Annotated in this window: 83 protein-coding genes and 3 tRNA genes (1 of these 86 cut by a window edge); 43 read left to right on the top strand and 43 right to left on the bottom strand. The window is 47.4% G+C overall.

Annotation, left to right across the window (positions count from 1 at the left end):
- Positions 1-552, bottom strand: a 552-nt coding sequence (locus BLU47_RS01555) for a Crp/Fnr family transcriptional regulator (protein WP_091957465.1), incomplete at its 3' end; no start/stop codon positions are given.
- Positions 553-754: 202 nt separating this feature from the next.
- A tRNA-Asn gene (locus BLU47_RS01550) sits at positions 755-828 on the bottom strand.
- Between the two features lie 126 nt (positions 829-954).
- On the opposite strand from BLU47_RS01550, the gene BLU47_RS01545 reads away from it, so the two are divergent.
- Complete coding sequence (locus BLU47_RS01545) at positions 955-2,526, top strand: S41 family peptidase (protein WP_091957464.1); 1,572 nt, start codon at positions 955-957, stop codon at positions 2,524-2,526.
- On the opposite strand, the gene BLU47_RS01540 is transcribed toward BLU47_RS01545, so the two are convergent.
- Positions 2,518-3,210, bottom strand: a complete 693-nt coding sequence (locus tag BLU47_RS01540; RefSeq protein WP_091957462.1) for an SIR2 family NAD-dependent protein deacylase — start codon at positions 3,208-3,210, stop codon at positions 2,518-2,520. The two genes, BLU47_RS01545 and BLU47_RS01540, sit on opposite strands and share 9 nt — an antisense overlap.
- A 112-nt stretch (positions 3,211-3,322) precedes the next feature.
- Here BLU47_RS01540 and BLU47_RS01535 point away from each other — a divergent pair, with 112 nt between their 5' ends.
- Genes BLU47_RS01535 through BLU47_RS01515 form a run of 5 tightly spaced genes read left to right on the top strand, consistent with a single transcriptional unit; the run spans position 3,323 to position 7,182 of the window.
- Entirely contained in the window at positions 3,323-3,928 is a 606-nt protein-coding gene (locus BLU47_RS01535; RefSeq protein WP_091957460.1) for an FKBP-type peptidyl-prolyl cis-trans isomerase, read from the top strand.
- A 40-nt stretch (positions 3,929-3,968) separates the two neighbouring features.
- The gene (locus tag BLU47_RS01530; RefSeq protein ID WP_091957458.1) at positions 3,969-4,850 is read left to right on the top strand and encodes an FKBP-type peptidyl-prolyl cis-trans isomerase; all 882 of its coding nucleotides are present in this window, start codon (positions 3,969-3,971) and stop codon (positions 4,848-4,850) included.
- The gene (locus BLU47_RS01525) at positions 4,850-5,605 is read left to right on the top strand and encodes an FKBP-type peptidyl-prolyl cis-trans isomerase (protein ID WP_091957457.1); all 756 of its coding nucleotides are present in this window, start codon (positions 4,850-4,852) and stop codon (positions 5,603-5,605) included. Before BLU47_RS01530 ends, BLU47_RS01525 begins: the two co-directional genes overlap by 1 nt.
- A gap of 15 nt (positions 5,606-5,620) precedes the next feature.
- Complete coding sequence (gene rbfA / locus BLU47_RS01520; protein WP_091957456.1) at positions 5,621-5,956, top strand: 30S ribosome-binding factor RbfA; 336 nt, start codon at positions 5,621-5,623, stop codon at positions 5,954-5,956.
- Complete coding sequence (locus BLU47_RS01515; RefSeq protein ID WP_091957454.1) at positions 5,953-7,182, top strand: FtsX-like permease family protein; 1,230 nt, start codon at positions 5,953-5,955, stop codon at positions 7,180-7,182. Before rbfA ends, BLU47_RS01515 begins: the two co-directional genes overlap by 4 nt.
- Positions 7,183-7,211: 29 nt before the next feature.
- Here the strand turns inward: BLU47_RS01515 and BLU47_RS01510 are convergent.
- Positions 7,212-7,284, bottom strand: a tRNA-Lys gene (locus BLU47_RS01510).
- A gap of 95 nt (positions 7,285-7,379) precedes the next feature.
- Positions 7,380-7,979: a thymidine kinase gene (locus BLU47_RS01505; RefSeq protein ID WP_091957453.1), complete on the bottom strand. Its 600-nt coding sequence runs from the start codon at positions 7,977-7,979 to the stop codon at positions 7,380-7,382.
- A 72-nt stretch (positions 7,980-8,051) separates the two neighbouring features.
- On the opposite strand from BLU47_RS01505, the gene rsmI reads away from it, so the two are divergent.
- The 8 genes from rsmI (at position 8,052) to BLU47_RS01465 (ending at position 21,117) form a co-directional block, all read left to right on the top strand.
- Positions 8,052-8,723: a 16S rRNA (cytidine(1402)-2'-O)-methyltransferase gene (rsmI, locus tag BLU47_RS01500; protein ID WP_091957452.1), complete on the top strand. Its 672-nt coding sequence runs from the start codon at positions 8,052-8,054 to the stop codon at positions 8,721-8,723.
- An 11-nt stretch (positions 8,724-8,734) separates the two neighbouring features.
- Positions 8,735-9,586, top strand: a complete 852-nt coding sequence (locus BLU47_RS01495) for a Cbp1 family collagen-binding glycoprotein adhesin (RefSeq protein WP_091957450.1) — start codon at positions 8,735-8,737, stop codon at positions 9,584-9,586.
- Between the two features lie 383 nt (positions 9,587-9,969).
- Positions 9,970-12,951: a SusC/RagA family TonB-linked outer membrane protein gene (locus BLU47_RS01490; RefSeq protein WP_091957449.1), complete on the top strand. Its 2,982-nt coding sequence runs from the start codon at positions 9,970-9,972 to the stop codon at positions 12,949-12,951.
- 25 nt (positions 12,952-12,976) lie between these two features.
- Positions 12,977-14,506, top strand: a complete 1,530-nt coding sequence (locus BLU47_RS01485) for a RagB/SusD family nutrient uptake outer membrane protein (RefSeq protein WP_255402041.1) — start codon at positions 12,977-12,979, stop codon at positions 14,504-14,506.
- 36 nt (positions 14,507-14,542) lie between these two features.
- Entirely contained in the window at positions 14,543-15,472 is a 930-nt protein-coding gene (locus BLU47_RS01480; protein WP_091957446.1) for a Calx-beta domain-containing protein, read from the top strand.
- A gap of 86 nt (positions 15,473-15,558) precedes the next feature.
- Complete coding sequence (locus tag BLU47_RS01475) at positions 15,559-17,169, top strand: C10 family peptidase (RefSeq protein WP_091957444.1); 1,611 nt, start codon at positions 15,559-15,561, stop codon at positions 17,167-17,169.
- Between the two features lie 5 nt (positions 17,170-17,174).
- Positions 17,175-18,326 (top strand): fimbrillin family protein, encoded by a 1,152-nt coding sequence (locus tag BLU47_RS01470; RefSeq protein WP_091957443.1) that lies wholly within the window; start codon positions 17,175-17,177, stop codon positions 18,324-18,326.
- 298 nt (positions 18,327-18,624) lie between these two features.
- Entirely contained in the window at positions 18,625-21,117 is a 2,493-nt protein-coding gene (locus tag BLU47_RS01465) for a M6 family metalloprotease domain-containing protein (protein WP_091957442.1), read from the top strand.
- A gap of 24 nt (positions 21,118-21,141) precedes the next feature.
- Here BLU47_RS01465 and BLU47_RS01460 read toward each other — a convergent pair whose 3' ends face one another.
- Positions 21,142-21,585, bottom strand: a complete 444-nt coding sequence (locus tag BLU47_RS01460) for a nucleoside deaminase (RefSeq protein WP_091957441.1) — start codon at positions 21,583-21,585, stop codon at positions 21,142-21,144.
- A 38-nt stretch (positions 21,586-21,623) separates the two neighbouring features.
- Here BLU47_RS01460 and BLU47_RS01455 point away from each other — a divergent pair, with 38 nt between their 5' ends.
- Positions 21,624-22,322 carry a biotin--[acetyl-CoA-carboxylase] ligase gene (locus BLU47_RS01455; protein WP_091957439.1) on the top strand — a complete coding sequence of 233 codons (699 nt, stop codon included), beginning with the start codon at positions 21,624-21,626 and terminating at the stop codon, positions 22,320-22,322.
- A gap of 54 nt (positions 22,323-22,376) precedes the next feature.
- Positions 22,377-23,087 carry a UMP kinase gene (pyrH, locus tag BLU47_RS01450; protein ID WP_091957438.1) on the top strand — a complete coding sequence of 237 codons (711 nt, stop codon included), beginning with the start codon at positions 22,377-22,379 and terminating at the stop codon, positions 23,085-23,087.
- Here the strand turns inward: pyrH and BLU47_RS01445 are convergent, their stop codons facing one another.
- Genes BLU47_RS01445 through BLU47_RS01435 form a run of 3 tightly spaced genes read right to left on the bottom strand, consistent with a single transcriptional unit; the run spans position 23,088 to position 24,884 of the window.
- Entirely contained in the window at positions 23,088-23,432 is a 345-nt protein-coding gene (locus BLU47_RS01445) for a DUF4834 family protein (protein ID WP_091957436.1), read from the bottom strand. It abuts the gene before it with no gap.
- 30 nt (positions 23,433-23,462) lie between these two features.
- The gene (pssA, locus tag BLU47_RS01440; protein ID WP_091957435.1) at positions 23,463-24,149 is read right to left on the bottom strand and encodes a CDP-diacylglycerol--serine O-phosphatidyltransferase; all 687 of its coding nucleotides are present in this window, start codon (positions 24,147-24,149) and stop codon (positions 23,463-23,465) included.
- 27 nt (positions 24,150-24,176) lie between these two features.
- Positions 24,177-24,884 (bottom strand): phosphatidylserine decarboxylase family protein, encoded by a 708-nt coding sequence (locus tag BLU47_RS01435; protein ID WP_091957433.1) that lies wholly within the window; start codon positions 24,882-24,884, stop codon positions 24,177-24,179.
- Positions 24,885-25,042: 158 nt separating this feature from the next.
- Here BLU47_RS01435 and dnaE point away from each other — a divergent pair, with 158 nt between their 5' ends.
- From dnaE to BLU47_RS01420, 3 genes are all read left to right on the top strand, one after another.
- A complete protein-coding gene (gene dnaE, locus BLU47_RS01430) occupies positions 25,043-28,765 on the top strand; it encodes a DNA polymerase III subunit alpha (protein ID WP_091957432.1) in 3,723 nt (1,240 codons plus the stop codon).
- An 86-nt stretch (positions 28,766-28,851) separates the two neighbouring features.
- Positions 28,852-29,166 carry a thioredoxin gene (trxA, locus tag BLU47_RS01425; RefSeq protein ID WP_091957430.1) on the top strand — a complete coding sequence of 105 codons (315 nt, stop codon included), beginning with the start codon at positions 28,852-28,854 and terminating at the stop codon, positions 29,164-29,166.
- Positions 29,167-29,169: 3 nt separating this feature from the next.
- The gene (locus BLU47_RS01420; protein ID WP_143025419.1) at positions 29,170-29,490 is read left to right on the top strand and encodes a hypothetical protein; all 321 of its coding nucleotides are present in this window, start codon (positions 29,170-29,172) and stop codon (positions 29,488-29,490) included.
- On the opposite strand, the gene tsaE is transcribed toward BLU47_RS01420, so the two are convergent.
- The 4 genes from tsaE to BLU47_RS01400 are packed head-to-tail and all read right to left on the bottom strand — an operon-like array spanning position 29,487 to position 35,825.
- Entirely contained in the window at positions 29,487-29,900 is a 414-nt protein-coding gene (gene tsaE / locus BLU47_RS01415) for a tRNA (adenosine(37)-N6)-threonylcarbamoyltransferase complex ATPase subunit type 1 TsaE (protein ID WP_091957427.1), read from the bottom strand. The genes BLU47_RS01420 and tsaE overlap by 4 nt on opposite strands.
- A 2-nt stretch (positions 29,901-29,902) precedes the next feature.
- Positions 29,903-31,453: a T9SS response regulator signal transducer PorX gene (locus tag BLU47_RS01410; RefSeq protein WP_091957425.1), complete on the bottom strand. Its 1,551-nt coding sequence runs from the start codon at positions 31,451-31,453 to the stop codon at positions 29,903-29,905.
- A 5-nt stretch (positions 31,454-31,458) separates the two neighbouring features.
- Positions 31,459-34,581 (bottom strand): type IX secretion system periplasmic lipoprotein PorW/SprE, encoded by a 3,123-nt coding sequence (locus BLU47_RS01405; protein ID WP_091957423.1) that lies wholly within the window; start codon positions 34,579-34,581, stop codon positions 31,459-31,461.
- A complete protein-coding gene (locus BLU47_RS01400) occupies positions 34,566-35,825 on the bottom strand; it encodes a 3-phosphoshikimate 1-carboxyvinyltransferase (protein ID WP_091957422.1) in 1,260 nt (419 codons plus the stop codon). Before BLU47_RS01400 ends, BLU47_RS01405 begins: the two co-directional genes overlap by 16 nt.
- 167 nt (positions 35,826-35,992) lie before the next feature.
- On the opposite strand from BLU47_RS01400, the gene BLU47_RS01395 reads away from it, so the two are divergent.
- Positions 35,993-36,068: transfer RNA gene (locus BLU47_RS01395), tRNA-Pro, on the top strand.
- 146 nt (positions 36,069-36,214) lie between these two features.
- Here BLU47_RS01395 and BLU47_RS01390 read toward each other — a convergent pair.
- The 8 genes from BLU47_RS01390 to BLU47_RS01350 all read right to left on the bottom strand — a co-directional run bounded on the left by BLU47_RS01390 (position 36,215) and on the right by BLU47_RS01350 (position 45,066).
- Positions 36,215-36,886, bottom strand: a complete 672-nt coding sequence (locus tag BLU47_RS01390; protein WP_091957420.1) for a hypothetical protein — start codon at positions 36,884-36,886, stop codon at positions 36,215-36,217.
- Positions 36,887-36,922: 36 nt separating this feature from the next.
- Positions 36,923-38,179, bottom strand: a complete 1,257-nt coding sequence (locus tag BLU47_RS01385) for a hypothetical protein (RefSeq protein WP_091957419.1) — start codon at positions 38,177-38,179, stop codon at positions 36,923-36,925.
- Between the two features lie 3 nt (positions 38,180-38,182).
- Positions 38,183-38,584 carry a plasmid mobilization protein gene (locus tag BLU47_RS01380; protein WP_176780405.1) on the bottom strand — a complete coding sequence of 134 codons (402 nt, stop codon included), beginning with the start codon at positions 38,582-38,584 and terminating at the stop codon, positions 38,183-38,185.
- 626 nt (positions 38,585-39,210) lie between these two features.
- On the bottom strand, positions 39,211-40,035 hold the full coding sequence (gene lgt / locus BLU47_RS01375; RefSeq protein ID WP_091957415.1) for a prolipoprotein diacylglyceryl transferase: 825 nt from the start codon (positions 40,033-40,035) through the stop codon (positions 39,211-39,213).
- A gap of 28 nt (positions 40,036-40,063) precedes the next feature.
- The gene (locus tag BLU47_RS01370; RefSeq protein WP_218131526.1) at positions 40,064-40,693 is read right to left on the bottom strand and encodes a CPBP family intramembrane glutamic endopeptidase; all 630 of its coding nucleotides are present in this window, start codon (positions 40,691-40,693) and stop codon (positions 40,064-40,066) included.
- Between the two features lie 451 nt (positions 40,694-41,144).
- Complete coding sequence (locus BLU47_RS01360) at positions 41,145-41,564, bottom strand: hypothetical protein (protein ID WP_091957410.1); 420 nt, start codon at positions 41,562-41,564, stop codon at positions 41,145-41,147.
- 236 nt (positions 41,565-41,800) lie between these two features.
- Positions 41,801-44,365, bottom strand: a complete 2,565-nt coding sequence (locus tag BLU47_RS01355; RefSeq protein WP_176780404.1) for a carboxypeptidase-like regulatory domain-containing protein — start codon at positions 44,363-44,365, stop codon at positions 41,801-41,803.
- An 8-nt stretch (positions 44,366-44,373) separates the two neighbouring features.
- Positions 44,374-45,066 carry a GLPGLI family protein gene (locus BLU47_RS01350; protein WP_091957407.1) on the bottom strand — a complete coding sequence of 231 codons (693 nt, stop codon included), beginning with the start codon at positions 45,064-45,066 and terminating at the stop codon, positions 44,374-44,376.
- Between the two features lie 144 nt (positions 45,067-45,210).
- On the opposite strand from BLU47_RS01350, the gene BLU47_RS01345 reads away from it, so the two are divergent.
- Positions 45,211-46,707, top strand: coding sequence for a sensor histidine kinase (locus BLU47_RS01345; RefSeq protein WP_091957405.1), 1,497 nt, complete (start codon positions 45,211-45,213; stop codon positions 46,705-46,707).
- Entirely contained in the window at positions 46,694-47,380 is a 687-nt protein-coding gene (locus tag BLU47_RS01340; protein WP_091957404.1) for a response regulator transcription factor, read from the top strand. Before BLU47_RS01345 ends, BLU47_RS01340 begins: the two co-directional genes overlap by 14 nt.
- On the opposite strand, the gene BLU47_RS01335 is transcribed toward BLU47_RS01340, so the two are convergent.
- The 14 genes from BLU47_RS01335 to BLU47_RS01270 all read right to left on the bottom strand — a co-directional run bounded on the left by BLU47_RS01335 (position 47,373) and on the right by BLU47_RS01270 (position 63,766).
- Positions 47,373-47,969 carry a Crp/Fnr family transcriptional regulator gene (locus BLU47_RS01335; protein ID WP_091957402.1) on the bottom strand — a complete coding sequence of 199 codons (597 nt, stop codon included), beginning with the start codon at positions 47,967-47,969 and terminating at the stop codon, positions 47,373-47,375. The two genes, BLU47_RS01340 and BLU47_RS01335, sit on opposite strands and share 8 nt — an antisense overlap.
- A gap of 354 nt (positions 47,970-48,323) precedes the next feature.
- The gene (gene dnaG, locus BLU47_RS01330) at positions 48,324-51,572 is read right to left on the bottom strand and encodes a DNA primase (protein ID WP_091957401.1); all 3,249 of its coding nucleotides are present in this window, start codon (positions 51,570-51,572) and stop codon (positions 48,324-48,326) included.
- A gap of 60 nt (positions 51,573-51,632) precedes the next feature.
- Positions 51,633-51,989 (bottom strand): hypothetical protein, encoded by a 357-nt coding sequence (locus BLU47_RS01325; protein WP_091957399.1) that lies wholly within the window; start codon positions 51,987-51,989, stop codon positions 51,633-51,635.
- A gap of 3 nt (positions 51,990-51,992) precedes the next feature.
- Positions 51,993-52,643: a ParA family protein gene (locus BLU47_RS01320; protein WP_091957398.1), complete on the bottom strand. Its 651-nt coding sequence runs from the start codon at positions 52,641-52,643 to the stop codon at positions 51,993-51,995.
- 25 nt (positions 52,644-52,668) lie between these two features.
- Positions 52,669-53,082, bottom strand: a complete 414-nt coding sequence (locus BLU47_RS01315) for a helix-turn-helix transcriptional regulator (protein WP_091957396.1) — start codon at positions 53,080-53,082, stop codon at positions 52,669-52,671.
- 185 nt (positions 53,083-53,267) lie between these two features.
- Positions 53,268-54,242, bottom strand: coding sequence for a DUF6043 family protein (locus BLU47_RS01310; RefSeq protein WP_091957394.1), 975 nt, complete (start codon positions 54,240-54,242; stop codon positions 53,268-53,270).
- An 18-nt stretch (positions 54,243-54,260) separates the two neighbouring features.
- A complete protein-coding gene (locus BLU47_RS01305) occupies positions 54,261-55,784 on the bottom strand; it encodes an ATP-binding protein (protein WP_091957512.1) in 1,524 nt (507 codons plus the stop codon).
- Between the two features lie 74 nt (positions 55,785-55,858).
- Positions 55,859-57,391 carry a site-specific integrase gene (locus BLU47_RS01300; protein WP_091957393.1) on the bottom strand — a complete coding sequence of 511 codons (1,533 nt, stop codon included), beginning with the start codon at positions 57,389-57,391 and terminating at the stop codon, positions 55,859-55,861.
- A gap of 287 nt (positions 57,392-57,678) precedes the next feature.
- The gene (locus BLU47_RS01295) at positions 57,679-58,251 is read right to left on the bottom strand and encodes a hypothetical protein (protein WP_091957391.1); all 573 of its coding nucleotides are present in this window, start codon (positions 58,249-58,251) and stop codon (positions 57,679-57,681) included.
- Between the two features lie 19 nt (positions 58,252-58,270).
- Positions 58,271-58,852 (bottom strand): GTP cyclohydrolase I FolE, encoded by a 582-nt coding sequence (gene folE / locus BLU47_RS01290; RefSeq protein ID WP_091957389.1) that lies wholly within the window; start codon positions 58,850-58,852, stop codon positions 58,271-58,273.
- Complete coding sequence (locus BLU47_RS01285) at positions 58,853-59,443, bottom strand: SPOR domain-containing protein (RefSeq protein WP_091957388.1); 591 nt, start codon at positions 59,441-59,443, stop codon at positions 58,853-58,855. It abuts the gene before it with no gap.
- Positions 59,443-61,380 carry a triose-phosphate isomerase gene (tpiA, locus tag BLU47_RS01280; protein WP_091957386.1) on the bottom strand — a complete coding sequence of 646 codons (1,938 nt, stop codon included), beginning with the start codon at positions 61,378-61,380 and terminating at the stop codon, positions 59,443-59,445. Before tpiA ends, BLU47_RS01285 begins: the two co-directional genes overlap by 1 nt.
- Positions 61,377-61,934, bottom strand: coding sequence for a DUF1599 domain-containing protein (locus BLU47_RS01275; RefSeq protein ID WP_091957384.1), 558 nt, complete (start codon positions 61,932-61,934; stop codon positions 61,377-61,379). The genes tpiA and BLU47_RS01275 overlap by 4 nt, the downstream gene beginning before the upstream one ends.
- Positions 61,935-61,945: 11 nt before the next feature.
- Entirely contained in the window at positions 61,946-63,766 is a 1,821-nt protein-coding gene (locus BLU47_RS01270) for a phosphatase PAP2 family protein (RefSeq protein WP_255402040.1), read from the bottom strand.
- Positions 63,767-63,877: 111 nt separating this feature from the next.
- Here BLU47_RS01270 and BLU47_RS01265 point away from each other — a divergent pair, with 111 nt between their 5' ends.
- Positions 63,878-65,317 (top strand): CCA tRNA nucleotidyltransferase, encoded by a 1,440-nt coding sequence (locus tag BLU47_RS01265; RefSeq protein ID WP_091957383.1) that lies wholly within the window; start codon positions 63,878-63,880, stop codon positions 65,315-65,317.
- Here BLU47_RS01265 and BLU47_RS01260 read toward each other — a convergent pair.
- Entirely contained in the window at positions 65,292-65,846 is a 555-nt protein-coding gene (locus BLU47_RS01260) for a sigma-70 family RNA polymerase sigma factor (RefSeq protein ID WP_091957381.1), read from the bottom strand. The genes BLU47_RS01265 and BLU47_RS01260 overlap by 26 nt on opposite strands.
- A gap of 207 nt (positions 65,847-66,053) precedes the next feature.
- Here BLU47_RS01260 and BLU47_RS01255 point away from each other — a divergent pair, with 207 nt between their 5' ends.
- From BLU47_RS01255 to lpxA, 4 genes are read left to right on the top strand one after another with little or no spacing between them, the layout of a single operon-like run.
- Positions 66,054-67,217 (top strand): efflux RND transporter periplasmic adaptor subunit, encoded by a 1,164-nt coding sequence (locus BLU47_RS01255; protein WP_091957380.1) that lies wholly within the window; start codon positions 66,054-66,056, stop codon positions 67,215-67,217.
- A 21-nt stretch (positions 67,218-67,238) separates the two neighbouring features.
- Entirely contained in the window at positions 67,239-70,499 is a 3,261-nt protein-coding gene (locus tag BLU47_RS01250; RefSeq protein WP_091957378.1) for an efflux RND transporter permease subunit, read from the top strand.
- Position 70,500: 1 nt separating this feature from the next.
- Positions 70,501-71,892 (top strand): TolC family protein, encoded by a 1,392-nt coding sequence (locus BLU47_RS01245; protein ID WP_091957376.1) that lies wholly within the window; start codon positions 70,501-70,503, stop codon positions 71,890-71,892.
- 38 nt (positions 71,893-71,930) lie between these two features.
- On the top strand, positions 71,931-72,710 hold the full coding sequence (lpxA, locus tag BLU47_RS01240) for an acyl-ACP--UDP-N-acetylglucosamine O-acyltransferase (protein WP_091957507.1): 780 nt from the start codon (positions 71,931-71,933) through the stop codon (positions 72,708-72,710).
- A gap of 41 nt (positions 72,711-72,751) precedes the next feature.
- Here lpxA and BLU47_RS01235 read toward each other — a convergent pair whose 3' ends face one another.
- On the bottom strand, positions 72,752-73,528 hold the full coding sequence (locus BLU47_RS01235; RefSeq protein WP_091957375.1) for a radical SAM protein: 777 nt from the start codon (positions 73,526-73,528) through the stop codon (positions 72,752-72,754).
- Positions 73,529-73,619: 91 nt separating this feature from the next.
- Here BLU47_RS01235 and BLU47_RS01230 point away from each other — a divergent pair, with 91 nt between their 5' ends.
- The 7 genes from BLU47_RS01230 to BLU47_RS01200 are packed head-to-tail and all read left to right on the top strand — an operon-like array spanning position 73,620 to position 79,403.
- On the top strand, positions 73,620-74,498 hold the full coding sequence (locus tag BLU47_RS01230) for a cell division protein FtsX (protein ID WP_091957373.1): 879 nt from the start codon (positions 73,620-73,622) through the stop codon (positions 74,496-74,498).
- Positions 74,499-74,510: 12 nt separating this feature from the next.
- Positions 74,511-74,747 (top strand): DUF3098 domain-containing protein, encoded by a 237-nt coding sequence (locus BLU47_RS01225; RefSeq protein WP_091957372.1) that lies wholly within the window; start codon positions 74,511-74,513, stop codon positions 74,745-74,747.
- Positions 74,747-75,604, top strand: coding sequence for an undecaprenyl-diphosphate phosphatase (locus BLU47_RS01220; protein ID WP_091957370.1), 858 nt, complete (start codon positions 74,747-74,749; stop codon positions 75,602-75,604). Before BLU47_RS01225 ends, BLU47_RS01220 begins: the two co-directional genes overlap by 1 nt.
- Positions 75,605-76,315: a tRNA pseudouridine(55) synthase TruB gene (truB, locus tag BLU47_RS01215; RefSeq protein WP_091957368.1), complete on the top strand. Its 711-nt coding sequence runs from the start codon at positions 75,605-75,607 to the stop codon at positions 76,313-76,315.
- Between the two features lie 23 nt (positions 76,316-76,338).
- Positions 76,339-77,481 carry a tRNA preQ1(34) S-adenosylmethionine ribosyltransferase-isomerase QueA gene (gene queA / locus BLU47_RS01210; RefSeq protein WP_091957367.1) on the top strand — a complete coding sequence of 381 codons (1,143 nt, stop codon included), beginning with the start codon at positions 76,339-76,341 and terminating at the stop codon, positions 77,479-77,481.
- A gap of 10 nt (positions 77,482-77,491) precedes the next feature.
- Positions 77,492-77,914, top strand: a complete 423-nt coding sequence (gene folK, locus BLU47_RS01205) for a 2-amino-4-hydroxy-6-hydroxymethyldihydropteridine diphosphokinase (protein ID WP_091957365.1) — start codon at positions 77,492-77,494, stop codon at positions 77,912-77,914.
- Between the two features lie 22 nt (positions 77,915-77,936).
- Entirely contained in the window at positions 77,937-79,403 is a 1,467-nt protein-coding gene (locus BLU47_RS01200; RefSeq protein WP_091957363.1) for a glycoside hydrolase family 28 protein, read from the top strand.
- Between the two features lie 52 nt (positions 79,404-79,455).
- On the opposite strand, the gene rpsO is transcribed toward BLU47_RS01200, so the two are convergent.
- A complete protein-coding gene (gene rpsO / locus BLU47_RS01195) occupies positions 79,456-79,725 on the bottom strand; it encodes a 30S ribosomal protein S15 (RefSeq protein WP_091957361.1) in 270 nt (89 codons plus the stop codon).
- A 182-nt stretch (positions 79,726-79,907) separates the two neighbouring features.
- Here rpsO and typA point away from each other — a divergent pair, with 182 nt between their 5' ends.
- Entirely contained in the window at positions 79,908-81,710 is a 1,803-nt protein-coding gene (typA, locus tag BLU47_RS01190) for a translational GTPase TypA (protein ID WP_091957359.1), read from the top strand.
- A gap of 180 nt (positions 81,711-81,890) precedes the next feature.
- Here the strand turns inward: typA and BLU47_RS01185 are convergent, their stop codons facing one another.
- The 3 genes from BLU47_RS01185 to mtnN form a co-directional block, all read right to left on the bottom strand.
- A complete protein-coding gene (locus BLU47_RS01185) occupies positions 81,891-83,096 on the bottom strand; it encodes a leucine-rich repeat domain-containing protein (protein ID WP_143025417.1) in 1,206 nt (401 codons plus the stop codon).
- A 164-nt stretch (positions 83,097-83,260) separates the two neighbouring features.
- Positions 83,261-83,755, bottom strand: coding sequence for an S-ribosylhomocysteine lyase (locus tag BLU47_RS01180; protein ID WP_091957355.1), 495 nt, complete (start codon positions 83,753-83,755; stop codon positions 83,261-83,263).
- 12 nt (positions 83,756-83,767) lie between these two features.
- On the bottom strand, positions 83,768-84,412 hold the full coding sequence (gene mtnN, locus BLU47_RS01175; RefSeq protein WP_091957353.1) for a 5'-methylthioadenosine/S-adenosylhomocysteine nucleosidase: 645 nt from the start codon (positions 84,410-84,412) through the stop codon (positions 83,768-83,770).
- A gap of 83 nt (positions 84,413-84,495) precedes the next feature.
- On the opposite strand from mtnN, the gene BLU47_RS01170 reads away from it, so the two are divergent.
- Positions 84,496-86,991 (top strand): YfhO family protein, encoded by a 2,496-nt coding sequence (locus tag BLU47_RS01170; protein ID WP_091957351.1) that lies wholly within the window; start codon positions 84,496-84,498, stop codon positions 86,989-86,991.
- Here BLU47_RS01170 and fucP read toward each other — a convergent pair.
- Positions 86,942-88,303, bottom strand: coding sequence for an L-fucose:H+ symporter permease (gene fucP / locus BLU47_RS01165; protein ID WP_091957350.1), 1,362 nt, complete (start codon positions 88,301-88,303; stop codon positions 86,942-86,944). The genes BLU47_RS01170 and fucP overlap by 50 nt on opposite strands.
- Before the next feature lie 104 nt (positions 88,304-88,407).
- On the opposite strand from fucP, the gene BLU47_RS01160 reads away from it, so the two are divergent.
- The 6 genes from BLU47_RS01160 to BLU47_RS01135 all read left to right on the top strand — a co-directional run bounded on the left by BLU47_RS01160 (position 88,408) and on the right by BLU47_RS01135 (position 98,350).
- Positions 88,408-91,092 carry a bifunctional fucokinase/fucose-1-phosphate guanylyltransferase gene (locus BLU47_RS01160; RefSeq protein ID WP_091957504.1) on the top strand — a complete coding sequence of 895 codons (2,685 nt, stop codon included), beginning with the start codon at positions 88,408-88,410 and terminating at the stop codon, positions 91,090-91,092.
- An 8-nt stretch (positions 91,093-91,100) separates the two neighbouring features.
- Complete coding sequence (locus BLU47_RS01155) at positions 91,101-91,907, top strand: GSCFA domain-containing protein (RefSeq protein WP_091957349.1); 807 nt, start codon at positions 91,101-91,103, stop codon at positions 91,905-91,907.
- Positions 91,904-94,435 carry a bifunctional UDP-N-acetylmuramoyl-tripeptide:D-alanyl-D-alanine ligase/alanine racemase gene (locus BLU47_RS01150; RefSeq protein ID WP_091957347.1) on the top strand — a complete coding sequence of 844 codons (2,532 nt, stop codon included), beginning with the start codon at positions 91,904-91,906 and terminating at the stop codon, positions 94,433-94,435. Before BLU47_RS01155 ends, BLU47_RS01150 begins: the two co-directional genes overlap by 4 nt.
- Positions 94,436-94,539: 104 nt before the next feature.
- A complete protein-coding gene (locus BLU47_RS01145) occupies positions 94,540-95,907 on the top strand; it encodes a PTS galactitol transporter subunit IIC (RefSeq protein WP_091957345.1) in 1,368 nt (455 codons plus the stop codon).
- 1 nt (position 95,908) lies between these two features.
- Positions 95,909-96,883 (top strand): 5-dehydro-4-deoxy-D-glucuronate isomerase, encoded by a 975-nt coding sequence (gene kduI, locus BLU47_RS01140; protein ID WP_091957344.1) that lies wholly within the window; start codon positions 95,909-95,911, stop codon positions 96,881-96,883.
- Between the two features lie 12 nt (positions 96,884-96,895).
- Positions 96,896-98,350, top strand: a complete 1,455-nt coding sequence (locus BLU47_RS01135) for an MFS transporter (RefSeq protein ID WP_091957342.1) — start codon at positions 96,896-96,898, stop codon at positions 98,348-98,350.
- 33 nt (positions 98,351-98,383) lie between these two features.
- Here the strand turns inward: BLU47_RS01135 and BLU47_RS01130 are convergent, their stop codons facing one another.
- Positions 98,384-99,124, bottom strand: a complete 741-nt coding sequence (locus tag BLU47_RS01130; protein ID WP_091957341.1) for a nitroreductase family protein — start codon at positions 99,122-99,124, stop codon at positions 98,384-98,386.
- Between the two features lie 138 nt (positions 99,125-99,262).
- Between BLU47_RS01130 and BLU47_RS01125 the strand changes: the two genes are divergently transcribed.
- Positions 99,263-99,969, top strand: partial view of an AAA family ATPase gene (locus tag BLU47_RS01125; protein WP_091957339.1) — the 5' portion only. It continues 103 nt past the right edge of the window; 707 of the gene's 810 nt are visible here — the first part of the coding sequence; it begins with the start codon at positions 99,263-99,265; its stop codon lies beyond the right edge, outside the window.

Below are 99,969 nucleotides of genomic sequence, written 5' to 3'. Positions count from 1 at the left end.
TTTGCGAATTTTGGAAAGCATCTGCGGGGTGATGCAGAGGAACGAGGCGAGGTCTTGCAAGGCAAGATGCTCAACAATACCGGGACAACGCTGCAGCAGCAACTCATAGCGTTCGCGGGCTGTGGCGCGGTGGAGGTCGATGTAGCACTGATTGCGCTGCCTTAGCACATGCTCGGCACAGATACTGCGCAACTCCATCTTTTCAGCGTCTTGACAGAAAAAGTCCATCAGCTGCTCGCCGCTCACCCTGAGCACGCGGGTGGGCACCATTGCCTCGATTGTAGTCTGAGCTGGACGACTGTCGAGGCAGTTGGGATAGTCGGCCACAATCTCGCCCTCGAACGAGAACCAGGTGATGTGCTCCCTGTCATCGCTGATGCCATACGTTACGTACTTGAAGCACCCCTCGGTGACAAAGCCGAACCATCGTGCGGGGTCGCCCTCACGCTCCAGTTGGTCGCCCTTACGGTAAGTCACTTCCTTGCCCTCGCGCTCGCAAAACTCGCGCAGCGCCTTGATGTCAATGCTATTTTTCCCGAATTTCTGTTCCATCGTCTTTCTACTTTGGGTGCAAAGGTACGCATTTTTGTTTAAAATGTGGTATGATATCCCATAAAATGCTTGCAAAGGTATCTTAGAATGTCAAGATAGTATATGAGCTGACACTTAAAAAAACGTAAATGGATAACCAAAATTTGTTCAGATGAAAAAGAAAAAGGAGTTGCGATTTCTCGTAACTCCTTGATTTTTAAGGCGCTTCAGGATGGGCTTGAACCAACGACCCCCTGATTAACAGTCAGGTGCTCTAACCAACTGAGCTACTGAAGCAGTGTTTTGCTGTTTGCGGGTGCAAAGGTAATACGTTTTTCTGAAACGTGCAAACTTTTTCTTAAAAAAATTCATTAAAAGCGTATTTTTTTATACCTTTGTCCCCAAATTAGAGTAATAGAGGTAATGAAAAGACGTATTTTCCTATCAACAATGCTGTTGGCATTGATGATTGCCGGACAGGCACAAGACGTAAAGAATCATAATCTGGAGGTGGCAAAGAATCTCGAGATTTTCAATACGCTGTACAAGAATCTCGACTTGATGTATGTTGACACACTTGATGCCAACAAGGTGGTGACGACAGGTATTGACGCTATGCTGCGCTCGTTGGACCGCTATACGGAGTATTATCCCGAGGAGCGGCAAAAGGACTTGAAAACAATGCTGACTGGTAAGTATGCCGGTATTGGTGCACTGATACGCTACCACCAGAAGTTAAAGCGAGTAGTCATTGACGAACCGTATGAAGGCATGCCTGCTGCCAAGGCAGGGTTGCGAAAGGGAGATATTATCCTTCAGATTGACGATACCTTGATGACCGATAAGCAGACTGGATATGTAAGTAGTCATTTGAGAGGCGAGGCTGGTACGACCTTTGTCCTGAAGATTCTGCGTCCGTCAACGGGTAAGAAGATGAATTTCAAGATTACCCGTGAGAGCATTAAGATGCCAGAGATAACCTATTACGGGATGCGTCCCAATGGGGTAGGGTATATCAATCTGAACACGTTTACCGGTGAGCCGGCTAAGGCTATGCGTCTGGCTTTCCTGGATTTGAAGAAACAGGGGGCTACGAAACTGGTTCTCGATTTGCGCGGCAATGGTGGAGGTTCGCTGTCAGAGTGTGTGGACATCCTGAATATGTGGGTTCCGAAGGGTGTAAAGATTGTTGAGACCAAGGGAAAGATGAAGCGTGCCAACTCAGAATATAAGACGAGATTGGAGCCCATTGACACTGTGATGCCCATTGTGGTGCTGGTAAACCAGGAGACCGCCTCGGCTTCAGAGATAACGAGTGGCGCACTCCAAGACTTGAAGCGTGGAATAATAATAGGTACGCGTACATATGGTAAGGGATTGGTGCAGGTGCCTAATGTAGACCTGCCCTTCAATGCTAACCTGAAACTGACCACGTCGCGCTACTTCTTGCCCAGTGGCCGTGGTATCACGATGGAAGAAGGCATCAAACCGGATATAGAGGTAAAGCCTGACACGATGGCTAACATCACACTCTATCTGGACCGCTTGGACTCCACGGAGGTTATGTTCGACTATGTGACAGAGTATATTGGCAAGCACCCTGCGATAGGGCCTGCCAAGGACTTTCACTTGTCAGATGCAGACTATGCTGATTTCAAACAGCGCGTCATCAAGGCAGGCTTTACCTACGACCAGATCAGCAAGAAACAGTTTGAGGAACTGGTCAAGACGGCTAAGTTCGAAGGTTATTACGATGAGGCTCGCTCAGAGTTTGAGGCGCTCAAGCATAAGATAGACCATCACGATGTGGCGCGCGACCTTGACTTGCGCCGTGATGAGATAGTGCAAGTATTGGAGCAGGACATCGTATCGGCCTACGAATACCAGGCAGGCCAAGTACAAGTGGGGCTGCGTACTGATAAGGCAATCCGCGAGGCGGAACGTATCCTAAACACTGAGGGCGAATACCAGAAGGTGCTGAACAAACTACCCTAAAAGGGTAGTCAGTTCACGCATTCCCTCGCCAGCACCTTTCTGTATCTGTGTGATGTTGCGTCCACCAGCACTGATAGGTTTGGGGTCGATGACATAGACAGGTACGCCAGGTCGTACATAGTTAATCAGACCTGCGGCTGGATAGACGTTCAGCGATGTGCCGATGATAATAAAGATGTCAGCATCCTGACATTCCTCAGCAGCGGCGCTAATCATGGGAACAGCCTCACCGAAGAAGACGATAAACGGACGAAGCAGTGAGCCGTCGGCAGCTTTTGTGCCAGGCTCAATCTCACAGGTCTCCTCAGTAAGCGTCTGTTGGTAGCGAGGATCATCAGGGTCGTTGCTGGAACATACCTTCATCAGTTCTCCGTGCAGATGGATAACTTTGGTTGAACCAGCCTGCTCGTGCAGGTTGTCAACGTTCTGTGTTACCACGGTCACCTTGTATTTCTTTTCCAGCTCTGCCACGAGTTTGTGTCCTTCGTTAGGCTTGACGTTCCAACACTTCTTTCGAAGCATGTTGTAGAACTGAGTTACCAAAGTAGGATCATTAAGCCATCCCTCATGGGTGGCTACCTTTTGTACGGGATACTCTTCCCATAGTCCATCGGCATCGCGGAAGGTCTTCAGACCACTTTCTGCAGACATGCCTGCACCGGTTAATACGACAATCTTTTTCATAAGATAATTATTAAGAATGCACAAAAATACTAATTTTTCACGAATTATCGCATCAAAACCAAAAATTATATGTAATTTTGCAGCCGATTTATAAAAAATTAAGGTGTAAAACATGGATAAAGTTAGTTATGCATTGGGTATTGGCATTGGTCATCAGTTGGCAAACATGGGTGGTCAGGAGCTGAATATCGATGATTTCGCTCAGGCGGTAAAAGATGTTCTGGGCGGAAAGGAATTGAAGATTAAGAGCAGTGAGGCTCAACAGATAGTTCAGGACTTCTTCGCTGAACAGGAGAAGAAGATTAGCCAGCAGCGCCAGGAGGCTGGCAAGGCTCATAAGGAGGCTGGTGAGAAGTACTTGGCCGAGAACGCGAAGAAGGAAGGCATTGTCACCCTGCCCAGCGGTCTGCAGTATCAGGTGCTGAAGGAAGGCAATGGCAAGAAGCCTTCAGCCAAGGATTCCGTGAAGTGCCACTACGAGGGATTCCTCATCGATGGCACCGTGTTTGATAGCAGTGTTCAGCGCGGTGAGCCCGCAGTATTCGGACTTCAGCAGGTTATCGCTGGCTGGACCGAAGGTCTGCAGTTGATGCAGGAGGGGGCCAAGTATCGCTTCTTCATCCCCTATCGTCTGGCTTATGGCGAGGGTGGCGCAGGCAGTTCTATTCCTCCCTTTGCTGCGTTGATATTCGACGTAGAACTGCTTCAGGTCATGTAAGACTAGAAAACGTAATAACACAATAAAATTAATAATAGAAATGAAAAAGTTTACATTTGCTGCTATTGCAGCTGTTGCTGCCGTCATGATGTATTCATGCGGCAATGGTGCTCCTAAGGCTAGCCTGAAGAGCGATGTTGATACCGTCAGCTATGCTATCGGTATGGCTCAGACTCAGGGTCTCAAAGATTATCTCGTAGGTCGTCTGGGTGTAGACACCGCTTATATGGACGAGTTCATCAAAGGTCTGAACGAAGGTGCCAACGCTGGCGACGACAAGAAGAAGGCTGCCTACTATGCTGGTATCCAGATTGGTCAGCAGATCTCAAACCAGATGGTAAAGGGTATCAACCACGAACTGTTTGGTGAGGATTCTACCAAGACTATCTCACTGAAGAACTTCATGGCTGGCTTCATTGCCGGTACTGTAGGCAAGGGTGGTCTGATGACTGTTGACTCTGCCCAGCAGGTTGCTCAGGAGATGATGCGTACTATCAAGGCCAAGAACATGGAGAAGGAGTTCGGTCCTAACAAGAAGGCCGGTGAGGACTTCCTTGCCAAGAATGCCAAGGCTGAGGGAGTTAAGGTGCTCGAGGGTGGTGTGCAGTACAAGGTCCTCAAGGAGGGTAACGGTGCTCTGCCTAAGGATACCTCTCGCGTACGTGTTCACTACGAGGGTAAGACACTCGACGGCAAAGTATTCGATAGCTCTTACAAGCGCGGTGAGCCTGCTGACTTCCGTGCCAACCAGGTTATCAAGGGTTGGACTGAGGCTCTGACACACATGCCTGCCGGTTCTATCTGGGAGGTATATATTCCTCAGGAGTTGGCTTATGGTGAGCGCCAGCAGGGTGCTGACATCAAGCCTTTCTCTATGCTGATCTTCAAGATTGAGCTGTTGGAAGTAGATCCTAAGAAATAATGAAAAAGAACATCATAGTAGCACTCGCCCTTCTGGTGGCGGGTGCTTCTTTGTCTACTATAGAGGCTAAGAAAAACAAGAAAGAGCCGGTAAAGCCTTCCATTCAGTTGGTTACGGCCAGCGACTCTCTGAGTTATACTGCAGGCTATGTACTGGCAGAAATTGTTCGTGAGCGTTTCCTCGGTGGACTCGCAGAGCAAGTAAAAGACACACCTGATTCGCTGCAGATGCGCATGGCCTATCAGGGTTTGTTTGATGCGTTGATGGGCGACACGACGCTCTTCAAGTCGCGACCTGCCGAGAAATTCCTCAACGACCGTGTGGCAGCTATTCACAAGGCGAAAGAGGAGAAAGCCAAGGCTGCCGGCAAGGCATTCCTCGATGAGAATGCCAAGAAGGAAGGTGTTGTTGTGCTACCCAGCGGACTGCAGTATAAGGTGTTGAAGCAAGGTAACGGGCCTGTTGCCAAGGCTGATGACCGTGTGAAAGTAAAGTATGAAGGCCGACTGATTGACGGCACAGTCTTCGACTCTACCGACAAGCATGGCGGTCAACCTGCTACCTTCGCCCCCTCTCAGGTCATCAAGGGCTGGACAGAGGCACTTACCATGATGCCTGTAGGTTCTAAGTGGCAACTCTATATTCCTCAGGAGTTAGGCTATGGATCACGTCCATCTGGCATGATTCCTGCCTACAGCACCCTCGTTTTCGATGTCGAGGTGTTAGGCATCGAGGAGAAGAAGAGTGAAAAGTGATAAGTGAAATAAGATATGCAAGAAACAAGACAGAATAAAATCGCGCGTCTGCTCCAGAAAGAGCTGAGTCTCATCTTCCAGGAGCAGACCCGTTCGATGCACGGCGTGATGGTCAGTGTGACACGTACGAAGATATCGCCCGACCTGAGTGTCTGCACCGCCTATCTGAGCATTTTCCCATCAGAGCGAGGTGAGGAAATGATAAAGAACATTACCAAGAACGAGAAGCAGATACGCTACGAACTGGGTACCCGTGTCCGTTATCAGTTGCGTATCATCCCAGAACTGCGCTTCTTCATTGACGACTCGCTGGACTACATCGAGCGTATTGATGAACTTCTGAAGAAATGAATTTCCCGTTCTACATAGCCCGTCGTTACCTCTTTTCCAAGAAGTCGACTCACGCCATCAATGTCATCAGTGGCATTTCGATGGTGGGTGTCGCTGTTGCCACAATGGCACTGGTGGTAACGCTGAGCGTGTTCAACGGATTCCATGATTTGGTAGCATCGTTCTTTACACAGATGGATCCGCAGCTGAAGGTGACACCCGTCAAGGGAAAGACCGCATCAGCCGATGACCCGTTGCTCATGAAGATACGTCAGTTGCCTGAGGTGGAGGTTGCTACCGAGTGCCTGGAGGATCAGGCAATGGCTGTCTATGGAGATCGCCAGATGATGGTAAAGGTCAAGGGAGTTGAAGACAACTTTAACCAGCTGACACACATAAGCGAAATCCTGGAAGGCAATGGCGAATTCGAACTGCATGCTGCCGATATGTCTTATGGCATTCCTGGTCTGGGCGTGGCTTTCCAGTTAGGATTGGGCTACACCTATGAAGAGCCGTTAAGGATATTCGCCCCTCGTCGTAAAGGTCAGTTGGACATGACCAACCCCACAGACGGCTTTGTCGTTGATGAGCTCTATTCGCCTGGTGTCGTCTTTTGCATGAAACAAGGCAAGTACGATCGAAGCTATATCCTGACTTCCATCGCTTTTACCCGGCATCTCTTCGATGCCGAAGGACAGCTTACCTCGTTGGAGTTGCGCCTGAAGCCAGGAAGCGACTTCGACCGTGTCAAGCAGCAGATGCAGCAGATTGCCGGCAATCAGTTTCATGTCCTTGACCGCTACGAGCAGCAGGACGACACTTTCCGTATCATGGAGGTAGAGAAACTGATCGCCTATGTTTTCCTTACCTTTATCCTGGTTATTGCATGTTTTAATATCATTGGCTCTTTATCCATGTTGATTATCGACAAGCGCAACGATGTGGTAACTCTGCGCAATCTTGGAGCCAATGAACATCAGATAACCCGTATCTTTCTGTTTGAAGGTCGGATGATATCCACCATTGGAGCTGTCGTCGGCATCTTTATTGGTTTGTTGCTATGTTGGTTGCAACAGCAGTTTGGACTTGTACGCCTGGGCAGCAGCGAGGGTTCTTTTGTCGTTGATGCTTATCCAGTCAGCGTGCATCCTTGGGATATCGTCCTAATTTTCTTCACCGTCATTGCTGTCGGATACCTGAGTGTCTGGTATCCCGTCCGCTATTTTGCCAAACGCTTGTTGAAATAAAAAAGAGGTCTTTACGACCTCTCTTTTTGTGATCCGCTTGGGGCTCGAACCCAAGACCCCAACATTAAAAGTGTTGTGCTCTACCAACTGAGCTAGCGGATCAGTGCTCACGCGTCCATTACGAAAGCGGGTGCAAAATTACATATAAATTTTGGATTAGCCAAATTTATTTCCATGTTTTTTGCTTTTTTGCCATTTTATACCCCTTGTTTCGCCTGTTCCTCAGCCATTACCTTCTGGTAACAGTCACGGCATAATGGCTCATATTCCTGTGTTTCACCCAGCAGCACACGCTTATCGTTGGCAACGGTACGATGACTGACATAAGCCAGTGAGCCACACTTTACGCAGATGGCATGTACCTTCGTCACGTCGTCAGCAATAGCGCATAAGGCAGGCATGGGACCGAAGGGCACACCCTTGTAGTCCATATCCAGACCGGCAATGATGACGCGTACTCCGCGATTAGCCAACTCGTTGCACACACTGACCAGTCCGTCGTCAAAGAACTGTGCCTCGTCGATGCCAACTACGTCGATGTCGCTGCTCAGCAGCAGAATGCTTGCAGACGAGTCTATGGGAGTCGACGGGATGGCGTTATGGTCGTGGCTGACCACCTCTTCGTCGCTGTAGCGCGTGTCAATGGCTGGCTTGAAAATTTCTACGTGCTGCTTGGCAAACTGAGCACGGCGCAGACGGCGTATCAACTCCTCCGTCTTGCCTGAGAACATCGAGCCGCACACAACTTCTATTCTGCCTGGGCGACGTGTTTCGCCCGATGATGGAAATGTAATCATGCTGCAAAGATAGCAAATAATTCATAATACATCATCTACATTTCAAAATTATTTTCTATCTTTGCAGAAATTATGGGCATATTATATATTGTACCAACCCCTGTGGGTAATATGGAAGACATGACACTTCGTGCCATCCGTATTCTGAAAGAAGCCGACCTCGTGTTGGCTGAAGACACCCGTACTTCGGGCATTCTGCTGAAGCATTTCAAGATTCAGCAACACCTCATGTCACACCATAAGTTCAATGAACATGGCACCAGTACCGCTATTGTCGAGCGCTTGCAGGCAGGTCAGACCATAGCGCTTGTCAGTGATGCCGGCACGCCAGGCATCTCCGATCCCGGCTTCTTCCTCGTGCGTGAGGCTGTCCGTGCAGGTATTGAGGTTCAGACACTGCCTGGTGCAACCGCTTTCGTGCCAGCCTTGGTGTCCAGTGGACTACCCTGTGACCGTTTCTGTTTCGAGGGCTTCCTTCCTCAGAAGAAAGGTCGCCAGTCGAAGATAGAGTCACTCCGTGACGAGGAGCGTACCATGGTGTTCTATGAGTCGCCCTATCGTGTGCTGAAGACGCTTCAGCAATTTAGCGAGGTGTTCGGACCAGACCGTCAGGTCAGCGCTTGCCGTGAGATTTCCAAGGTCCATGAGGAGAGTGTACGCGGTACGCTACAGGAGGTTATTGCCCATTTTACTGAACATGAGCCTCGTGGAGAGTTTGTTATCGTAGTAGAAGGAAAGAAATAAAAAGATAAGCTATGAAGAAAATTGTGTTAGTGGCTCTCGGCCTCTTGGCGCTGACAGCCTGTAAACAGAAAAGTGAGAACGCACAGGACCTGGCTCTGGTACAACAGCGTGACTCGCTGAACCGTATCATTGCCCAGAAAGACGGTGAGATTAACGACATGATGTCAACGATGAATGATGTCGTGGATGGATTCCGTGCTATCAACGAGGCTGAAGAACGTGTCACTCTCGCCCGCATGGAGGAAGGTTCCTCGTCGTCAGAACGCATTCGTGAGAACATGCGGTTTATTCAGCAGACCATGCAGCAGAACCGCGAACTGATTAACAAACTGCGTAACCAGTTGCGCCAGAGCTCGGTGAATGCAGACCAGTTGCGCCGTACCATCGAGAACCTCACACGTCAGATGGAGGAGAAAGATGCTCAGGTTAAAGAGCTGCAAGCCGAATTACAGGCCAAGGATATTCAGATTAACGAGTTGCACGAAGAGGTGACCACCCTCAACAACAATGTGACAGCCCTGAAGGAAGAATCGTCTCAGAAGACACAGACCATTACGTCGCAGGACAAGCAGCTCAATACCGCCTGGTTCGTCTTCGGCACGAAGAAAGAGTTGCGCGAACAGCGTATCTACGATGACGGCAAGGTACTTGAGGCCAATTTCAATCGTGAGTATTTCACCAAGATAGATATCCGTGTCGATAAGGAGATACGCCTTTATAGCCGCTCTGCTAAGTTGCTGACCTCCCATCCCGCCTCAGCCTACACCTTGACACAGGATGCCAACAAACAGTACATCCTTCGCATCACCAATCCCCAGCTTTTCTGGTCTGCCAGCAAGTATCTGGTGGTTCTCGTGAAGTAACCCCTTCAGATTAGATGTTAAAATATTAGGGCAGGAAATCGTTGAGATTCCTGCCCTAATAATTTATTTTAAATTAGGTATGCGCGCGTACATTATATATTATATATCAGCGTGCTTTATTGGGTGTAAAAAATATACTTTTTAACGAATTGAAAGTTTTTTGGGCAAAAATCACATCATTTTGGTATATTAATGCGGAGAAAGTTAAAAAATTGAGTATAAATGTGCAATTTTTATAATTTTTATTTGTCTAATACAAAGGAATGCATTACCTTTGCACGGAAATTCCAAATTGGGGTTATAGTGTACCTCCTGCGCGGAGACCGCCATTTTATAGTGTGACAATTTTTTAATATTTATATAATAATAACAAGAGAGTGTTTATGGAAAAAAGACTAATGATGTTTTTGGCCGCGCTCTTCCTCATGGTAGGAACGGCATTGGCCCAGACAAAAGTGACAGGCTCTGTGACTTCCCAGGATGACGGTCAGCCCGTTATCGGTGCTACTATTATAGTAGTGGGAACGAATGTCGGTACTGTAACCGACGCAAATGGTCGTTTCGAGTTGACATTGCCTGAAGGTAAAAAGAATCTTCGTATTACTTATGTTGGTATGGAGCCTCTGGAAGTGAGTGCCCGTCCTAACATGCGTATCTTGTTGACCAGCGACCAGAAGGCTTTGGATGAAGTCGTAGTTATGGGTTATGGTTCTGCAAAGAAACTTGGCTCTATCGTTGGTGCTGTCAAGAAGGTAGGTAATGCTACTTTGGAGAAGTCTACCACTCCTAACTTTACCGATGCTTTGGCCGGTCAGGTTGCAGGTTTGTCAGTTCTTTCTTCATCTGGTGATCCTACGCAGGCTGCCACAATCCGTTTGCGTGGTGTTAACTCAATTAACTCGTCTAACACCCCGCTGTTCATTCTGGATGGTGCTCCTATCACTTCAACGCTGTTTAACACGCTGAACCCTGCCGACATTGCCAGCATCACCGTATTGAAGGATGCTGCATCAACCGCTATCTATGGTTCTCGTGCTGCCAATGGTGTTATCGTGATTACCTCAAAGAAGGGTAAGTTGAACGAGAAAGCCAACATCTCACTGCGTGCCCAGTATGGTATTTCTTCACCTGTAGGAGACGGTTTGGACATGATGGATGCCAAACAGTATGTTGAGTTCCGTGACAAGATTGGTCAGCCGGTATCAGCTGGTATTCGTGAACTTGTTGATAAGTACGGAATCAGCACCAACTGGCGTGACGAGATTCTTGACAAGAGTGCTCCTACCTATACGTTGGAGGCTACAGTTAGCGGTGGTAGTGACAATACTTCATACTATATCTCAGCCAACCACCACAAGCAGGATGGTATTATTGAGCAGTCGGGCATGAAGCGCGAGGCTCTGCGTGCCAATATCGATTCTCGTATTACTCCTTGGTTGAAGTTAGGTGTTCAGACCAACCTGGGTGTTAACTCTTATGAGAGCAACCGTAACATCTCAGATTCAGACATCTATCTGACCAACCCAATGGTATTTGCCCGTATGGCTCTGCCTTACGATGCTCCTAACTATTATAAGATTGACAATGGTACCATTGTTTGGGGAGATCCTGCTCAAAGACTGTATTACAGCAGTATCAATACCCCTTGGTTCGATAATTCAAAGGGTGATACTAAGCGTAAGACTGTTACGGTTAATGTCAACACTTACGAGCAGATTACCCCGCTGGCAGGCTTGACCATTCGCTTGCAGCAGGCTTTGGACGGTTATGACTATACTTTGTCACACGTCCGCTTCCCCTATGCTGAATTCAAGACTCCTATGGGACAGACAGTTTCTAAGGGCTCTGGTACCAGCCAGGATAGTTTCCAGCGTTACTATTCTTTCACTTATACCAACACAGTAGAATACAAGCGTAATATTGCTGATCACTTCTTCTCTGTATTAGGCGGTCAGGAGACTATCATTACCAAGAACCGCAGCTTCGGTGCTTATTCTACTGGTCATACTGACGAGCGTCAGATGCGTCTGACTGATGGTAATACCGTTGCTATCTCCAACTTGTCAGACTCTCGCTACGAGCAGGTGTTCAACTCTTGGTTCGGTACTGCAAGCTATAACTATGCTGAGAGATATTATCTTGACCTCTCTCTGCGTACAGATGGTAGCTCTAAGTTCGCTCCCGACAACCGTTGGGCTACTTTCTGGTCTATCGGTGCCATGTGGAATGCCAAGAAAGAGCAGTTCCTCAAGGATGTGAAGTGGCTTGATGCGCTGGAGTTGCGTGCCAGCTATGGTACAACCGGTAACGCATCAGGTGCAGGAAGCTACGACTACTTAGGTTTGTTTGGTACGGGTTCTCTCTATAACGGTGTTTCTTCATTGGGTATTTCTCAGCCAAGCAACAATGAGTTGACTTGGGAGAAGGTAGCCGCTACGAACATTGGCTTGACATTTGGTTTGTTTGATCGTGTAACAGTTGACGTAGACTACTATCGTAAGAAGACTACCGATATGTTGATGGATATTCCTTATTCTTATACAACTGGTTATGCTAGTGGTATGGGTAACATCGGTGCCATGACTAATAAGGGTATTGATATCGATGTAAGAGTTAACATCCTCAAGACTAAGGATATCAACTGGGACTTCAAGGCTAATTTCAACTACAACAAGAACGAGATTACCGAGCTGTTTGCCGGACGTGATGAATATGTTATGGCAGGAACTGGTCTGAAGTTGCAGGTAGGTAAGCCTTACGGTGAGTTCTACTATGTTCGTTATGCCGGTGTTGACTCACGTGACGGTAAGCCCATGTGGTATGACAAGGATGGTAACCTGACAAAGGTTTACAATGAGGAGCGCGATGCTGTATTCACAGGCAAGCAACGTTATGCACCTATCAGTGGTGGTTTCGGTACCAGTTTCCAGTATAAGGGCTTGACCGTTCGTGCCGATTTCTCATGGCAGGCTAAGAAATATATGCTGAGCAATGATAACTATTTCGTAGAGAATGCCAACATGGGTACTTCTTACAACCAGACAACCAATATGTTGGGTATCTGGACTAAGCCTGGTGATGTTACTGATATTCCTGCTTATGGTGAGGCTGTCCAGTTTGATGATCACCTGTTGGAGAATGCGTCATTCCTGCGTATGAAGAACTTGACCATCCAGTATGACTTCCCCAAGAAGTGGATGGATTACACTCGTGTACTCAAGGGCGCTCGTGTTTATGGTACTGCTCGTAACCTCTTTACCATTACCAAGTATCGTGGCTATGACCCAGAGCCAGACACCAACCTTGTAAAGTTCAACTACCCCAACACACGTCAGTTTGTTCTCGGTATGGAATTAACATTTTAATTAACAGAGATAAGATTATATGAATATGAAGAAAATATATTTTTCATTGATGTTGGCGCTGAGCACTTTGTTCACGTTTACCTCCTGTAACATGGACAAGACTCCTTATGGCTCGCTTGACGAGAACATTGCCATCCAAAATATGAATGACATTGCCCGTTACCGCACCATCTTCTATACCAATCTGCGCGGTTTGACAAATGGCGACTATCTTGCCATTCCTGAGTTGCAGATGGATGGTTTCCATGGTATTATCGGTAATGGTAACCGCCAGGGTATTATTAGCAATGGACTGATTGAACCTTCTACGGGGGAGATGGAAACTATCTGGGGCGGAATCTACGGTTGTATCGCAAATGCCAACTACGGTATTACCAAGATGCAACAGATGATAGAGTCTGGTGAGTATAAGGACAATGACCTGGCTATGCTGAAGCGCTATCAGGGTGAGGGCTACTTCCTCCGCGCATTCTGCTATTTCTATCTGGTCGACCACTTCAGTCCTGCCTATACGTCTGCAAATGCTGAAACTGCAGCTCTTGGCATGCCCCTGCAGCTGGTTTACGCTCCTAGCGGTGATGTTAGCACCTATCCTGGACGTAGCACACTGAAGCAGACTTACGATCAGATTGAAAGTGACCTGAATGCTGCCTATCAGGCTATTTCTGCCTATGAGGCTATTGATGCCTCTCAGGTTGCTGCTGAGGCTCCTTATCTCTCGTCTTATGCCGTATTAGCCGTTCAGGCTCGTGTGGCTTTGCAGAAGAAAGACTATGCGACAGCACTGAGCAAGGCTGAGCAGGTTATCAACTCAGGCAAATATTCATTGACGGAGATTGCTGACTATGCTGCCATGTGGACAGACGACAAGGGTTCGGAAATCATTTTCCGTCCGTTTGCCAGCAAGGAAGAGTTGCCCGGTTCTATTGGTACCAACTTCCTGAACGATGCAGAGACATTTGCTGACTATATTCCTACCACAGACATGCTTAATTTGTATGGTGATGGTGATGTGCGTTTCGATGCTTTCTTTAAGGTATATGCCAAGATGGAGATTGAGGGTGAGACCGTTCCTTGCTATGCATTCTGCAAATTCCCTGGTAATGCCGCTCTTCGCACTACTGCTGCCAACAACCTGCGCAACATGGCTAAGGCTATCCGCTTGAGCGAGGTTTATCTGATTGCTGCTGAGGCTGCTGCTGCTTCGAATGACGAAGCAAAGGCAAATTCTTATCTGAACGGACTTCGTGAAAAGCGTATCGAAGGATATTCTGCTAAGTCGCTGAGTGGATCAGCACTTGTTGAGACTATCCGCAGCGAGCGTCTGAAAGAGCTTATCGGTGAGGGATTCCGTATGGGCGACCTCCGTCGTTATGGCATTGGCTTCAAGCGTAATCCAAACCATGCTGAGAATCCCAACCTGAATGCTAAGATTGTGAAGGCTGGTGCAGACATGACTTATCTTGCTGATGACCATCGTTTTACATGGCCTATTCCTACAGCAGAGATTGATGCAAACCCCAACATCAAGGGTCAGCAGAATGCTGGATACTAAAAGAGAAATGAACATTAATGACAAAACATTAGAAATATGAAATACTTTAAGATATTCATGCTGATGATGGCCACAGTAGCCTTTGCTGCTTGTTCAAGCGATGATGATGGCTGGAACGGAAGTGGTGACGCTGTAGTTTCAATGGCTAATCAGGAAATTACATGGAAAGAGAATAAGGGATCCAGCACTCCTGTATATGTGCCCATCACCGTTACAGGTGAGCGCAATGGCAATGTGCAAGTAACCGTTCAGGTTAAGGAAACCGGTGAGAATCCTGCAATGGACGATATTCATTATATCATTACCTCTAAGACTATTGTGATTCCTGCTGATGCAACTCAGGGAAAAATAGAACTGCGTACCATTGATGATATGGACATCAATGATAATCGTACATTCACTATGACCATTGTAGACGCTAAGGGTGCAACGATTAGCTCATCGAATGCTTCAACGTTGATTACTCTGAAGGACAATGACTCTGAGTTCTATGAGAAGATGATGGGTACTTGGAAACTGGAGTATGCTGAGGCTGGAACCGACGGTACTACAGGTACTCCTGCTACATGGAGTGTAAGTATCAGTGGTTACGATGAAGGAGAAGAGGGCTATAACGAGATGCTATACCTGTCTGGTTTCAATCAGGAAGAAGGTGAAGTTGAGTTCTTGTATGAATTTGACAAGGCCTCTGGTAAGGGTCGTGTAGGCTTTATGCTACCGTCTTCTTTCTTCGCTGCTTACAACTTTAATGGCATTGGTCCGCACTACCTCGCACTTTGTGGCTATAAAGCTGGTAGTGGTTGGATTAATGAAGAAACTGTTCTATGGGGAACATGGAATGATGATTTCTCCGTTATTACGTTTGAGGATGCTCCGCTGATTGGTGAGCGTCTGTACACATATCCTGCAGGAGACCCCACAGGTTATCGTTACGGATTGTACAAGATTATCAAGATGACTCGTTAATCTTCATCCAATCATAAAAACAAGGGAGGTAGGCTCTTTGAAGTCTGCCCCCCTTTCTCCTTTATAACAACCTATTAATAATAAAAATGAAGAAAAGATTTTATCTAACAGTGCTATCGATGATCTTTGCGCTAGTGGTATGGGCAGCCCCCGTTACCAAAGAGCGCGCACAGCAGTATGCCGTTGCATACTTTACATCGATGACCCAGCGCGACATTTCCATGAAAAGCATGGAAACTGTTGGTACTGGCAGCGCTTCTTATTATATCGTTAATTTCTATCCTTCCGGATGGATGATTATTTCTGGCGATGATACGGCAAAACCGATTATTGGTTATTCCAGAACAGGACAACTGTCGTATGATAATATGCCTGACAATATGAAAGGCATCATGGGCGAATTTGCCCAGGAGGTGAAGTATATTGCCAAACATACTACCCTGAAGAATGCTAAATGGGACCAGCCTGAGATGATGATTATGGCGGATGGAGAAAGCGTTGATCCGCTGATTAAGGTGAATTGGGACCAGAGTGAGCCCTATAACAAATATTGTCCTATGGGAACGGCTCTCGTAGGCTGTGTGGCTGTTGCCATGTCCCAAGCCATGAGTGTGCAGCAATATCCTGACCGTCCTGTAGGAAGTAAGTCTTATCGTTCTGCCAACTATGGTAACATCAGTATAAATTATGATGAGCAGAAGGCCTACAACTGGACGCAGATTATGAGTGGTGCTAATAATTACGATGAGGTTGCCCGCTTGTTGTCGCATGCTGGTGTGGCAGTCGAGATGGACTATGGCGAGGATGGCTCAGGCGTTCCGATGAGTCAGTTGGGTCGTATTGTTACTGCATTGACCAAGACTTTCAAATATCCCAATACAGTCCGTCAGGTAAGACGCGATACTTATAGTGGCAATTGGGCTCAGTTGATAAAAAATGAGCTGAATGCAGGACGAGCCGTTATCTATAATGGACTCGACTCAAAGCGTAGTTCTGGACATGCGTTCAATGTCGATGGATATAATACAGATGGCTTGTTCCATTGTAACTGGGGATGGAGAGGAAATGGCAATGGCTTCTTTTCGCTTGATGGCCTAGGATATGGAAGTTCCTTCTATGACACGTCGCATATTATCGTGATAGGTGTTGATGCTGGCAATCAATCGCTACGTAGTATCGATTTGAGCAACGAGGAGATAGAAGAAGGCTTGCCTATTGGCTCTGTGGTTGGTAAAATAACTGTTAACGGCAAGGATGTGACGAGTGATATGAATATAGCAGTTCATGGCACGTACAGCAAGTCGTCAGGCCAGTATCAGAAAGTTCCGTTTACCTATGAGAACGGACTTCTTAAGTCGACAGAGGTACTTGTTAAGAATAGGTCGTATACAATTGAGATAACCGTGAAGGATGCTACTAGTGAATTGACGCAAGGTTTTGTGGTCAATGTGACAGAGGTGCGCGACTTGGCTACTGCGACATCGCTTCAATATGATCGTACAACCAAGATGTTCACCTTGAATACGAAGAATAACGTAAGTTTTACGTTAAAGGGTAACGATGGCCACATTATCAAGAGCGGAGATTTGTCGCCTTTGCCTCGATTGGAGTTTAGTCGTAGTGAGTTGTCTGATGGAGAGAATGTACTGAATCTCCAAAGTCCTACAGAGTCTCTTTCATTAACTATCAAGAACTGAACGATATGAAGAACTATATTTTTTTATGGTCAATTTTGTTGTTGGTAACAGCATGTAGTGGTGATAGCAGTGACGGTGGTGGCACAACTCCCGTTCCGCCGCCAACAACTGACGTGAAAGTTGCCATTGTGACTGAAATAGAGACACGTGCCGTGGCCAAGAAAGTTTATGCTAATGGTGATCAGATGAATGTATGGGCAAAGACCTATGGTTCCTCTGCTGCAGATGATATTGTCAAGAACATCAAGGCACAATATAACGGTAGCGCATGGAGTCTGACCCCAGACGTGTTCCTTGACCAGACAAAAGTCAAGAATGCGTTTATCTATGCACTTTATCCCTATGCAAGTGATTTTGCAAGTACTCCTGGCAAACTGAATATTGACGTTACCAAACAGGAAGACATCCTGTATTCTGGTAGCTATGTTCCAGTGACTTACACCACCAATACGGCAAAACTGAAAATGAAGCATGCCTTGTCTTTGGCTTCATTTAACATTGCAAAGGATGGATATACGGGTGCAGGTAAACTCCAGAAACTGACGCTTTATGGTGACTCTATCTATACAAAGGGTGTGATGAGTGTCGAAAACGGAAAGGTGGCAGGAAAAGAAAAGGGGGAGGTGTCCTCTGCCTTCGATAAAACCATTGAGAAAACTGGCTGGAAAACGGATGTTCCTCGTTTGTGGGTAATTCCATTGCCTTTTAATACGAAGGTTACCAAGGCTTATTTGAAAGCGGTTATTGACGGAAAAGAATATACGAGCACGCTGCCTGAGGTTGAGATGAGGATAGGATTCATGTATCTTTTCCATTTGGTATTAACTGACAACGGCTTGGAGTTTATTCCTGACCAAACAACGTCTGTCTCGATGAATGAAGAGAGTGATGAGGTTGGTGCTTTGGAAGGACATGCTATCCTAAAGTTGACTCATCAAGGAAAAGGTGAATTGTCTTCCTTCTTTATATTGGGTGATAATGTCTTCGGTACTGTAAAATGGGATGGTAATAATGGCGAGACCTATACAAACGGTGCCTCTCACATCTACGAGACGGATGGTACTCATGCCGTTTTTACAGAGACATGGAACAGTATAGGGTTCGAGCTAAGAAATCTTAAGGGTATTCAAGCTGTAGATATAAGTCAGTACGAATAATAATTTTCTGACTTATTGTTTTCAGAAAGCAGGGAAGGATTTTCATTCTTACCCTGCTTCTTTTATTATGAAAAGCGCAGCTCCCAATACTCCGAATAGAAATCAAAATACTCCGAAAGAAATTTTTTTTACTCCAAGAGTATTTGGCAATAACCTGCCCTTATTGTCAAATAACCCTGCCTTATTGTCAAATAACCTGCCCTTATTGGATGATAAGCGTACCTTATTGTTTTTCTTGATTAAAAGTATGGCGCTTTCGGAATAAAGTTGTATCTTTGCACAAAAGACTACATGTGATATGAATAGAAAACAGATTATGACGTTGGTGGCTCTGATGCTGGTGAGCACAGCGATATGGGCCGTTCCTGCTAAGCCAGGATTGAAGAAGAAGGTAACCTTGGCTAATGGCACTACAGTTGAGATGACGCTCAAGGGCGATGAGCATTTCACGTATTATGCGGATGCACAGGGCAGGTTGGGTCAGGTGGTAAATGGCCGATTCCAGGAGATGACGAAGGAGGAGGTGCGCGAGGTGTGGACTGCCAACAAACAGCAACGTCTGCGTTTTGACGAGGAGATGCTCGCTAACCGTGCTTCTCGTCGTGTGGGTGTTCCTTCCTCAGTGACAACGGGAAATCATCGCGGCCTGGTTCTTCTTGTGCAGTTTCAGGATGTGAAGTTTGTCACGAACAACCCTAATACGACCTTTACTAACTTTTTTAATCAGGTAGGTTATAGCAATGCGGGTATGAAAGGCTCTGTGCGTGACTATTTCAAAGAGCAGAGTTACGACCAGCTGACCATCGATTTCGATGTGTACGGACCTTATACGCTGAGCAAAAAAATGGCTTACTATGGTGAACCTGAGAAGGATAACAGCGGTAAGATTATAAATAATGACTTGCGTCCCGCAGAGATGGTGGGTGAGGCAATAGATGCTGCTGAAGCCGCAGGAGTAGACTTCTCGAAATACGACTGGGATAAGGACGGGAATGTTGACCAGGTGTTTGTCATCTATGCCGGCTATGCACAGTCTCAGGGTGCTGATGAAAACACGATATGGCCCCATGAGTGGTATTTAAGTGCTAATAGTGAGAAAGCTCGTAGATACGACAATGTAAAGATAGACCAGTATGCTTGCTCTTCTGAGTTGAGAGGTGACGGTAATGACAATCCTGGAATCTTGGATGGTATCGGTACGGCTTGCCATGAGTTCTCGCATTGCATGGGATTGCCCGATATGTATGACACATCAGATGAGGGAGACAACTACGGAACGAGCCGTTGGGATGTGATGTGCCTGGGTAGTTATAACGATGATTCCTGTGTTCCTGCCGGCTATACCTCGTATGAGCGCTGGTTCTCCAGATGGTTGACGCCTGTGGAGTTGAATGCTCCTGTCACGGTGACGAATATGAAACCGCTGACTCAAAAAGCGGAGGCTTATGTGATATACAACGATGCCAAGGAAAAAGGTATTAATGGCGAGTATTACTTGTTGGAGAACCGTCAGCCTGTAGGTTTCGACCAGGGATTGTATGGTCACGGGTTGCTGGTGTTACATGTTGACTATGATGCCAATGTGTGGTCTAAGAATAAGGTGAATGCAGAAAATGGGCATGAGCGCGTGCGGGTTGTTGCTGCTGATAACGAATATAATGATGATAATGTTTACAGTCTCTCTGGTGATCCTTATCCCGGTGCCAGTAAAAATACGATGCTGACTAATTTCACGACGCCAGCGGCAACACTCTTCCATGTGAATAGTGACGGCAGCAAGTTAATGAACAAGGCTATCGACCATATCATGGAGGATGAGCAGGCCATGACAATCTCGTTCGATGCGTGTGGACAACAACTTGCCAAGCCTGATGTGAATAATTCCACGACGCAGACTACAGAGAATACTTTAACCCTTACGTGGCCTGCGGTGGACGGAGCTACAGGCTATGAGGTCGAGTTCATGCGGATAAAGGACGCTGATATTGCGCAGGCTCGACTGCTAGAGTGTGATTTTAGCGGTTGTAAGACGTCTAGGACAGGAATTATTGATATCAGTGAGAATCTGGCTTCGTATGGATTGAATGACTGGAAAGGACAGAAACTGTTCACTTCGCCCAAGGGTTTGCTGGTGGGTACTTCGAATTATGACAGTTATGTTTTAACGCCAGACATGACGGCACCCTCCACGAAAAGCATTACGGTAGTCATGGGGGCAGAGGAAGTAGAAGATGACGTCAGCGGGCATTTCCAGGTATATCAAAGAAAAAAGAATGTAAGCAATTATACTCCAGGAACTCAAAGAAACTTCATGGTGTCAGGCAATGCCAAACAAGCTCTTTATTTAGAAGGCATTACCCTCGATAATTTTGCCTTGATGGTATATCCCTATGACCAGATGTACTTGAACTATCTGGCTATCTATGATGGGTTCTGGACGTTAGGAAGACTGGGACTTGATGGCAGTTCTCCTTCTGCAGTCTCTAGACGGGTACCCTCTACGGAGCCTTTGAATACAATGACGAATAGCATTACCTTTAATAATATGGAGGCTGGCGTCAACTATTTCTACCGTATTCGTGCAAAGAATAATGATAATGTCTATTCGCCCTGGACCGACGAGGCTAAGTTAGTCTTTACTGCTACGGGTATCCGGGAAATCGAAACCAAGACAAATGATAACGACCATGTCAGATACTACGATCTGCAAGGCCGTGAGGTGAACGGACAGACGAAGGGGTTGCTCATCCGCAAGCAGGGCAACGATGTAAAGAAAATAATCGTAAGATAAAATGAGCGGTAGGCACACGAAAGCCTACCGTTTTTGTTTGAAGAACTCTTGCATCAGCTGTCTGCATTCCTCTTCCAAGATGCCGGCAGTCACTGTGCATTTAGGGTGTAAGGCGTGAGGTGCATAGTCGTGGTAGCCTCTTTTCTCGTCGCGACAGCCATAGACGATGCGGGGTATCTGGCTCCATCCTAAAGCTCCGGCACACATCGTGCAGGGTTCCACGGTAACATAGAGCGTGCAGTCGGTCAGATACTTGCCGCCTAACTCGTTGGCAGCAGCGGTGATTGCCTGCATCTCGGCATGAGCTGTCACGTCGTGCAGCGTTTCGGTCAGGTTGTGGGCTCGTGCAATGATATGGTCCTGACAGACCACTACAGCTCCAATGGGGATTTCTCCCTCGTCAAAGGCTTGCTGCGCCTCGGCAAGTGCCTTGCGCATATACTGTTCGTCTTTATTTTGTTGTTCCATAATGCAAAATTACGAAAAATATTTCGTACTTTTGCAACATGGAATGGAAAATCATTCATATTGACGAGACGGATTCTACCAACCGCTGGCTTCGTGAGCAGGGCGGGGAGGATGATGTGGTGGTATGGGCAGATTTCCAGACAGCCGGAAGAGGTTGCGGCACAAACCATTGGGAGAGTGAGCGAGGGAAAAACCTGCTGTTCTCCATGCTGATACATCCTCAGCAGGTGCCGGTGACAAAACAATTCCATCTATCAATGGTTGTGTCGCTGGCTATCTGTGAGACCTTGGGACAATACATCGGCGACCTGAGCATTAAATGGCCCAATGATATCTATTGGCGAGATGGTAAAATAGGTGGTATCTTGATAGAGAACCGCATTCAAGGCAGCGTCATTAGGGATAGTATCATCGGTGTGGGACTGAACGTTAATCAGCGTGTGTTTCATAGTGATGCTCCCAACCCGGTGTCGTTATGGCAGATTTGTGAGCATGAGACCGATCGTGACCAACTGCTGAATCAGATTTTGCGGGCCTTTGATGATTATATGGTAAAGGATGTCAGGAATCAATATCTGTCAATGCTGTACCGCCACAAGGGATTCTATCCCTATGCAGACCGCGACGGTGCCTTTATGGCTGAGCTGGTAACGGTGGAGGACGACGGACATCTAGTATTATGTGACGAAGAAAGTAAGATGCGCCGTTATGCATTCAAGGAAGTGACCTTCATCTGAGATGAGGCTTCGAATCCTCGAAACATCGAAATGTCTAAATATTAAAAGAAAACTATGGCAAGATTTAAAAGAATTCTATTGAAGTTATCGGGCGAGAGCCTGATGGGTAAGCAAGGCTACGGCATTGATCCTGAACGCTTGAGTGACTATGCACGTCAGATTAAGGAAGTGAGTGAGATGGGTGTCCAGATAGGCATCGTCATTGGTGGTGGTAATATCTTCCGCGGACTGAGTGGATCGCAGAAAGGCTTCGACCGTGTGAAGGGCGACCAGATGGGCATGTGTGCTACGGTTATCAACTCGCTGGCCTTGTCGTCTGCTTTGGGTGCCATCGGTGTGAAAAACAAGGTGCTGACGGCTATCCGCATGGAGCCTATCGGTGAGTTCTATACCAAGTGGAAAGCTATCGAAGCAATGGAGGCTGGCTATGTGTGCATTTTCTCGGCAGGAACGGGCTCGCCTTACTTTACGACAGACACCGGTTCGAGTCTGCGTGGTATCGAGATTGAAGCCGACGTGATGCTGAAGGGTACGCGTGTGGATGGCATTTATACGGCAGACCCTGAGAAGGATCCCACAGCTACGAAGTTCGATGTCATCACTTACAAGGAAGTGCTGGCACGCGGACTGAAAGTCATGGACCTGACCGCCATCTGTATGTGTCAGGACAACAACCTGCCCATCTATGTCTTTAACATGGATGTGGTTGGTAACTTAAAGAAAGTAATGGATGGTGAGGAAATCGGTACGCTAGTACGTAATTAATTACGCTTCCTCGAACTCTACATATTCGCCGTCAGAATCGTCGAAAATCTTCTTGTTTTCACGGTCTTGGCGGCGATTGTCTATGATGGTCTCACCGGTAGCCATCGTGGTCTGACGCGGCTGCTCTGTCTGTGCGCCTTGCGCCTGTCGAGTGTTGCGTGTGCTGTATTGCTGACGCTGGCGTCCTGTCTCTTCACGATAGCGGAAAGCTTGTTGCTCGGCAGCATCCTCGGCAGCCTTACGTAAGTCCTTGAATTTCTTGAGGATATAACTTCCTGTCAGCATCACAATAAGGACGCCGAGGCAGAAAATGAATAGTAGGAAGCCAAGAATACTTTTAATCATAGTGATGTTTTTAGTTATTTGGGTTTGCTGTTATTTGGCGAGCTGGGTATTGGCTACTGACAGAATGACATACCATGCGATGATGGCTGCCAGTCCGCTGACCTCCAGCAGCAGTAACAGAGGAATGCAGGTCAGCAAGAAGATATACTTTACTTCGTTGCCTTGCCATCCCCATGACTTGAATTTCAGAGCAAACATGGGAATCTCGGATACCAGCAGATAGCTGCTGATGAGTACGCCTGCCAGGATCAGATAGCCTGCATAGGGTAGGGTGGCAATCTCTTCCCCCAATCCTACTAGTAATGCCCCCCAAAACAGGGCGTTGGCAGGTGTGGGAAGTCCGATGAATCCCAAGGCTTGTCGCTTATCCAGGTTGAATTTGGCCAGACGCAGTGCTGAGAAAGCAGCCATGATGAAGGCCAAATAAGGGATAATCGGTGAGAGGTGAGTGGTGAGCGGTACGAGAAAGTTGAACACGATGGCCGAGGGTGCAAAGCCGAAGGTGATGTCGTCAGCCAGTGAGTCAAGTTCCTTGCCAATAGGAGAGGATACATGCAGCAAACGAGCCACCATGCCATCGAAGAAGTCGAAAACAGCACCGATGACAATGAAGAGCAGTGCCAGCTGGGCATCGCCTTGGAAAGCCCAGTAGGTAGCTATACATCCTGAAATCAGATTCAGGCACGTAATGCTATTGGGAATATGCTTCTTAAACATTAAACATTGAACATTGAAGGTTGAACATTATGCCAGTTTGGCGATAACGGTTTGGTCACCTGTTGTGGGTTGTCCCATGGTTACACAGGCCTTGGCAGTCAGTGGCAGGTAGACATCAACGCGTGAACCTAGTTTGATGAATCCCAGGTGTTCGTCGATGTAGCATTCCTCGTCAGCTTTGGCATAGGTAACGATACGGCGAGCCATGGCTCCTGCTATCTGGCGTACCAATATCTCTTGACCGTCAGGGGTCTCTATCATGATGTCTGCATGTTCGTTCTCCTCGCTGGCTTTCGGAAGCCATGCCTTGTGGTAGTTGCCGTTGAAATGCTGGACAAACTTCACTTTGCCGTCAACGGGGAACCAGTTGGCATGTACATTCAGCGGACTCATGAAGATGCTGATCATGAGTCGCTTGTCGTGGAAATACTCATGTTCCTCGACGTCCTCTATGACGACAATCTTACCGTCAGCAGGCGCTACCACTAACTTTTCTGTATCGCCATTGAAATAGCGGATAGGACAGCGGTAGAAGTTGAGCATAGACAGCCAGATGAATGCACCGATGCCTAAGGTGATGGGCATCACAAAATGCCTTGCCAACGGATGGATGGCATTAAGTACGAACCAAAAGAACAGGTTGACAGCTATTATTGCGATGGCAGCATACCACAGTTCGCTAGTGCCTTCGCGGTGTATTCTGATTTTCTTGAGTTTCTTTATTCTTTCTCCCATGAGATGGTGTCAGTAGTTTTATTGTTGATGCAAAGGTACGAAAAAAAGTGTGAAGAGAAAAGTTAAAAGTGAAGAATTTACATTTAGCCCTTAATAATTATGAATTTTTTTGGTTATTTCGGGTTTTAACCTTATCTTTGAACCTCAAAATAGACAAAATGGAAGATTTTATTCACTTACATGTACATACTTATTACTCCATCCTGGATGGTCAGTCGAGTATCAAACGGCTGGTAGACAAAGCTGTTGCCAATGGCATGCGCGGCATGGCAATTACCGATCATGGTGATATGTTCGGTATAAAGGAATTTCATGACTATGTGGGTGGTGTCAATAAAGGACGCAAGAAGGAAGGACTGCCGCCGTTTGTTCCTATCTTCGGCTGCGAGATGTATGTGTCACGCTATGGTTCGAAGTCACTCAAGGATGACAAGAAACACCAAGGTGGTTACCACCTAATCGTGTTGGCCAAGAACTATCATGGATATAAGAACCTCATCAAACTGGTGAGCCGCTCGTGGGTGGATGGTTTCTATATGCGTCCACGTACGGACCGTGAAGACTTGGAGAAATACCATGAAGGACTCATCGTCTGTTCGGCATGTATCGCTGGAGAGGTGCCCAAGAAAATTCTGAACGGCGACATAGAAGGAGCCCGCGAGGCCATTGAATGGTATCATCGTGTGTTCGGTGATGATTATTACTTGGAACTGCAGCGCCATGAGGTAAAGGATCCCACTATCCGTGCCAACCGTGAAACGTTCCCCCTGCAGGAGAAGGCTAACAAGGTGCTGATTGAGCTGGCTCACGAGTATGGCATCAAACTGGTTTGTACCAATGATGCCCATTTCGTAGACCAGGAGAATGCTGAGGCTCACGATCACCTGCTCTGCTTGGCGACAGGTAAGGACTTGGACGATCCGACGCGTATGCTCTACTCGAAACAGGAATGGTTCAAGACGCGTGAGGAGATGAACGAGGTGTTCGGTGATGTGCCAGAGGCACTGTCGAACACGTTGGAGATACTTGACAAGATAGAGATATACAGCATCGACCATGACCCGATCATGCCCTTCTTCCCGATTCCTGAGGATTTCGGTACTGAGGAAAAGTGGCGCGAGAAGTTCACGGAGGAAGACTTGTTCAAGGAGTTTACCTCTGACGAGAATGGCGAGAACCAGTTGCCACAGGAGGAAGGCGAGAAGAAAATCAAAAAACTAGGAGGTTACGACAAACTGTATCGTATCAAGTTTGAGGCCGACTATCTGGCTAAGCTCGCCTACGAGGGAGCTGTCCGTCGTTATGGGAGTCCTCTGCCTAAGGAGGTCGACGACCGAGTACGTTTCGAACTGCATATCATGAAGACGATGGGTTTTCCGGGTTACTTCCTCATCGTGCAGGACTTCATCAACTCTGCCCGCGACGAGTTAGGTGTGATGGTGGGTCCTGGTCGTGGATCTGCCGCAGGCTCCGTAGTGGCCTATTGCCTGGGTATTACGAAGATAGACCCGTTGAAATACGACTTGCTGTTTGAGCGTTTCCTGAATCCAGACCGTATTTCATTGCCTGATATCGACACCGACTTCGACGACGACGGACGTGGACGCGTGTTGAAATGGGTAGAGGACAAGTACGGACATGAGAACTGTGCACATATCATTACCTATGCCACGATGGCCACAAAGAACTCCATTAAGGATGTGGCCCGTGTGGAAAAGGTACCATTGAATGTTACCAATGCCCTCTGTAAGGCTATTCCCGATCGCTTGCCTGATGTTGATGGCAAGACACCGAAGATGAATCTGCCTAATGCCATCAAGGCTGTAAAGGAGTTGCAGGAGGCTGAGGCTTCTACCGATCAGGCATTGCGCAACACCATCAAGTATGCCAAGATGCTGGAGGGTACGGTACGTGGTACTGGTATCCATGCCTGTGGCTTTATCATCTGCCGTGACCCGATTTCTGACTGGGTGCCTGTCTCTACTGCTGATGACCCCGACTTCAAGGATGTAAAAACCAACTGTACACAGTATGATGGTCACGTCATTGAGTCGACAGGTCTTATCAAGATGGACTTCTTGGGACTGAAGACGTTGTCGGAGATGAAGGAGTGCTGTGCCGTCATCAAACAGACGCGTGGCATTGATGTCGACCTTGACAACATTCCCATCGACGACCCTAAGACCTATGAACTCTATCAGCAAGGACGCACCATTGGTACATTCCAGTTTGAATCTGCAGGTATGCAGAAATACCTGCGTGAGCTGCAGCCCACTGTTTTTGAGGACCTCATCGCCATGAACGCCCTATACCGTCCGGGCCCTATGGGTTATATCCCGCAGTTCATTCGTCGTAAGCATGGTGAAGAGCCTATTACCTACGATATCCCTGTTATGGAGAAGTATCTGAAGGATACCTATGGTATCACCGTCTATCAGGAGCAAGTGATGTTGCTCAGTCGTCTGCTGGCTGATTTCACCCGTGGTGAGAGTGACGCCCTGCGTAAGGCGATGGGTAAGAAGAAAAAGGATATCGTCGACGCCATGAAGCCTAAGTTCATTGAGGGTGGCAAGAAGAACGGTCATGATCCCAAGGTGCTGGAGAAGATATGGAGTGACTGGGAGGCTTTCGCTTCCTACGCTTTCAACAAGTCACATGCCGCCTGCTACTCGTGGGTAGCTTTCCAGACTGCTTACCTCAAGGCCAACTATCCTGCAGAGTTCATGGCTGCCATTATGTCGCGACGTCGTGACCAGATTACGGAAATCACCAAATTGATGGACGAGTGCAAGGCCATGGGTATTGCTACGTTGGGTCCTGATGTCAATGAATCGTACCAGAAGTTTGGTGTTAATAAAAAAGGTGAGATACGCTTCGGACTGGCTGCTATCAAGGGCATGGGTGACGGTGTGGCGCAGGCTATCATCGACGAGCGTGAGGCCAATGGACCATACAAGGACATCTTTGATTTTGTACAGCGCATCAATTTCAGTTCCATCAACCGCAAGGCTTTCGAGTCGCTGGCACTGAGTGGTGGCTTCGACAGTTTCGGCATCCGTCGTGAGGACTTCTTTGCGCAAAATACCAAGGGAGAGACCTTCATAGACACTATTATGCGTTACGGACAGACTTATCAGACGGAGAAGCAACAGGCACAAACCTCTCTCTTTGGTGGCTTTGATGATCTGGAGATACAGACACCTCCTTTGCTGAAGTCGGAGGTGAGATGGAGCGATATAGAACGACTGAACAAAGAGCGTGAACTGGTAGGAATCTACCTGTCGGCTCACCCGTTGGATGAGTTTAAAATCGTTCTTGACAACTTGTGTAATACCCGATGTGAGGAATTGGCAGATGTCGACAGTTTGAAGGACCGTGAGGATGTGATTATCGGGGGTATCGTTACGGCTGTCCGTACCCGCTTTGATAAACGTGGCAATCCTTGTGGCTTTGTCACTTTGGAAGACTTCAAGGGAAGTGGTGAACTGGCGCTGTTTGGTGAAGACTGGGGACGCTGGAGTGGTATGTTCACCGAAGGGGCGTCAGTCTATATTACTGCCAAGGTACAGCCGCGCTTCCAATATAGTGATATCATGAGTCTGAAGGTACAGAATATTGAGTATCTGCAGACGGTCAAAGACAAGGCTATCGACCGTATCACCATCTCGCTGACCACCGACCTGCTGAACGATGCTGTGGTAATGGAGCTGGGTGAGTTGATAAACGAGAGTCCAGGTACTACCAAACTCTTCTTCCAGTTGCATGACTCAACAGGCAAGAATCACGTCTTGCTTCGCAGTGCCTCAAAGTCTGTCGACGTGAAGAGCTCGCTCATTCAGTATATCGAACAGACCGAAGCATTGGACTATAAGATTAATTAGCAGCAGGGAGTTGGCACGGAATTTGTAAATAGCTAAATAGACAATAAGTTGTAAATCGTAAATTGTATAATTGTAAATTAAGAATTATGGAAGTAACAATCACAAACGAGAATTTTGAGAGCCTGAAGAATGGCAGTCAGCCATTAGTAGTTGATTTCTGGGCAACTTGGTGTGGCCCTTGCCGTATGGTAGGCCCTGTTATTGCAGAGTTGGCAGAGCAATACGACGGTAAGATAGCCGTAGGTAAGTGTGACGTTGAGGAGAACGAAGACCTGGCTGTAGAGTTTGGTATTCGTAACATTCCCACCATCCTTTTCTTCAAGAACGGCCAGGTGGTTGACAAACTGGTAGGTGCTCAGCCCAAGGCTAAGATAGAAGAGAAGTTTCAGTCATTACTCTAAGCTATGGCTACTCTTGACGAAGAATTGCGAATGGATGCTGAGGAAGATGCCCGCGAGGCGGATTTCATCCTAAGCCAATTGCCTTCAGACTTGAAGGAGCGCTTTACAAAAGAAGAGATCCTTCGTCTGATGGATCTTATCGTCGAATATTACTATGAGAGCGGAGTGCTTGATTTGGATGACGATGAGATAGAAATCGACTTGGAGCAAGTGGCTGATGCCATTTGCAAGAAAGCCAAAAAAGAAGGGCTGGGCGACTATCAAGCCGACGAGGTATTCTTCGTTGTCCAGGCTGATTTGGACTATCAGGAGCAGACCCTCTAAAAGGTGACGAGCCTGCTACCGTCTGGTTGCTCGGTGATGTTGACGCGAACAGCATCATCGGGCAATATTTCTTCTATCAGCTCGGGCCATTCGATAAAACAGAGGGCACCGCTATAGAAATAATCTTCATAGCCCATGTCATAAACCTCCTCTAACTTCTTGATGCGGTAGAAATCGAAATGGTAGATGGCTGTTTGCTCTTGGCCGGTGGTATACTCATTGATAATAGCGAAGGTAGGGCTGGTAATGACGTCCTCTACGCCCAGCTCCTCGCAGATGGCCTTGACAAAGGTGGTCTTTCCTGCCCCCATCTTACCGTAGAAGGCAAAGACCTTTGAATCGCCGATATGTGCGATGAATTCCTGTGCGGCAACACGGATGTTGTCTAAATGGTCTATTCTTATTTCCATTGTTATCTTGTTTTTTTACTTCTCATCGTGATAATGGGGATAATCATTTCCTCCATGGATATGCCTCCGTGCTGGAACGTGTTGCGATAGTAGGAGACATAGTAGTTGTAGTTGTTGGGATAGGCTAGGAAGTCGTCTCCGGTAGCAAACACGTAACTGGTCGACAAGTTAGGGGTTGGCAATTGTGCCTTGTGCGGTTCTTTGATGGTGAAGAGATCCTTCGACTCATATGCCAGGTTCTTGCCCAACTTATAGCGCAAGTTGGTGTTTGTGTTGCGGTCACCGATAATCTTGACAGGATTTGTTGCGCGTATGGAACCATGGTCTGTCGTGATAATGACGCGGTAGTCGCTCTGTGCCAGTTGGCGGAAGATATCGGAAATGGTGGAGTGGCGGAACCACGACAGCGTAATGCTACGGTATGCAGACTCGTTGTTGGCCAGTTCACGTACCATCTTTGACTCTGTACGTGCATGTGACAGCATGTCAATGAAGTTGAACACCGCCACGTTCAAATCGTTTTTCTGCAAGTCGTTTAACTGGGCCAGTAATTTGTCGGCCTCTGCCGATGTGTTAATCTTATGGTATGAGAACGTATTCTTTCTGCGATATCGCTCGAGTTGTGTGCGAATTAGCGGCTCTTCATTCAGGTTCTTGCCCTCATCCTCGTCTTCGTCTACCCACAACTCGGGGAACATCTTGTGGATTTGTTCGGGCATCAATCCTGAGAAGATGGCGTTGCGCGCATACTGTGTGGCAGTAGGCAGGATGCTGCAATAAACATCCTCGTCAATCTCGAAAATGTCACTAATCTCCCGTTCCAGCATCTTCCACTGGTCGTAACGGAAATTGTCAAGAACGACAAGGAATACCTTCTGTCCTTCGTTTAGCAGTGGGAATACCTTGGTTTTGAAGAGCTCAGGCGACAGCATGGGATGGTCGTCGGTCGTCATCCAATCCATGTAGTGCTTCTTGATGTATTTGGCGAATCCTCTGTTGGCTTCTCCTTTCTGCATATTAAGCATTTCCGTCATCTGCGAGTCAGTAGCACTGAGTTCCAGTTCCCAGTGTACCAGTCGTTTGTAGATGTCAGTCCAGTCTTGCCACGTCTGACAGTCCATAATCTGCATGGACAATTGCTGGAATTGTTGTTGATAGCCTGTTTGTACGGCCTCTGTCACAATCTCTTTGCGGTGGATGTTCTTTTTCAGTGACAGCAGTATTTGGTTGGGGTTGACAGGTTTGATGAGGTAGTCGGCAATCTGTCGGCCAATGGCTTGGTTCATGATGTCTTCCTCCTCGCTCTTGGTCACCATTACGACGGGCAGTTGCGGAGCAAACTCCTTGATGCGCTGCAAGGTTTCAAGGCCAGACAGTCCAGGCATCATCTCGTCAAGCAGAACTAGGTCGAATGTACGTTTCTTGCATTCTTCGATGGCATCTGTGCCATTGGTGACAGTTACCACCTCATAGCCTTTCTTTTCCAGAAAGATCAGATGAGCTCTTAGCAGCTCAATCTCGTCGTCAGCCCAAAGTAATAGTCCGTTTGTCATATTTCTTATCTCCAAAAATCATCATCGAATTCTATATAACCACTATTCTGCTGCTGTGTCTCGTTGAACAGCGGGTCATCGTTCTGTTGTTCTTCCTCATCGGTTTCCTGTTCTTGGATGATGGTTTCCGGCTCTTCCAGCAACGGCTGTTTGGAAATCTTGATGGGAGCCAGTCGTTTTTCGTAGAACAATTCATAGTCTGCATAGCTGAACGATGTGCCCAATAACGGAAGGTTTTGTTCGCTCACAATGAGGCTCCGGCAGTGACTCATCAGTTCTGCCAGCGGTCCTGTTGCTGCATGTAGCTGACGCGCATACTGGCGCGCCTCGTCGTAGTTCAGGAATCCACTGATAATCATCCTGCATAGTCCGTTGGCATCTTGGTCAGTAACAATCTCAAAGTTACGTACCAGATAGTTTGAGAAGTTATGCTTCGCCATCTCATAGAGCAACTGGTTCTGGTTGACGGAGTCAGGTTGATACGCCAACAGGAACACATGCTTGATGTCACGCTCGATGCTCAGTGTGTCAATGTGCGCAGAGTCAGCAGCACTCTTGGCGATACTGCGTCGTGACCAAATATCGCCTATGTCGAACTTACCGCCGTGCAACTGGCGTCCTTGTTGTATGCCGCGTAGAATCATACCTGCCAGTTCCGTGACCTCACTCTGCGGATATTGCTCGACAACCTCCTTCATATGTTGCTCACAACTATTGGCATCGCCCTCATTAAGCTGGCTTAGTCCTTCGATGAACAGGAACTTCGGACGGTGTTGCCCCAAGGGGAAACGTTCCGCCGACAGGTTGGTGTTTGCACTTACCTCATCGTGGCGATTAGCCTTGAAAGCCTCGTATGTAGCAGCGTATAGCGAGTCTTCTATGTGCACACCAAAACGCTGGTTCTCAGCGAAGTGGGGGTCTGAGAGTAACGTTGTCCATTGACTCTCTGGGAACTGTTGTTGTAACAGTGTCACACAGTTGGCAGCCTCCTCATGTAGTCCCTGTCGTGAATAGAGCAAGTATAGGTGGTATAATGCCTCGTCGTTGTGTTCGTAGTCAGCATATTGAGTGGTAAGGCGCAAGAGGTGTTTCTTGCTTAGCGTCAGGTTGTCCAACTTGTCTTTGAAAATGATGCCAGCATGCAACAGGCCGTCTTTGATGATGACGTCACTGGCAGCCCTTTGTTCTTCGGTGAAAGGAATCTGTGCCAAGTAGTGTGCCCGCTGGTGTGGGTCGTTGGTAGTGCTGTCGTTGGCAATGGGAGTCTGCGTGCCAGAGCCTTCTGGGGTCTCTGAGGCTCCTGGGGCTTCAGAACCTTCTGGAATTTCAGGGTCTTTTGTGGCTTCTGAGAGTTCTGGATTGGCCACTACTGTTAAGTTGGCGCGTTGCCAGTTGTCCTGGTTGTCGCGCTTACCCCATAGTCTTTGGAACTGCTGTTTACCTTGACTGACGGCCTGCGGGTTGTAGAAATACCAAGCACCTTGGTTGGTTGTCGTTGTTGTTGTGATGGGACGGGAAGGCTGGGGGAGCATTTCTCCACCCCCTTGCGCTGATGCTCGTTGTATGTAATCCTCTGCTTCCGCTTCTTCTTGTGCCCGTTTCTCTTCCTTCTCCTTCTGGATGAGTTCGGCTATCAGTCGATCGATGATTGCGTTGCGCTGCTCCTCGGACATGTACGACAAACGTTGCAGTGAGTCTTGTAGTTCGATGGCTGAGGTGAAAGGCACCAACTCGTCGAGCACTTTCGAGCGCTCAGAAAGTTGCTCATAGTCCTTACGGTCCTTGTCCAACAGGCCGATGGCCTGTCCGTAGCAACGTTGCGCATCGGCAAATTGTTCCTTTTGCCAATATACGTTGCCTAATGTCAGCAGGAGCACGCCCTTCTCGATGCCATTTCGCACAGACTGCGTGCAACCTTTCTCGTAAGCTTCGATGGCTTGCAGCGTGTCTTGTTGCGCCAGATAGGTGTTGCCAATAGCATAGTACACTTGATCCAAGTATTCTTTATTGTTGTCTGACGCTGCCATACGTTTGAGTTTCTTGATTTTCTGACTGGCACTGCTGGCTGGCATCACTTCAGTTTGGGCTATGCGTGCATTGAACTCTAGTTCGTAAGGTGGATTCAGTCGTATCACATGGCGATAGGCATCATAGGCCTTTTCCGTGTTGCCCAGGATGGTCTGTAGTTGTCCCATCAGGAACCACTCACGGGCTTTCTGCTTTCGTCTGCGCTCATGTCTGATAACCTTTCGCAGATAGTCGGCAGCCTCTTCATAGCGTTGACTATGCAGGTAGTAGTCTGCCATCGTGTAGTCCCAGTCTTTGACGGCACGATAGTCCATTGAGTCACGTCGTTGCTTGGTGATGATATCCTCAGCCTCGTAGAGCCAGTCCATTTCCGTGTAGCTTTTGGCTAGCCAGGCACGGGCAATGCCCAATATGGCAGGCTGTGTCTGATAAAGGCGTGCCATATAGGCAAAGGTGGCAGCAGCTTCTTCAAATTCTCCTTTCTGAAACTGCGACTTACCCATCAGTAGCCAGGCACGCCAAAGGAAAGGATTGTACTCGCGACGGCTCAGCCACTCGATGTCCTTGGCAGTCTTACGTCGTCCCTTATCCCATTCAGGGCGTTTTTTAATGCTATGTAGCTTAATGGCTTTCTGTGATTTCTCAATGGCGCGGTCAAACTGTCCGCTACCCAATGAGCGGCTTTGTTTGTTGCTTACCGTGTAGAGCGGTATCAGTTCTGTGCAGTTGTCGCGATTGCCGTTCTCTTTCTCTATGCTGCCTTCGATGAAAGCCTGCGAACCATTGAAATAGGTGTTGTATCGGGCAGTGAATGACTGCCAGAATCGACTTTGTGGTGTGTTCTTCTTCGTTGAACACCCGATGAATAGGGTGCATGAGATAAGTATCAGTAGAAGCAATGTGGTCTCATGACACTTCTCTTCCTTTTTCTTCCTAACCTCGTCTTTCAAGTCTGCCAACTTACATTCCGTTCTGCTGGTGCACGATGCACAGTCACCCTCTTTCTGTACGATAGGATCATCTTTGTCGCCAGCAGAGAAGATGGCGGCAACGATGCCCAGGGCAACCAGTGATATGATGACAATCAGCAGAAATTGCATAGTTCAAAGCCTGCAGTTTTGATGTCCTCCCAAAAGTGTGGATAGGATTTTGAAACGACTTGTGGATTATTGATGCGTAGCCCGTCGACGACGAAAGCTGCAGGGGCGAAGGCTAGTGCCATACGGTGATCCTCATACGTGTCAATAGCGATTTCTTCCTGAGGAGCACAGCGTTCTCCGTCCCATATCAACTCGCTGTCATTCACGTCGCGGAGGACGTATCCCAGTTTGCGCATCTCGCATTTCAGTGCTTCTATACGGTCTGTTTCCTTGATTTTCAGTGTTGAAAGCCCCCGGAAATGGAACGGGACATTCATCAGTGCGCAACACACGACGAAGGTTTGTGCCAGATCGGGTGAGTTTACAAAGTCGTACTCCAATCGGGGTACTGTATGTAGTGTGTTTCGCAGGGTCACCGTTGTAGGTACGCCTTCTTCGGTGGTCTCAAAGGTCGTCTTGACTCCTAGCAGACTGAAAATGTAGCGCACGCTGGAGTCACCCTGTTTAGAACCATCCATCAGACCTTCCAGTCTGACCACGTTGTCTCGGTTTTTCGACAGTGCTACCATCTCATACCAATAGGAGGCGGCGCTCCAGTCGTTCTCAATATAATAGGTGCGCTCACGATAGGGCTTGGGTTGTACTGTGATGGTCTCGTAGCTGCTCCAGTCGGCTTCTGCTCCAAACTCACGCATTGTCCATAGTGTCAGGTCGATGTATGGTCGTGAGATGATTTTTCCTGTCAGTCGCAGGGTCAGTCCGTCACTGAGTGTCGGTCCGATCATCAGCAATGCTGAGATGTATTGTGAACTGATATTACCTGGCACTTCCAGCAGCCCCCCCTTCAGTTGCTGTCCTTTGATGCGTAGTGGAGGAAACCCCTCTTCGCCAGTGTAACTGATGTCAGCACCCAGTTGACGTAGTGCATCCACCAGCACCCCGATTGGACGATGCTTCATGCGCTCAGTGCCTGTCAGCACGTGTTCCTCTCCCTTTTTTACAGAGAGGAATGACGTCATGAATCGCATCGCCGTTCCTGCAGCTTTGATGTTCATCTCGTAAGGCTTGTTGTGCAGTGCGTCGATGATAACTTCTGTATCGTCGCAGTCTGACAGGTTGTCAGGCAGTATGCTTCCTTCTGACAGGGCGTGAATGATTAGCGCCCGGTTCGAGATACTTTTCGATGCCGGTAGTTTGATGGTTTGGTTTAGCAGCTGGGGAGCCTTTATCTCGTATTGTGTCATCTCAGTTTTGTCTTGATTTTGTTTATTTGGAGTGTAAAGGTACGAATAATTTGCTTATTCTGCAAGGAAATAACAATAATTATCAATGTTTTTACTAAAAAATGGTTGGAAAATTTGCAAGATTAAAAAAAACTACTTACCTTTGCACCCGCTTACAAGCAAACGTTCGGGATTTAGCGCAGTTGGTAGCGCACACGTCTGGGGGGCGCGAGGTCGCTGGTTCGAGTCCAGTAATCCCGACCAAAAGAAAATCCAAACCGCTGATTATCAGTAGTTTGGATTTCTTTTATGCTCTAAATTGGCGTGTTTTTGGCGTACTAGTTATTGTTTTGGCGTTCCTTGACTCCTGATTTTGCAGTTTGCAATCTCAGAGTTTGCAGATAGAGGCTTTAGTATTTGGGGATTCTATATTCTCTGAGATTGAGCCAGACCATTAAGCCTATTGAACAAACAAAGAACAAAAACACTAATAATGGAAACCACAGTCTCTCCCATAACTCATCCCATAGGCATCTGTTGAATGCAGCATATATGGCATAGCCTACACTGGTTATTGCCATAATAACCATTGCCCAGAAGTTCCACCAAGAAAGATAGATACCCTTGTTGTTAAGCACCTTCTTTAATTCCTCAGTCTTCTTGTCACATGTTCCAGTGAGTGATTTCATCGAAGATACGGTTTGCTTGTCTATGTCCTCTTTTACTTTCTGTCCTGCCTCTCCTACTGTCGTGGCAACATGTTTGTTGATTGTTATAGGAAGGGCAGACAACAGATTCTTGTCATCTTCAGAAAGACTTACTTTTATATCCTTGCAGCCTTCCAGACGTTTCACAAGCCTTTCCATAGTCTCTAAAATCTTAGCGTTCTGCTCTTGCTGTCTGTCAAAATTCCGTTGTATTTGTAGGATTTTCTCCAGATAGTCAGTACTAAACGTTGATTCTCCCCCGATAGGAGCTGGCACGTTCTCATTTTGAGACGTACCAGCTACAGTCATATTCTCCTTTTCTTCCTGCCCCTCCACATTGTCGAACAGGCTTTCTGCATCTTTATATTTTTTCATTACATTATATATTTATACGTTTACATATTTATATTATTATCTTCCATAACCACGATGGATAATCTTTCGCGGACAGCATTTAGCTACGGCTCTGGCGATACGCTTTGCTCGGAGCAGTTCGTCATCATCATCCTTCTTTTTGTGAGGCTGATCATTGTTGCTTCCTCCACCCCCTCCTGATGAATATCCAGAGCCGCCTGGAACACTCATTATCTCGAAGAATACGCATAGTGAAATCTCCATTACCTCTTCGAGCACAAACTCAAACTCACTTTCGAGAGCCTTGAAAGTGTTGCCCATAGCGTTCACGAGATTTTCAGAGACATCAAATGTGAAGTGTTCAGGCTCTTTGCCATCTGCAATACTGCGGTCAAACTCAAAATGCTCCTTCTTAGTATCAGGACTTACAGGCTCACAAACAAAGTGATGGCGTTCTGCGTACTCGATCCTGGCTTTTTGCTCATCGGCTTTCCTTTTGGCCGTTTCAGCTTCCATGTCCTTGTGCAACTGCCTCCAAGTCGCCTCTATTCTACTAGCCGTCAGCTGTCGGCCAATCTCTGAGGCGTTATATTTTGAGTTACCTCGCTTGATTCTATAGCCCACGACCTCGCCATTACTATCCTTTTTGAGTTCGGCAGAATAGCCACGTTCCTTTATCTTCTGGAGAAATACATTCCAGTTGAACCGATTCATATTTCTCAGAATATCATAGAGGGCATCTTTAATCTCAGCCTTGTGTTCCTCGCTGATTTCCTGCGACTGCTTCCAGCCCAAACTCTGGTTGATACTGTTTGCGGCCATTGTTGCCTTCAATCCTATAAGATTGGTGTCATTGATCCTTCCGTCGATGGTAAAGCGCGACACCATGAAGTGCAGATGAGGGATTCCACTCTTTGCATCGTGGTGTAGCATGGCAATCCATTTGCTATGCGCCAAGTCCATCCGTTTCGACGACACTTTTCCATTCTTATCCCTAAACTCAATCTTATCCATTTCTTCAATGAATCGATGTGCAAACCACTTCCATTGCTCCAGAGTCCAGCCCTTCGACTCATCCTTAGTGGGCGACACCTCCATTGCTATCAGATTTCTGCTCACGGCTTTGCCTTTGGCAATATAGTTCTCCCCGGCATACTTGAACTGCAACCAGATGTTGTCCAGGTCATCATCCGTCACGGCAGCGGTCATATCCCCCGCCATATTTTCACAGCAGACGAACTCTGCATCCCTTTTCAGCGTGGCATACGTCGTATAGGCGCTGCCGTGCGCCACGGCTCTTGCTCTTGCTATCATCGCTTACCCCCTTTCAATCCTTTTGTCGAGAAACTCAATCATCGGGAACAGTCTCTTCCACCACTGCTGAATTACGGGCATCGACCTGAGAAACTCCTTCCGTTCCTCACTCCCCATTTTGAGCCCCTTGATGTTGTTGATGAAGTTCACTATATCCTTACGGGCAGCAAACAACTCGTCCCGGAACAATGTGTCAGGCACGCTTGGTTTATAGTCCATCAACACCTGTCTGCAATACTCACTGAAGTTCATCCTGCACCTCTCGGCATTGCCAGCGATGTACCTCTCCTCTTCGTCTGACAGTCTCAAAGCCCTCGGCTTTCTGACTACCGAATTCTCCGTTTCTGACTTGCGCGGCCTCCCCCTACGCCTCATCAACCTATTTTCCTTGTTGTTATCCTTCATTTTCATTTGAATTAATATTCCATACATGAGGTGCGAGCCTGCGAGTACTCCGTCATCAACACTTGTCGTCAAGTGTTCAAGAGTTTTTCGTATCACGAAAAAACCTCTTGCTAACTTACGTCACGTTTCGCACCTTCGACAACGCAAAGGTAGGGGGAATCATCCATACTGCCAAGAAATAAAAGCTATATTTCCCGACCTCGTGCAACTTTCATTTTTGCGTTTTTCAGTAGCTTTCAGTTCAATTTTATTGGGTTAATACAGCATGGAAAACCGAATCAGCTGGATCCAACCTCACTGACACAAATAATAACAAGAATCAGCCTGATTTGACCTCACAACATGACATTGTGATCTTGAATCAGCCTTATCCAAATTGTCAGTGTCATAAACTAATGAGAAAAAGACTTATCCAAGTTAGTAATGTAACATTGTTGGTTCGGATAAGTCTTTTCCAAAATGACGAGAGTACAGTCTATGTTTAAAAATTTACGGGTTCTCCATAATCCTTTCTGTTTTTTGAAAGTTAGACATAAAGTGAATGGGTCACGAATTGTTATTTGAGTTTATTTTGTTCTCATAATGCTTGGGATTACTTTTCTATCTCTTATGAAAGAGCTGTGTTTTCATTTGCGGGCTCTTAACATGCAGTACACGCCGAGGATGATAAACGGGATGGAGAGTATCTGACCCATATCGATGGGCAGCGATGCCTCGAAGGCTTCTTGTATCTCCTTGGTGTACTCGATGAAGAAACGGAAGGTGAAGATATACGTCAGACAGAAGCCGAAATACCAGCCTGTGCCAACCTTCTCAGGCATACGCTTGTGTAGTGTCCACAAAATGAAGAAAAGGACAGCGTAGGCGATGGCCTCATACAACTGGCCAGGATGACGAGGTACGGCATCGACCTTCTCGAAGATAAACGCCCAGGGAACATCCGTAATCTTGCCGATAATCTCGGAGTTCATCAGGTTGCCCAAACGAATGAAACAGGCTGTCGTCCCTGTGGCGATAGCTATGTTGTCCAACACGCGCCAGATGCTGAGTTTGGTTTTGCGGACATAGAACCACAGGGCAACGATAAGGCCGAAGGTACCTCCGTGTGAGGCGAGGCCTTGATAGCCTACATATTTCCATCCGTCATTTGTCAGGAAGCGGATGGGTAGGAACATCTCCACAAAACCTTTTCCTGAGGTCAGAAAATGGTCGGGTTCATAGAAAAGGCAGTGTCCCAGTCGGGCACCAATCAGGATACCGAAGAAACAGTAGATGTAGAGTGGGGCGAAGAGCTCATCCTTGATCTTCTGCTCCTTATATAGGCGTTTCACCACGAGAAAGGCCAGCGCGATTCCGATGGCCCACATCAGCCCGTACCATCGCACCGACAGCGGACCCAGTCTGAATGCCACGAGGTCTGGATTCCAGACGATATATAGCAATTGGTTCATAAAACCTCCAAAACGCAAGAAGATTGTTTTATACGAAATAATAAGCAGAGAAGATTCCCAGGAGATTACATGTGACATGCGTAATCACACAATAGCGAATATCTCTGGTTCTCATATACGTCAGGCAAAGAATGACCGCCATAATCAGTGTGTCTAATCTCCAAACGCCTGTACCCACATGCGCCGCGTAAAAGATGAGTGCATTGGAAACGACAATCGCTATCTTGCCGAAAGAGGCTCTTTCCATCACGGATATGTACCATTTCCGTAAAAGCAATTCCTCTGCAATGGGGCCGATGATGGCGAAGGAGAATATATGCAGGATAAGGGTCGCCAGAGTATAGGACTCCCGAGGGTCTGTATTAGGTGCGTCAAACAAGGAGGTCAGCAGAAGTATAATGAGCTGCCAGAGGACTCCCAATGCCAGGGATAGAATAACCGTCTTCAAGTTCATTTCAAGGCTCGGATTACGCCATATTCCCAACTTCTCTTTCTTGTCTTCGTAAAGTAGGACGACAAAAATTGCTAACGGCCACAGAAGGTTTCCAATATCCAATATTGTACGACTGAAAGGGATGTCCCGCCCGAAAATATAGGCGAAGTAGGGCAACAGGAAAACGCCCATCAAGATGAAGGAAGCAAGAAAGACTCTTGTCATCTTGAAAATACATTCTTTTTTAGAATAATTCATAAAAACAGCATAAAGTGTGACAAAATATGAGGATGTACCTCAGATAGATTTGAATTTACTTACCGGCTAATGTGCGACCCAATAGTTTCAATTATTCTCATGTCGGTAAATTTCTTCTTATAAGGATCGAACCTTTGCATTTTAACAGCATTCGGGTTGATGCCTTTGGTCGGCTTTTGCTCTTTGCAGACAAAAGATAGTCTATGCTGCTGTAGGCAACTGTCTTGTTGAACCGTATCACAATTACACACAGACCTGCTGCAGCATAACGAGTCAGTTCTAATTGCCATACAACTGTCTTGCTTGGCCACTATGCTATCCACGCTGTTTTGGCCAATAGCAAAACGGGGTATTAAAAATAGGACTATCAGTCCAATAGATTTCTTTGATACAATCATAAATTCCGATTTTTACAGGTTCATTTCTCTTTTGTAAAACGAGCTATTTCCTCGCTGGTGCCGGGCTTGTTCCAAATCATCTGCGTGCTGGTGAGGCGGCGGATGTCGCAATCTACGGTGAGGGCAACTGAGGTATCATCGGGCTTGGGCGAAATTTGTAGATGCCCAGCATCCGTTACGGTGTAAATGCGATAAACGGTGGTGTCGCCTGCTGCCCAGTCGGAGGTGAATATATCAACGGTACCGTTATTGGCAGACTGTGGATGGAATGTGTACTGTACCGTGCCAGCGTCGGCCACGCCTTCGTCATACACCTTTTGCCATGTGCCACCAAGCTCTGCTGCTTCGTAGACATTGCTGTCATCGTCGCTGCTGCAAGAGGCGAGGGAGAAAGCAGCAAGCATCATAAATGCGATTCTCCAGAGTTTCATTGTTTTCATTTTGCTAAGAATTTTAATTTTTTGAACTATTTCGTGTGGCAAAGTTACAGAAAGTCCCACGAAAAAGCCCCCGACAAGACCGAAAAAATGCTGTCGGGGGTGAAAGTCTGAACATTGGTTCAGAAATTCAGGTGTTTTTTTGCTTCTGTAATGCATAAGATCCATTTTTTTTCAAAGCAGAATTTATTTTCTATATGGGGTTGATATGCTTCGCGCCTCATTATGTTGTCGTCAAGCTAAAACATCTTCTTCATTCCAATGACTATATAGCCGGGCAATCGGCTTTCTACGATGGTCTCTGTGTAGTCGTTATTGGCATCGACACTGATACGGTTGAAGCGCCTGGTATGCAACAAGTTCTTCCCGTCAACGAAGAACGACCAACGGCCTTTCGTGTAACTGGCTTGAACGCCACAATCGAAATAGCCGAACCGCTGGGGGCCGGACTGGTCATGAATATACGTCAGGGGCAGGCTGACATCCCACTTGTTTTTTTTCACAAGAAAAGGTCTGACATATGCCTCGTAGGACATCAAATTCAAAAATGAAGAGGTGAGGCCTAACTTGTTTTGCTGGTAACAGAACCGATAGCCCACTTCGGCATTGATTATCGATTTCTTAAACTTGCTGGTTAAAGAAACTACACCCTCAGCCTGGGTATGTCGGTTGTTGCTTATCTGCTGGCTGTAGGCTGTCTGATAGAGACTATTGACCAACGTCGATTTCACTGTCAGGATGATTGGAAACCTGAACTCCTTCTTGATATTGATGTACGCATGTTGGATCACTTGATTTCGGTCTGACTGCATCAGTGAGGCAATCGTGGTGTTGCCATTACTTTCATAACTGAAGATATACGGACGCTGCGTAAAGGAATATCCGGCATTCAAGATACAAGTAAAGTCAGACAGAATACTGAAGTAATGGGTGGTAAATGAAAAATCATGGTGTCTGTGCAGCAGGTCGCTCTTGCCGTCATAGACAGTCATTTGCCGATAGTCATTCAGCACCGTTCCATGAGCAAAATAACTGTCGTCCCGCTCATAGCCGCTGTTGTAAGACAATGTTACGGCATTGATGGGACTCAGGGCCAACTCTATAGACGCATTGGGCAGAACGACAACCTTATCGGCAGAATGCCCCTGGCCGAGATAGGCAACATCCAATCCGGCATCTAAACGGAGCAGTCCCTTTTTCTTATGGATAGAAAGGCCATAGTCATATAGTCGCGTTGTTTCCGTATCCTTCGAGTCGGGGATTTCAAATCCCCTCCAATAGTGGATAGACATCGTGGAGCGGATGATGTTCCATGCCGTACTCATCTTAAACTGCCACGCCTTGGAAAGTCTGTGTACCCATGAGGCGGTCAGGTGATGGTCTAACAATGTCGTGCGCTGGCCTTGGCTGTTGGCAGAAAACACGTCAATAGTCCGATAAATATTGTTATATACGAGTTGTGAACTGACAGAAAGAAGATTGCGGTTGTTCCAGTTCTTGACAAAAGCCAGGTTGTTGTTGAAGTTCCACACGTCCGCATCCTCATCCCATGAATAGACACCGAGACGGTTCTGGCTTTTCTGAGGCATGGATGTCGCCATGAACTTCCAGTCAATAGCAGTATTGCCTGCTAACGAGTTCTTCATGTTAAAGCCAAGATGATGAAAGCCTCGCCGCGTGTCAGTAGTCTGTTGCATCGTCTCAACAGCACTACGCCCCCAATAAGAACGGCTGATGTCGTACAGGCCGTTACTCCGTTCAAGGTTAAACAAATAATAGGCATTCACCTTGATATGTTCATTGGGATTCCAGGCCACATTGGCAGAAGCCACTCCGTTTGTCCGCCGATATGTGTTGATGCTGTTGCTGATGTAAGACACTGGCGAAAGTCCGTTGTCAATAATCTTGTTGGCACCGCCAAAAGCCTGAGCATAGTCCTTGACACCACCCAGCAGTTTGATATAGTCTTCCAGCGTCATCATTTCCTCGCCAGTATTGAACAACTTGGCATTGACGCCCCACATCACCTTGTCACCGAAGGAGAAGAGGTTTAAAGCGCCCCTGTACTTGTCACGATAGCCTCCAAACAGTTCCGCATTTCCCGTGACATTACCCCTGTGCAGCGAGTCGATATCTACATTCAGAGCCGTTGCCTTACGGGTTTTGAAGCCTTCCACAAAAGAGTACTCGCTGTAATTCTTCCGCAACTGAATCTTGTCAACATAGTCAGAGGGCAGATTGTTGGTAATCTGCTCGCTGTGGTCGCCGAAGAAGTCTTGACCGTTGACGAGAATCTTTTTCACAGCCTCACCGTTGGCAGTCACCTGACCTTTTTCGTTGACATCCATCCCAGGGAGTTTCGCCAGAATATCCTTCAGGACTTTCTCAGAGCCATCGGTATATTTCTGGAAATTATAGTCTATGGTATCTCCGCGCACTTTGATGCCAGGCATGCGTCCTTTCACCACGACGTTTTTCAGCACCATTGTATCAGGCTGCATGGTGATGTGTATGCTGTCATGGCTTGTAGGTATCTCGATTTCTGCGGTCTTGTAACTCAGACAGGAAACCTTTAGCAGCAAGCGCCCCTCCTTAGGGACGTCCAGCGAGAACCTACCCGCATCGTCGGTGACGGCAAAACCAAGCAGTGTGCTGTCGGGCAGAGCGTATGCCATGACATTGGCAAAGGGGATGCTATCGCCTGTCTGAGCATCTTTCACAATGCCCTTGACTGGCCTTCCGTTTGCCACACTGGAAGTAACGGCTAAGCACAGCCATGTGGAAGAAAGGAGAAAGAATCTCATAAATCCCATTACCTGTCGAGCATCTGTTTCCTCAGTTCTTCAAAGCGTTCTGTTGATACTTTCTTTCCGCGTTTCTTCGCTGCCACCTCTGAACGGGAGTTGGTATCAATAGCAATGCAACGATAGATATAGTGCTCATCCTCCAAATCCAGAATAAGACCGGGCAGACCAGCATACACATCGGGACCATCGCTAACGGGTATTTCCGGGCAGAACCATGCCGTAATGGTATCATTCAGTGTGGCCCGATAACATTTCAGTCCCATAATATCCCTGTTGTCAGCAGTTACCTTCCAATCATATTTGGGGATAGGCGTTTCCACGATATAAGTTTCAGCCAGCAAATCCTTCGCCTCTGTCATCGTATGGTTGGTCATATCCTTGTACACAGCATGTTCTTCCTCGCTGAAAGCACCACTGACAAGAACTATCTTCGGGCCGCTGTCATCACTCAAATCCTCTTCTGGCTCTATACGCACATAAGAGGAAAGCCTATCTCTGACAACTAGACAGAAGGAGTCTTCTTTTTCCGCTTCAATACCAGCAAGCAGTCCTTTGTGTCCTTGATTGGCTACGTTGTTCATGATTTTCTCAATCTGTGCCTTCCGCTGTTTTGAATAAACAGAGTACTTCACTTCGATGCTTTGCGCAAGGCATAGCATCGGAAGGAATAATAGCAACGGCAATAATATTTTTCTCATATTGACAAGTTTGATGATAATTCGAGTGCAAAGATAGGGTTATTATGGCATGCAATCGAAAATAAATATTACTGAATTATTACTGTTTCGTTTTTTTAGGTCATATTCAGATGGAAATCTGAATAAATTGAGTATCTTTGCGGCATGGAAAGAAGAGTCAAATTTATATATGGCTGGACCATATGTGTCATCATAGCCTATAGCATTGTGCAGGGCTATTGGATGTATAGTCGCTATCAGCTATCGCTCGAAGAATATGAAAGTGAACTATACGCAACTATTACTGCCTGTGTGGAAGAAGATATTTCCATGAGAAAGGCATTGCCTGCCCCCAATAGGCTATATGGCAATCGATCCAGGAAAATCGACATTAAGGATGAGAATCATGCCTCTGCATGGGCATATGATATTTATGTTTTTGACACGCTGCAAAAATCTGCATCCATTCCTAAAGGCATAGATGCTCAGACATACTTTTTGGATTACATTGCGAATCATCAGAGTAATAATCTGCAGGATAGTAATGATGACATGGAAATATTTGAGTTTAGGTGTAATAACATTGACGATACCATAGCCACTCACGTTGTGGACGCACTTGACCGCTTCATAGCCAACCACAAACAGCCTTTCCAGAAGGTGCGGCTCGACAGCATTCTGCGTTCAAAGGGTATCATGGCACAAAGCATCACAACCACGAAAACCGATACAATGGTGTGGCAACCGTCAATGCTGCCACATACTTCCATCTGGCAACCTGTGATGACAGTCTCGTTCCCTTACGACATCTTTGAGGGGCAACAGGTCGTGGTAAAGACTGCAATAGGTATGTCGCCTATCATCCGGCGAATGACTTATACACTACTGATTACCATACTGCTCTCGTTCTTCCTTGTCTTCTGTCTGATCTATCAGATACTGACTATCCGCAAGCAACGGCACATCGAGGCTATCCGACAGGAATTTCTGCACACGATGATTCACGAACTGAAACGGCCTATATCGACGCTGAAGATGTGTGTGTCGTTTATGGGCAACGAGCGGATGATGCAGGACGGGGAGAGCAAGCAGAAGATATTGAACAGTTCGCACAATGAACTGGATAACCTGACTTCGTATTTCTCGAAACTGCGTGACATCACGTTCAGCGATTCAGAGAAGATTCCGCTGGTAAAGTCGCGCTTTGCGTTGCGCGGACTGATGGAGGAATGTATCAATAAGCAGAATATCCCTTCGGACAAGGATGTGAGGATGGAGATTGTGGCCGAGGACGATTTGGAGATACGGGCCGACCGTATGCACCTGGCAAACATCGTCTGCAACCTGCTGGAGAATGCCATCAAATACTCCCGTGAGGCCGTGACCATTAGGATAGACTACCGGATGCGTGAGGACGGGATGGTGCAAATCTGCGTGGCGGACAATGGTATCGGCATCGCAAAGGCCGACCAGCGGTATGTGTTTGACAAGTTCTATCGTAGCGAGTCGGCAAAGGACAAGGCCATCCCCGGCATTGGGCTTGGACTGAGTTATGTGAAGTTGTTGGTGGAGGCACACGGTGGCAATATCAGCTTTGACAGCACGGAGGGTGAAGGCACCACATTTACAATCGTAATACCGCAGAGAGATGGAGAGGATTAGGATATTACTCGTTGACGATGACCGCCAGAACTCGGAGTTGCTAAGGAAATTCCTGGAGGTGGAGGACTATGAAGTGGACTATGCTGAGAATGGACGTGCGGGATGGGAAATATACGCTGCCAACCGCCCCGATTTGGTACTACTCGACATCAATATGCCAGAGATGAACGGCTTCGAGTTGGCGCAAAAGATACGTGAGCAAGACCGTGACGTGCTTATCTTCTTCCTTACCGACCGGACGGAAAAGGCCGACCGCCTGAAAGGGTTCGACCTGAAAGGCAATGACTACATCCCAAAACCGTTCTATCCCGAAGAACTGATTGCCAAGATTAAAGAGCGTTTCGAGCATCGCCAGGCTTCGTTACCATCGCGCATGACCATCGGCCAGACCATTTTCGACAGCAACCTCTCCACGATTGAATATGCCGGAACAGTGCAACACCTCTCTGCCCGCCAGTCGGAGATCCTGGCCATTTTAGCCCAGCATATCGGCCAGACCGTAGAGCGTTCGTATCTGCTGGAACACGTCTGGGGAAACGATAGTTATGCCAACTCCCTCGCCCTCAACGTCCAGATAACCTATATTCGCAAGATGCTCGAACCCGACACCAGCATCTCTATCGTGTCCCTTAAAAAGCGCGGGTATAGGTTGGAGGTGATAGAATCTACTTAAAGAAAGTGGTGCTATTTTTCGCTTCGGACGTGATATCCTTGCGGATGGTGCTCAGGTAATTGGGCGTGACGCAGAGAAAAGAGGCGAGATCCTGCAAGGCAAGGTGATGCACGATGCCGGGACAACGACGTAGCAGCAATTCGTAGCGCTCGCGGGCCGTGGCGCGGTGGAGGTCGAGGTAGCGGGCATGTTTCTGATTGAGTAGGTGCTCGGCTACAACACTGCGCAGTTTCATCGTCTCCATGTTCTGACAGTACATCTGCATCACTTGTTCGCCCGTGACACGGAGCATGCGGCTGGGCATCATCGCCTTGATCGTAGTCTGCGATGGACGACCGTCGAGGCAGGCGGGATAATCGGTCACAAACTCGCCCTCGAACGAGAACCATGTGATATGCTCCCTATCGTCGCTGATGCCATACGTTACATACTTGAAGCACCCTTCGGTGACGAAGCCGAACCATCGTGCGGGGTCGCCCTCGCGCTCCAGCTGGTCGCCCTTACGGTAAGTCACCTCCTTGCCCTCGCGCTCGCAAAACTCGCGCAGCACCTTGATGTCAATGCTATTTATCCCGAATTTCTGTTCCATACTTCACCGAATTTGGTTGCAAAGGTAGTGAATTTGAGCGAGATAAAGTAAAAACGATACAGAATTTAACGATATTAGGATAGCCATTTCCGTTTTTCATGTTGAGTATAACAAATAATGTGTAGCAAGATGTAGCAAATAGAAACATTAGCATAATCCTTTGATTTACAGAGTTGTTGACTTTCCTTTTAATATATCATACCTTTTGTTTCTGCTACATCCTGCTACAAAACAAGTAAACTTGCTCAATCTGTGCTACATGACACTACACATTTGTTACTATTATTTTGCTATCTATCTGCTTGATAATCAGCAATGCACAAAATGCGACATATGCTACACCGCTTTTCTGCGTCAGAACGGAAGTGCTTCCTCTTCTGCATTAGTTTCTTTCTCTACAGGCAGGTCACCAACTATAGAATCAAGGCAGATACCAAATTTTTCACGAATCATCTGATAATCAAAACAGAGTGGGCGGTCTTGCTGATAAACGGTTTTGTACTTGTTCTCTTTCTCAACATACTCCTGAATGGGCTGACCATTGGCATTGAACTGCTTGAAACGCTCTGGCGAGAACGAAATGCCAAAATACTCAGGCGAGTTTTGGAGGTAGTGAAGGATTGACTCAGAAGGCAACATTCGCTCATCAATCTGGCGACCTAACTGGCGATAGGTGGTCAGCATGCTATTTTTGCGTATCATAAGAATTTCCTTCGGCGCACTGAAGTCTATAGTGTTTTTTGCCTCATAGGTTTTAATTGTCGTCTTTGTTTTGATAACATAGTCCTGACCGTTGACAAAACTTCCTTTCTGTTGGGCACTACTGATGATGTCCCAAAAGCCTGCAACTTCATCTGTTCTTGAAATCAGTTCATTCTGGCGGATGGCTCCTTTGGCACAGATGCCCAGAAGTTCTTCGTAACAGAATGGGCAATCTATCTCTGTTTCAATTGTCAGGAATGCCGAAAGTGAAAAGAGCCAGTTCTTTTCGATGCGATCATTGATTTTGTATGCAGCAGTACGGGAATGTAAGTCAATTCTTGCCTTCTGCCATGCTTTGTCGAAGTCGGCAATGAATGTAGGGCGTAATTTGAGAATTTCCAATGTAATACGAGTGGCTCCCATCTGTCGGTATTGCATCAAGTCGGAGAACTTATCGCGTTCTTCCAGTGTGTGATGCTGTTTCTCATAGGTCAGGAATATAAGACGGGAGAACAAAGCGATGTCTGCCGTAGGAATTTCCTGTCCTGTCAGTATTATGCAGGAATCTACGTGCGATTGTTCGCGCTTCTTATCCTTGTCCATGTTCATCCTATAGCGTCCGATTCCTGCCCATGCGTCCTTCATCAACTCTACCTTTTTTATGTCGATACCATTTTTGTATTCATCGATATGGACAAGCATGTTACTCACGCTGGCTACAGCATCAGCCAAGGCTGGAACAGTTGCCGTCTCAATATTCAGCGGCTCGTTGCCAGTCATGAAGAACGACATCAACGTTTCTGCCAGTTCAGTCTTACCAGAACCTTTCGGGCCGAAGATATTCAATAGAGGCAGACATGCTGTCTTGTCCATGACTATATCACGAAAGAGCGTAGCGATGTAGAAGGCGATCCCAACTTTTGCATTATCCCCGAATACATCGATAATCTTGGCAAAATAGTCGTGCAATGAGATGTTGGAGCAGGAAAGATGGCAATACTTCTTCTCATTGGTATATAATACTGTTGAGTTCTTATAGAGCTGAGACATAGCGGGAAGGTAATAATTGCCAGAAGCCAAGCGGACTATTCCAAGTTCGTCCACCGGTTTCCAGATGCCTTCTTCCTGCGCACCATTACAGAAGCAGAAGAAACCCTGCGATTGCCAGCCAAGTTGTTTCACTTCCACAGCTGTCTCTGTAACTCTGGCAAGATACCGTTGTAGTTGTATCAGAGCATCCTCACCTGCCAGCCAAGTGTAGTTGCCTATACCCAACAGCTTTTTGCGGAATGCCCTTGCCGAGGTCATAGCGTCCATATCCAACTCTATTATTTCCCTATTGTTGCCTGTTACATCGTTTACGATTTCAAATAATCGAACAGGTCGGATGTCGTCTTTAATATGAAACAGCGGCTTCAATGTGAAGTTCGACCACTGTACTTCGTCACCGTTTTTGTTGAAACCATAATAGCATCCATGCTGAACGGTAAAACCGAAAGAACGGAGCATGTCAATGCCACCTTCCTTATTCTTCTCAGAGATACGTTCCTGCTGGCGCTTCTTTGCGGAATTGTAAGCCTGTCGCCAGATGGTCTTGTTGCCGTCCATCTTAGCCAGTTCCGTGATGTATCGCTCCAAAACGGCTTCATCCTTGATACACAGGAGCAGATTGCACGTTTCATCGATAACCTTCTGCTTTTCCTCAGTAGTCCCGTTTTTATCGAACTTCTTCTCAAATGCCCATAACAAGAACTCCCTTTCTTCCAATTTGTTGAGGTCGGTCTTGTCGCTGAAATACTCATCGGGATCAATCTTCTTTGGCTGTTCTACGCTGAGGTCATTGGGTATCTCCCTGACACTGACGGTAAAACCCTGCTGCATAGCAAGGGCTCCGTTACGTATAACGTTACAAAAGCCTGCACCGAGTTCTTCCCCGTCTTTCGGAATATCTGAGTCTGGCATAAAACAGAGCGTGCAATCCTGTAAACGATAGTCTTTCAGTTTCTGGAACTGATTGACTGTCCATGAGCCACCAAGGGAGGCTATGGCATTGAAGATACCAACTGACTGTAGCTTCATCACATCAGGTGCCCCCTCTACTAAGTAAAGCTTTCTGTCTCCCCGTGCTTTCTTGATGGCAGTGTCGATTCCAAAGATGGAACGGGACTTGCAATACAAATCGCTGTCGGCAGAATTGAGATACTTACAATCCGACTTGTCGTCTATCGCCCTTGCCGTGAATCCCTCGATATGGGAATATCTGTCACGGATGGGAATCATGATGCGGTTACGATAGACGCAGTAGACGGAGTGTGTCTTCTCACTCAGTTTCAGAATGCCCATTTCCTGCATCAGTTTCAAACTAAGGCCTTCTTTCTTTGCATAGTCGATAACGGATGTCCAATTGTCAGGAGCATAGCCGATATGCTTCTCCTTGCAATACTCTTCGTTCCATCTGCTGAGCATATATGCCTTTGCCGACTTGGCATCTGGTGTATCCTTCCCTATTTCCTGGCAGAAGAATGCGCAAAGCCTTTCATTGATAATGCGCATGGACTCCAGTTTCTTGTATCGCTCTTCCTCTTCAGGTGTGGACTGGAGATCTGAGTCAGACAAGTCAATATGCAATTTCTCCTTCAGCAGTTTCTTGACAGCAAGGGGAAAAGTGAGACCGTCCTGTTCCATCACAAAGTTGATGACGTTGCCACCCTTGCCACATCCGAAACAGTGGTATAGGTTCTTGGCCGTGTCAACGTGGAACGAGGGTGTGTCCTCCTGATGGAAAGGGCAGCATCCTTTTGCGGTATGGCCTCTGAGCTGAAGCTTGACACCATAGTCAGACACCACTTCTGCCAGATCAACCTCGTCAAGAACCTTGTCAATGTATTTCTTATCAATCATAATAGAAAATCACTTTTGTATTATATAAGCGTTACTTTATATTATATAATGGTATAAGGATTAAAGGCTACCGAGTTCCTCCCTGTGTTCCTCCATGAAGGCTACTATTATAGCCGCTGCCAGAGCACGGATAGGGATGTTTCGCTCCGAGTTAGCACGAAGTTGCTCTATCTGTTTCTTAACCTCTGTGGGTAGCCAGACTGCTGCACCCTGCCCCTTAACACCGGTATAGTCCTCCAGTCCTTCGGTGAACTTCTTCCAACCAACGGCATGCCAGTCGGACTTTTCCTTACGGAAGGCTGCAGCATTACCATTGGATTCAGCGTTTACACCTGTTATCTTTGTGACACTCTCCGCAAGAGAGATTCCGTTGTCGTTCTTTGAAAGCAACGGGTTTATAACTTTTTTCTGTTCCATGTCTTATAGTTGATTGATGATTTCAATGATTCTGTCAAAAGCATGCTCAACGGCAGCATACTGGTATTTGTCAAGAGGGTAGAGTGTGGAGTATCGCTTGATGACCACGCTCTGCTTGATTCTCGGCGTGACCGTTCCAAGCCGGCCAAGAACAGAGATGGTTTCATCTCTCATTTCACGCTCATGTGCCTTGCCTTCTGTGGTGTTGATGCGGTTGGGCAGGAAAACCAAGCGGGCAGATGACTTCTGGCTGATGACGGAAACAAAGATGCCTGTCGCATCAATGGTATCAACATCGTAGGACATGGGAATGACAATAAGGTCGGCTATAGAATAGAGGATGGAGAGGTTATTGTCGTTGAGGTTGCCAGGACAGTCAGTCAATACAATGCCGTCTTGTTCTTTATACTCATTCATAGCCGCTTTTACTATCTTACTATCAAGTGTATTGAGGCGGGTGATGGCCCAGGGCATAGTCTGCCCCGGGTCTGCTTCCACCTCACGCTCACGATGTCTGGACAAAGATGCCTGAATATCGGCATCCACGGCTACAACAGGGACTCCCTTCATAGAAAGGTACTCCGCAAAGTGGGCGCATAGCGTGGTCTTACCCACACCGCCCTTGATATTCGAGAAAAGAATAATTTTACTCATGAGATTATGATTTTATACTATACATTTATATACTACAACCAGAATCTTCATTGGTATTTCCTTTGCGTAGCTTCTGAATATCCTCTGCGCGATAGAATACCTTTCGGCCGATATTGATCTGCGGGAGGTATTTATTGTTGTTCCAAAGCCAGAGAGTCGTAGAACTTACCGACAGCATCTTCATGACCTCGCTTTTTGGAATCAGTTCTTCTTGGTTGTCAACATTACTCTCAGCTTTTTGAGATTTTTCAGCCAGAAGTCGCTCAGAGAGTTCACGGGCAAAGGCAATGGCACCTTTCCCTGTTAGAGTAAGGGAGATGTGGTCACCGCCCTTAGAGATTGCAGACACGAGTCGCTTTGCAAACAACTCACTTTCTTCACTTGGTTCAAAGTAGCCAACCTGGTCGGCATCCTTTGCAAAAGCATTTGGTTTAATCATTCCTTATAATATTTAGAAGTTTATATTCGTTTGTGGGGAATGATCGCATAAAAACGACTTGTCCCCGATTCGATTCATTTCAAATCGGGGGCAAAAGTACGAATTTTCTAAATACCGTCTAAGTGAATTAAATGCAGATGTTTGCGCTGTCAGTCAGAAGCGCAAATAACGCAAAGAACGCAATGCTATTTAAGCAACTCGTCCCTAAAAAACTTTAGTTCCTGAGTAAACCAGGAGTTCTCAATAACCAGTTTGCCTTTAGCATCTCTGTGATATAGCGTATGGAAATAATACTGGATATTTCTTGCCTTTACAAAAGCCAAATCCGGGAACTCCATGACCAGCGCTTCTCTATACTCTGTCATTTGCAGTCTATTACTTATGACGGGAGTGGTAGCTGGCGCAATAATGATATCTTTTAATACGATGAGTAGTAGGACAAGATCATTGCCTGTTGACTTTTTCTTCAGCAGTTCATGGATGTTATTCAAGAGCTTTTCCTTGCTTTCCCTGTTGGGCACATTGATAATCTCAGACAGCGGCTTATATACCTTTGTGGGCAAAGTGATAGGTTCTGGTAGCTTCTCAATATCATCTGTTTTCCCGTCCTCTAACAGCAATTCCTCATTGGGTAGAAGTTCGAACACTTCATTGTAGGGAAGTGTCTTCATTTCTGTTTTGAGATTCCAAAACCTATTCCAATCTTCTTTTGTGCGTACGCCAGCCTCCAAGCTCTTTTTCACAACATATTTGTTGGCGATATAATTCAATGGAAGTTTGAGAATGCCAAGTTTATAGCCAGGAATTGGGTTCTTAATCTTTGAATAGATCCATTCATAACTATGGTCAAAGTAGATCCAATAGAACAGAGCCATCAAGAAAGGCTCTGGGTCTGTGTAACCCATAGCATTGATCATTCTTTCTATGGTGTGGGAACGTTTGATGATGTCTGCCATCTCATGTGGAATTCTAACGTCATCTTCTACAACCAGGCGGGGGACTCGGAACGACATCTGCTTGACTAACGCAAAGAATACGTTCATGATACGCAACTCTTCTTGGCCTAAAAGACCAAGGAATCTATAATACTCCACTAAATTCTCTGACTGCCATTGCTTCAGGTCTGCCAGAAAATCTTTAAATGTATATTTGTTATCCATCTACAATCTTTTTCTTGTCTATTCAATAATCTCCCAAAAACCGCCTTTATCCGGACCAACTCGACGAAGGTATTTGCCGCGCATATAATCTATATTACGCATAATGGAATTAACGCTAATTCCAACAGCTTTTGCAAGTTCTACTACAGATATATATGGATTGTCTATCATTAGTTCAAGTATGGTAATGCGGTTTTCTGTCAACTTATCATGATTGCTGATAGCTTTTTCTATCAACTTTTCTATCAACCCTTGACGATTTGCATTTACCTTTACAGTAACCTTTATATCGTTTTCATTCACCTTTTCATTCACCCTTTCATCCACCTTTTGCCCATTTCCATTCACCTTGGCAACATTTACATTCACGTTTTCTGTGACCTTTGGCACAGTAATTTTCAGGATGAACTCGTCTGTCCTGAAAGAAGGAGCATTTGCACCATTGGCCTCCTGTTCACGGCAGATACGATCAAAACCCTCGCCAAACTCCTTAACGAAGTGATATGCTTTCAGGAATGCGGCAATCTTAGGATTACGAGAGAAGTGGGTATGTCTGATGTTGTTTGGTTTTACCTGTCCTGGGAGTTTGCCAGGGGATTCAAATACCAATCGGTCATCGAACATTTTGATTTGAATCTCTGTACCCTTAATGTTGTAGGCTCTGTGGCAGCAAGCGTTGACCGTCATCTCTTGAATGACGAACTCCGGGTAGTCACGTTTTGTCACAAATTGAGCATGTTGTCCCAGGAATGTATGCTCGCGAACCTGAGTCTCGATAAACTCAATCGTCTTCTTGACCTGGTTCAAGATGGTTCCCTCAAAGATGACGTCCTTGATGACATTCATCTCTGCGCCAACTTTCTCGTCAACACCTTCGTATCGGATGAAACGGGTACGACTGCGAGGGAAGAAGTTCTGAGGGTTCTTTCCGAAAAGCAGAATACAAGCTACACTGACATCCTCTTCGCCTTTCTTGTTAGTCTTGACAAAACCGTTATTCTCTCGTAAGTATTCAAGTGGTGACCTACTGTAACCTACCAATTTGGCATATTCAGCAACGGCATCCATATTGATATCGTCAATGGTTGCGCCATATACAGCCGTATCTTCGTAGGAGCGTTCGCCTTTGTCGTACATCAGTTGCATCCGCTCTTCGAATGTCAGTTTGCGGCTCTTGTCACCCACACGGATATAGGCTTCATCAGCCTGATTTGTGTGAAGGAACTGGCTGGCAGGAATATCCATCAGCAGAATACGATCAGGATTGCCTTCATCGTTAGTGCAATCCATATAGCGACAAGTCACAGGAATAGTCGGATTGCAGAAATCAAATGGCACACGGAGCAGTTCGTTCAACTTAGCAGTATGTTGGTTAACACCCTCTATCCTTCTTGTCTTGTCAGATATACCGATTGCCAGCATACCACCATCAGCATTGGCCATCGCTACGATAGGAATCGCCAGTGCTTTCGGATCGATTTGTATGCTCTTCAGGTCAAACGTCTGACCTTCTTTCCCTGCCCTTATTTCTTCTATTGTCATCATTTGCGTGCAAAGTTACAATAAATACTTCAAATTACTATACCTTATTATATATAGTTAACCATTGGCATAAGTTATCCTATCAAGTCAATGACGCTCTTAAGAGTTTCGTCTTCTATGTTTCGATAACGCTTGAAAGCTCTTGAACCATCCACATGGCCGCTCATCTTTCCAATCAGGTTAGGATCGCTCACTTTGAAGTAAGCATTTCCGATAAAAGTACGACGGGCCAAGTGACTTGATGCAACAGTGTCAATAGGTACCAATTCGTTTTCTCCAGTCTTAGCGTTACGGATAATAACATTGCGTGTGATACCTGCCAATTTGAAAATCTTTTTGATGGCAATATTGTATTTCTGGGCAGTGATGAAAGGGAAGAGTAGTCCGTTTGTGCAGACTCCTTCGTATTTCTTTACCAATTCAAGAGCCTTGGGATGCAGGGGGACACGCGCTTGCATGGATTGTTCGCCATTGTCCTTTGTCTTGTGTGGTGTATACACCAGAATACCATCTATGATATTCCCTGGCCCTAACGTCAAGAGGTCACCAACGCGGCAACCAACAAAACACTGGAAGATAAAAATGTCCCTTTGTATGCCATAGCCTGCAAGGTTGGTCTTGTCGATACCTTTTCTTTCTTCCTCTGACATATTCTCGTAGGCAGCGACAAAGTCCGTCTCTGCTATCTTGTTTCTTTCCTCTATAGTAATATAATATGGAGTACCAACCTTTTCTGTTCCGAGGTTGATACCATCGAAAGGACGATTTTTTGTATATTCCTCTTCATAGAACCAACGGAACAATGATTTCAGTCGTTTTGCTCCTTTAATAACAGTGTTTTCACCCCTGTCTTCTAATTTGCAGTTGCCTTTTGTGACACTTGCAGGATATTCTGAAAGCAGTTTCTTGAATAAATCCTTGTGCTCCATGGATAGTGTGTATTCATGGCGGAGATAGTCGATGAAATCTTCTATATCGCTTTTTGTAACGGTGTCAATGTCGAAAGTGAAATTGCTACGATTATAGTCTGTAGCACGAATAAAACCTTCGTATCTTGCGACTTCTCTCATCAAGACTCGGAAAACCTTAGCGTGGGTGTATGCCAGATGGCGCTTCTCAATGTATTCTTCTGTCAATTCGTAGAATGTCTTCTTGTTCTCTGCTTTGACGATATATTTTTCTGGATGCATAAAACGTTCGACAACCAACTGCAGCCAGTCGCTTGTAAGATTGGTGTCTTTGTTGTTGTCATAAGCCTCTATGATAGCTTTTCTAAGACTGTCAAGACGGCCTGATTGCTCCCGATGGTATTTAACTTCGGGTGTCTCTATACGTTGCTTAATAACGATGATGCCACTTTGTCGGAGTACATAATGGCTCTTTTTCGCCTTTTCTTCTGTGGCCGTAAGCAAATTGCCTGGAACTTTTACCCCAAGACTTTCTGTCTTTGCTCTATCAATGTAATACTCGAAATATTCAGGTGAAACAAAAACACCACTCTTTGCTCTAAGATTGAACTTGGAGCCTTGAAAGAAACGAATGAGCACCTCGCACATTCCTGTATCCTTTTGGACTTTTGTTGATAATCTTTGTTCTATTTGTGCCATATCCTACTTGTTTTTTAAATTCCTTTTGCAAAAGTAGGGAAAACAATGGATACTACCAAATTTTTGGCGTGTTTTTGGCGTGATAATTTGTAATTAGTATGATTGCGTCTTCTTGGTTCGAACTATAACATATCTTGTAACGCACTGATATTAAACCATATAGAAAATTCTCGAATTTAATAGAATTAAATGGATTTTGCGCGAAGTAGGGCAGTAATCCCGACAAAAAAAAGAGGATTGTCAATAGACATATCCTCTTTTTTTATTTTATGAGATGAAGTATCGACTTAATCGTCGGGATTACCCTTGTAGTGATAGGGCTTGAGATTGGGGTTGTCGCCGATATAGTTGTCGGGAATGACGGCATCCTGAATGAGTCGCTGGTTGTATTTCTTGCGGATGGGTCCGAGGTTCAGTACCAAGTCACTATAGCAGACGGTAGAGAATATCTTTCCGAAGATGCCGATTCCAACACGAACGCCCTGTGGGTGAGTGGTGTTGCGTACACGGGCGGTGCTATACAAGGTATGGCGATAAATCTCTAATTTATTATGTGCCCAGCAAGCTTCCAAGAGTTCTTTGTTGTCAAGAGTGGAATCTGCCTCAGAGAAGGAACGCCCGACGTTCATGACAATTTCATCGATGAGGTCACCCTTGATGCTGTCATTGTCTTGCAGACACTGACGGATGTTGTCCTCAGTTTCTCTCATTGTCTTTTCGTATGAGGGAACAGACATAATAGCTATTATAGCCATAATGAGCATGATAATGGCAAGAATGACGACTTTTCCCAGACAGCTATGATAGAACTCCTGAAAAAGATTGGGCTTCTTGTAGGTGTTTTGGTTAAACTGTTCCATAATAATTTTCTGTTTTTTGTTATTTGTTGTGAATAAGATTCATAAACTCTTGGCGCGTCTTAGCTTGGTTGAAAGCTCCGCTGAAGTCACTGGTGGTGGTAATGCTATTCTGTTTTTCTACACCCCGCATCTGCATGCACATGTGGCGTGCCTCGACAACCACCATTACGCCTAAGGGCTTCAGGGTCTGTTCGATGGCTTCTTTAATCTGCAGTGTCATGCGCTCCTGTACCTGTAACCGATGGCTGTATATGTCTACGACGCGCGCTATCTTGCTGAGACCGGTAATGTAGCCATTGGGGATATAGGCCACGTGTACCCGTCCATAGAAGGGGAGCATGTGGTGTTCGCATAGTGAGAAGAAATCGATATCCTTGACGATGACCATCTGGGAATAGTTTTCCTTGAACAGGGCATCGGTGAGTACCTTGTGGGCATCCATCTCATATCCACGGGTAAGCACCTGCATGGCTTTCGCTACACGCATGGGTGTCTTCAGTAACCCCTCACGGCTGGTGTCTTCACCCAGCAGTGTCAGGATGCTCCTGTAATGCTCGGCTAAGGTGTCGAGGCCTTCTCGGTAGGTTGTTTCTTGTTCCATTTAATATTGTACAGTAATCTTCCCTTTGACGATGGTGGCTTGTGAGTAGCCCATATTACGCAGGCTGACCAGCATCTGGTGTGCCTCCTCGTAAGTGCGGTAGTTGCCTACACGGCAAATCCATCTGGGAGAGTAAAAATGAACGTATACGGGTACGTTTGTATAGTGACTCTTGATGTCGTTGCCTATGCGTTCGGCTTTCTGGCGGTCTGCACGTGAGTTGCCACCTGCAAAGGCTTGTACGCGATAACCATTGATTTTGTAGCCTCGTATGATTTTCTTCGAGGTGTCAACGGTATCGGGGATGGATGCAATGGGTTGGCTATATGAGTTGGTTGGTGTGGTTTTATTTGCTTGGCTGGTTGGACTTGTTTGACTCGTTGAACTTGGTTGACTAGGCTTATTTGTTTGGGTAGATGTCTTAATGCCTAGTGGTGTAGTGTTCACCAACTGGTCGATAACCGAGTCTTGATGAATGGTGACGGAACCTTGCCCAGCAACTCTTTTCTGGATGCGCTGGGTAAAAGTCTGTGCATCGGCATTCAGAGAAATGCCGATACACAGAGTTAGTATGCTAATGAGTTGTCTCATTATTTCCACGCGTCGATGATGCCCTTGAAGTCAGCGCATTTCAGAGATGCACCGCCAATCAGACCTCCGTCAATGTCAGCCTTGGCGAACAGCTCAGGTGCGTTGCTGGCCTTGCAGCTACCACCATACAGGATGCTGGTGTCCTCGGCTACGGCCTGGCCGTACTTCTCTGCCACGATAGAACGGATGTAAGCATGAATCTCCTCTGCTTGCTCAGCAGTAGCGGTCTTGCCTGTACCGATGGCCCAGATGGGCTCGTAGGCGATGATAATCTGACGGAAATCAGCCTCGCTGAGGTTGAAAACGCTACCTTCCAGTTCTGCCTTAACTACTTCATTCTGTTTGTTGGCCTCACGCTCTGCCAGTGTCTCACCGATGCAGAAGATCACCTTCAGCCCGTTCTTCAGGGCCAGCTGTACCTTCTCCTTCAGAATCTCGGGAGTCTCCTTGTAATATTCGCGACGCTCAGAGTGGCCGAGGATGACATACTGTGCACCAGTAGACTTAACCATTTCAGCGCTAACCTCACCGGTGAAAGCACCCTTCTCCTTGTCGGCGCAGTTCTCGGCACCGAGACCAATAACACTGCCCTCAAGCTCCTTGGCAACAGATGCCAAGTGGATGAACGGCGTGCAAATAACGACATCACAGTTGGGCTTCTCGGCCTTCAGAGCCTCGTTCAACTCTTTGGCTAACGCTACACCTTCTTGCAGGTTCAGGTTCATCTTCCAGTTGCCTGCTACAATCTTCTTTCTCATTGTCTTTTTGTTGTTAAAAAATTGATATAATTGATTACTTGTCTCTTTCTTGCGTATCCATTTGGACCAGGCCCACAGACGGTCGGCAATCGTGAGGATGATCAGCGGAAGTACATACCACATGAGAATGATGAGTATCTTCTGTGCTACAGAGTCTCCGGGCATATGACCGATGGTCTGTTGCTCCAGTGGCTTTTCCTGTTGCTCCTCGTCAATGACTGGTAACTTGTTGTGGCTCCACTTCCCAATGATGACACCATCCTTGAGCAGTAATAGTCCAGGATTGCTTCGGACGATGGTGCGCAACACCGTTTCGTCAGTTTGGAAAAAGTGGTATTCCGCTCCTGTCACGTCCGTCCAACTGTGGATGCCACTGATACCACTTGCTGTCAGGCAGAAGAACGGATATCCCATATACTCGGCATACTCGTAGAGTTCATTGATGCGGTCCAGTTGACTGTCGTCTGCCTGTTCCAGATGAGGCGACACCAACATGAATGCATATCCCTTACGGGTGAGCAGCGAATCGGTGATATCTTCGCCATTGTCTATTCGCTCGATGAAGAAATCTGCGTAGGGCGACTCTTGTCCTTCGAGCATCTGATGCCATCCCTGGCGCAGGTTGGTGCCTACATGGTAAGGCCGGAAGTCGAAGTAGGGTAGGTCATAGAGAGACCATCCTGACACAAATATGATGAACAGCACCGAGAAATTGACCACTATCCATTGGTTAGACTTCGACACGAAACGCATCATGTCAAGTGGCCAGCATCTGACAATGATGGCTAATGCCAGCAGTACCACGTTTTTCCAAAATGTCTGCCAGTTGGTGAGCACAAAGGCATCACCGAAACACCCGCAGTCGCTGATGGGGTTGGCCACTGCCAGCCAAAGCGTCAGGAGTGTCATGGGAATCATCAGTAGCAATGTCAGTCGTGACACCATTCGGCGTCGGATGGCAAACAACAGGCAAATTCCCAAACCGAACTCGAGAGCTGACAGCAGGACAGAAAAGCCCAGCATGACAGCATCAGGAACGTACGTCTCCAGATGGAGTGCTCCCAGGTAGTCGGCAATTTTATATTGTGTGCCCAACGGATCGACGGCCTTGACAAATCCTGAGAGTATCAGGATGATGGCCAGTACCAGCCGGGCGATATTTACAGCGACACGTCTCACTTCTCGCCCTCAGTCAGTTTGATGACTCCAAAAACGGCATAGTTGATGATGTCCATGTAATTGGCATCAATGCCTTCACTGACCAATGTGCCACCATCGAGATTCTCGATCTCTTTGATGCGCTCAATCTTGGTTAGGATGAAGTCGGTATAGGAACTGATTCGCATGCCTCGCCATGCTTCGTCGTAGTCGTGGTTCTTGCGCTTCATCAGTTCCAAGGCCTCCTTGGCATACTTGTCGTAGAGGCTCATTGCTTCGTTGTTGGTGATATCCACGGTGTCAGAGAAACCCGTGTAAATCTGTATCAGCCCTACAATACCGTAGTTGATCAGGGCAATAAACTCAGGACGGATGCCTTCGCCTACCAGCGATTCCTTCTTGATTTCCAGCGAACGGATGCGTTTAGCCTTGATAAACAACTGATCGGTAAGTGATGAGGGCCGCAATATACGCCATGAAGCCCCATAGTCGTGGAGCTTCTTTTCGAATAGTGCCCGGCATTCACCGATTGTCTGTTCAAACTGGCGATTTGTTTTTTCTTCTTGTGGTGTCAATGGTCTCTATATTATATGTTAACCAAGAACGACAGGCCAAGGGTGAAGAAATTCATCTTCTTGGTCTTTTTCACTTCTACGGGGCTCATATACTCAGCGTAATTAGAACCTAATTCCATCAGGCTATAGGCTGCTTCTGTCAGTCCTTTCTGGGCGAAATGGAAGGGGTCGTATCTCATGGTGAAGTCTTTCTTGGTGTAGTCGTAGTCGCAGAACAGGCGCCATGAGAAGTTTGACTTGTACTTGTAAGTCAGTGAGATGCCTGTACCAAATGAGGTAGAAGACTTGGCACCAACCGTCAAGTATTCCCATTCGTCAGTCCACGTCTCACCAGTGTTGGAGGGATAAGACAGAGAAACGGGCACGATATCAGCCTGACCTTTTTCATTTTTTACCGTATAATTATATTCGATATCTTTCTTGTTACCTGTTGCATATCCGTCAATGTCCAACTCCTGGGTAAATGAACGACCAATCAGGGCTTTAGTTCCAAGGGCAAAGCGCTTAGACAGAGGAATGTTGAAATAGAGTCCAACACTGCCTGTGAACTCTGTCAGGTGGTCGCTTTTTACAACGCCGTAAAGGTCTGTTACAGGAGCGCTCCTGTTGAAAGCTGCTTCCGAAGTAGTATCGTAGCCCATATTTTCAAGGAAGGTGTAGAGATCTTCATTGCCGTCACCAGGATGAGTACCCATATAAAGCTCCTGTATGCCTTCCCACAAATCGATGTGTTCTTCCTGAATTCGGTCAGAGAACATACCGAACGACTTGGCTGACATAGCGCGTACGCGCAAACGTCCACCAACACCGATGTATTTATTGAAGAAGTAGGCACCTTCTGCATCTACCACCGTTGAAGGACGGAACTTGATACTCTCAGAGTGGCCATCTTCACTAAACTCGAGGTCTTTGCTGCCCAAGCCAACACCCATGGAGATACTGAAGAATGAAGGATTCTCGTAGTCCATTTCCAAATCGTTGCGCAACAGGCCTTTTCCCTTGAACAAAAGGTCGCCAATAGCATATCCCAACTCGGTAGAAAGGATACCGAGACCGGCACCAGACATCACGTCACTAACCCAGTGACGGTTGTTCAGTACGCGCATGACGCCTGTGGCTGTAGCAGCACCATAACCGGCAACGGAAAACCAAGGTGAACGGGTGAGTCCGTACTCCTTGTGCAACAATGTGGCACCCACGAAAGCGGTAGCGGTATGTCCAGATGGCCATGAGTTAGCGGTAGATCCGTCGGGACGCATTTCTTTAGCCGTATATTTGATGCCATTGACAAAACCGGCCATGATACCATAAGATAACGCGGCACTTGCCAACAGTCGGGGCCAGTCGCTACGACCTTCGTAGCCACCTAGTTTCAGACCGACAACAGCAGCAGGTCCGAAGAACTGTAAGTAATCGTCAATGCCTGTCTTGAAGTCACTGAGCAGCTGGGTGTTAGCCTTACCTCCCTTCTCAGCTTTCTGGTTCACGCGGAACATGGCCTTTTCACTTTTGAGTGCCCATCCTGCAGCAAACAAGGGAATTCCCACAAAGGTCATGTCGTCCATGAACTTATAGGGTTTCACGCCGGGGTTGGTTCTCGACTTGAAGAAACTGATATCGGGCTTCCATGCGCCAGCATTCTTGGTGGTGCTCATGTCAGCAGAAGCGATGTTTAGGCTTAATTCACTGGAAGAAGGCGTTTTCACTTCTACTAATTCTGCTTTTAACTCAGGGGTTTCAAGTTTAAGAGGCTCTGTACCAAGGTGGTTGTTTGCAGAGGCTTGCATGGCAAACGCTGCAATGACTGCTGTGACGAATAGTTTGTGATTCATATTGAACGTTTTTTGTAATTTGTGTGCAAAGTTAGTGAATATTTCGTAATAAACAATTAAAATTCGCAAAAAAATGCTACCTTTGTACCCAAATTAGCGAGGAAAGCTATTATGAAACTGTATTCAGACAAGGCGTTAGCGAAGATATTAGACAAAGAGATATTTCATCAGATTTCCGATGTGGCCGACCAACAAGGCGTAGAATGCTATGTGGTGGGTGGCTATGTGCGTGATATTTTCTTAGAGCGTCCGAGTGATGACATCGATGTGGTTGTTGTAGGCAGCGGCATTGAGGTGGCTAAAGGCTTGAAGCAACTATTGGGCAAGCGAGCCCATTTGTCCGTGTTCCGTAATTTCGGAACGGCTCAGGTGAAATATCACGATATGGAAGTGGAATTTGTCGGTGCTCGTAAGGAGAGCTATAGTCATGATTCGCGTAAGCCTATTGTGGAGGATGGTACGCTGGAGGATGACCAGAATCGTCGTGATTTTACCATCAATGCGATGGCTATCTGTCTGAATAAGAGCCGTTTTGGGGAGCTGGTCGATCCCTTCAATGGTATTGCAGACCTTGAGGATGGTATCATTGCCACTCCTCTCGATCCCGAGGTGACCTTCTCTGACGACCCGCTACGTATGATGCGCTGTATACGGTTTGCCACTCAACTGAATTTTCAGATCGAAAGTGAAACCTTTGACGCTTTGCAGCGCATGGCAGAGCGTATTAAAATTGTCAGCGGTGAACGCATAGAGGTAGAGTTCAATAAAATTATGATGGCTGCTCACCCCAGTATAGGTTTGGAATATTTGCAGCGTAGCGGACTCTTGAATATTATCCTTCCGGAGCTGTCAGCACTTGATATTGTGGAAAAGCGCGACGGGAAGGCGCATAAGAATAATTTCTATCACACATTGGAAGTTCTTGAGAATGTTGTCAGGACGCAAAGTTGCCCAGCCTCTACTCTTTGGCTCCGTTGGGGTGCTTTGCTCCATGACATCGGAAAGACGCGTTCTAAACGATGGGAGCCTGGAGTTGGATGGACCTTCCATAATCATAACATTATAGGCGCAAAGATGGTGCCAGGTATTTTCCGACGCTTGAAATTACCCATGGGTGCAGAGATGAAATACGTACAAAAGCTCGTTGACTTGCACATGCGTCCTCAGGTGATTGCCGATAGTGAGGTGACAGATAGTGCAGTGCGCCGACTGTTGAACGATGCTGGTGACGATATCGACGACCTGATGACACTGTGTGAGGCTGATATCACTTCCAAAAATGAAGTTCGAAAGAAGATGTTCCTGGAGAATTTCCGTATGGTACGCGAGAAACTCGTGGACTTGCAGGAGAAGGATTACAAACGCCTGTTGCAACCTGTGATTGACGGCAACGAAATCATGGAGATGTTCCATTTGAAACCCTCACGTGAAGTTGGTGTTTTGAAACAATATCTGAAAGATGCAGTGCTTGACAATCGGGTGGTCAACGAACGTGAACCCCTTATGCAACTGTTGTTGGAGAAGGCTAAGCAGATGGGGCTTGTTTCTTAAGCTTGCGCATGGCCTTGTCACGGATTTGGCGTATTCTCTCACGTTTCAAACCCATTTCCTCGCCAATCTCTGCCATTGTCATACGTTCATATTCAATACCAAAGAAACGCTTGATAACAGCCTGTTCGCGTTCGTCGAGCATACTGATGGCCTCTAACATTCTATCCGAAAGAGCATTTTGTTCTACAGCATGGTCGGCTTTGGGCGAGTCTTTGTCTTCTAAAACATTCAGCAAGGTAAAATTGTTGTTTGAACCAACAGGTAGGCTTTCGTCTGTTGACATTACGGGAATGTCACCCGTCAATCGGGTGATTGCATCCTCTATGGCTTTGCGGATATATGGAGCGGCAAAGGTGACAAAAGGCTTCCCCCGACTGGGGTCGAATTTCTCGACAGCCTTCATGAGTCCGATGCTACCTTCTCCTATCAGGTCATCTGTACTAAGGATGTCGCTCTTGTATTGTCGTGCCAGTGTCACAACATATCCCATGTTGCTGGTAATCAGCGTGTCTTTTTCTTCCTTGTTCATGGAATTATCGTATTGTTTTGGCTGCAAAGTTAGGGCTTTTAAGCTAAAAATAGAGCATAGTCCTTAATAAAGTTTGTTAAATATAGTGTACCTATTATATAAATATAAATAGATTTTTGTACTTTTGCAGTTTGAAAACTTGCAAAAGAATTCGGGTTTTCGCATAGTTGTACAAAATAAGTATTAAGAAATAGTAAATTAGTAAGTATGAAAATGAAGAAGATGATGATGCTTGCAGCTATGGCTGCAACGTTGGTCTCATGCGGTGGTGGCGGTGGTCGCCCCAACTTTGGAGACAACGAGTATCCCGTTGCTACAGTAGGAACGTCAAGTGCTGACATGCAGACGACGTATCCGGCAACCATTAAAGGTGTTCAGGATGTAGAGATTCGTCCGAAAGTACAAGGTTTCCTTACTCAGATTAATGTAAAGGAAGGTCAACATGTTGTTTCAGGACAGACCTTATTTGTCTTAGACAATGAAACCTATCAGGCTCAGGTTCGTCAGGCCCAGGCTGCCGTGAATACTGCACAGCAGCAGGTGAATACAGCAAAGCTGACCTACGAGAATGCACAACAGTTGCATGCCAATAAGGTGATTGGTGATTACGAGATGCAGACTTCTCATAATAGTTTTGAGAGTGCCAAGGCACAGTTGGCCCAGGCTCAGGCAAGTCTGGCTTCTGCTAAGGAGATGTTGAGCTTCTGCTATGTGAAGAGTCCTGCTACAGGCGTTGTAGGAACACTACCTCTCAAGAGAGGTGCTTTGGTGAGTGCATCCAATGTGCTGACCACGGTGAGCAATATCTCGTCTATGGAAGTATATTTCTCGGTAACGGAAAAAGATGCGATGACCATTTCGCAGAATGGTGGATTGGAGAGCCTGCCCGCTGTAAAACTGAAGTTGGCAGATGGTACAGTCTATGCTCATGAAGGCAAGGTGACCAAGATGAGTGGTGTCATTGACCAGGCTACGGGTTCAGTCCAGTTGATTGCTGCTTTCCCAAACACTGAGAAGAAACTGAAGAGTGGTGGAGCAGGTGTTGTTATCATTCCACGTCAGAACAATAATGCCATTATCATCCCACAGAACTGTGTCAGTGAAGTGCAGAACAAGAAGTTTGTCTACCTCTTGGGTGAAGGCAACAAGGTGAAATATTCAGAGATTAAAGTTGATCCGCAAAACGACGGTAACAATTACGTGGTTACTGAAGGTCTGAAGACTGGCGACAAATATGTAACTAACGGTGTGACCAAGCTTAGCGATGGCATGGAGATAGTGCCCATCACTCCTGAACGATACAAACAAAAGATCCAGGAGCAGGCCAGCGAAATGTCTGCAGGTGATATTGTGAAAGCGGTGAAGAAGTAAAATGGTAAATTGTAAATCCCTATGACTTTTACGAATTTTATTAAACGCCCAGTGCTGTCGACGGTAATCTCTATCGTCATCGTGTTGCTGGGATTTATCGGACTGGTCTCGCTTCCAATCGAGCAGTATCCGAATATTGCACCGCCTAACATCATGGTGATAACCAGTTATCCCGGTGCTGATGCAGAGACGGTAAAGAATGCTGTTATCACTCCGTTGGAAGAGAGTATCAATGGTGTGGAAGGCATGGATTATATCACCTCTACGGCTTCGCCTGGTTCTGCGATGATTCAGGTTATGTTCCGCCAGGGTGCTAATCCTGATATGTGTGCGGTAAACGTGCAGAACCGTGTGTCACAGGCTGCAGCCTTGTTGCCTGCTGAGGTGAACCAGATTGGTGTGCGCGTTGTTAAGCGTCAGTCGTCACAGGTTATCATGTATTCGTTAACCTCTGATGGTCGTTATGATGATGAGTTCCTGACCAACTACAATGCCATCAACCTGATTCCTGCCATGAAGCGTATTGAGGGTGTGGGTGATGCTTCCAGCTTCAGTTCGAAGACCTATGCCATGCGTATATGGCTGAAGCCAGATGTGATGAAGCAGCATAATCTGATGCCCAGTGATATTTCTGGTGTGTTGGCAGAGCAGAATATTGAGGCTGCTCCTGGTAACTTCGGTCAGCAGTCAGACAATGTCGCCTATGAATATGCCATGCGCTATACAGGCCGATTCAGAAGTGCGGAGGAGTTTGGTAACATTATCATCAAGAGTGATGCCTTTGGTCAGACGCTGAAGTTGAAAGATGTTGCAAAGATAGAATTGGGCGGCGAGGGTTATTCAGTATCCATGCATAACAATGGTATGCCTTCTATCATGACGATGATTCAGCAGGTTGCCGGATCAAATGCGAATGAGATTGCCAAACAGGTGAAGGCAGAACTGGAAGAGCAGCAGAAACTGATGCCCCCAGGCATGGTTGTGAAGATTAACTATGATGTGACCGAGTTCCTGTATGCTGCTATTGAAGAGGTTGTGTTCACCCTCTTCATGACGCTGGCGCTTGTGTTCCTGGTGGTTTATATCTTCTTGCAGGACATGCGCTCAACGCTTATCCCGCTGATTGCCGTTCCCGTGTCATTGGTGGGTACCTTCTTCTTCCTGAATGTGATGGGATTCTCCATCAACCTATTGGTACTTTCCGCCCTGTTGCTGGCTATTGCCATTGTGGTGGACGATGCTATTGTGGTTGTTGAGGCTGTTCACGCCAAGTTGGACCAGGGTTATAAGAGTTCACTGACAGCATCTATTGATGCGATGAACGAGATATCGGGCGCAATCATCTCCATCACGCTCGTGATGGCTGCCGTATTCGTTCCGGTGTCCTTTATTGGTGGTACTAGCGGTACGTTCTATCGTGAGTTTGGTGTGACGATGGCCATCTCGATTATTATTTCGGCACTGAATGCATTGACCCTGTCACCTGCGCTTTGTGCTATCTTCCTGAAGCCCCATGACGCTGAGGGACATGAGAAGAAAATGTCACGCGTAGACCGTTTCCATCAGTCGTTCAATGTCGCATTTGATACGACGATTGGAAAATATAAGAATATTCTGGAAAAACTGGTGCGCAAGCCGTTTGCTATCATGGGAACCGTTGTGATAGGTATTGTTGTGCTGGTTATTACCTTCTCGACGACAAAGACCGGTCTGGTTCCAGATGAGGATACGGGAACTTTGTTCTGTACCATCTCTATGCCTCCTGCTACGTCAGAGGCTCGTACCAAACAGGTGGTTGCTCAGGTCGATTCCATTCTAGCAGAGTTACCTGCCATTCGAAATCGTGAGCAGATCCAGGGCTATAACTTTATTGCGGGAGCAGGATCAGACCAGGCTACGTTCATCATTAAACTAAAGGACTTCGATGAACGTCAGAAGGGCTTGTGGTGGAAGATTAGCGGCTTATGGCAAGGTGATGGCATTTACCGTTTCTTCCTGAATCCTTATGATGCTACGGGTGTTGTTGCCCAGATATTTATCAAAACAGCTCATATCAAGGATGCGCAGATTCTGGCTTTTGCACCGCCTATGATTCCTGGATTCTCGGCGAACTCTGGTATCTCCATGGTGATGCAAGACCGTACCGGTGGTGACTTGGGCAAGTTCTTTAATATCGTTCAGGACTATCTGAAGGAACTGAACAAGCGTCCGGAGTTCCAGACGGCTATGACTTCGTACAACCCCAACTATCCCCAGTATATGGTGAATGTTGATGTGGCAAAGTGTAAGCAGACAGGAATTTCGCCTGTCACTGTATTGTCTACTCTCCAGGGTTATTTCGGTGGTCTTTATGCCTCCAACTTCAATAGTTATGGTAAGCTGTATCGTGTGATGATTCAAGGTGCTCCTGAGACACGTATGACTCCTGAGGCGATGAATAATATCTATGTACGCACGCCTGCGGGAATGTCACCCGTTCTGGAATTCTGTCGCCTGGAGCGTGTCTATGGTCCTATGAACATTAGTCGTTTCAACCTGTTTACAAGTATCAACGTGACGGCATCCGTTGCTGATGGCTATTCTACCGGTGAGGCTCTAAAAGCCTGCGAGGAGGTGGCCAGTGAGGTATTGCCTGCAGGTTATTCTTACGACTTCTCAGGTCTGACACGTGAGGAAGCAAAGGCATCTAACTCTACTGCCATCATTTTCTTGCTGTGCTTCGTCTTCATCTATTTGATCCTGTCGGCACAGTATGAGTCGTATATCCTGCCCTTGTCAGTAGTACTCTCCATCCCGTTCGGATTGGCTGGCTGTTTCTTCTTTACCCAGTTGTTCGGTCATGCCAACGACATCTACATGCAGATCTCATTGATTATGTTGATTGGTCTGTTGGCAAAGAATGCTATTCTGATTGTGCAGTTTGCCTTGGAGCGTCGTCAGACGGGTATGGCTATCACGTGGTCTGCTGTATTGGGTGCTGCAGCTCGTCTGCGTCCTATCTTGATGACCTCTTTGGCTATGGTTATCGGACTGTTGCCTATGATGTTTGCCTCAGGTGTAGGAAAAAATGGTAACCAGACACTTGGTGCAGCTGCCGTGGGTGGTATGTTCATTGGTACCATTCTCCAGCTCTTTGTCGTTCCGACGCTGTTTGTCATTTTCCAGACACTCCAGGAGAAGATCAGTCCGTTGAAGTTCGATGACGAAGAGAATGAAGAAGTGGCTGCTGAGTTGGCTCAGTATGCCAATACCAAACCTGTTGATTTTGAATTGGAGAAGTAATATGAAGAAACTAATGACGATGATATCCGTAGTATTGCTGGTGTCAAGCTGCGGACTATATAACAAATACGAGCGCCCTGATGTGAACACAACAGGCCTCATTCGCGACGCCCTGTCTGACGTGGACACACTCGCCGTGCAGGATACAGCCTCTTTTGGCAACCTGCCTTGGCGTAGCGTCTTTACAGATCCTCAGTTGCAACAACTCATAGAACAGGGACTGGAAAAGAATGCTGACCTGCTGAATGCGGCCCTCAATGTTCAGATGTATGAAACCATGCTGCGAGCTGCCAAGCTGGCCTTCCTGCCTGCTGTAAATTTAGGTAATGCACAGCAACAGATGGGTTATATCACTACCGTCCATTCCGATCCGTCTTCTACGGTAAAGGCGTATACATTCCCTGCTACCGCCACTTGGACAGTTGACCTCTTTGGCAATGTCCTGTCGCAGAAGCGTTCTACCCAGATGAAGCTTCTTGGCATGAAGGACTACCAGATGGCTGTCCGTGCGAAGATTATCAGTGGTGTGGCCAACAGCTACTATACGCTGTTGATGCTTGACGAGCAACTCCGTATCTCGGAAGACATGGGCCAGATGGCTAAGGAGACTTGGGAGATGATGCAGTTGCAGTACAAATTAGGACGTGTCCGTTCTACCGGTGTACAAAGTGCTGAAGCTTCCTACCTGTCTACCATGACTAAGGTTAATGAGTTCCGCCGCCAGATACGTTCAACGGAAAATGCCCTCTGCCTGCTCATCGGCCAGGCAGGTCAGCAGATTCCACGTACCACGCTGGCCCAGCAGTCATTGCCTTCAGAGTTTGCTACAGGCGTGGGTGCTGCCTTGTTGAAGAACCGTCCTGATGTTCACAATGCAGAGATGTCGCTTGCAGCTTGTTTCCATGATGTGCAGACGGCTCGCTCGCAGTTCTATCCCAGTATCACGATAGGTGCTACTGCCAACTTCAGTAACCTGACCGGTTCGTCGAATCCTGGTAAGTGGACCACCACTTTCTTTGGCAGTCTGTTGCAACCCATCTTCAATCGTGGTGCGCTGACCGCCAAGCTGAAGGTTACCAAGATACAATACGAGCAAGCCTTCAACACTTGGCAGAATGCCATTCTCAAGGCAGGCAACGAGGTGTCCAATGCGTTGGTTAACTACAACCAGTATGATGCCAACTCCAAGTTGGAAGCTCAGCGTGTGAAGGTGCTCACCCAGAACGTGGAGGACACCAAGGCGCTGTATAAGAGCAGTAGCAGTACCTATCTGGAGGTGCTTACCGCCCAGACACAGTTGCTCACGGCTCAGCTTAACTTGGCAAGCAATGACTTTAACAAGATGCAGGCTGTCGTTAGTCTCTATACGGCGCTCGGTGGAGGCGGCAAATAAATCGTAATTTGTAAATAGTCAAATTGTAAATGAAGATTATGGCAAGTGAAATTTCTCCCAAAGCCGAAATATCGCCCAAGGCGAAAATAGGCAATAATTGTAAGATATTCCCCTTTGTATATATCGAGGATGATGTCGAGATTGGCGACGATTGTATCATCATGCCTTTCGTGTCTATTCTTGACGGAGCACGTATCGGTAATAACAACAAGATTCACCAGGGAGCCGTGATTGCTGCCCTGCCGCAGGATTTCAACTATCGTGGTGAGAAGTCGTATGTGACGATAGGCAACAACAATGTGATTCGCGAGAATGTGGTCATCAACCGCGGAACCTACAGAGACGGCAGTACCGTTATTGGCAATCATAACTATCTGTTGGAAGGCACCCATATCAGTCACGATACCGTGGTGGGCACTAACTGCGTGTTTGGTAACGGTGTCGAGATAGCCGGCGACTGCGTGATAGGCAATGGCGTCATCTTCTCTACCGGAGCCATCCAGAATGCCAACACGCGTGCTGGTGACATGTCGTTGATACAGGCCGGCTGTGCCTTCTCTCACGATGTGCCTCCCTATGTTATCGCCGGAGGCAATCCGATGGAGTATGGTGGTGTGAACACGAAGATCATGGATTTCGCAGGTGTTGACAAAAAGGTGCAGAAGCATATTGCCAATGCCTACCGTCTGTTGTTCCATGGTAAGACCAGTGTGTTCGATGTCATCAACCAAATCAAGGATCAGGTGCCTGATGGTCCTGAGATTCAGAACATCATCGCGTTCCTCCAAAATTCAAAACGAGGCATTATGTGTAAGTAATAACAAATGAATCCCGACAGAATGTCGGGATTCATTTGTTATTAGTACGACGCAGTGCAGGGTATTCCCGCAGCAATCACCCGGTCGCGGATGGCGTCGAGCTGCTCGTGGGTTGCTTTCTCCAGACCTTGGGCGGGCGTCTCGCGGTCGATGGTGTATACCATTACCTGTTGGGGATTGATGCTTTTCAGGGTGTCCAGCCAGGGACCTACAAACGCTTCGCTGGTATTGTCGACCGACACGCCGTTGCATTCGCCGCGCATGAACATGGTCTGGATGATGATGTGGCCATTGAAGGCTTTCATGCGTTCCACGATGGCCTTTACGTCATAAGTACCGTTAGGGCGGTCCACCTTATTAATATATAGGGGGTCTATGGTATCTAGTTTCAAGATGTTGTCGTCGACACGCATCAGTGCATCGTGCACCTGCTGGCGATGGATGAAGGTGGAGTTTGACAGTACACAAACCTTGGCTTTCGGACAATACTGGTCGCGCAGACGGATGGTGTCGTCGATGATTTCGGCAAAATGCGGGTGACACGTCGGCTCACCATTGCCGGCAAAGGTCAGCACATCCGGCAACTGTCCCGCTGCTTGCATCTCCAGAAGCTTTGCCTCCAGTTTGCGTGCCACTTCCTGGCGTGACGGCTGAGGCAGGGTGGGTCGGTGGTCTTTGTTGAAGCCGCACTCGCAGTAGATGCAGTCGAACGAGCAAACCTTGCCGTCGGCAGGCAAAAGGTTGATGCCCAGCGAAATGCCCAGACGCCGACTGTGTACCGGGCCGAAAATCGGTGAAGGATAAATAATCGTACTCATAATGCATGCAAAGTTACAATTTTTTTTGTGTAGAACAAAAAAAAGTCGTATCTTTGCACGAAATTGGCTGTATTACGTCTAAAAAAGTACAATGAGTAAAAGGAAAAAGAGAACCCGCAACCGTCGTGGTGTACAGGTTATTACGTTGTGCATAAGCACAACAATGGTGCTTGTGCTGTTGGGTATGGTAGTTTTCTTCGTGTTGTCTGCACGTAACCTGTCGGCTCACATGAAGGAGAATCTGACTGTGACCGTGATGTTGAAAGACTCCGTAACGGTGAACGATGCACGTCTGTTATGCCGCGACCTGTATCATCGTCCGTATTCCCACAATATTGATTATATCAGTAAGGAGCAGGCCCAGCGTGAGCAGATTAAGGAATTGGGCAGCGACCCCACCGATTTCTTGGGTTTCAACCCGTTCCCGGCAACGTTGGAGATACAGTTGGCATCCGACTATGCCAACAGCGACTCGCTGAAGTGGATAGCGCGAGAAATCAAGAAAGATGCGCGCGTCAGTGATTTGTCATACATGGAAGACCTGATGGACAAGGTGAATGCCAACCTGAGTCGTATCAGCATTGTCCTGCTGGTGCTGGCAGTGCTGCTGACTTTCGTGTCGTTCTCGCTGATAAGCAATACCGTTCGCCTGAGCATCTATGCCCGTCGTTTCCTGATTCACACCATGAAACTGGTGGGCGCCTCGTGGAGCTTCATCCGTCGGCCTTTCCTGCAACAAGCGATAGGAATCGGCGTGGTGGCAGCCCTTCTGGCCAACATGGTACTGGGCGGTGGCGTCTATGGTCTTTATCTGACACAACCCGGTTTGCTTGATATTGTAACTTGGGACGTGCTGGTCATCACGGTAGCTTCCGTATTTGTGTTTGGTATCCTGATAACTGCATTTTGTGCATGGTTGGCCGTCAACAAGTTCTTGCGAATGACGGCAAGCGAACTGTATAAGATATAAGAGAGAAAAACGATGGAAAAAAGAGATTTCGCATTTAGTAAAGCCAATTATGTGCTGTTGGCTATTGGCATGGTAGTCGTCATTATCGGCTTCCTGTTGATGAGCGGTTCCGGTTCTACGGAGACCGCCTACGACCCCGATATATTCAGTGCCCGTCGCATCAAGGTAGCCCCGCTGGTCTGCCTGGCCGGTTTTGTGTCAATGATTTATGCAGTAGTTTATCGTCCGAAGAATAAGGAGAACAAATAATGACGTGGTTAGAAACAGTTATTATTGCTATTGTTGAGGGCTTGACAGAGTTCTTGCCAGTCTCATCAACAGGTCATATGATTATTACGCAGAACCTGCTTGGAATACAGCAGGGTGACCCATTTGTTCATGCCTTTACTTTTATTATTCAGTTTGGTGCCATCCTGTCGGTAGTATGCCTCTATTGGAAACGCTTCTTTGTGTTCGACAACACACCGGCACCTGCCGACAGCTCGCTGTTGCAGCGGTTGAAGCACCGTTTCTATTTTTACTGGCTGCTTATCGTGGGCGTCTTGCCAGCCATCATCATAGGTCTTTTAGCCAAGAAGTCCGGACTTCTTGACTGGCTGCTCGATTCAGTGCTCGTGGTGGCTATTATGCTCGTGGTCGGCGGCATCTTCATGCTGTACTGTGACAAGTTGTTTAATAAAGGCAGCGAAAGCAACAAGGTGAATGAAAGCCGCGCCTTTAAGATTGGTCTCTATCAGTGTATCTCCGTTATTCCCGGGGTGTCGCGCTCAATGGCAACAATCGTGGGCGGCATGACACAGGGGTTGACGCGCCAGAAGGCTGCCGAATTCTCGTTCTTCCTGGCCGTACCAACAATGGCGGGAGCAACGCTGCTTGACTTGCTCGACTTGCTGAAGGAAGACGCTTCGTGGGCTACCGCTCACAACATCACGATGCTGTTGTTGGGATGTGCCGTAGCATTCGTGGTTGCACTGCTGGCCATGAAGTGGTTCGTCGCTTTCCTGACCAAGTATGGTTTCAAGGCCTTCGGATATTACCGTATTATTGTGGGTGGCATCATCCTTGTGTTGCTGCTTACAGGGCATTCTTTAGCAATGGTAGACTAAATGAACTTCACTGAAGGCGAATACATATACATCAACAAGCCCTACCGGATGACGTCGTTTGGCGCATTGGCTTTTGTCCGCACACGAGTCTCTCGTCGTATTGGCGTAAGACGTGTGAAGATAGGACATGCCGGTACGCTTGACCCATTGGCTACCGGAGTGTTGATACTCTGTACGGGGAAAAAGACCAAGGAGATAGAGCGCCTGCAACTGGATACCAAGGAATATACGGCGACCCTGCAGTTAGGGGCTACAACCCCTAGCTACGATATGGAACACCCCGTAGACCAGACGTATCCAACTGCTCATATTACCCGTGAACTGGTTGATCGTGTGCTGACGCATTTCGTGGGTGATATCCAACAGGTGCCCCCCGAATACTCTGCTTGCAAGATAGGCGGTGACCGTGCCTACGACTTGATGAGGCAAGGGAAAGGCGTTGAACTGACGGCCAAGACAGTGCATATCGACGATATCAGCGTCACAGCGTTCGATGCCGATACCATGCAGCTGAGTATTCGGGTGGTCTGCGGAAAGGGAACGTATATCCGGTCGCTGGCCCGTGACATCGGACGCGCACTGGATAGCGGTGCCTATCTGACAGCCCTCTGTCGAACACGCGTGGGCAATGTCAGCATAGAAGACTGCATTACCATTGATGATTTTCCTGATTGGTTGTCCCGTCAGGAGATAGAAAAAGCAAAACAATAAAGGAAATCGTAAATCATATATACATGAAGCTGTCACAATTCAAATTTAAGTTGCCCGAAGGCAAGGTGGCCCTGGAGCCGCCTCACCGTGTCTTTAAAAACGAAGACGGAACGGTAGAGAAAGTGTATCACCGTGATGAATGTCGTCTGATGGTCGTCCATCGAAAGAGTCAGACCATTGACATGTTCGAAAAGGACGAAGAAGGCAAGGATACCGACCGCTGCCTGACTTTCCGTAATGTGATAGACTATTTTGACGAGGGCGACACCATGGTTCTTAATGACACCAAGGTCTTTCCTGCCCGTCTTTATGGTACAAAGGAAAAAACAGATGCCAAGATTGAAGTGTTCCTGCTTCGTGAACTGAATCGCGAGCTCCGGCTATGGGACGTACTGGTAGAGCCAGCTCGTAAGATTCGTATCGGTAATAAGCTGTTCTTTGAAGAGGATGGCCCGATGGTGGCTGAGGTTATTGACAATACGACAAGCCGAGGCCGTACGCTGCGCTTCCTCTACGACTGTCCTCACGATGAGTTCAAGCGCGAACTCTTCGCCCTTGGTTCGGCCCCATTGCCCCGTTATATTATTGACAAGCGCGAGGCAACACCTGACGATATGGAGAATTTCCAGACCATCTATGCCAAGAACGAGGGTGCTGTGACGGCTCCTGCCTCTGGTCTTCATTTCAGTCGTGAACTGATGAAGCGCTTGGAGATACGTGGCGTCAACTTCGCCTACCTGACCGTACACTGTGGTTTGGGTTGCTTCGATCCGATTGAAGTGGAGGACTTGACGAAACACAAGATGAGCTCAGAGCAGATGGTGATCAATAGTGAGGCATGCAAGATTGTGAATGCAACGAAGGAATCGGGCCACAAGGTATGCGCCGTGGGCATCAGCACGATGCGTGCTACAGAGACGGCGGTAAGTACCGATGGTCTGCTGAAAGAGTATGATGGCTGGACGAACAAGTTTATCTTCCCACCCTACGAGTTCGGAATGGCAGATGCGCTGATTACCAATTTCTATCAGTCGGAGTCGACGATGGTGATGGCAACGGCTGCCTTTGGTGGCTATGACCTCGTCATGGAGGCTTATCAGAAAGCCCTTGACAACGATTTCAAGTTTGGTTGCTATGGCGATGCCCTGCTGATAGTAGATGACTAAGGATTAGAAGATGGAACATCGTGTCTTTCTTGGGCTGGGCTCTAACCTTGGAGACCGTGAACGCCACCTGAATGAGGCTATTCGCCTGATAGGTGAAAGGGTAGGGCAGGTGGCTCGCCAGTCGACATTTATAGAGACGGAACCTTGGGGATTCCAGTCAGAACACCAGTTCATGAATGCTGCCATCCTTTGTCTGACAGAGAAGACACCACGCGAGGTGCTACAAGTCACTCAGGAGATAGAGCGCGAACTCGGTCGCAAGACGAAGACTAACCCCTCACGACACGCATCATACACCGACCGCCCTATTGATATTGACATATTGCTTTACGACGACCTCACTGTTGACGAGCCAGACTTGAAGATACCCCATCCGTTAATGTACGAGCGTGACTTTGTCATGATACCTCTGAAACAAATTACTAATCTCTAATAATAACACAAGACAAACAAGTATGAAAAAACTAATCTGTATGTTACTGATGGCTGTTTCCTTGACGGCCAGTGCCGAGAATCCTTATAAGAAGTTCACGGCAAACCTGCCTTTCAAGATGGCTGAGATCAAGGCGCCTGTTATTCCTAACCGTCAAGTGAACCTGCGGGACTTTGGGGCTGTTGATGATGGTGTGACACTGAACACAGAGGCTTTTGCCAAGGCTATCGATGCCCTCAGCAAACAGGGCGGCGGTCGTTTGGTCGTGCCTCAGGGCGTGTGGTTCACGGGCCCCATCGTGTTGAAGTCGAACATCGACCTTCACTTGGAAGTGGGTGCGGTCATCCAGTTCTCAGGTGATGACACCCTCTATCCCATCATCAAAACTTCGTTCGAGGGGTTGGACACGCGTCGTTGCCAGTCGCCGCTGAGTGCCAATGGTGCAGAGAACATCGCCATTACCGGTCGTGGCGTCATTGATGGCAACGGTCAGTTCTGGCGCCCTGTGAAGAAGTCGAAGGTGACTGATGCCCAGTGGAAGGAAATCATGAATCGTCCTGGAGGCGTTGAGATGAAAAAGGGCTACTGGGTTCCTAACCAAGGTTACGTGCAGGGTGAGAAAGGTGCAAACATGAATGTGCCCAATGCCCAGACTGAGGAGGAGTGGAATGCCATCAAGCGCTTCTTGCGTCCTGTGATGATTTCACTGGTCAACTGTAAGAATGTCCTGCTGGAAGGTGTCATCTTCCAGAACTCACCAGCATGGAACATTCATCCGCTGATGTGCGAGAATATCATATTGGATAATGTCCTCGCGCGGAATCCTGCCTATGCGCAGAATGGTGATGCCCTCGACCTGGAGTCATGCCGTAATGCGCTGATTGTCAATTCGAAGTTCGATGCGGGCGATGATGGCATCTGCATCAAGAGCGGAAAGGATAAGGACGGTCGTCGTCGTGGTCGCCCCTGTGAGAATGTGGTAGTCAGCGGTTGTACCGTTTTTGCCGGACACGGAGGCTTTGTTGTAGGTTCGGAGATGAGTGGTGGTGTCAAGAATATCCTTGTGGAGAACTGTCAGTTCCTTGGCACTGATGTTGGTCTGCGCTTTAAGTCGACGCGTGGTCGTGGCGGTATCGTAGAGAATATCAATATCAATAATATCTCGATGACCGATATCAAGACGGATGCCATCACGTTTAATATGTACTATGGTGGCAAGTCGGTGGCAGAGATGCTGGCTGATGGCGATAATCCTGACAACATGACGAAGATGCCTGTCAACGAAGAGACCCCCATCTTCCGCAACATTAACATCAAGAACGTTGTCTGCAACGATGCCGGACGAGCAATGGAGTTCAATGGACTCCCTGAGATGCCTATTGACGGCATTACCCTGGAGAATGTGATGATTCAGGCAAAGAAGGACGCCGTGTTCTCCAACTGTAAGAACATCAAGAAGAACAACGTAGTGGTCAAGGTAGTGAAATAAAAAATAAAGCCTCCCAATCGGGAGGCTTTATTTTTGTGCTGTGTCGTATCGATTACTTACGCAGGCCGAGAGCCTTGATCAGTTGACGATAACGATTGATGTCCTTGTTGTAGAGATACTTCAGGAGTTTACGACGGCGACCTACGAGCTTGGTCAGCGAACGAGCGGTACCGAAGTCCTTGTGGTTCTTCTTCAGGTGCTCGGTGAGGTGCTGAATACGATAGGTGAACAGGGCTACCTGGCTCTCAACAGAACCGGTGTCTTTGGCGTCCTTGCCGTACTGGCCGAAAATCTCAGCCTTCTTTGCTTGATCTAAATACATTGTTTTGATGATTTTAAATTGTTAATATTCACATCTTTCGGATGCCTGCCACCGTCATCACCCGGTAGGGTACATCGTCAAATGCGGCTGCAAAGGTACGAATAAATACGCAATAAACCAAAACTTTTTTGGGTTTTTCTGAAAAAAGTAGTACCTTTGCACCCGATTTTACGTAAAATGTTATGCAGGATATTAGGAATATTGCGATTATTGCGCATGTAGACCACGGCAAAACAACGCTCGTGGACAAGATGATGCTGGCCGGAAACCTGTTCCGTGAGGGACAGAACCTGTCGAGCCAAGTGTTGGATGCCAATGACTTGGAACGCGAACGAGGCATCACGATTCTTTCCAAGAATGTAAGTATCAACTGGAAAGGAACAAAGATTAATATTATCGACACTCCGGGTCACTCTGACTTCGGTGGCGAGGTGGAGCGCGTGCTCAATATGGCTGACGGCTGCTTGTTGCTGGTCGATGCCTTCGAGGGTCCGATGCCCCAAACACGTTTCGTACTGCAGAAAGCTTTGCAGATAGGACTGAAGCCCATCGTGGTAGTCAACAAGGTGGACAAGCCTAACTGTCGCCCTGAGGAGGTTTACGAGATGGTGTTCGACCTGATGTTCTCGCTGAATGCCACAGAAGATCAGTTAGATTTCCCCGTTGTTTACGGCTCGGCCAAGAATGGTTGGATGAGCGAGGATTATAACAAGCCCACTACTGATATTACCTATCTGCTGGATAAGATTCTAGAGGTGATTCCTGCTCCCAAGCAGTTAGAGGGAACACCTCAGATGCTGATCACCTCGCTTGACTATAGCTCATACACCGGACGTATCGCTGTCGGACGTGTACACCGTGGACAGTTGAAGGACGGCCAGTTGGTGACCATTGCTCACCGTGATGGTTCGATGGAGAAAACCAAAATCAAGGAACTGCATACCTTCGACGGAATGGGTCACCAGCGCATTGACAGTGTCGACTGTGGTGATATCTGTGCCGTTATCGGGTTGGAGAACTTTGAGATTGGTGATACCATCTGCGATGCTGAAAATCCAGAGGCTCTGCCGCCTATTGCCATTGATGAACCCACCATGTCGATGCTGTTCACTATCAACGACTCGCCTTTCTTCGGTAAGGAGGGTAAGTTTGTTACCTCCCGCCATATCAACGACCGCTTGGAGAAAGAGCTGGAGAAAAACCTCGCTTTGCGTGTGGAACCCTTTGAAGACTATACCGATCGGTGGGTCGTCTCTGGACGTGGCGTGCTTCACCTCTCTGTGCTCATCGAAACCATGCGACGTGAGGGATATGAACTGCAGGTCGGACAGCCGCAGGTTATCTATAAGGAGATTGACGGCAAGAAGTGTGAACCTATTGAGGAACTGACCATCAACGTTCCTGAGGAGTTTGCCTCGAAGATGATTGATATGGTAACCCGCCGTAAGGGCGAGATGACCTCGATGGAGAGTCAGGGAGAACGCACGAATATCGAGTTTGACATACCGTCACGCGGTATCATCGGACTGCGTACCAATGTGCTGACTGCCAGTCAGGGTGAAGCCATCATGGCTCACCGTTTTAAGGAATACCAGCCTTATAAGGGCGAGATTGAACGCCGTGTGAATGGTTCTATGATAGCCTTGGAAACGGGTAATGCCTTTGCTTATGCCATCGATAAGTTGCAGGACCGTGGCAAGTTCTTCATCGACCCAGGTGAAGATGTCTATATGGGACAGGTCGTGGGCGAACACGTACATGACAACGACCTCGTTGTCAATGTCTGCAAGGCCAAGCAGCTGACTAACGTCCGTGCCTCGGGTACTGACGACAAGGCCCGCATCATTCCGAAAGTGGTCATGTCGCTCGAGGAATGTTTGGAATATATCAAGGAAGACGAGCTCGTGGAGGTTACCCCCAAGTCCATGCGTATCCGCAAGTCTATCCTCGACCACGACCAGCGTAAAAAGGCTAATAAGCAATAACCAGTTAACTCATGAAGGTGTAAATACTTGTGTTAACTTGATATCTCATCTTCCAATAACCTGCCTTTATTTGACAATAAGGGCAGGTTAATTTTTTTTAAGGGTTGCTTATTATGTGATAAGGTAACAAAAAAGTCGCTCACATGGAGCGACTTTTTTTTGTTACTATTTGTTGTTGATTTACTCGGCAGCTACAATATCAAACTCAGTGGTCTTAAATATATTTTCGTCCTTAAAATCGGGGAAAGCCTCAGTAGTCATCTTGCAGACAACCTTGGTGTTCTTCTTCAAGAACTTGTAAACGAGACCAGCGTCTTCGGTCTTCTCATAGTCAACTCCGTTCTCTAACTGTTTCCCATCAGCGTAGAACTTGAACTCTGTGGTAGCCTGGTTCTTTGCAACACCCTGTGCATAGAGCTGAGCAGTCAAATCGATGGTCTCACCAACCTTGAATGACTTAGCAACCTCCATATCAGCCTGAGGAGCATAATTATATTGTTCTATTTCTGCAGGCATAGTTGGCAGAGTAGCAATAGTGAACTTGTTGTGGTCTAGTGACAACTCTTTTTTAAGTTTCGTATTTTTAGTGATGTCGATTTCCGTCAACTTGTTGCCGTTTGCTCTAAGCTGTGTAAGTTCTGTAAGCGCAGTAACGTCCAATTTCTCAATTTCATTATCATTAACGAAAAGAGTCTTGAGTTTGGTATTCTTACTTACATCTATGCTCTTCAGTTTGCTCTTCAGTTGTATGTCACCAACTAATCTCAGATCCGTCAGGTTCTTATTATTGGTAACGTCAATGGAAGCAAAATTCTTACAAGAAGAGATTGAAAGAGACTCTAATGTGGTGAATTTGCTTACGTCGATGGTTGTAATTTCCGAATCACTGATGAAAAGATTTTTCAGTTTGGTCATTGTCTCGGGCAGTACAATCGTCTTGCTAAATGGATTGGTGAATTGCAGGGTCTCAAGTGTAGCCATCCATTCATTCTTGAAAGTGGTCTCCGTGGGATAAGCATTCGTAACAGTCAGGTGCGTAAGTCCCTTGTTACCATAGACCTTGATAATACCGGTGGTAGTTTTGCCTTCAGCAAATACTTTTTCCCCGGTGCCAGTTGCGGTCATTGCACCATCAATCTCAATGCCATAATAGTCGTTGGCATCACCCTCCAAATAGAAGTCAACTTTTGCGCCTTTTTCAGCATTGAATGTACCAATCAGCATAACTTCATGGGTCTCACCGCCAACATTAATCAGATACTTAGTACCTTCTGCCTCTTCTGTAGGGGTGTCCTGAGAAGGAAATGCAGGTGAATCCATCTTAGCGCAAGAATAGTTCAGCGCTACTGCCAGCATCATAGATGCAAATACATAGATTTTCTTCATGTTTTTAATAATGTTTTATTAATTAATAAATATGTAGATACTCAAAATCTTCCGCCAAAGTTACAACTTTTTTAGAAAACAAGGTGCAAATGCCCTTTGTATTCCTTATTTTATAACGTTTATTAACATAAATAACGTAAAAACCTATCAGTTTGTATATATTATCACGCATCAGCAAAGGTCATGCCGTCGTCGAGCGTAACTTGCAATTTGGTGTACTCACTGTGGAAGTTGTGCTGCAGACGGTCGAGGTAGCGGGCGCTCTCCCATTTGCACATCGGCAGGTCGTGTAGCAAATAGTTGCCACAGGTTTGTGGCTCGGTGGCAGGCACTTGTGTCTGTGTGAGTATCCATTGGAGACACTCAATGGTCAGGCGGCGCATATCTTCAACGGAGTATTGCCCTGTCATGATGATGTACATACCTGTGAGGCAGCCCATAGGACCCACATATACCACATCATCTTTGACTTTGCTGTTGCGGAACCATGTAGCCATAAGATGTTCTATGCTATGCATTGCAGCAGGAGCGACGGCAGGTTCTTTGTTGGGTTCGGTGATACGCAGGTCGAATGTGGTGAATCCTTTGTCTACGCGGGATACGTAGATACCCGGCTTTAGATGGGTATGGTCAATGGTGAAACTCTGTATGACTTCCATAAACTTTGGTGTTTAGATGATACTTTCAACAAATGTCTTGGTCACTTGGAAGGAGTGCTCGGCAACAGTCGCCCAGAAATCATGGTACTGAGAGGCATCCGTGTCGTACAGCGGCATATCGCTGACAACGCGGAAAGAAATAAACGGTACCTTATTTATATAGCAGGTCTGGGCAATGGCACATGACTCCATGTCGACAGCCTTGGCCTCGGGGAACAAGTCGATGATACTACGCATCTTCTCCTTTGTGTCCACAAACCAGTCACCGGTGACAATCAGTCCTGGATGTACCTTCACACCGCAGTTTAATTCCTTGGCTTTCTCCAAAAGCTGATGATCAGCCTGATAGCGTGCGGGCAGTCCCTGAACTTGTCCGTATTGGGTGGTGTCATCAATGGCTGTTCCACAATAGACATCGTGATAGCAGAGTTCGGTGCTGACGATGATGTCTTGTATCTTGATGTCGTCGCCGTTTCCTCCTGCACACCCGCTACTAATAATACAGTCGGGGTGGAACTCGTTAATCATCTGTTGTGCACCGAGGGCAGCATTCACCTTCCCGATGCCACATTTGCGTACCATGACATTGCTGTCGCTGAAGAGTTGCTGCAGTTGCTGTAACTCCTTGTCCATTGCTACGATAATACCTATTTTCATTGTGCTTGCTGAATTTTTGGCTGCAAAATTAAGAAATAATTGTGAAATTTCGTAACTTTGCAGCCAAATAAATAAAATAAGGTATGAAAAGTTTGAAACAGTGGCTGCCAGAAGTGCTGGTTGTAATCTTGTTTGTTGGTATATCGTTTGCTTATTTCTTCCCTGCTGACATCGAGGGACGCATCTTGTATCGTCATGACTCATCGGCAGTCAGGGGAGCAGGCCAGGAAGCCCATGAGTATCAGGAGCGTACCGGTGAAGTAACTCGCTGGACAAATGCCCTGTTTGGTGGTATGCCCACCTATCAGACGGCTCCTTCCTATCGTAGTATGACTACACTTAACAAGGTTACCGATGCCTATCACCTTTGGTTACCGGAGAATGTATGGTATGTGTTTGTCTATCTGTTGGGCTTCTATATTCTGCTGCGTGCCTTCGACTTCCGCTGGTATTTGGCGACACTTGGTGCAATTATCTGGGCGTTTAGCAGTTATTTCTTCATTATCATTGCTGCAGGACATATCTGGAAGGTGATGGCCTTGGCCTATCTGCCTCCGATGATAGCGGGTATCGTGTTGGCCTACAGGGGGAAATACCTGTGGGGACTTGTTGTGACAACCATCTTCGCAGCCTTTGAGATTAAAGCTAATCATGTGCAGATGACCTATTATTACCTGTTCGTCATTGCAGCCATGGTCATTGCATACATGATAGAAGGAATCCGCCAAAAGAACTATCGTCATCTGCTGAAGGCAACCGCGGTGTGTGTGGTGGCAGCTTTGATTGCCATTTGTCTGAACATCTCGAACCTCTATCATACTTGGCAGTACAGCAAGGAATCCATGCGTAGTGCCAGTGAGCTTGTCAAGAAGAATGCAAGCAACCAGACCAGTAGTGGTTTGGATCGAGACTATATCACTCAGTGGAGCTATGGTATTGACGAGACATGGACGCTGCTGGTTCCTAATACGAAGGGCGGTGCCAGTGTCCCCTTGTCGGACAGCAAGATAGCCATGCAGCATGCAGATAATTATTATCTGGGTATTTATCAGCAACTGGGACAGTATTGGGGCAACCAACCTATGACGGCAGGTCCAGTCTATGTCGGTGCATTCGTGCTGATGCTTTTTGTGCTTGGCTTGTTTATCGTGAAAGGACCGATGAAATGGGCTTTGCTGACAGCGACGATCCTTTCGATACTCCTGTCGTGGGGACGTAACTTTATGCCATTTACCGACTTTTTCCTTGACTATGTGCCGATGTACGCCAAGTTCCGCACAGTGGCCTCTATTCTGGTCATTGCGGAGTTTACAATCCCCTTGCTCGCGATGTTGGCCCTGAAGAAAATCGTTGATGAACCCGAATTACTGAAGAAGAAAGCTAAGTGGCTGTACGTCTCATTCGCCTTGACGGGTGGTGTGGCTCTGCTCTTCGCATTGATGCCTAAAGTGTTCTTCCCAGATTTTATCAGTGTCAGTGAGTTGCAGGCAATGGCTCAGATCCCTGCTGATCAGGCAGTACCCTTGATGCAGAATCTTACAGAGATGCGTGTGGCTGTATTCACTGCCGACTGCTGGCGATCGTTCTGGATTATCGTTATCGGAACAGCTTGCCTATTGCTCTATAAGTACCGCAAAATGCGTGTGGAGTGGATGACCGCAGCCCTGGTGGTATTGTGCCTATTCGACATGTGGCAGGTCAACAAACGTTATCTTAACGACTCAATGTTTGTGCCAGCTACGGTGCGTGAAGAACCTGTTACCAAGACACAGGCAATTGACCATATCTTGCAAGACAAGTCGCTAGATTTCCGTGTACTGAATTTGGCAACGTCCACCTTCAATGAAAATGAAACCTCTTTTTACCTAAAGAGCATTGGTGGCTACCATGCCGCCAAGTTACGCCGTTATCAGGAGTTGGTGGATGCTTATATCCAAAAGGAGATGAGTGGTGTGATAAGTGCTATCAGCAAGGCTGGTGGCGATATGACACAGGTGAAGGGAGATAGCGTCTATCCTGTACTGAATATGTTGAACACCAAGTATTTTATCCTACCGTTGCAGGGTGGACAAAGTGTCCCCTTGGAGAATCCTTATACTTATGGAAACGCATGGTTTGTTAATCATGTCAGATATGTGGCAAACGCCAATGAGGAATTGGATGCTATTGGCAGCCTTGACCTGCGCCATGAGGCTGTGGCTGATCAGAAATTTAAGGAGCAGTTAGGTGAGAGTGTGCCGCAAGATACGGTAAGTCTGAGTTTTGTACGCATCAAGACGTACGAGCCAAACCAACTGACTTATGAGGTGGAGAGTACCAAGGGAGGTATTGTTGTCTTCTCTGAAATCTACTATCCTGGATGGACAGCTACTGTTGATGGGGTAGAGCAGGCGTTAGGCCGTGTCAACTACGTGCTACGTGCGCTTCAGGTGAAACCCGGTAAACATGAAGTAGTACTGAGTTTCTTCCCTAAGAGCATTGATCATACGGAGACGATAGCCTATATCTCTTATGTCGTCCTGTTGTTGCTTATTCTTTGGCTTGGGTGGACAACTTATCGTCGACGTCGTCAGGCCTGATATGGTTCCGCACGTAAGAAGTGTGTCCGTATAGCACAACAAGACTCATACAGGCAAGTGGGACAATAAATGATATGTTGGTGCTAGGGAGTCCGCATATTGTAATGCCGCTATCGATGATGATGGCTTGAATAGGAGGAAAGAACGAACCTCCGAGGATGGCCATAATCAGACCTGCACTAGCAATTTTGATATCCTCGCCAACCCCCGTCAGCGCGAGTCCGAAGATGGTAGGGAACATCAGCGACAGGCAGCCACTGACTAGAACTAGGCAGTAAAGGCCGTTGCGGTCAGTGAAGATAATGGTGCCTATTAAGGCTGACATGGCAATGATACCCATGGTCGAAAGCATTCGTGATGGACTGAACCAACGCATCAGCCAAGTACAGATGAAACGGCTGCAGGCAAAAAGTATCATGGCAGCAATATTGTATTTCTGTGCTAAGATTCCTGCTTCACCTTCGGTCATCCCTTCTTCGATAAATATACGCGCCCCGTATTGGATGATATATGACCAACAGGCTACTTGTGCACCAATATAACAGAATTGAGCTACCACACCGTCGCGAAAACTACGGCGACACAACAGGTTGCGAAGGGTTGTCGTAGCTTTCTTGGTAGTTGTTATGTCGGTATCTGTAGGCATCTTCTTCAGAATAATCACAACCATAATCAGCAAAACGACGGCTCCGATAAAGATATAAGGCTGTATCAGAACGCTAAGGTCATGGTCCTTAAGAATGTTAAACTGTTTCAGTGGAAGTATTTGGCGTATTTCCATGCTAAGTTGACTGAGTCGTGACTGCACCTCTATGGCAAAGAGTATACCGATAACCGATCCAAGTGCATTGAAAGCCTGAGCTCCGTTCAAACGTTGGATGGCAGTTTTTGGATCTCCTAGACTGTATATGTAAGGATTACAGCTTGTTTCTAGGAAAGACAATCCACAGGTTAGGGTAAAATAAGCACCCAGAAAAGGATAGAAATCACCTATCCATCGAGCTGGGAAGAATAGCAAAGTGCCTAGGGCATAGAGTCCTAATCCGGCAACAACACCCCATTTATAGTTGAGCCTTTGAATAAACAAAGCTGCAGGGAAAGCCATGCAGAAATAGCCAAGGTTGAATGCTACCGGAACTAGTGACGCTTCGAAATTATTAATGCGGAACACTCGTGAGAAGAGGTTGACCATCGGAGTGGTCACGTTGTTGGCAAACCCCCAGAGAGCAAAGCATGCTGTAAGCAGAATCAAAGCAGATAGATTCTTGGTGTCAAATAGCTGGGACAGCAGGCTGTTATTTGTTTTTTCCATAGTTTATATGCTAGTTCATTGTGCAAATATACGAAATAAATCTGAAATCATCGTTCTTTATTCTTTTTTTATTATTATCTTTGCACCATTAAGCTGAGATGATGATGAAAAAACTGCTGTCTTTACCACCGAATCTGGTGGGATGCTTTCATGAAGTGACGGGCCTTTCCCGTGACGAGTTTTTCTGTACCAACGACCCCGTCGGCCATAAGCTGGGCTCGGGAGGAGGAACGACGTGGTTGCTCCAACAGGCTCATGAGTGGCTGAAAGGTGAACGGTGTATCGTGCTCCATGCCGGAGGACAAAGTCGTAGACTTCCTGCATATGCACCCAGTGGAAAGATTCTAACTCCGATACCTGTGTTCCGTTGGGAGCGAGGACAACGTTTGTCGCAGTCACTGCTTGACTTGCAGTTGCCACTATATGAGCGGATGATGGAACAGGCTCCCCAACGGCTTACCACAATGATTGTTAGTGGTGATGTCTACATCCGTGCCGCAGAACGTATTGGACCGATTCCCGATGCTGATGTGGTATGCTATGGGCTGTGGCTTGATGCTTCTATTGCCAAGGACCACGGCGTTTTTGTTAGTGATCGACGAACACCCAACGTGTTGAAAATGATGCTCCAAAAACCCAACACGGAACAGTTGTCGGAACTTCTGAAGGATCATTTCTATTTGACAGATATCGGTATTTGGCTTTTGAGTGACCGAGCTGTTAAACTGCTGATGAAGCGCAGCTTAGCTTCAGGTTCAGCTGGTTTTACTGGTGCTTCAAGTCTCAAGGAGTATGATCTCTATAGCGAGTTCGGGTGTACTCTTGGTACCAATCCTACGATAGATGACCCTGAATTACATGAACTTTCAGTGGCCATCGTACCTTTGGCAGGCGGTGAGTTCTACCATTTTGGTACGTCTGGTGAAATGATATCATCTACAGTCGCTATCCAGAATATCGTTAACGACCAGCGTGACATTATGCATCATGACCGTAAGCCTCATCCTAGCATCTTTACGCAAAATGCAGTTACCCGTTATCCATTCACCGAACAAAACCGGAACATCTGGATTGAAAATAGCTGTATCGGACCGCATTGGACACTGACACATGACCATATCGTGACTGGAGTACCGCAGAATGATTGGACAATTCATTTGGAACCAGGACAGTGTGTGGATATCATCCCAATTGGAGATACCCAATACTGTGTTCGCCTCTATGACATCAATGAGAAGTTTGCCGGAGCAGCTCAGCAAGAGAAACGATTTCCTGTCGTGGAATCCTTGAATAAACTAGTAGAATTAGTCGAACAAGTAGGACTGGCAGGACTAGATAGACATGCTAGCACATATCTTTCTGCTGAGGACATCTCCAATGTGGCTAATCTGCGTCGTCTCTTTGAGCAACGTCGCCTGTTTCGCAGTCTCAACTGGCCGGCATTAGCCCGTAACTGGCAACATAGTGTGTTTTATCAACTCGACTTGGACGATGCTGCTCGAGAGTTTGATACCATGAAGTTGCCCTTGCCCGAGCCCTTGTCTGCAGATGCCCCCTTAATGACGCGTATTCATGATGCCATGTTCCGTGGCGAAAGCGAAGAGGCATTTTCTTTGTTACGTGAAGGACTGACAGCTGGTGTGCTGACGGAAAAACAGTCGCCCCGCCTCTCAGTGTACCCCGACCAGATTGTGTGGGGACGCTCTCCAGTCCGCATAGATTTGGCTGGTGGGTGGACAGATACTCCACCGTATTGCCTGATGGAAGGTGGATCGGTAGTGAATATCGCCATCGAACTCAATGGTCAACCTCCACTACAGACTTATGTTAAGCCTTGCCGTGAACCACATATCGTCCTGAGAAGTATTGACCTTGGTGCCATGGAGGTCGTCGAAACTTATGAGCAGCTGGCCGCCTATAATCAAGTAGGCTCACCATTCTCAATCCCCAAGGCGGCTTTGGTCTTGGCTGGATTCTTGCCGGGATTCTCGCAAGAAACCTTTCCTTCCCTTCGGGCTCAGTTGGAAGCTTTCGGCTGTGGTATCGAACTGACATTGTTGTCCGCCATCCCTGCAGGCAGTGGTTTGGGAACCAGTTCAATCTTGGCTTCCACGGTTCTAGGGGCAGTTAGTGATTTCTGCTCGTTAGCATGGGATAAGAACGAAATAGGTCGTCGTACGCTGGTTCTAGAGCAATTATTGACCACTGGAGGCGGTTGGCAGGATCAGTTTGGAGGCGTATTGGGAGGAGTTAAACTTTTAGATACCCAGCGAGGTTTCGACCAGAATCCGAGGGTAAGGTGGTTGCCTGATGCCGTTTTTACTCAGCCCGAATATGCCCAGTGTCATCTGCTTTATTATACGGGTATCACACGTACTGCCAAGAAAATATTGGCAGAAATAGTTCGCCGAATGTTCGTCAATCATCGTCAGCAACTGCTTCAACTTCGTGAGATGAAAGCACATTCTGTCGATATGTACGAAGCCCTTCAACGACAGGACTTTATGGCTGTAGGACAACTTATCCGTAAGACGTGGGCACAGAACCAACGTATAGATAGTGGTACTAATCCTGACAGTGTACGTAGTATTACCAACCTTGTCGATGACCTCTGTCTAGGGTATAAATTGCCTGGAGCCGGAGGCGGTGGCTATCTGTATATGGTTGCCAAAGACCCCGAGGCGGCAGCACGAATTAAGCAGGTACTTAATGCCCGTCAGCCCAATGCTAATGCCCGTTTTGTCGACATGACTTTGTCGAAAACAGGACTGCAAGTTTCACGTAGCTAATAAGTGTTGTGGATTTCAGGACGATTGTTGATATTGAAAAGCCCGGCTTTCAGATTAAGCCATGTGAAGAGATACTTTTCGTAGGCTCGTGTTTTGCTGACGAGATAAGTAGACATTTCCGGGACAATGGTTTCCTGGTAACGGCAAATCCCTATGGCGTGATGTATAATCCTGTCAGCATCTTACACACGATAGCACGCTATGAAAATGCTCCTCGTATTGTATTCCTGACACTGGGTACTAATCATGTCTACCGTCTAAAAGAAACGGGAGAGATTGTGGACAACTGCGAAAAACGTCCACAGCATCTTTTCCAAGAAGAACAACTCACTGCTGATGAGTGTGCAGAAAATCTGCAAGAAACCATAGGAATCTTATGTCAAAGGAATCCTGATGTCCAGGTTGTCCTAACAGTTAGCCCTATTCGCTATCGTAAGTACGGCTATCATGGTAGTCAACTCTCTAAAGCTACGTTGCTTTTAGCTGTGAATAAGGTGTTAGAGGATTGTCAAACTGGTCATGTTTGTTATTTTCCCGCCTATGAGATTGTTCTGGATGAACTACGTGACTATCGGTTCTATGCTCCAGATATGCTTCATCCATCTGAGCAGACTGTAGACTATATATGGGAGCGATTGGTCGAAACCTATTTCTCTTTGGAAGCCAAATCCTTTTTGGAAGAATGGCGCCCTATACGACAGGCTCTTCATCATAGGCCTTTTAATCCTGAGGCACCAGCCTATAAAGAATTTAAGGATAAAACTATGTTAAAACTATCCGAGTTGCGCAAAAAATACAGTAACTTTGCATTATGAATTACACCATAGAAAAAATTACGACGCTCATAGGAGCTCGTCGCATCGGTACGGCTGATGCTATGATTGGATGGCTGTTGACGGACAGTCGTTCACTTTGTTTCCCTGAAGAAACCCTGTTTTTTGCCTTGAAATCTTCGCGCAACGATGGTCATCACTATATCAGTGAACTCTATCGTCGAGGTGTTCGCAACTTTGTTGTTAATAATGTGCCTACTGACGGGCAGTACGTTGATGCCAACTTCCTGATTGTCCCTTCTCCGCTGGCAGCCTTGCAGCGACTGGCAGAGCGTCATCGTGACGAGTTCGACTGTCCAATAGTTGGCATTACGGGCTCAAATGGCAAGACGATGGTCAAGGAATGGCTTTACCAGTTGCTTTCTCCTCAGATGGCAGTTACCCGTTCCCCCAAGAGCTATAACTCGCAAATAGGTGTTCCGCTGAGTGTCTGGTTACTTAACGAGCAGACGCAGGTAGGCCTTTTTGAAGCAGGTATCAGCGAACCCGGTGAGATGGAGGCTCTTCATGATATCATACAGCCTACCATCGGTGTGCTGACCTCTCTGGGTGCGGCTCATCAGGAGAATTTCCGTTCTTTGGAGGAGAAATGTAATGAGAAACTGCACCTCTTTCATGGTGCCAAAGTCATTGCCTACAATTCTGACGACGATGTTGTCAGCCGTTGTATACGTCGCAGTGGCTATCACGGGGAGAAGATAGGGTGGAGTCGTGAGAATCCATCGGCTACACTTTATATTGCTGATGTGACGAGTCAAGATAGTGGTACTAGCCATACTGGTTTGACGACAGTATCCTATATATATAAAGGTTCGCGAGGAAGTTACGACCTTCCTTTCTTCGATGAGGCTTCTCTACAATGCTCGTTTGCATGTGCAGCCATTGCCCTTTATCTTGGTGTCCTACCAGAACAGTTAGCCGAACGGATGGCAATACTTGAGCCGATAGCCATGCGTCTGGAGGTTAAGGAAGGACAGCGTGGCTGTCTATTGATTAACGACTCTTATAATTCGGATATCAATTCATTGGCAATAGCGCTCGACTTTATGTCAAGGCGTACATCAGCCAAGGAGTCGATGCTCACTGGGAAAGTGAGACAGACACTTATTCTCAGTGACATTTTTCAAAGTGGGATGACGCCTGTCGACCTCTATCGAGAGGTTAGCAATCTCTGTCAGAAACGTGGCATTAACAAACTTATTGGAATCGGACCGCACATCACTTCCCAACGGGCTGCTTTCTCCGTTGATGAGAAGTATTTCTTCGCCACAACAGAGGAATTTCTGCGCAGCGATGTCTTCCGCATGCTGCATGATGAGGTGGTATTGATCAAGGGAGCCCGTCCTTTCGGATTCGACCGCATCACAGAACGCTTGGAGCAGAAAGTGCATGAAACGATTCTGGAAGTCAACTTGAACGCATTGGTCAACAACCTGAACTACTATCGCTCTTTCATGAAGCCGGAAACAAAGCTGGTTTGCATGGTGAAGGCCGATGCCTATGGAGCTGGAGCTGTGGAAGTGGCCAAGACGTTGCAAGACCATCGTGTAGATTATCTGGCTGTTGCCGTTGCTGACGAGGGCGTAACGTTGCGTCGCCATGGTATCACCCAGAATATCATGATAATGAATCCAGAGATGACGGCTTTCAAGGCGATGTTCGACTATGATTTGGAGCCAGAGGTTTATTCTTTCCGGCTGTTGGAAGCACTTATTCAAGCTGCGGAGAAACAGGGTATCACAGGATGGCCTGTACATATAAAGCTTGATACGGGCATGCATCGTCTTGGCTTTGATCCAGAAAAAGACATGGAGCGCCTTATTGACCGCTTGCATCATCAGAACGCTGTCATCCCGCGTTCAGTGTTCAGTCACTTCGTTGGTTCCGATAGCGAAGACTTCGACCGCTTCTCTGCTGAGCAGTTCCGTAAGTTTGATAAAGCTAGTACTCAGTTGCAGGCAGCCTTTAAACATAAGATACTTCGCCATATTTGTAACTCTGCCGGAATCGTTCACTTCCCGGAGCGGCACTTGGATATGTGCCGACTTGGTCTAGGCTTGTATGGTTATGACCCTATGGATGCAAGTTTGACTAATTCATCTAAACAAGCTGGTTCCCTTCAGCCTGTCAGCACACTCAAGACCACCATTCTGCAACTCCGACAGGTGCCCAAGGATGAGACGGTGGGTTATAGCCGCAAGGGTATCTTGAAGCGTGATTCCGTGATAGCTGCTATTCCTATCGGCTATGCTGATGGACTCTCCCGTCATCTTGGACGTGGAGCAGGCTATTGTCTTGTCAATGGTCAGAAGGCTCCCTATGTGGGCAATATTTGTATGGATGTCGCCATGATTGATGTTACTGATATTCCCTGTCAAGAGGGCGACGGCGTGGAAATTTTTGGCGAGCACCTGCCTGCCAATGTGCTCAGTGAGGTATTGCAGACCATTCCTTATGAGGTGCTGACAGGCGTCAGTGGTCGTGTCAAAAAAGTATATTTCCAAGATTAATTCTTTGTCAATTATAAAATATTTATTATCTTTGCAGCCACAACCGTTTCTTTGAGACGCTTGTTAGTAAGAAAACTACGCTTAAAAACAAATAAACAAATCTAATGGAACAAGTCTTTAGCTACATTATCAGCCTTGGTGCCTCGGTTATGATGCCTATTCTGTTTACTATCATCGGCCTTGGCATCGGATTGAAATTTGGAAAGTCGCTCAAGTCAGGTCTTTATGTTGGTGTCGGTTTTGTTGGTCTCGGTATTGTGACAGCCCTGCTGACCACTAATTTCGGCGGACCGTTGAGTGAAATCTCTGAACTCTATGATTTACAGTTGAAGGTGTTTGATATGGGTTGGCCTGCTGCTGCTGCCGTTGCCTATAACACGGCTGTCGGTGCACTCATTATCCCTATCTGCCTGGGTGTCAACTTCCTTTTGCTGATTACAGGCTGCACCCGTACGGTGAACATCGACCTGTGGAATTACTGGCACTTCGCCTTCATCGGTGCCGTTGCCTATTTCGTTATGGGACAGAGCCTCGTCTGGGGCTACTTTGCTGCTATCGTGTGCTATATCATCACGTTGGTAATGGCCGACCTTACGGCAGACAAGTTCCAAGAATACTATACTGAGTGGCAAGGTATCTCTATTCCACAGCCTTTCTGTCAGAGTTTTGTACCCTTTGCCTTGCTTATCGGTAAGGCGCTGGACAAGATTCCTGGTTTTGAGAAACTGAATATCGATGCTGAAGGCATGAAAAAGAAGTTTGGTGTCATGGGTGAGCCTCTGATACTGGGTGTTATCGTGGGCGCCCTGATTGGTGTACTGGCACAGCTTGACATCAAGAAGGTGCTGTTCCTTGGAGTGACTATGGGTGCTGTCATGGAGCTCATTCCCCGCATCACATCACTCTTCATCGAAGGTTTGAAACCCATCGCAGAAAAGACCCAGGAGGTAGTCAAGAAGAAGTTTAATGGTAAGAAGGTATACATAGGTATGTCGCCTGCTGTCGTTATCGGTCATCCTACGACCTTGGTGGTATCGCTGTTGCTCATTCCCGTTGCCCTTGGCTTGGCTGTCGTGCTGCCAGGTAATCAATTTTTACCTTTGGCATCCTTGGCGGGCATGTTCTATTTGTTCCCCATGGTACTGCCTTTTACAAAGGGAAATGTGGTGAAGACCTTTATCATCGGTCTGGTAGCATTGGCCATCGGACTTTACTTTGTCACAGATATGGCTCCAGCCTTCACACAGGCAGCCCACACGGTCTTCGAACAGACAGGCGACAAGGCAGCTGACATCCCCGCAGGTTTCGACGGTGGTGCTCTTGACTTCGCCTCGTCGCTCTTCGGCTGGGTCATCTATAAATGCGTCAATTCGCTAGAGTATGTAGGTGCAGCTATCTTGAGCGTCATCACCATAGGCATGGTGGTATGGAACCGCCAGCGCATAGCAAAAGAGAACAAAAACAATCAATGATATGAAAAAGACTATTTTGGGTATTGCCCTGTTGATGGGCACGCTGAGCCTGTCTGCCCAACAGGACGTTAAGTTTCAGACGGCTTGTCATCCTGCCGATGTGAAGGGTTACGACACGAAGACGCTTCGTGAGCGCTTTGTCATGGAGAAAGTCATGGAGGCCGACAAGATTCATCTTACCTATTCTCACTATGACCGTTTCATCTTCGGAGGGGCCATGCCTGTCAAGAAGACTTTGAAGCTGGAGAATTTCCTTGAGCTGGGTCTTGATGTTGATCCAGGCATTAAGGAAAAGTATTTTCTCTACAACCGTGAACTCGGTGTCGTCAACTGCGGCGAGGGCGATGGTGTCGTCATCGTCGACGGAAAAGAGTACGCCCTGTCACCCAAGGAGGCTCTTTACATTGGCCGTGGCCACATTGCCAAGGGTAAGGATGTGAACAAGGAAGTGCTGTTCCGTTCAAAGGATGCTTCGAAACCTGCCAAGTTCTACCTGAACTCCGCCACGGCTCATCAGCACTACAAGACCCAGTGGATTACGCTGGACGGTCGTAAGGGTTCGCTGAAGGCTGCCGTATGGGGACCTGTCGGTTCGCTGGAGGAGTGTAACAACCGCACCGTTTATAAACTCATCGTCAACGATGTGCTGGAAGAAGGTCCCTGCCAGTTGCAGCTTGGTCTTACCCAGCTTAACCCAGGTGCAGCTTGGAACACGATGCCCCCTCACACCCACGGTCGCCGCATCGAAGCCTACTACTACTTCAACCTGCCTCAGGAGCAGACTATCGCCCACATCATGGGTGAGCCTCAGGAAAGCCGTGTCGTATGGCTGCATAACGAGCAGGCAATCATGTCGCCTGAGTGGAGTATGCACGCTGCTGCCGGTACCTACTACTACACCTTTATCTGGGGTATGGCCGGTGAGAATCTGTACTATAACGACAAAGACAATATCCCCGTCATTGACATCAAATAAATCCAGAATACTATGAGTGCTATACAAACTACCAAGATGTCCAATTTCCGTTGGGTCATCTGTGCCTTGCTCTTTTTGGCAACAACGGTCAACTACATGGACCGCCAGGTGCTTTCGCTGACCTGGAAAGACTTTATTGCTCCCGAGTTCCATTGGGACGACAACGACTATGGTACCATCACCGGATGGTTCTCCATCTTCTATGCCATTGCCAACCTCTTCGCTGGTAAGTTCATCGACTGGATGGGCACGAAGAAAGGTTATCTCATCGCCATCTTCGTATGGTCGACGGGTGCCGTGCTGCATGCCGGTTGCGGATGGGCAGCCATGAACATCGAGGGCTACGACTCCATCGAAGCATTGCGCATGGTGCAGGCAGGCTCTGATGCCGCTGTGGCCATTGCCACCGTTTCCGTCTGGCTCTTCCTTTCCTGCCGTATGATTCTCGCCTTGGGTGAGGCAGGCAACTTCCCCGCCGCCATCAAGGTTACTGCCGAGTACTTCCCGAAGAAGGACCGTGCCTTTGCCACCTCCATCTTCAACAGCGGTGCTTCAGTAGGCGCGCTGGCAGCTCCTGCCACCATTCCCCTGTTGGCCCGTGCGTGGGGCTGGGAGATGGCCTTCGTCATCATCGGTGCTTTAGGATATATCTGGATGGCGCTGTGGATATGGGCTTACGAGAAGCCTTCCAAGAACAAGCGCGTCAACCAGGCAGAGCTCAACTATATCGAGCAGGATGTCGACATCTCCGACGTACAGAACAAGCAGGAGGCCAAGGAGGAGAAGACCATTCCTTTCTGGCAGTGCTTCAAGTACAAGCAGACCTGGTCGTTCATCGTGGGTAAGTTCATGACCGACGGTGTGTGGTGGTTCTTCCTGTTCTGGGCGCCCGCCTACTTCTCCGACCAGTACGGCTACACGTCCGACTCAGCGATGGGTATCGCCCTTATCTTCACGCTCTACGCCATCTGCACCGTGCTCTCTATCGGTGGTGGCTACCTGCCCAAGATATTTGTCGAGAAGTACGGCATGAACCCCTATGCCGGCCGTATGCGTGCCATGTTCATCTTCGCCCTGTTCCCCGTGCTCGGCTTGTTTGCCCAGCCCTTGGGAGCGTATAGCGCATGGTGGCCCGCCATTCTGATTGGCCTGCTCGGTGCCGGTCACCAGTCTTGGTCTGCCAACATCTTCTCTACCGTTGGCGACATGTTCCCCAAGTCGACCATCGGCACCATCACAGGTATCGGCTCTATGGCCGGCGGTGTAGGCTCGTTCCTTATCAACAAGGGTTCCGGTATGTTCTTCACCTGGGCCGACGGTCAGGGCTCGGCCTTCCAGATGTTGGGCTTCGACGGTAAGCCTGCCGCCTACATGGTGGTGTTCTGCATCTGCGCCGTGGCCTACCTCATTGGCTGGTGCATCATGAAGGCGCTCGTGCCGAAGTACAAGCCTATCGTACTGGAGTAATAATCAGTTATTAGTATTGAAAACAAGGGTTTCTCAATCGAGGAACCCTTGTTTTTTGAGCGTCTGCAGGAGCGTGGCTGACATGGCCTCGTTGTCCTTGCGGGTGTACCGGATGTCGGTGAAAATCTGTGCGAGGGTGTCCTTGCGGTTGATGCGCAGGAACTCGATGTTCTCGGGCAGGTGCTCCTTGTCGTAATAATACTTGTCGATGTCGATACCCAGATAGTCCTGGTAGGTCTCGTGGTGTACGAAGCTGTCTAGTGGCAGTCGGTCGGAGAGTGGAGGCTGCTCGTCGGGCCATCCCACGGTGAGCGTGGCCACGGGCATGACCAGTCGGGGCAGCTCGAGGATGTCGATGATTTGCTGAGGCTGATAGACGGTGGTGCCCAGGTAGCAGTAGCCCAGCCCTTCCTCGTCCATGAGGTTGCAGAGCGTCTGGGTGTAGAGCAGTGCGTCGGTGGCAGCATTGATGAACGACAGGAAGTTGTCGTAGCCCGGCTCCGCCTGTCGGCAGCGTGCCCATGTGCTGGTGCGGTTGAAGTCGGCGCAGACGGTGAGCACCACGGGAGCCTGGGTCACCATGGGCTGGTTGAAGTGGGCTGGCGCCAGCCGCTGCTTCATTTCGGCAGAACGGGTTACTACTACGGAGTACAACTGCAGGTTGCCCATGGTCTGGGTGCGGCAGGCCTCGGTCATCAGGCGGTCCAGCAGTTGGTCGCTTACTTCTCTCTCACTGTATTGGCGTATGGTACGCCTTGTTGCTAAGTTCTTCATGGCTGCAAAGGTAGTGCATTCCGCCCAAATGACCAAATAATCCGCGGTGTTAACATTTTTTTTAGTGCCCGTTGCCCGCGTTTGGGCTTTTTTTCGTACTTTTGTCTCGCTGTCATGCAGCAGACAGCAGATAGAACTATGAAGTACGCAACATACATCAAGAAGATTGAGATTGACGCCCTCTGGAGCGGCAAGAAGCACATCGTCTGGACACTCGACCCGCACGTCAACGTGTTGAGCGGCATCAACGGCGTGGGCAAGTCGACCATCCTGAACAAGGTGGTGAAGAGCGTCAACACGAACGGCGACGTGACCAACCACCTGCTCAAAGGTGTCCACCTGCTGATGGAACCCGAGGACGCATCGCACATCCGCTACGACATCATCCGCTCGCTGGACTCCCCCGTGCTGGACCTGGAGACGATGAGCCATGTGGACGCCCGCATCACCTCGGCACTCGACTTCCAGCTGTACCACCTGCAGCGCAAATACCTCGACTATCAGGTGAACATCGGCAACCGCATCATTGCCGAACTGCAACAAGGCAATACCGATGCCGCGCAACAACTGTCGCAACCCAAGAAGCGGTTCCAGGACATCGTCGACGAGCTGTTCGCCGAAACCGGCAAGAAGATTGTGCGTACCGAGAACGAGATACGCTTCTCGCAAATCGGCGAGACACTGGTGCCCTACCAACTCTCCAGCGGCGAGAAGCAGATGCTGGCCATCCTGCTCACCGTGCTCGTGGAAGACGGCCAGCCCCACGTGCTCTTCATGGACGAGCCCGAGGTGTCGCTGCACATCGAGTGGCAGAAACGACTCATCGACCTGGTGCTGGAACTGAA

It is taken from the genome of Prevotella sp. tc2-28 (assembly GCF_900107705.1).
GTDB lineage: Bacteria > Bacteroidota > Bacteroidia > Bacteroidales > Bacteroidaceae > Prevotella.
The sequence above is the reverse complement of the archived record's forward strand: the minus strand, read 5'-3'. Positions and strand labels throughout refer to the sequence as shown.

What these genes read in the sequence shown, in the direction of transcription:
- BLU47_RS01545 (WP_091957464.1), top strand. Translation starts at nt 955, where the DNA reads ATGAAAAGACGTATTTTCCTATCAACAATGCTGTTGGCATTGATGATT.
- BLU47_RS01540 (WP_091957462.1), bottom strand. Translation starts at nt 3,210, where the DNA reads ATGAAAAAGATTGTCGTATTAACCGGTGCAGGCATGTCTGCAGAAAGT.
- BLU47_RS01535 (WP_091957460.1), top strand. Translation starts at nt 3,323, where the DNA reads ATGGATAAAGTTAGTTATGCATTGGGTATTGGCATTGGTCATCAGTTG.
- BLU47_RS01530 (WP_091957458.1), top strand. Translation starts at nt 3,969, where the DNA reads ATGAAAAAGTTTACATTTGCTGCTATTGCAGCTGTTGCTGCCGTCATG.
- BLU47_RS01525 (WP_091957457.1), top strand. Translation starts at nt 4,850, where the DNA reads ATGAAAAAGAACATCATAGTAGCACTCGCCCTTCTGGTGGCGGGTGCT.
- rbfA (WP_091957456.1), top strand. Translation starts at nt 5,621, where the DNA reads ATGCAAGAAACAAGACAGAATAAAATCGCGCGTCTGCTCCAGAAAGAG.
- BLU47_RS01515 (WP_091957454.1), top strand. Translation starts at nt 5,953, where the DNA reads ATGAATTTCCCGTTCTACATAGCCCGTCGTTACCTCTTTTCCAAGAAG.
- BLU47_RS01505 (WP_091957453.1), bottom strand. Translation starts at nt 7,979, where the DNA reads ATGATTACATTTCCATCATCGGGCGAAACACGTCGCCCAGGCAGAATA.
- rsmI (WP_091957452.1), top strand. Translation starts at nt 8,052, where the DNA reads ATGGGCATATTATATATTGTACCAACCCCTGTGGGTAATATGGAAGAC.
- BLU47_RS01495 (WP_091957450.1), top strand. Translation starts at nt 8,735, where the DNA reads ATGAAGAAAATTGTGTTAGTGGCTCTCGGCCTCTTGGCGCTGACAGCC.
- BLU47_RS01490 (WP_091957449.1), top strand. Translation starts at nt 9,970, where the DNA reads ATGGAAAAAAGACTAATGATGTTTTTGGCCGCGCTCTTCCTCATGGTA.
- BLU47_RS01485 (WP_255402041.1), top strand. Translation starts at nt 12,977, where the DNA reads ATGAAGAAAATATATTTTTCATTGATGTTGGCGCTGAGCACTTTGTTC.
- BLU47_RS01480 (WP_091957446.1), top strand. Translation starts at nt 14,543, where the DNA reads ATGAAATACTTTAAGATATTCATGCTGATGATGGCCACAGTAGCCTTT.
- BLU47_RS01475 (WP_091957444.1), top strand. Translation starts at nt 15,559, where the DNA reads ATGAAGAAAAGATTTTATCTAACAGTGCTATCGATGATCTTTGCGCTA.
- BLU47_RS01470 (WP_091957443.1), top strand. Translation starts at nt 17,175, where the DNA reads ATGAAGAACTATATTTTTTTATGGTCAATTTTGTTGTTGGTAACAGCA.
- BLU47_RS01465 (WP_091957442.1), top strand. Translation starts at nt 18,625, where the DNA reads ATGAATAGAAAACAGATTATGACGTTGGTGGCTCTGATGCTGGTGAGC.
- BLU47_RS01460 (WP_091957441.1), bottom strand. Translation starts at nt 21,585, where the DNA reads ATGGAACAACAAAATAAAGACGAACAGTATATGCGCAAGGCACTTGCC.
- BLU47_RS01455 (WP_091957439.1), top strand. Translation starts at nt 21,624, where the DNA reads ATGGAATGGAAAATCATTCATATTGACGAGACGGATTCTACCAACCGC.
- pyrH (WP_091957438.1), top strand. Translation starts at nt 22,377, where the DNA reads ATGGCAAGATTTAAAAGAATTCTATTGAAGTTATCGGGCGAGAGCCTG.
- BLU47_RS01445 (WP_091957436.1), bottom strand. Translation starts at nt 23,432, where the DNA reads ATGATTAAAAGTATTCTTGGCTTCCTACTATTCATTTTCTGCCTCGGC.
- pssA (WP_091957435.1), bottom strand. Translation starts at nt 24,149, where the DNA reads ATGTTTAAGAAGCATATTCCCAATAGCATTACGTGCCTGAATCTGATT.
- BLU47_RS01435 (WP_091957433.1), bottom strand. Translation starts at nt 24,884, where the DNA reads ATGGGAGAAAGAATAAAGAAACTCAAGAAAATCAGAATACACCGCGAA.
- dnaE (WP_091957432.1), top strand. Translation starts at nt 25,043, where the DNA reads ATGGAAGATTTTATTCACTTACATGTACATACTTATTACTCCATCCTG.
- trxA (WP_091957430.1), top strand. Translation starts at nt 28,852, where the DNA reads ATGGAAGTAACAATCACAAACGAGAATTTTGAGAGCCTGAAGAATGGC.
- BLU47_RS01420 (WP_143025419.1), top strand. Translation starts at nt 29,170, where the DNA reads ATGGCTACTCTTGACGAAGAATTGCGAATGGATGCTGAGGAAGATGCC.
- tsaE (WP_091957427.1), bottom strand. Translation starts at nt 29,900, where the DNA reads ATGGAAATAAGAATAGACCATTTAGACAACATCCGTGTTGCCGCACAG.
- BLU47_RS01410 (WP_091957425.1), bottom strand. Translation starts at nt 31,453, where the DNA reads ATGACAAACGGACTATTACTTTGGGCTGACGACGAGATTGAGCTGCTA.
- BLU47_RS01405 (WP_091957423.1), bottom strand. Translation starts at nt 34,581, where the DNA reads ATGCAATTTCTGCTGATTGTCATCATATCACTGGTTGCCCTGGGCATC.
- BLU47_RS01400 (WP_091957422.1), bottom strand. Translation starts at nt 35,825, where the DNA reads ATGACACAATACGAGATAAAGGCTCCCCAGCTGCTAAACCAAACCATC.
- BLU47_RS01390 (WP_091957420.1), bottom strand. Translation starts at nt 36,886, where the DNA reads ATGAAAAAATATAAAGATGCAGAAAGCCTGTTCGACAATGTGGAGGGG.
- BLU47_RS01385 (WP_091957419.1), bottom strand. Translation starts at nt 38,179, where the DNA reads ATGATAGCAAGAGCAAGAGCCGTGGCGCACGGCAGCGCCTATACGACG.
- BLU47_RS01380 (WP_176780405.1), bottom strand. Translation starts at nt 38,584, where the DNA reads ATGAAGGATAACAACAAGGAAAATAGGTTGATGAGGCGTAGGGGGAGG.
- lgt (WP_091957415.1), bottom strand. Translation starts at nt 40,035, where the DNA reads ATGAACCAATTGCTATATATCGTCTGGAATCCAGACCTCGTGGCATTC.
- BLU47_RS01370 (WP_218131526.1), bottom strand. Translation starts at nt 40,693, where the DNA reads ATGACAAGAGTCTTTCTTGCTTCCTTCATCTTGATGGGCGTTTTCCTG.
- BLU47_RS01360 (WP_091957410.1), bottom strand. Translation starts at nt 41,564, where the DNA reads ATGAAAACAATGAAACTCTGGAGAATCGCATTTATGATGCTTGCTGCT.
- BLU47_RS01355 (WP_176780404.1), bottom strand. Translation starts at nt 44,365, where the DNA reads ATGAGATTCTTTCTCCTTTCTTCCACATGGCTGTGCTTAGCCGTTACT.
- BLU47_RS01350 (WP_091957407.1), bottom strand. Translation starts at nt 45,066, where the DNA reads ATGAGAAAAATATTATTGCCGTTGCTATTATTCCTTCCGATGCTATGC.
- BLU47_RS01345 (WP_091957405.1), top strand. Translation starts at nt 45,211, where the DNA reads ATGGAAAGAAGAGTCAAATTTATATATGGCTGGACCATATGTGTCATC.
- BLU47_RS01340 (WP_091957404.1), top strand. Translation starts at nt 46,694, where the DNA reads ATGGAGAGGATTAGGATATTACTCGTTGACGATGACCGCCAGAACTCG.
- BLU47_RS01335 (WP_091957402.1), bottom strand. Translation starts at nt 47,969, where the DNA reads ATGGAACAGAAATTCGGGATAAATAGCATTGACATCAAGGTGCTGCGC.
- dnaG (WP_091957401.1), bottom strand. Translation starts at nt 51,572, where the DNA reads ATGATTGATAAGAAATACATTGACAAGGTTCTTGACGAGGTTGATCTG.
- BLU47_RS01325 (WP_091957399.1), bottom strand. Translation starts at nt 51,989, where the DNA reads ATGGAACAGAAAAAAGTTATAAACCCGTTGCTTTCAAAGAACGACAAC.
- BLU47_RS01320 (WP_091957398.1), bottom strand. Translation starts at nt 52,643, where the DNA reads ATGAGTAAAATTATTCTTTTCTCGAATATCAAGGGCGGTGTGGGTAAG.
- BLU47_RS01315 (WP_091957396.1), bottom strand. Translation starts at nt 53,082, where the DNA reads ATGATTAAACCAAATGCTTTTGCAAAGGATGCCGACCAGGTTGGCTAC.
- BLU47_RS01310 (WP_091957394.1), bottom strand. Translation starts at nt 54,242, where the DNA reads ATGGATAACAAATATACATTTAAAGATTTTCTGGCAGACCTGAAGCAA.
- BLU47_RS01305 (WP_091957512.1), bottom strand. Translation starts at nt 55,784, where the DNA reads ATGACAATAGAAGAAATAAGGGCAGGGAAAGAAGGTCAGACGTTTGAC.
- BLU47_RS01300 (WP_091957393.1), bottom strand. Translation starts at nt 57,391, where the DNA reads ATGGCACAAATAGAACAAAGATTATCAACAAAAGTCCAAAAGGATACA.
- BLU47_RS01295 (WP_091957391.1), bottom strand. Translation starts at nt 58,251, where the DNA reads ATGGAACAGTTTAACCAAAACACCTACAAGAAGCCCAATCTTTTTCAG.
- folE (WP_091957389.1), bottom strand. Translation starts at nt 58,852, where the DNA reads ATGGAACAAGAAACAACCTACCGAGAAGGCCTCGACACCTTAGCCGAG.
- BLU47_RS01285 (WP_091957388.1), bottom strand. Translation starts at nt 59,443, where the DNA reads ATGAGACAACTCATTAGCATACTAACTCTGTGTATCGGCATTTCTCTG.
- BLU47_RS01270 (WP_255402040.1), bottom strand. Translation starts at nt 63,766, where the DNA reads ATGAATCACAAACTATTCGTCACAGCAGTCATTGCAGCGTTTGCCATG.
- BLU47_RS01265 (WP_091957383.1), top strand. Translation starts at nt 63,878, where the DNA reads ATGAAACTGTATTCAGACAAGGCGTTAGCGAAGATATTAGACAAAGAG.
- BLU47_RS01260 (WP_091957381.1), bottom strand. Translation starts at nt 65,846, where the DNA reads ATGAACAAGGAAGAAAAAGACACGCTGATTACCAGCAACATGGGATAT.
- BLU47_RS01255 (WP_091957380.1), top strand. Translation starts at nt 66,054, where the DNA reads ATGAAAATGAAGAAGATGATGATGCTTGCAGCTATGGCTGCAACGTTG.
- BLU47_RS01250 (WP_091957378.1), top strand. Translation starts at nt 67,239, where the DNA reads ATGACTTTTACGAATTTTATTAAACGCCCAGTGCTGTCGACGGTAATC.
- BLU47_RS01245 (WP_091957376.1), top strand. Translation starts at nt 70,501, where the DNA reads ATGAAGAAACTAATGACGATGATATCCGTAGTATTGCTGGTGTCAAGC.
- lpxA (WP_091957507.1), top strand. Translation starts at nt 71,931, where the DNA reads ATGGCAAGTGAAATTTCTCCCAAAGCCGAAATATCGCCCAAGGCGAAA.
- BLU47_RS01235 (WP_091957375.1), bottom strand. Translation starts at nt 73,528, where the DNA reads ATGAGTACGATTATTTATCCTTCACCGATTTTCGGCCCGGTACACAGT.
- BLU47_RS01230 (WP_091957373.1), top strand. Translation starts at nt 73,620, where the DNA reads ATGAGTAAAAGGAAAAAGAGAACCCGCAACCGTCGTGGTGTACAGGTT.
- BLU47_RS01225 (WP_091957372.1), top strand. Translation starts at nt 74,511, where the DNA reads ATGGAAAAAAGAGATTTCGCATTTAGTAAAGCCAATTATGTGCTGTTG.
- BLU47_RS01220 (WP_091957370.1), top strand. Translation starts at nt 74,747, where the DNA reads ATGACGTGGTTAGAAACAGTTATTATTGCTATTGTTGAGGGCTTGACA.
- truB (WP_091957368.1), top strand. Translation starts at nt 75,605, where the DNA reads ATGAACTTCACTGAAGGCGAATACATATACATCAACAAGCCCTACCGG.
- queA (WP_091957367.1), top strand. Translation starts at nt 76,339, where the DNA reads ATGAAGCTGTCACAATTCAAATTTAAGTTGCCCGAAGGCAAGGTGGCC.
- folK (WP_091957365.1), top strand. Translation starts at nt 77,492, where the DNA reads ATGGAACATCGTGTCTTTCTTGGGCTGGGCTCTAACCTTGGAGACCGT.
- BLU47_RS01200 (WP_091957363.1), top strand. Translation starts at nt 77,937, where the DNA reads ATGAAAAAACTAATCTGTATGTTACTGATGGCTGTTTCCTTGACGGCC.
- rpsO (WP_091957361.1), bottom strand. Translation starts at nt 79,725, where the DNA reads ATGTATTTAGATCAAGCAAAGAAGGCTGAGATTTTCGGCCAGTACGGC.
- typA (WP_091957359.1), top strand. Translation starts at nt 79,908, where the DNA reads ATGCAGGATATTAGGAATATTGCGATTATTGCGCATGTAGACCACGGC.
- BLU47_RS01185 (WP_143025417.1), bottom strand. Translation starts at nt 83,096, where the DNA reads ATGAAGAAAATCTATGTATTTGCATCTATGATGCTGGCAGTAGCGCTG.
- BLU47_RS01180 (WP_091957355.1), bottom strand. Translation starts at nt 83,755, where the DNA reads ATGGAAGTCATACAGAGTTTCACCATTGACCATACCCATCTAAAGCCG.
- mtnN (WP_091957353.1), bottom strand. Translation starts at nt 84,412, where the DNA reads ATGAAAATAGGTATTATCGTAGCAATGGACAAGGAGTTACAGCAACTG.
- BLU47_RS01170 (WP_091957351.1), top strand. Translation starts at nt 84,496, where the DNA reads ATGAAAAGTTTGAAACAGTGGCTGCCAGAAGTGCTGGTTGTAATCTTG.
- fucP (WP_091957350.1), bottom strand. Translation starts at nt 88,303, where the DNA reads ATGGAAAAAACAAATAACAGCCTGCTGTCCCAGCTATTTGACACCAAG.
- BLU47_RS01160 (WP_091957504.1), top strand. Translation starts at nt 88,408, where the DNA reads ATGAAAAAACTGCTGTCTTTACCACCGAATCTGGTGGGATGCTTTCAT.
- BLU47_RS01150 (WP_091957347.1), top strand. Translation starts at nt 91,904, where the DNA reads ATGAATTACACCATAGAAAAAATTACGACGCTCATAGGAGCTCGTCGC.
- BLU47_RS01145 (WP_091957345.1), top strand. Translation starts at nt 94,540, where the DNA reads ATGGAACAAGTCTTTAGCTACATTATCAGCCTTGGTGCCTCGGTTATG.
- kduI (WP_091957344.1), top strand. Translation starts at nt 95,909, where the DNA reads ATGAAAAAGACTATTTTGGGTATTGCCCTGTTGATGGGCACGCTGAGC.
- BLU47_RS01135 (WP_091957342.1), top strand. Translation starts at nt 96,896, where the DNA reads ATGAGTGCTATACAAACTACCAAGATGTCCAATTTCCGTTGGGTCATC.
- BLU47_RS01130 (WP_091957341.1), bottom strand. Translation starts at nt 99,124, where the DNA reads ATGAAGAACTTAGCAACAAGGCGTACCATACGCCAATACAGTGAGAGA.